The sequence below is a fragment of the Corynebacterium sp. 5QC2CO genome (assembly GCF_024580435.1).
Classification (GTDB): Bacteria; Actinomycetota; Actinomycetes; order Mycobacteriales; family Mycobacteriaceae; genus Corynebacterium; species Corynebacterium jeikeium_D.
Genome location: NZ_JANIKI010000001.1, coordinates 343,340 through 430,274 on the forward strand (window position 1 = coordinate 343,340; position 86,935 = coordinate 430,274).

An 86,935-nucleotide genomic window follows, 5' to 3' on the forward strand; every position below is an offset into this window, starting at 1 on the left:
GGAGGAAAAGAGTTCATCATTGGGATTGCTCATGCTTGCTAAGTATAGGACTAGCAATGCGGATAAATTCCGAAATGTCCCCACTAGCTTTACTGCCACGACGCATAACCACGCTGAGGTTGCGAGTAAAAACGGTGTCGGTGGGGACGATGACGATGCGCCCGAGCGTTACCTGATCGCGAATTGCGCCGCGGGCGATGATTGTCGGCGCTGCCAGCGCAATCATGCCAGCGCGCTGTGCCGAAAGGGAGCCAAATTCTCCGGCGGGTTCGGTGAGAGTGCCCAGTGCATCTTCCACCACCTGTCGGCTGCCGGAACCCGGTTCGCGAATAACGAGTGGCGTCGCGCGCAGTTCCTCGGCGGATATCTCGGCCCGCTCAGCCCACAAATGCCCAGTCGGCACGGCGAGGACCAGTTCGTCGGTGCCGATGATTCGTTCTTCGAGGTCGTGTCGACCAGCCTCGCCCTCTACCAGGCCGAAGTCCACCGCACTGTCGGCTACTAGTTGCCGCACCTCACGGGAGTTTGCCTGCACCATCGAAAGTTTGACTGCGGGATGTTGCCGGTGGAACTCGGCGGCCCAGCCGGGGTAGTAGAGCTCAGCGACAGTGTTGGACACCGCAAGGGTGAGGTGGCGGGGAACATTGTCGGAACGCAAGCTGGCGGCAATGCCCGAAAATCTGTGGCAGGCGGCGAGGAGATCTGGGAGGGCGTCGATAAGCACTTGCCCTTTTTCTGTAGGTGAGACGCCGTAAGGGGAGCGTTCGAAGACGGTGATTCCCAGCGTTCTTTCCGCCCGTGCGATGCGTGCGGACATGGTCTGCTGGTTGGTGCCGAGCTCACGCGCGGCCTTCGAGATCGACCCCGCACGGGCGACGGTGAAAAGTGCTTCGAGTTCGGCCACAGCGGAGGGGTACATGCATCAATGGTACCCCTCACAGAGTTTCGTGATAGCTGTGACTGCAGCAAGAACAAATACGGTATGGGCATGACCAACTCTCCTCGCAGTGATGTGCTTGCGCCCGCCGGGCCTGCGTGGGCAGGATCGCTGATGGGCACCTCCATCTTCGCCACGCTTACGCACATTCATGATGTGCCGGTGGTTCCGGAACTGCTTCTCGTCGTGGCAGGTGGCATTCTCGGTTTCATAGTGGTCGGTTGGTTGCGATTTCGAAACCCGGCTTTTCACTCGAAGTTGCAGGCGCCGTGGGGCATGTTCGCGATGGGTATTATGGCCCTCGGTAGTGCCGCAAGCTCGTTGTTTAACGATTCTGTGTGGCAGCTGGCGTCCTGGTGGATTGGCGCGCCGCTGGCAATCTACGTCAGTCTTCGTCAACTGCGAGGATTCGAAGGCGAGCCGACTTTTCAGTGGGGCCTTGCACTGGTCGCCCCGATGGTGGCGGCGACAAGCGGCGCGCAGCTGAGCGTTGACTACGGCACGTTCTATCAGGTCTGCGCACAAATACTCTTCTGTATGGCGCTGATTACGGTTCTGCCGGTTTTCGTACGCTGCTACGTCGCGCTGTTCTCCGGCACCATGCGTATCCCCGATTCCATCGCCGGTACTGCCTGGATTCCGCTCGGATTGGTCGGTCAGTCCACGGCCGCTGCCCAGCTGCTTTTCAACCGAACCTTCGCTGTCGCTTACGGTACCACCGTGCTCATTGTCGGTGTCTTCCTCGCCGCCATTGCTTTACGACGATTCACCCGCGCCGTAATCCGTTGGGCGGGATACAGCCCTGGTTGGTGGGGTGCAACCTTCCCCGTGGGCACTCTGAGTCTTGGTACGCACAACCTGGGTGACACTATCGGCGCGCAGTGGCTGTACGCCGTTAGTGCCGGACTGCTGTGTCTATTGGCTGTGCACTGGGTAGCGTGCGTGGCTCGATTTGGTTGGTGGATGCGAGAGCAGGCTGCACAGGTTTAGAGTTCAACGTGTTAAACTCCCCTTAATGAAACTGATTGGCAAGAAGGGGAGAATGGGCGATTCCGCGATAGTGCGCTTGCGTGATGTCGATGTATCAGCTGGCGAACAGAACGTACTCCACATCGACAAACTTGATATTTTCCCGAAGGACATTGTCGCGGTGATGGGGCAGTCAGGATCGGGAAAGACGTCGTTTCTTCGCACATTAAGTCAACAAGGTCTGCGGACCAGCTTTATTATGCAAGACACTTTGGCGTGCCTTAATCCTCTTGTGCGCTGCGATCGGCAAGTGCGAATTCTTGCGCACGACAGTGGTTTCGATGCGCTCGAGGCCTGCGGTATCTCCCGAGAACAGGCTCATCGATATCCCATGGAGCTCTCCGGAGGTCAGCGTCAGCGTGTCGCAATTGCGGCGGCGCTGGCGATGAAACCGTCGCCTTCGCTGCTGCTTGCCGACGAACCTACTTCCTCGCTGGACCCGATTGCGACTCTTGAGGTAGTAGACGCTCTGCGGAAGCTACATGAGCGCACGCAAACAGCCATTGTTATTGCCACCCACGACGAGGGAGTAGCACGAAAGATCGCTACACGAATCCTCTATTTGGAAAGTGGCACTGTGGAAGAGCGAGTCTGCGCATGATCAGTATCGATGGAGTTACTTGCAAAGGCAGGCTCCTCGATGTCACTCTCACGATTCCGCAGGGAAGCGTGGTTGGCATCATGGGGAGATCAGGAGCGGGCAAAAGTAGCCTAATCAGTCTCCTGACAGGCCAGTTGTGTCCTGACAGCGGCACAGTCACGATGGCACAGGGGCCAATTGGCTATATTCCGCAGAACCCAGACGCCACGCTATTGCCACATCGGCCGGTAATCGACAGCATTTGTGAGTTCGCAACTGGGGATGTTCGAGCGATGCTGGAATCTCTGGGGCTCGACCCGGAATTTGCATATCGACGACCCCACGAGCTCTCTGGCGGTCAGCGCCAGCGAATGGCAATTGCACGTGCGCTCATTGGCAAACCGGAACTGATCATTGCCGATGAGGCGTTTTCCGCTCTGGACCGGGATACCGCTTCCATGTTGGAGGAGGTCCTCCTCGGTACTGAAGCGACGGTACTGCTGGTGTCTCATGACATAAACAGCTTGTTGCGACTGTGTAATCACATAATCGTCATGTCAGCAGGGGAAGCGGTCTATAGCGGCCCGGTTGGAGAGCTAGATAAAACCGATATTCCTGAAGTTGTTGAGCTCCTGTCGGCTGCAGAGGAGCTAGCGTCGTGAAGCAGTTGCCCAAAAAGATTCAAGCACTGTTGATTACGCAGCTTCTTTTCAACATCGGCTTTTACCTCGTTGTCCCGTTCATTGCCGTGGAGCTCTCGAACAACTTAGGGGCCAGCGGTGCCGTGGTGGGGCTGGTACTTGGTGTACGAACCTTTAGCCAACAGGGAATGTTCTTCCTCGGCGGCGGACTTGCCGATAGTTTCGGGGCAATCAAAGTGTTGCTCGTTGGAGTTGCGCTTCGCGTTGTAGGTTTCCTGGTAACTGGACTGGCAACCTCCGTGCCAATTATGTTCGTTGGCGTTGTCCTTATTGGCTTTGCGGCCGCACTGTTCTCGCCTGCAGTTGAATCCTTGCTGGCCGGTGGGGGTGCCGAACTCGAGAAACAAGGAGTGTGTACACGGGCACGACTCTTTGCTCTTGACGAAAGCTATTCCCGTTTGGGCTCGCTCACTGGCCCTGTGATTGGTGCGCTGTTGATCCCAATCGGTTTTTCAGCTGTTTCCTTTGCCGGTGCAGCCATCTTTACCGGCATCTTTGTGATGCATCTGCTGTTAGCGCGGAGATGGGAAGGCGTGCATTCAGCTGGTGGCAGTATGACTGCCGCGTGGGGGCGAATCCTTCGCAATCGAGCGTTCATTGTGTTTGCGGTGTTCTACTCGACCTATTTGCTCGCCTATAACCAGCAGTATTTGGCTCTTCCTGTAGAACTGCGTCGTGCCACAGGCAGCGATGAGTGTCTGAGCTGGTTTTTCGTCATCTCAGCGGTATTCGTTATCGGGCTGCAAACCACCGTGACCAGATGGGCCGAAAAACTGCCTTTAGGGGTTGCCATTGGTGGCGGTTTTGGCCTGATGGCCTTTGCCTTCGCCATCATTGCGGTCTGCGCACCTATCCGCATGGAGGGATGGTGGGCCTTAGCCCCGGCAGTGACAATGCTGTTAGTGATGCATCTCGGAATGATGATTGCAGTTCCGATAGCCAAAGACCTCGTTGGAAAACTAACCGGAAACAAGGACCTCGGTTCTGCTTACGGTTTTCTGAACAGCTTCGGTGGACTCGCCGTTTTAGTGGGGTCGATTGCGGTTGGCGCCACCTTGGATTGGGCCGAGACCCCACAGTTGTTGGCAGCAGCGCCGTGGGCAATCATGACCGTTCTATTGCTGATATCGGCCGTGGGCCTAACCAAACTGAGACAGCAGCACTAGACCGCAGCACTAGTCGATATCAAAAGCACTGGACAGCGTCAGCCAACTAAATCGCTCCTCCAAACTCGACACCTAGGAAAGAGAAGTAATTAAATGAATCGAAAAATTGGACTAATTCTGGCCACTGCGGCACTGCCGTTCGCATTGACCTCCTGCTTTGCGCAGGGGAGCGGTAACGCGGATGCGTTGCGGGTAGCCCTACAATTCGAACCGGTCGCAGAGTTTTCGCCATACTCCGATGACGCAGTCCTGTCGACCCGCGCAGGTGCCACGGAAATGCTTGTGGCAATTGATGATGAGGGCATCGCTAAGCCCGAACTGGCAGAGAAGTGGGAAGTGAAGGATGCCCGCACCGTCGTATTTACTCTGCCGGATGGACTGACTTTCCACGATGGAACGCCAGTCGATGCACAGGCTGTTGCCAACTCACTCACGCATGCCATTGATGCGCCGACGAGGCCAAAGGGGCTTGGCAAGAACAAACTTCAGGCTACCGCGACGGGCGACCGAGAGGTTACCGTCACTTCGGATAAAGATGATCCAATTTTGGTGAAGCGTTTTTCTGACCCGGGAACTATGGTTCTCTCACCCGCAGCATATGAAGGGGACGCACCTGACCCCTTTGGGCATGGTACTGGTCCGTTTGAGCTCGAGACGAAAAACCCAGACGGTACCGTATCCGCACGTGCATTCGCCGACTACCGGAATGGTAAGCCGGAAACTGAGACTCTGACATTGTCTTTCATTGGAGATTCCACAGCTCGTACGAATGCACTGCGCGCAGATGAGCAAGATCTGGTGAAGGGGTTGCCAATCTCATCGCTGGGCGGCCTCGATGACGTGGACGTGTCTAAGGTGGACCTACCTCGTGTCAATCTCCTGCATTTTAATACCGCCAAAGGCGTGTTTGCCGACGCCGAACTGCGTAAGGAAGTAGCCGCTGCAATCGATCCGGAACCGGTGGTTAGGGACATTTTTGAAGCTCAAGCGGTGAATCCGAAGGGGTCGATTTTTAATCGTTCAGCCTCGTGGGCGGCAGCAACTCCTGAGACCACTGTGAAGCCGGGGCCGGATGGCAAGGGGAAAGAAATCCGCTTGGCTACGTGGGATTCCCGTGCGGAGCTGCCCGAAGTTGCCAATCTTGTTGCGGATCAGCTGCGCAAGATGGGATTCACGGTCGACATCACGGTAGCCGACTACAACTCTTTGGAAGCTGACATGCTTGAGGGGAACTTTGATGTCATCGTCGGCTCCCGCAATTACATGCTCGGTGCGGCTGACCCGATCAGCTTCCTACAATCAGACTTCACCTGTGAGAGCTCTTATAACCTCTCGCAGCTGTGTAACCAGACCATAGATGTCGATATTGAGAAGGCCACTGAGCTTGGCGACGATGAGGAGCGCCTGTCGGCAGCAGCTCGAATCGGCGCGGAAATTGTTGCAGATGGTGCAGTAGTTCCGCTGTCTCATGAAAAATCGCTAATCGGTGCGAAGAATGTTCGTGGTATCGCACTCGATCCGATGGAGCGCCACCTGATTACAGAGAAGACGGCTAAGTGATTCGGAAAGCTTTCGCGGTAGTTGCCTCAGTTGTGGGACTTCTCGTCCTCACGGCCCTGTTGCCGTGGTTGACAGGACGGGAACCCGCATACGCCGTTCTGCGTGCCCGTGAGCGGGAACGGGAGATAACACCGGAGCTTATTGAGGCTGTTCGCAGAGAATATGGCCTGCCGACAACGCCGTGGGAGTCGCTCCAGCAGTGGACGACAAATATTCTTCACGGTGACTTTGGTACCTCGTGGGTAACCGGACAAGATGCTTTCGCTCAGGCCGTGAACGGCTTCGGTATTACGTTCGCATTGACTGCGGCTTCCATGGCGTTGTGCGTCGTCGTTGCGCTGGCGCTCGTACTTCCACGGATTGCAGGATTGCGAGCCGGAAAATGGACACCGAGCGTGCTAGCGGTTCTCGCCGCACTGCCAAACTTTGTGGTGGCGGTTTTACTGCTGTGGTGGTTGGCTGTTGAACAGCGCATGTTTCCGGTAGGCGGTTGGGCATCACCTGCGCATATGGTGCTGCCAGTGCTGGCAATTGGCCTGCCCGCCGCGGGGCTCTATGGGCGTGTGTTGCTGATTTCAGCTGATACTGCGTTGTCAGAACCCTGGGTAGAGTCATGGCGCACCAATGGCGTTCCAAGATCAACAATTATTCGATTTGTCACTTGGCGTAGCTTGCTGCCGACACTGTCACAGTTGACGCTGTTCTTTGCGGGCACGTTATCGGCCACCGCAGCAATTGAGGTCACCTTTCATTTGCCGGGCTTTGGGCGGAACGTGGTTGCGGCTGCTACTGCGGGCGATATTCCCGTTCTGCAAGCTGCGGTGACTGTGGTGTTGGGGATTGGCATAATCTGTGGGCTCGTGGCTCGGGCAATACGGGGGCAGTATGCGCGGAAGCTGCGAGGAAGCATCGCCACTGTTGGCCGGCCTACAGGGGGTGGACGTTTCTGGAGTCTCATCCTGTCGATTATTCCTATCGTGCTAATTGCGCTGGGAATTCCCCGCAGCGCGGACATCGACTCTGCGAAACGCTTCATTTCACCGTCCTGGCAACACCCACTGGGTACCGATCAGCTTGGTCGTGACATTTGGGCGCGGCTTGCCGACGGTATCGGTGCCACTATCGGAACTGCAATCCTGGTGACCGTAGTGTGCGCACTCATCGCCCTTGTGATTGGGCATCTAGGGGCATCAGTGCAGTTCTTCGGAGATGCCATGAATGCGGTACCCGCAATATTGCTGGGACTTATTCTGGCTGGAGTCTTGGGCCGCTCGATGCTGACAGCTGCGATAGCGGTGTTTTTGGTCGGGTGGATTCCACTGGCTGCACATTGCGTCGAAGTCGCTAACGAAGCCGCTGCATCCGGGCACTACCGATTTGCGCAAACCATGGGGGCCAGCCGTTGGCACCTTTTGAAGCTGCATGTTCTTCCCATGACCATTCCAGCAGTAGCCCGCCATGCCGTGACCAGGATTGCCCATAATGCTATCGCCCTTGCAGCTCTCGGCTTCCTCGGCGTAGGCGCAGGTGTTGGCAGTCCAGATTGGGGCGTAATCCTCAACGAATCCACGCAATATCTCGAGCGGGCGCCTTGGTTAGCGTGGGGGCCGATGATTGGACTAGCCAGCCTCGGTGTTGCCGCAACCATTGCTACCGACCGATTCGTCGGCAAGCGGCAGGCTGATTAGCCCAGCTCTACCCGCCCGTGGCGGTTCTGGTCTTCTCGTGGCGCAATACCCAGCGCGGCGGCGGGGAACAGAGCCGTGACGGCAAACAGTGCGGGGAAGCCCGCAGCGGCCACAATCGCACCCGAAACCGGAGGCGTTGCAGCGTAGATAATGTTCTGGAACGTGTTCTGCGTACCCATAGCGCGTCCGGACCAGAAGGGGCCTGCGTATTCAGCAACTGCGGTGAAGGCAAGACCATTCGGGCTGACCACGGCAACGGCCAGTGCGCAGACCAGCACAGTGCCAAGTGTGCGCCAATTAGCCCAGCTGGCAATCATCATTGCGACAGCCAGGATAAAAGTCGCACCCGAGACCCAGCGGTAGGGGCGGATGCGGGACCGAACGCGGTCGGAGACCACACCCATCAGTGCTCGCGATCCAGCACCGAGCAGCTGTGAGACCATCACAACCGTGCCCGCCGTGCTATCGGCATAACCCACGGACAACAGCCACACCAGAATGTAGGCGCCCATCATCGACTGCGGCCAAGACAGCAGCGCCGAGGCGATATGGATGCGCACAAGGTATTTGCCGTCGCGGTAAGGGCTGGCCGTGACGGTGGGGTTCGAGGCATCAGGGCGCGGGGGATTCTTTACTCCAACCAGCACAAGCAACGCCAGCACAGCGCACAGAATTGCAGGCATCGCGAGTGCGACACCGATGCTGTAGTTCTGCGCGAGAGGGTGCAGGGTTACCGCTGATAGTGCAGCGCCAAGGGGCTGAGCCATTTGGCGAATGCCCATCGCAGTACCGCGTTGATGCGGCGGATACCAGCCCGACACCACGCGGCCGGATGCAGAATTCACGCTCGCCGCCGCACATCCGGCGAGGAAGAGCGCGGCCCCGAGCAGGGCCGGGCTTGACGACGAAGCCAGCGCCGCAAGTCCCGTCGTCAAGGCGGTAGAAGTAAGGCCTGCGAACAGAGCCGCGCGTTCGCCGTAGCGGTCGACAAACCAGCCCCAGGCGATGAGTGTGAAAACAATACCGGCCGCCGGCATTGCTGCGACGAGACCGGCGGCGGAGAGGCTTAAACCGTTTTTCTGCAGGGATGGGATGAGAAAAGGCACACCCATGTGAACGACGGACGAACCGACCGCCGCGAACATGGACAGAAGTAGGACAAGGTGACGGTAAGCGGGCATTACAGTCGGGAGCTCATCTCCTCGGCAGCGGAAAGAACGTTTGTGCCCCAGCATTCATAGGGCGACGGAGTCATGCGCTCCACGGGGCCGGAGACGGACAGGACTGCAATCATGCGGTGGTTGCTGTCGAAAACCGGGGCGGAGACGGAGGCGAGTGCGGGGTCGCGCTCGCCCATGGATTCGGACCAGCCGAGACGTCGGCAGTCGTCGAGGTCCTGTTCGTTGAAGTCGGCGTCGGGTAGCATGCGCTCAGCGAGATTGGCCGGGCCAAAAGCCAGCAGAACACGTGCGGCGGAGCCGGCGGTCAGCGGCATACGAGAGCCAACCGGCACGGTGTTGCGCAGCCCGGTGGCGGGCTCCATGGAGGCAATACAGGTGCGGGTGTCGCCGGTGAGACGGTAGAGCTGCACGGATTCTCCGGTGACCTCTACTAGCTTCGGGAGGATGTGCGCTGCGGCGTCGGCAAGCAGGTCGGTTGTGACAGGCGTGATCTCGGTGAGCCCGGGGCCCGTCGTCCAGCGGCCGTCCGGAGTGCGGGTGACAAGGCGATGTACTTCCAACGCCGTGGCCAGCCGATGGGCGGTCGCGCGGGGCAGGCCGGTGTCGTCACAGAGCTCGGCGAGGGTGCGTGGAGTTTCTGCAACAGACTTGAGAATGAGTACCGAACGGTCGAGAACCTTAATACCACTTAGAGCTGGCGTCTCGGATGTGCTAATCTGTCCCATGCCATGATATTAACATCTCATTCCTTGAGATAAAAGAGATATATCCGGAAGGCGGCTCACCCACTATGCGCACCACGGACACCAGCCCGAAGACTCTGGCCGAGAAAGTCTGGCGTGACCACGTAGTCAAGCAAGGCGACAACGGCGAACCAGATCTGATTTATATCGATCTGCACCTCGTCCACGAGGTTACCTCGCCGCAGGCTTTTGATGGCCTCCGTCTGGCAGGGCGCAAGGTACGCCGCCCGGATTTGACCATCGCAACCGAGGACCACAACGTTCCGACCACTGTCGCCGGCGGCAAAATCAATCTGATTGAGGAACCGACCTCACGTACCCAGATTGCCACACTGCGCAAGAACGCCGAGGAGTTCGGTATCCGCCTGCATCCGATGGGCGACCGCGAGCAGGGTATCGTGCACGTCGTCGGCCCACAGCTGGGCCTGACTCAGCCGGGCACCACCGTTGTCTGTGGTGACTCACATACCGCAACCCATGGTGCTTTCGGCGCCATGGCCTTCGGTATCGGTACCTCTGAGGTTGAGCACGTTCTGGCTACCCAGACCCTGCCGCTGAAGCCTTTCAAGACCATGGCGGTCAATGTCACCGGCGAACTGCAGGATGGTGTTACCGCCAAGGACCTGATTCTGGCGATTATCGCCAAGATTGGCACCGGCGGCGGTCAGGGCCACGTTATTGAGTACCGTGGCGAGGCCATCGAGAAGCTGTCGATGGAAGCTCGCATGACCATCTGCAACATGTCCATCGAAGCCGGTGCCCGCGCCGGCATGATTGCTCCGGACGAGACCACCTTCGAATACCTGAAGGGGCGCCCGCACGCGCCGCAGGGCGAGCAGTGGGACGAGGCTGTCGCATACTGGAAGTCCCTGGTTACTGACGAGGACGCGAAGTTCGACAAGGTCGTCGAAATCGACGGTTCCGCGCTGACCCCATTCGTTACCTGGGGTACCAACCCGGGCCAGGGCGTGCCGCTGGGTGAGACCGTGCCGGACCCGGAGTTCATCGCTGAGGACTCCGACCGCATCGCCGCCGAACGTGCACTGGAGTACATGGATCTGAAGCCGGGCACCCCGATGCGCGACGTTAAGGTCGACGTTGTCTTCGTCGGTTCCTGCACCAACGGCCGCATCGAGGACATGCGCGCCGTCGCCGACGTGCTGAAGGACCGCAAGGTTGCCGACGGCGTCCAGATGCTCATCGTGCCGGGCTCCGCAAAGGTTCGTGCGCAGGCTGAAGAAGAGGGACTGGGCAAGATCTTTGAAGAGGCAGGCGCCGAATGGCGTATGCCGGGCTGCTCCATGTGCCTGGGCATGAACCCGGATCAGCTGACCCCGGGCCAGCGTTGCGCTTCGACCTCCAACCGCAACTTCGAGGGCCGTCAGGGCAAGGGTGGTCGTACCCACCTGGTCAGCCCGGCTGTCGCCGCAGCCACTGCCGTCGCCGGTCACTTCGCAGCACCGGCTGATCTCTAACCGCCGATCTTTGTACAACAGACCCAAGCAGAACTTCTAAGGACCTTTCACCATGGAAAAGTTTGATACTCACACCGGCGTCGGCGTTCCCCTGCAGCGATCCAACGTCGACACGGACCAGATCATCCCGGCTGTCTACCTAAAGCGCGTCACCCGCACCGGATTTGAAGATGGCCTGTTCAGCAACTGGCGCAACAACGAATCCGACTTCGTGCTTAACCGTCCGGAATACGCAAAGGGCTCCGTCCTCGTAGCAGGGCCGGACTTCGGTACCGGTTCTTCCCGCGAGCACGCCGTGTGGGCACTGATGGACTACGGCTTCCGCGTCGTCATCTCCTCCCGCTTCGCCGATATCTTCCGTGGCAATGCCGGCAAGGCGGGGCTGCTCGCCGCACAGATGCAGCAGTCCGATGTCGAGCTGCTGTGGAAGCTGCTGGAAGCTAACCCGGGCATGGAGCTCACCGTCAACCTGGAGACCCGCACCGTCGAGGCAGGTGAGCAGGTCTTCCCGTTCGAGGTCGACGACTACACCCGCTGGCGTCTGATGGAAGGGCTTGACGACGTCTCCCTGACCCTGCGCAACGAAGCGGACATTGTGGCCTACGAGAAGAGTCGTCCGGCCCACAAGCCGAAGACGCTGTAGGCCAAAAGCCTCACAAACTACTTCACCGGCAGCGCAGAGGCGTAGTAATCAGCCGTGGTCATCACACCGTCGTTGAAGCCGAGCACCCATGCCGAGCCCTTCTTGCACAGGATTTCCTCGTCGAAGGGCAGGGTGCCCTCAGCGGACCAGGCGGCAAGCAGGTCCGGGATAGTGATGCCCTGAGAGCAGATCACGCTGACTCCGCCGAGCGCGACAATGTCCTCAAAGGCCTTTTTGGACTCGACCTGGTTGGCAATCCAGTGCTCGTCGCCAAGCCGTTCGTCGACTGTGACCTGCATGCCCAGCTCCGCGGCGAGTGGCGCGACGGTGTCCTGGCAACGCACGGGCTCGGCGGAGTAGACGCGCTCGGGGCGGAAGCCTTCCAGGGCAGAGACGAGAAGTTCCGCTTGACGACGTCCCTTCTTATCCAGTGGCCGCAGTGCATCATTGCCGTTCCAGTTGGTGCGACGGTGCGCACGCCCATGGCGAACCAGAATGAGACGAGTGTCCGGTTCCTTGTTCATGCGCTTGCGGGCCTTGACTAGCACGTCGCGGTCCAGGTCGTAGGACAGCAGCTCCTCGGCTTCGTCCCAGGAGACCCAACGAAGCTCGTTGACCTCGGAGTTCTGCTCGAACTCGCCGTCTAGTACCTCAGCGGTCCAGTACCAGACCAGCTTCGTGCGTCCGGCGACAGGGTAGGAGACATTGCCGACGAGCTTGCCCAACCGGACGCGGTAGCCGGTCTCTTCCCAGATTTCGCGGACAGCGGTGGCAATGAGGTTCTCCCCGGCGTCGAGCTTGCCTTTCGGCAGCGACCAGTCGTCGTAGGAAGGGCGGTGAATCACGCAGATTTCAGGGTTGTGGACATCGCCTCGCCACAGAACCGCGCCGGCCGCAAAGGTCGGCTTGGTGACATCCTGACCTGGCTTCGTCGGAATCTGGCGCAGGCGACCGGTCACGGAGGTATCGCCCTTGAGGTCCTTGTCCTCTTCGTGCATCATCGTGAATTCCCTTTCAATCCTTTGTCGCCGACCTAGTTTAGTATCGCAGTGTGAGAACGTCTCGCTAGACTTGTTGGAGATTAGAGACTAACGGAGGAAGGTCGCGGCGATGGTGCAGGTTTCAGTGATGGGTGCGGGCTCGTGGGGCACGACGCTCGCCAAGGTTTTTGCTGATGCGGGCAATCCTGTACGGCTGTGGTCGCGACGTGCGGAGCAGGCACAGCGTATTCAGATCAGCCGCGAAAACCACGACTACCTGCCTGGTCTGGGGTTGCCGCGAAACATCGAGGCCACCTCGGATGCAGAGGCCGCGCTGAAGGACGCGGACGTGGTGGTGCTGGGCGTGCCCTCGCAGACCCTGCGTGACAATCTCAAGGTCTGGAAGGACTTCATCGGGCCGGAGACGATTCTGCTCAGCCTGGCCAAGGGTGTGGAGCGCGAGACACATCTGCGCATGAGTGAGGTCATTGCGGAGGTCACAGACCTGCCAGCAGAGCGTATTGCGGTGCTGTCTGGCCCGAACCTCGCCCGCGAAGTTGCGATGGAGCAGCCAGCGGCAACGGTCATTGCTTGCGCCGATGAGAACAACGCCAAGATGATTCAGGCGGCAGTTGCCACTAATTACTTCCGCCCGTACACCAACACCGATGTGATCGGCTGCGAAATCGGCGGTGCCTGCAAGAACGTCATTGCGTTGGCCTGCGGTATGGCCGCTGGTCAGGGATTGGGCGAGAACACGCTGGCAACAATCATCACCCGTGGGCTGGCGGAAATCACTCGTCTGGGTAATGCCGTCGGCGCGGAAGAGAAGACCTTCGCGGGGCTGGCGGGCCTCGGTGACTTGGTAGCTACCTGTTCCTCGCCGCTGTCGCGCAACCGCACCTTCGGTGATCGTCTCGGCCGTGGTGACACGATGGAGCAGGCGCAGCACGCTACGCGCGGTCAGGTGGCCGAGGGCGTGATTTCTTCGATTTCGGTCCGTGACCTAGCTCGACGCAATGGCGTGGAAATGCCAATTACTGAGGCCGTTTACGCTGTCTGTCACGAAGGCGCGAAGGTTGATGAGACAATTCGCAAGCTGATGGGGCGTAGCCGCAAGTCGGAGTAACCACTTAAACGAGGTCGGGGCTAAACTTAGTCACCATGACTTCGTCGAATAGCTCGTCTGCAGATCGCATTTCCGTCGCCGTCATCTACGGTGGCGCAAGCCCTGAGCACAGCGTCTCCTGTGTCTCGGCCGGCGCAATTATGGATCACCTGGATGAGGACCGCTTCCGAGTGGTTCCCATTGGTATTACCAAGGATGGTGTTTGGGCCGTCGGCACGCGTGAAACGGATACGCTGCGCACGCAGGGGCGTACGATGCCTGAGGTCATCCCGGGCGAGGAGGTTGCGTTGAGCACGTCGCCGTCACGCCGCGGTGAATTCCGCTTCGTCACCGGTGATCGCGCCGGCGAGGTTTTCGACACCGTCGACGTTATCTTCCCGGTACTCCACGGTCCGCACGGCGAGGACGGCACAATCCAGGGGCTCTTTGAGCTTTCCGGCATTGCTTATGTCGGCCCGGGCGTGCTCGCTTCCGCGGCGGGTATGGATAAGGAACGCACGAAGAATCTCATGCAGGCAGCGGGGCTTCCTATCGGCAAGCAAGTTGTTTTGCACGTCGGCGAGTCGCTTTCCGACGAGGACAAGGAGACCCTTGGCCTGCCGGTGTTCGTGAAACCTGCCCGTGGTGGATCGTCGATTGGTATCTCCCGCGTCGATGATTGGGCGAATCTGGATGCAGCGGTGGAGTTGGCCCGCGAGCATGACTGGAAGGTCATTGTGGAGGCCGGTGTAGACGGTGCCGAGGTGGAGATTGGTGTGCTGCAGCGCGCTGACGGCAGCCTGCAGGTCTCTGTCCCGTCCCTGCTGCGTGGCACAGAGGACTCCGACGAGGGCTTTTACGGTTTTGAAACCAAGTACTTGGATGACGTCGTCTCGGCGCAGATTCCGGCTGAGTTACCAGCGGATGTTTTGAAGGCGCTGGACACGGATGCTCGTCGGGCGTTCCGGGCACTGGGCTCTGATGGGCTGACTCGTGTGGACTTCTTTGTCACGGATAATGGCCCGATTATCAATGAGGTCAACACCATGCCGGGCTTTACCCCGATTTCGATGTACCCGCAGATGTTTGCGGCCTCAGGTGTAGCCTACGAGGAGCTGCTCAGCGCCCTGATTGAGCGGGCGCTGGTAGCTCGTCGATAGCAGCTGGTTCTTACTTTTCTTCGCTCGGCGAGATGTTCTCCAGGTTGTCCGCGATGACCGAGGAGAGCACCGGCATCAGTGAGCTGGCCTCCGACATCGGCATTTCAACGGCGACGAAGCGCTCCCGGCCCATGGCGTACCAGGTGGCGGAGGTACCGGAGGAAAGCGTTGGTTCGTTGAACCAGACAATGTCGCCAACCTGCGTCAGCTGCTGCGTGGTGGTGCTGTAGCCAGCCGGCTCGTCGACACCACAGCGCAGCACCACTGGATCGGCTGGGGTGCCGCCCCAAATGACCATGTCCTTCGGCATGTCAGCCGGCATTTCCTCAGCGCTCAGACGGTGACGGTTGCCAAGCTCGCGGGGGAGGGCAGCCTCCAAGCCGCTGCAGCGCTTATCAGCTTCCGGAGCTGCCAGTTCTACCAGTGGGACGCCGCCGCGCTCCGGCTTGTTCTTGTACTCGGAGTCCGGGCGCAGCGCCTCGGCGAGGTCACTCAAGGCATCCTCCGCCTCTGCATTTCCTTCGGCGGTAATCGCAACAACCGGTTCGCGCCCGACGGTGAACCAAGTCGCCAAAGACTCGTCGGTGCTGTCGACAACACGCAGCCACGAAATGCCCTTGACCTCTTCGGTCTTAGCCAGTTCGTTGTACTGGCTAGGTACGTTCGCGCCACAGCGCAGCGTGATGCGGTCTTGTTCCAAGTTTCGGTACACAGCGGCACCTTCTGGAGCTGGCTCTGCAATGTCGGCGCGAACCAGACCTGCGGCGCGATCTGGCAGTCGGTCGAGCAGTTCCGCACACTCGGGCGAGTCATTAGCGGGAAGCTCCGGATTGGAAATCGCGACTGGCTTTGTCGCCTGATTATCCTGGTAAATCTTTGCGGCAAAAATGATGCCGAGGATAGAGATAATGGCGATAGCGAGTGCGATGCCCGCGCGTGTCCGGCTACCCTTGGACTGAACTGTTTCTCCCGATGGGGGTGCGTCTACCATGGGCCTGATTCTACGTTGTCCGGTACCAACTCCAATTGGTTGGGGGCAATACCGAGACGGGTTCCGCTATTAACGGTTAACCATCGACTATTAGGAATGTGACTCGACACTGTGACTGAATTGACCATTGGCGATATTGGCGAGTTTGGGGTCATTGAGGCCATCCGGGCTATCGCCCCGTCGGCACGCAATGGCGACGATGCCGCCGTCTTGACGCAGACAACCCCCAACGCCCGTTTTGTCACTTCCACCGACATGTTGGTGGAAGGGCGCCATTTCCGCCTGGACTGGTCGACACCTCAGCAAGTTGGAGCTAAGGCCGCAGTACAGAATTTCGCCGATATCGAATCGATGGGTGCGCGTCCAACGGCCATGCTTTTCGCCATCTCAGCACCGTTGCATACTCCGGTGAGTGTGGTCACCGGTATCGCCGAGGGGTTGTGGCAGGAAGGCAAGCAATGTCCGGCGGAGCTCGTCGGTGGTGACATGGTCAGCGGAGATTCTCTGGTGATTTCCATCAGTGCGATGGGCGAACTCGGTGGGCTTGGGCGGCCGCTGCTGCGCTCAGCAGCACGCGCGGGGGATACGGTGATTGCGTCGGGGCGCATCGGCTACTCTGCTGCGGGCCTTGCGCTGCTTCAGCACTGCGGAAGCCCGGCAAAGGTTCCAAGCGAGTTTGCGCAGCTGGTGGCAGCACACTGTACGCCCGAATTTGAATACCGCAGGGGTGCCACGGCGCGAGCCACAGGCGTGCGTTCACTGACGGACAATTCCGATGGACTGGTGGTGGATCTCCGCGCTATTGCGCAGGCCTCCAGGGTTACTTTGGAAGTTGACAGCAGTGCCATTGCGCCCGATGAGTTGCAGATTGCCGCTGGCGAATACCTGGGCATCGACCCGTGGGAGTGGGTGCTCACCGGCGGGGAGGACCACACACTGATCGGTTCGACACCGGGGGAGCCTCCGACGGGGTTCCGCGCTATCGGCACGGTGTCGAAGGAAAAGTTCGATTCGGTGCTTATCGACGGCAAACCTCCTGCCCGCGATGCCGGTTGGGTTTCCTTTTAAGAGTTCGACGAGGTTTTGAGAAGAAAGGCTGCATGACATGGATCCGTTGCCGGTCGAAGAAGGGTGGCAGAAGGCGCTGGAGCCAGTGGCCGATGACATCCACCGGATGGGGCAGTTCCTGCGCGAGGAGAACGCGGCCGGCTACGGTTACCTGCCCGCGGGCACCGATGTGCTGCGCGCCTTTACTTATCCATTCGATGAGGTCAAGGTGCTCATTATCGGTCAGGACCCGTACCCGACCCCGGGGCATGCGATGGGGCTTAGCTTCTCGGTCCAGCCGGATGTGAAGCCGGTACCGCGGTCGTTGGCGAATATTTTTAAGGAGTACTCCTCCGACCTGGGGCTCCCGGCTCCCTCCAACGGTGACCTCACTCCGTGGAGTAGGCAGGGCGTGGCCCTGTTCAACCGTGTACTGACCGTGCGCCCGGGTGCTGCTGCCTCGCACCGCGGTAAGGGCTGGGAGGCAATCACGGAGCATGCCATCAAAGCATTGGTCGCCCGTGATCAGCCTCTCGTGGCCATTCTGTGGGGACGCGACGCGCAGAGTTTGCAGCGTTGGCTCCCCGGCGTGGACTGCATCTGTTCGCCGCACCCGTCACCGCTGTCGGCATCCCGTGGGTTCTTCGGGTCGCGTCCGTTCAGCCGGGCCAATGAGTCGCTGATTCGTCAGGGAGCTACCCCTATCGACTGGACGCTAGAATAGGAATTCATGTCTTTGCAGATTGGTTCTGCCGCCATTGTCGGCTGGGTTGCCCGGGGGATTGACGCGCTTCAATCCCGCCGCGACGAGATTAACAGTCTCAATGTCTTCCCAGTACCGGATTCCGATACCGGGTCGAATATGCTCGCGACGTTGAGTTCGGCCTATGAGGAAGCGCAAAAGGCTGACGCTTCCGATGTTCGCGCAGTCACCGCGGCCCTAGCTGCCGGTGCAGTGCGCGGCGCCCGCGGTAATTCGGGCACTGTGCTCTCGCAGGTTTTTCGCGCGGTGGCTGAGGCTGCCTCCGGTAGTGGCATTGGCGTTGAGTCGGTACAACACTCGCTAAAGCTAGCTGTGCAACATGTTTCCCAAGCGATTGCCAATCCGGTGGAGGGCACGATTCTGACAGTCCTGCGGCACGCCGCGATTGCCGCGGAGGAATTTGAGGGCGACTCGATTGAGGAGCTCGCCGACACGATCGCGGATGCCGCTCGCGATGCGCTGGCGAAAACCCCCAGCCAGCTCCCGGCACTGCAGCAGGCGGGCGTGGTCGACGCCGGCGGCGCAGGGTTGGTCATTCTGCTCGACGCGCTTGCCGACGAAGTCAGCGGCCGCGCAGCCGCACCGGTCGATTTGCATGTCGACGCGCCACACGTAGCCACCGTTGAGATGGAGGTCATGTACCTAATTTCCTTGGCGGATACCCAGGCGGTGGAAGCGCTGCGAGAGCGATTGAACCCGCTGGGCAATTCGCTCATCATCGCAGGTGATGCTGGTAATGCGGAGACCGCGCAGTACATGGTGCATATCCACACAGTGGAGCCGGGCGCAGTTATTGAGGCGGCACTCGACTTCGGTCGTCCGGAACGCATCCGTATCGAGGTGCTCGATGAGCCGGAGACAACACCTGAGTCCACTCGCATCCTCATTGCGGTAGTGCCGGACGGTCCGCTGAATGATCTCATCACCTCCTCGGGAGCGGTTGCTATCAGCCCGACCCCCGCTCCGACTCCCACATCCACTCCCACAAATCGCGCAGCCATCGCCGACCAGGAGTTCGCTGACAATGTGGTCACCAAGGCGCTGACTGCCATGAGGGGTGCGGATGAGGTAATCCTGCTGCCAAATGGTCTGGTCAGCGACCAGGAATTGGCGGATATCGAATTCGCTGCTGCCGCGGCTAATCCGACGCTCGCGGTAGTGTCCACAGACTCCATTCCGGCTGGCCTTGCTGCCTTGGCCGTGCATTCGGCTGAGCTGCCGCTGGCGGTTGCTGCGTATGCGATGGGAGAGGCTGCCAATGGCACGCGAACGGCTGTAGTCGCTGCGGACGTCGATAAGCCCCTGACTGACGCGCTCACAGAGACCATCTCAGACCTGTTGGCTGGCGGCGGGGAACTAGTGACTCTGCTGCTCGGGCGCGGAGCTGGGGGCGTTGACATAGCGCAAGTGCGGGCGCGGCTGGACAAGCCTGTGGAGGTCGTAGCCTACGATGCAACCGGCATCGATGAGCTGTTGCAGGTAGGAATCGAGTAGCACGATGCTCGGATGGCTCGGCTCGGATTATGCGCGCACGCCCCTGAATATCGTGGTGGGGCCAAAGATTGCAAAGAAGCTGCATACGGCTTTTGGTATGGAGACCGTCTCGGATGCACTGACGAATTTCCCGAAGCGCTACGTGGCGCAGGGTAAGAGCTTAGATGTGTCATTTTCCGACATTGGCGACACCATCACCACAGTCGTGGAGGTGCACAGCATTTCGCCAGCGCCCGCCTTCGCCGACCGACGCAAGCCACTGAAAATCTATGTCAGCGACGGCGTGCGCATTCTTCCGGCCGCGATTTTCGGTGCCGAATGGCTGCGCAATATGCTGCACCCCGGTGTGCGTCTGCCCATTGTTGGCACGCTCAGTGAGTTCCGCAATGAGCTACAGCTGAAAAATGTTGATTGCATGGTGCTTAAAGCCGATGGTTCGGTAGGCGCAGCCACTGGCAAGCTGGCCACACTGACGAAGACAGCCAAGGGGATTGCGGAGATGCAGCGGCTGCTCACGCGCCCCTATCTGCCCATTTACCGTGGCCGTAAAGGAGTAGCGGGTATTCACCTGGCTCTGTACATGCAGCGCATCCTCGAATGGTTACCGCTGCAGCCAGACCCATTGCCCGCCACGCCGGAGGGACTTATCGATTTCGACTCCGCACTGCGTGGCGCACACTTTCCCTCCATCGCGGGCCCCGACATCGCGCTTGCCCGACTGAAGCACGACGAAGCGCTTGAGCTCCAGCTCGCCGTTGGTGCACGCAAGCGTACTCAAGCGAGTCTCACCGCGCCGGCCTGTATGGAAGTCGCCGGGGGACTTCGCGACGAGCTACGCCGGGGGTTGCCGTTTTCGCTTACCGACGGTCAGGTCGCGGTCGCAGCCGATATTGCGCAGGATTTAGCGAGGCCTAACCCAATGAACCGCCTGCTGGCAGGTGAAGTTGGCTCGGGTAAAACCGTGGTGGCCCTGCTGGGAATGCTGCAAGCAGTCGATGCTAGCAGGCAGTGCGCGATGCTGGCGCCGACGGAAGTCCTGGCCCAACAGCACTACCGATCGCTGACAGCGATGCTGGAGCAAGCCGGAGTAGCAGTGACTGTACGACTGTTGACGGGTTCGATGTCGACGAAGGAGCGCCGGGCAACCCTGTTGGAGGCAGTCAACGGGGAGGCTGACATCGTCGTCGGCACGCATGCCCTGCTCAGCGAGGGCGTGGAGTTCTTCGATCTCGGTCTGGTGGTCGTCGATGAGCAGCACCGCTTTGGTGTGCGCCAGCGCGATCAGTTGCGCAGCAGGGGACGGGGTGGAATGACACCGCATCTGTTGGTGATGTCGGCAACCCCGATTCCGCGCACGGTAGCGATGACCATTTTTGGCGACCTCGCAGTTTCGCAGTTGACGGAATTGCCACGGGGACGTCAGGAGATCCAATCTTTTGTCGTACCGACGCTGGAAAAGCCGCGCTGGGAGGCACGAACCTGGGAGCGGATTGGGGAAGAAGTGGCCAAGGGCAACCGCGCCTTCATTGTCTGTCCCCGCATTACCCGCGACGAGGAACAGTTCCTCGACGAGTCCGTGGAGGCGGTGTTCGACCGAGCGAGGAAGAAACTTCCCGGTGTACGTATCAGTCAGTTGCACGGCAATATGGCACCGGAGGACAAAGACCGCGTGATGCAGGCCTTTGCCACAGGACAGCTGGATGTGCTGGTGTCCACCACAGTTGTCGAAGTCGGCGTGGATGTACCAGAGGCCACGATCATGATGATTCGCCGCGCCGAGAGCTACGGTATTTCGCAGATTCACCAGCTGCGCGGTCGTGTCGGCCGTGGTGACCGTGGTGGCCTGTGCTTCCTGTGTACACACACGCATTCGCAGACACCGGAGCGCACCCGGCTGGACCGCATTGCCGCCACCACCGACGGCATTCAACTGGCGGAGTTGGACCTGGCCACGCGTAGTTTCGGCGATCTGCTCGGCGATGACCAATCGGGACTGGCAACAGGCCTCGGCCTGGTGGACCTCACCACCGACGGCGAGATCATCGAGCGCACCCGACATGATGCCACGGCTCTCCTCGACAGTGATGAAAGGCTTGTGGGGGAGCTCATATCCGATATCGATGAAGAGCAGTCGAACTACTTGGACCGCTCCTAGTAAGACCAAAGTAGACTGTTGGGCATGGTAGATGTCTGTGCACCTTTTGCAGGAGTAGTCCGCTGGGAGGTCGCCGAGAAAGACTCGGTGACGACCGGTCAGGTTATTGCGGTCGTGGAGGCCGTCAAGCTAGAAGCGCCGGTTTTAGCGCCCTGCCCGGGCACGGTCGCGGAGGTGGCGGCAGATCAATTTGTGGATGTCGAAGGCGGTCAGCTGCTGGCAAGAATCACGCCAGTAACTCACAGCGCCACGGCACAGCACAACGGCAACGAGAACACATCGCACGAAGGGAAGTAGATGACCCGCATTATTGCAGGTGAGGCACGCGGTCGTAGGCTAGTCGCGCCTAAGGGAGAGACCACTCGGCCAACTAGTGACCGCGCGAAGGAAGCCATCTTTTCTTCCTGGTCCACACGCTTTGGGCTAGAGGGAACTCGCGTTCTCGACCTGTTTGCTGGCTCGGGTGCGCTCGGTTTGGAAGCGGCTTCTCGCGGCGCGCGTTCCGTCGTGTTGGTGGAAAACGATCCGAACGCCATTGCCGCTATTGAAAAGAACATTCGCACCGTGGGGCATCCCGATGTGGCCGTGTCTCCGATGAAAGTATCGTCGTACCTTGCGGGCGCGCCGGGCGAGCCTTTTGACCGCGTCATCGCGGATCCGCCCTATGAGCTGGCGGGGGAGGCCGTTACAGAGATGCTGGAGGCGCTGCGTAGCTTCCTCGCGCCGGGCGCGGTCGTGACTGTGGAGCGTCACCGCGATGATGAGGAAACGCAGTGGCCCGAGGGTTACGAGCAGCTCCAGCAGAAGCTGAAGCGTCGCATTCACGGTCTGGCGCGCTTCGACACCGCTATCTACAACGCTTAACGTTTTCCGCTTTACGACGGCCAAAGGTGGTTTGACCTCTATGACTCACGCATGCTGCCCCGGTTCCTACGACCCCATGACCTCTGGTCACCTCGATGTGATTGAGCGTGCCGCGCGCCAATTCGATCAGGTGACCGTGCTGGTTACCCACAACCCGAATAAGCAGGGCATGTTCAACGTCGAAGAGCGCATGGACCTCATTCGGCAGTGCACGCAGCACTTGGACAATGTGCAGGTGGACTCCTGGTCGAAGCTGTTAGTTGACTACACTTCCGCGCAGGGTATTACCTGCCTGGTCAAGGGGCTGCGCTCGGCGGCGGACTACGAGTACGAGGCGCCTATGGCGCAGATGAATCGGCGCATGACGGGCATTGAGACTCTCTTTGTGGAGGCTGATCCGAAGTACGGTCATGTGTCGTCGACACTGATGAAGGAAGTTGTTCGCTACGGCGGTTCGGTGGAAGGGCTAGTTCCTGAGCCTGTCTTGCACGCCCTGCAGCGCCGACTGAAGTAGCATGTAAGTCATGTTTCGCGTCTTCGAATCTCTTGATGAACTGGTCCAGATCCTAGAAGAGGCACACGGCGTGCCACTGTCGGCCAATTGTATGGTTCCGCGTCAGCGTGTTCTCGAGTTGCTCGACGAGCTGAGGGATGCTTTCCCGGCTGAGCTCGATGACGCGCAGGACGTCTTGGACCAGCGGGATGAGATTATCAACGATGCTGAAGCCCGGGCGAACAACACCATTTCGACTGCGGATGAAGAAGCCCATCGCATTGTCGACGAGGCCGAGGCCCGCGCTAACCACACCGTCGAGGATGCCAATGCCCACGCAGCTGGCACCGTCGCGGCCGCTGAGGACGACGCCCGTCGTCTCCGCGAGGATGCTCAGCACGAGTACGACAGCATTGTGGATCGTGCGTCTGCCGAGTCCGATCGCCTGATTCACGCTGGTAACGAATCCTACGAGCGTTCCGTTGCGGAAGGCCGCGAGGAGCAGGCTCGCCTGGTCGCTGAGTCGACGGTCGTCCGCGAGGCCAACGACGAGGCGAATCGTCTGCTCTCAGACGCGCACGCGGATTCCTCTCGCCTCCGTGAAGAGTGTGACCGCTACGTTGATTCCAAGCTCGCCGAGTTTGAACAGACTCTCCAGGAGACCCTGCGCAATGTCGGTCGCAATCGCTCTGTACTGCGTTCGGGGGCCGGTGCCGTCGGCGGTGGCGCAGGGGCTCAGAACGCGCCGTCTTCGTTCTCTGAGGGGGCGGAACGCCGCCGGTACGAGCGTTAGTGCATCTTCGGGGTAGACTGAGGTCTATCATGACTGACTCATCCCCATTTGTTCTGGACGTTTCGACATGTCTGCAGGGCGGCATGCCCGAGCAGTTCCGCAAGGTAGGCGATAGCCCTGTCCGCGTTGGTGTCGAGATGATTGGCATCGCCGCTGGCGAGGAGGTTGTCGTTGACGGCATTGTCACGAACCTCGGCAGCGGTGTCATGGTTGACGCGACTGTGACTGCCAAGGCCACCGGCGAGTGCGTGCGCTGCCTAGCCCCGCTGAATCCGGAGCTCAGCTTCCACATTTCGGCTGTCTTTTCCAACAACGAGGACTTCATCACCGGCGACGATGCCGAGGAAGAAGACCTCGAGGACGAAGTTGGCCAGATCGTCGACAATACGGTGGATATCACTCAAGCCGTCATCGATGAGGCGGGCTTGAACCTGCCCTTCAATCCGACCTGTCTGGATTTCGATTCCAGCTGTGCTGAGTCGGACTCGGAAGTGCCGGAACCAGACGGCATCTCGGGTGAAGAGGAGCGTATTGATCCGCGTTGGGCTGGCCTGGCGGAAAAGTTTGGCTCGCTCGGGGACGATAAGTAATCGACGACGACTAAGACGAAGACTTTAAAGGAGATATAACGGATGAGCCGCAAGCGTCGGCTAACCGGTGAGGCGGCTAGAAAGGCGGCCTTCGAGGCCGTCGATCACGCCCCGCTGCTGGAAAAACTCGGTGTTGAGCTACCAGAGGAGTCCCTGAAGCTCGCTCTGACCCACCGCAGTTTCGCGAATGAAAATGGCATGCTGACCAATAACGAGCGTCTAGAGTTCCTGGGCGACGCCGTGCTGGGCATGTGCGTTGCTGAAGAACTCTACCGTCGCTTTCCGGACCGCGCTGAGCAGGATATTTCCAAGATGCGCGCAGGTGTCGTGAACATGTACGCGCTGGCTGACCTGGCCCGCAGTATCGGATTGGGGGAGCACATTCTCCTCGGTCGCGGTGAGAAGGCCACCGGTGGCGCGGATAAGCACTCGATTCTCGCTGACACCACCGAGGCGCTGCTGGGTGCTATCTACCTGCAGCATGGTTTCGAGGTTGCCCGTGAGACCGTGCTTCGCCTGTTCAACCAGATGATTGACGATGCCCCGACGGAGTCCCGCGGCCGTGACTGGAAGACGCTGTTGCAGGAGCGCCTGGCGGCCAAGCAACTACCGGCTGCCGAGTACACCGTGCGCACCACCGGTCCCGACCATGATTTAACTTTCTACGTCGACGTGCTGGTTGACGGCGTGGTTAAGGGCAGCGGTACCGGCGCCACGAAGAAGGAAGCCGAGATGCACGCCGCGCATCAGGCGCATACCGCTCTGGCCTAATGCCCGAGCTTCCTGAAGTCGAGTCCGTACGCCGCGGTCTCGACACTTACGTCGTCGGTGGCCGCATCGACGATTCCTTCGTCTACAACGCTCGCGCCGTGCGGCGCCAACCCGGTGGTGCCGTAGAGTTTATCGGTCGTACGCGTGGGCGCACGGTTGTCGCTACGGATCGTCGTGGCAAGTTCATGTGGCTCACGCTTGACGACGACTCCGCAATCGCCATTCACCTGGGCATGAGCGGCCAATTGCGCGTGGAAGCCCCGTACACTCCCGATACGCTGCCTGGCCGCCACACCCGAGCCGCTTTCGACATCGCTCTTCCGGACGGCGCTCGGCACCTAATCAACTTCAACGATCAGCGCACCTTTGGTTGGGTTTGGGCCTGTGAACTGGTCGAATCCCACGGTCGCTTTGTTCCGGAACCTGCAGCCAAGATTGCGCCCGACCTATTGGAGCCCACCGTTGATGTGGTTGCCCTTGCACACCGCATGATGAAGTCGCGATCGCCGATTAAGGCCGTATTGCTCAACCAAAACATCGTGTCGGGTATCGGCAATATCTATGCCGACGAAATGCTTTGGGCAGCGAAGGTCGATGGTCGCGTGCCGGCGTGTGACCTTTCGGTCCGTCGTTTAGCGAAACTTTTGCGCGAAGGGCAATCGGTACTCGAGCGGGCGCTAGCGGCCGGCGGCACGAGCTTCGATGCGTTATATGTGCATGTCAACGGCGAAAGCGGCTATTTTGAGCGGAGCTTGAACGCCTATGGTCAAGCGGGGGAGCCGTGCCCGAGGTGTGGGCGCGCAATTGTCCGTCTGCCATTTGGCAATAGATCGAGTTATCTGTGTCCCACCTGTCAACGCTAGAATTTCCTTATGAGTTTCATGGAGCAAGCAACCGACTGGGTAAATGCTTGGAATGACAAGTACTGGCTGCTCATGATTGTTCTGCTGATCGGTACAGGTTTGTACTTCTGTTGGCGGACCATCATGGTGCAGATCCGGTACATCCCGGAGATGTTCAGGGCCATTACTGAAAAGCCCTCTGATATTTCTGAGGGAGTCAAGGGCATCTCGGCCTTTAAGGCCTTTACAATTTCAGCGGCCTCACGCGTGGGTACCGGAAACGTCGCAGGTGTGGCGGTGGCGATCACTACCGGTGGCCCTGGCGCCGTCTTTTGGATGTGGCTGCTCGCTGCGATTGGTGGCGCAACCAGCTTCGTGGAGTCTACGCTGGCACAGCTGTACAAGGTGCGGGATAAGGACTCTTACCGAGGCGGCCCGGCCTACTACATAACCAAGGGGCTAGGGGAGAACTGGCGCTGGATGGCCTCGCTTTTCGTCATCGCTATCACGGTGACCTACGGTTTCGTGTTCAACGCGGTGCAGTCCAACTCGATTACGGCGGCTGTGGCTCAGTCGACCGGGCAGGAGACACCGATTTTTAAGTTCTGTGTCGGTATCGTGCTGGCAATCTTGGCCGGCGTCATCATCTTCGGTGGTGTGCAGCGTATTTCGGCGGTGACGCAGATTGTCGTGCCGATTATGGCCGTGGCCTACATTATCCTCGGCCTGATTGTCTTGGCTCTCAACATCACCGAGGTGCCGGGCATGATTAAGCTGATTTTTGAGCACGCCTTCGGTATCCGTGAGATTGCTGGTGCTGCCGTCGGTACCGCCATGATGCAGGGTATTCGCCGCGGTCTGTTCTCCAACGAGGCCGGTATGGGTTCCACTCCGAATGCGGCGGCGACGGCATCGGTGTCGCACCCGGTCAAGCAGGGCCTTATCCAGACGATGGGCGTCTACTTCGATACCTGGGTCGTCTGTACCATCACCGCGGTTATCATTCTGCTGTCCGACCCGACTTTCGGCGGCGATGCAGAGGGCACCGCGCTGACTCAGGCCGCGCTGTCGGCGCAGGTGGGAACGTGGGCAATCCACGCGGTTACGGTCATCATCTTCTTCCTGGCGTTCTCCTCGCTGGTGGGTAACTACTACTACGCCGAAGCAAATATCCCGTTCCTGTCTAAGAGCAAGGCTGTCCTGAACACCGTGCGCGTCCTGGTTATCCTGTGCGTGATTGGCGGAGCTGTCGGTTCCGTGCCGCTCGTCTGGTCGCTTGCAGATACCTTCTCCGCACTCATGGCCACCATCAATATCATCGCGATTCTGCCGCTGGGTGGCGTCGCAGTCGCCCTGTTGAAGAACTACTCCGAGCAGAAGTCCAAGGGGCTCAATCCGGTATTCCATCGCGACGATCTGCCTAACCTCCGCGGCCACGACAAGATTGAGTGCTGGGACGGTTCCGACCCGATGACAGTGCGTGAGTCCGATGTCGCTTAACGACGTCCGCCTCACCGCGTGGGTACATGGTCGTGTTCAAGGTGTCGGTTTTCGCTGGTACACCCGCGCGACGGCTCTGGAGCTGGGGTTGGTTGGTTACGCTCAGAACTATCCGGATGGTCGGGTGTTAGTTGTTGCTGAAGGGCCACGGGCAGACTGTGAGAGTTTGCTCGCTTGGCTTGAGGGGCCGAATACTCCGGGCAATGTGACGGCAGTGGTGCCGTTATGGCAGGAACCGAAGGGTGCATTGAGCACGTTTGACCGTCGTTAAGCGGGGGCCAACTGCCTTCCTCCTCCCCCCCCCATGTCGGTGTAGGAATCCGAAAAATTCGAAAACGTTCTATCCCTCGCTCTGCGTCATTGTTTTTACGCAGTTAGCGGGGGATTTTTTCGTGTCTTGAGGTAGTCGATTGGGACGCTGTAGAGGTCTCAGAACGCTAAGAAACTACGTAAGAGGGAAAAAGAATACGTAAATACGGAAGAAAGGTGGATTAAGTTAATAAATACCTACTGACAGACAGGGGAGGCACATATGACGCCTGAAGAAGTAATTGCACAGTCTGGAAACTCAGCGTGGATGCTGATTTCGGCTTCGTTGGTTTTGCTCATGACACCGGCGCTCGCGCTGTTCTATGGCGGCATGTCGCGACAGAAGTCGGTGCTCAACATGATGATGATGAGCTTTGGTGCTGTCGGCGTTGTCGGTGCCATTTACGTGCTGTGGGGCTGGTCGATGTCCTACGGATCGCAGTCGATCGGTGGTGTATTTGCCAACCCATTCGAGTTCTTCGGACTGCGTAACTCAATTACGGATGGTGACGGCAACTACATCGCGGGTGCGAATGGTTACCCGAATATCATCGACATCGGATTCCAGCTCACGTTCTGCTCGATCTCTGTGGCGCTCATCTCTGGAGCGCTGGCCGAACGCGTGAAGTTCTCCACCTGGCTGATTTTTGTCGGTTTCTGGACGACGCTGGTGTACTTCCCAATGGCCTTTATGGTCTGGGGTGGCGGTCTGCTGAGCCACTCTGCAGAGGGGCTTTCGGCGAAGCTGTTCGGTACCGCTGACGGCGAAGCGCTCATCGCTCCAATTGACTTCGCTGGCGGTACGGTTGTGCACATTGCTGCTGGTACTGCCGCTTTGGTGCTGGCGATTATCGTCGGCAAGCGCAAGTCTATCGATGGCAACCGGCATCGCCCGCACAACCTGCCACTCGTCATGCTGGGTGCCGCACTGCTGTGGTTCGGCTGGTTCGGCTTCAACGGCGGTTCGGCATTTGCTGCCGACGGTGTGGCTGGCCTGGCATGGCTGAATACAACGGTGGCAGCGTGTGTGGGTATGCTCGGCTGGATTTCACTCGAGCGTATTCGTGATGGACATCCCACCTCGCTGGGCGCTGCCTCGGGGGTCATCGCAGGGCTTGTGACTATTACTCCAGCCGCAGGGGATATGAACCCAGTGACCTCAATCATTCTGGGCTATATCGGCGGTGCGCTGGCTTGCTGGGGTGTTGGCTTAAAGTACAAGTTCAATTTCGATGACACCTTGGATGTGGTTGGTCTGCACCTGGTCGCAGCTATGTGGGGAACGATTGGTGTTGGCCTGCTGGCTAATGATCGCGGACTGCTTACCGGCGGTGGCATCGACGGTCTGAAATTGTTTGCCATCCAGATCATCATCGCTGTCATTGCGGCTGTGTTTTCGGGTGTGTTGACGTACATCATTGCCCGAGTACTGAAAACAACCGTCGGCTGGCGTATCCACGGCGAGCAGGAACATTCTGGTATCGACGTCGCTCAGCACGGTGAGTCGGCCTACGCTTCGACCAACGAGGCTGTGGTGTGAACGAGTGCTGCCATTGAAGCTCAATCAATCTTGATAGAAGCCCAGTCAATAAGGAGTAAGCCATGAAACTCATAACAGCAGTGGTGAAGCCGTTTACGGTTGAAGCTATCCGTGATGCACTCGAAGAGATCAATGTCAGTGGGATGACCGTCGTTGAGGCTGAAGGTTACGGTCAGCAAAAGGGGCAGTCTGAGGTCTACCGAGGTGCCGAGTACACCGTCGAGTTCGTCCAAAAGTCTCGCGTGGAAATCGTTGTCTCTGACGAACAGCTCGATAGCGCTCTCGAAGCAATTTGCTCCGCAGCGCACACAGGCAAGGTAGGGGATGGCAAGGTCTGGGTCACCAACGTTGAGCGCGTTGTCCGTGTCCGCACGGGTGAAAGCGGCGCTGCGGCGGTCTAGGAGCAGCGGGGTTAACAATAGGGCCCAGTCAGTATCGATCTACGGCATCATCCCCAGCACGGATGGGTTAATTCAGCTCCAACCCCCAACTGCAGGTAAGATATTGCCCCATGTATTTGAAATCGCTGACTCTGAAGGGCTTTAAATCCTTCGCTTCGGCGACGACGATGAAATTCGAGCCCGGCATCTGCGCAGTTGTCGGCCCGAATGGATCTGGTAAGTCGAATGTCGTCGATGCCCTCGCGTGGGTAATGGGCGAGCACTCCGCCAAGACCCTTCGCGGCGGCAAAATGGAAGATGTCATCTTCGCGGGAACCTCCGGGCGAAAGCCTTTGGGGCGCGCGGAGGTCACTCTTACCATCGACAATTCCGATGGGGCACTTCCCATTCAATATAAGGAAGTCTCTGTCACGCGTCGCATGTACCGCGACGGCGCAAGTGAGTACGAAATCAACGGTTCTCGCGTCCGCCTCATGGACGTACAGGAACTCCTCAGCGACACCGGCATTGGCCGCGAGATGCACATCATCGTAGGCCAGGGTCGGCTTTCGCAGATTCTGGAGTCCCGGCCAGAGGAGCGTCGTGCGTTTATTGAGGAAGCGGCAGGTGTGCTCAAGCATCGCCGCCGCAAGGAGAAAGCGCAGCGCAAGCTGCAGTCGATGCAGGCCAATCTCGACCGATTACAGGATCTGACAGGTGAGCTTTCCCGTCAGCTCAAACCGCTGAAGCGTCAAGCTGAGGCCGCCTCTCGCGCCCAGACTGTGCAGGCAGACCTGCGCGACGCCAAGTTGCGTTTGGCTGCCGCGGACTTCGTGGATTTGCAGGACAGCCTCAATGACATTGCTGGTCAAGCCAAGCTCATTGAGGAAAAGGTGGAGGCCGCCACTGAGCGAGCCGAGATTGCCGCTGAGCGCACTGCAGAGCTTGAAGCGGAACTGGAAGACATCACTCCAGCAGCTGATGCTGCCCGAGATTTGTGGTTCCGTCTCTCCGCACTCGGTGAGCGTATCCAAGCGACGGCCCGCATCGCCGCCGATCGCGCGGCCGACCACTCCGTCGCTCCGTGGGTAGGCCCAGACCCGGACTTCCTGGAGCAGCGGGCCGACGACGCCGCCACCGAAGAAGCCACGCTTGCTGAGGCTGAGGCAGAGGCCCGCGAGAAACTGGAGGAAATCCGCGAAACGCTCTTCGACGCCGAGGAGACTTTCCGCGAAGCCGAAGCGGAGCACCTCGCGGCCGTTCGCGCAATCGCCGACCGTCGCGAAGGCGTGGTTCGTCTCATCTCGGCAGAAGAATCGCTGCGCACTCGTCTGGAAGCCGCCGAAGCCGAAGCTGCACGCCTTGCCGAGCAAACCAATGAGGCCGACGAACGCCGTGCCGATGCCACCGAAGCCGTGGAAAACGCCGCACAGGAGCTAGCCGAGGCCGAAATCGAAGGTCCCGAGCTGCAGAGTGCTTATGAACAGGCCAACCGAGAAGCAGAGCTGGCCTCTACACGGTTGAAAGAACTCCGCGCTGACGAGCGCGACCTCGAACGCAGTGTCTCAGGTTTGTCCGCCCGCATCGAAGCTCTGGAGACCGCCCGCACCGCCGCTGCCAACGACGGCACCGCGTGGCTACGTGAAAAGCACGAGCTCGGCGTTCTCTCTGAAGTCATCGATGTCGACGCTGGCTGGGAAAAAGCGCTCACCGCAGCCCTCGGCGCGGCCGCCGAAGCACTGGTCAGCGAGGGCAGTGGCGATTCGCTTATCGACGAGCTGGTGGCCGCGGGCAAGGGCAGTGCCGTCGTTATCAATTCTGCGGATGCGTCTGATTCTTGGCGGTTGGACATCACTTTGCCCGCACAGGCATCCTGGCTGCTCGACCATGTGACAGTGCCTGCGGAGCTTTCGGGTTCGTTGACCTCTCTGCTCGTTGATGTCGTGGCCTGCGACGACGAGCACTTCGCCCGTGAACTGGTGGCGCAGGATACCCGACTGCGGGTTGTCGACCGCGATGGTGTGCTTCGTGGCTCTGGTTGGGTAGCTGGCGGTGCTGGTGGCACTGCATCAGGTGTGGAAATCGCCGCCGACATTGCTAAGACTCGCGACGAACTAGCAGAAGCACAGGTGCGTTTGAGTGACCTCGGTGGTGTGCTCTCCGGTGCACAGGCCGAAGAAGAGGACCGCCGCACTGACGCAGCGGCCGCCCGTGCCGCGCTGCGTGAGCATCAGAGTCGTATGAAGGTTCTTACGGATGCCCGAACTCGGGCCACGGCGCAGCTGTCCGGCGTGGTGCATGATGCCGAACGCGCTGAGCAGCGCGGAGCCGAAGCCGCGGACCGAGTAACGAAGCTCCAGAAGGAGTTGGCGGAGGTCGTAGACCGCTTGGCTCGCGTGGACCGTGACCCCGAGGAGGGGGAACCGTCGACAAGCGAACGTGACCGTGCCTCGGAGGCGCTGACGGCTGTGCGCGCCATGGAAACAGAGGCACGTCTGTCGCTGCGTACGGCAGAGGAGCGACTGTCGAGTGTACGAGGTAAGGCCGAGCGACTCCGTCGCCAGGCTGCGTCGGAGCGCGTAGCAAAGGCGCGCCATGAGCAGGCGCAGATGGCGAAAGTTACTCAGCGCGAATTGGCAGAAGTTGTCGCGGAGCTGGCTGAGGACTTGCACGCGAAGGTTAACGTGTCGTTGGCGCGGGCAGAGGCCGATCGCGACGATGCCGAGGCGCAGAAGAAGACGGTGTCGCAGGCACTGTCGGCGGCCCGGACGGAGGCGAATACGGCGCAACGTGAGCTGGCAAAGCTAACGGATTCCGCGCACCAGGGCGATATCGCCCGTGCGCAGGCGCAAGTCCGCGTCACCGAGGCTGCAGAGCGCATCGTCGACCAGTTGGGGCTGTCTGTCGATGACCTGCTCGCGGACTTCGCTCCTGATGAGAACTTCGACCGCGCAGCCGTGACGAAGCAGCTCAAACAGGCGGAGAAGGATTTGCGTGTGCTCGGCCGCGTCAACCCGTTGGCGCTGGAGGAGTACAAGGCGATGGAGGAGCGCTACTCTTTCCTATCCACACAGCTTGATGATGTCCTCAAGGCCCGCCAGGATCTCACCGATGTTGTCGAGGAAGTCGATGCCACGATTCTGCAGCTCTTCACAGACGCGTGGAACGATGTCGAGGCAGAATTCCCCGCGGTCTTTCAAACGCTTTTCCCGGGCGGCGACGGACGACTGGTTCTCACCGAGCCGGACAACCTGCTCACGACAGGTATCGAGGTTGAAGCCCGCCCGCCGGGCAAAAAGGTTAAGCGGCTGTCGTTGCTCTCCGGCGGCGAGAAGTCGCTGACGGCGCTGGCAATGCTCGTCGCTATTTTCCGCGCGCGCCCGAGTCCCTTTTACGTACTCGACGAGGTGGAAGCCGCGCTTGACGACGTTAACCTGCGTCGCCTTATTGCGCTGCTCGAGGAACTCCGCGCGACTAGTCAGCTGATTGTCATTACGCACCAGAAGCCAACAATGGACGTTGCGAATGTGCTCTACGGCGTGACCATGCGGGGCGACGGCGTGACTCGAGTAATCTCGCAGCGAATGTCACCGGCATCCGCAACTCCGTCGACAGGAGCGGAGTAAGCGCGGAGTAAGTGAGGAAGAGTCGTTGATACTGCATAATGAGAGTTATGACTCCAACTCAGTGGATACTCCTTGTCGTCGCGATTGTCGTTATTATCGCGCTGCTCTTTGTTGTGGGCTATGTCCGCAGGAAGAACCAGCGCATTTCCTTTGCGAAGGAAGATACTAAGGAACTCACCCAGCAGGAGAAGTCTGGAAATTACCAGGCCACTAGTGGTTTTAACTTCGCTCCGGCCGGTGGTGGGACTGATACCCGCGAGAAGCAGCCGGTTGAAAAACCGATGCCGAAACCGGCGGAAAAGCCGATTGAAAAGCAGGCCCCGGAGCCAGAGGAAAAGCAGGCTGATATACCTGCCGATCAGCCGGACGGTTCACTGCTGAAACCAGAAGGTCGACTGGTTATTCCGGATAACCCCACCGAAATGGAGGGGGATTTTGACCGCGTAATGCGGGAAATCCCAATCGATTTGCCTACGGCCGGGGAAGAGGAATCAGAGCCCGAGCCGGAACCACAACCAGAGCTCGAAGCAGAGCCTGAGGTGGAGGTAGTTCCTGCTCCTGAACCGGAGCTGGAGCCGGAACCGACCCCCGAACCAGAACCGACGCCAGAGCCGGAGCCGGAAGCTGCGCCGGAGCCGACGCCAGAGCCAGAAGCAGAACAGCAGATTGACTCCATCGACCCGGCTGAGGGACGTCTGGGTCGCCTGCGCGGTCGTCTGTCACGGTCGCAGAATGCAATTGGCCAGTCTGTGCTCGGCATCTTGGGCGCGGGTGACCTTGATGAGGACGCGTGGGAAGAGGTTGAAGACATCCTGGTTATGGCTGACCTCGGTGCGGCTGCGACGCAGCGTGTCGTCGATAAGCTGCGCGAGCGTATTGCCAGCCAGAAGGTGAGCACGGAAGAGCAAGTGCGCGCCCTGCTGCGTGAGGTGTTGATTGAGGAGTGCAAGCCTGAGATGGACCGTTCCATCCGCGCACTTCCGCACGAGGGCAAGCCCGCAGTGATTCTGGTAGTCGGTGTCAACGGCACAGGTAAGACCACGACGACGGGCAAGCTGGCTCGTGTACTGGTCGCCGGTGGCCACCGTGTTGTTCTCGGTGCAGCGGATACCTTCCGTGCTGCTGCAGCCGACCAGCTGGAAACCTGGGGACGACGCGTTGGCGCGGAGACCGTTCGCGGCGCTGAAGGCGCCGATCCTGCTTCTATTGCATTTGAGGCAGTTGCTCACGGTATCGAGTCCGGCGCTGATGTAGTGCTCATCGACACCGCCGGCCGCCTGCACACCAAGGTCGGTCTGATGGACCAACTGGACAAGATTAAGCGCGTGGTGGAGAAGAAGGCTCAGGTTGATGAAGTCATCCTGGTTTTGGACGCGACGGTTGGCCAAAATGGTCTACTGCAAGCACGTACTTTCCGGGATGTAGTAGACATCACCGGCGTTGCCCTGACCAAGCTGGACGGTACCGCGAAGGGCGGCATTGTATTCCAGGTGCAAAACGAGCTCGGTGTGCCGGTGAAGTTGGTTGGCCTTGGTGAAGGTGCTGACCACCTGGCGCCGTTTGAGCCGGAGAGCTTCGTAGACGCACTGCTCGGCGGCCGCAAATAGTAACTAACATCGATGAGTGAATTTTCCATCGATCGGTGAGTACAGCGTCGGCCGTCGCCCCCGACAAAACAATAAAGGCCTCGGAGTCACCGCGTAGATTTCTGTAGAGGATACGCGGAGCTCCGGGGCCTTTAGTGTTGAGGTGCTAGGAATCTAGCGGAGAGTTGTGCTAGGAATCCTTAGAATTCTTGCGTGCGAGTCGGGTAGCTGCCACGCCACCGACCAGGAGTGCTAGAGCGGCACCGCCGAGGGCAGTCGCCTGAACACCAGTGACTGCTAGACCAGTGTTCTTGGTCCCGGTTTTCTTACCGTCATTCTTAGGGTTGTCGGGCTTGTCGCCTGGATTTTCCTCCCCAGGATTCTCGTCCTCCCCGGGCTGTTCGTCACCTGGGTTTTCATCGTCACCCGGTGCGTCATCGCCCGGATTCTCATCGTCCCCCGGTGCATCATCGCCGGGGTTTTCATCGTCGGAAGTTGGACAGTAGCCGTGACCAATGAATATGATTTCGCCGTTCATCCCTCATCGTGCACGGCGGAAAATAAAACCAGGCCAACTGCGGTTAACTAGGTTCATGATTAACCATAAACTGGTTGATATATGAATGGCATTGGAGGTAGTTATAGGAATAACATCAGGTGCGGAGTGGTGTGCTTTGACCTGCTGCAATGCCGCCGGGTTGCTATTTGGCTTACGCCATTCCGGGGGAGGTTCTTACTAAGGGTGCCCTTAGCAAAAGCTAGCCACTGGCGTTATTTGTCTGTTATCTAACTGGTGGTAGCTGGGTTGGATAAACGTTCTTTACGCAGTAGGGCATTCATATCTGGAGACTTGTTTAATTGTCACGTTAAAATAACGAACAGTAATTTAACGTCCGCGAGAATAAAAGAGCTTTATCCTATTGCTGTTTTTACTTCCTATTGGCTACACCCGAATCGGGGCGTTTAGGGTGGATGGGCTGCAATCGTTGTCGATAGGCGAAGCTGTAGATATGTGCCAAACGGAGTATCCAGCGGGTACGGTAGAACAGTTAAGAAAAGACAAGGCAAAAGGGGAGCTGGAAACTTGTTTGAGTCTCTTTCCGATCGTTTGACGGGTGCCCTGCGGGGGCTGGGCGGGAAAGGCCGCCTGACTGAGGCGGATATTAACGCCACCGCCCGCGAGATTCGGCTGGCTCTTCTGGAAGCCGATGTCTCCCTCGAGGTTGTCCGTACCTTCATCAAGCGCATCAAGGAACGCGCTAACGAAATTATTGGCAGTCAGACGGTCAACCCGGCCAACCAGATTATTGAGGTCGTCAATGAGGAACTGATTAACATCCTCGGTGGCGAGACTCGACGTCTCAATATGTCGAAGCAGCCGCCGACGGTTATCATGCTGGCCGGTCTGCAGGGTGCTGGTAAGACCACTTTGGCCGGTAAATTGGCCAGGTACCTCACGGATCAGGGGCACACCCCAGTTCTCGTCGCCTGTGACCTGCAGCGTCCAGGTGCGGTGCAGCAGCTGGAAATTGTCGCTGAGCGTGCGGGCGTGCCGTGCTTTGCACCGTTCCCGGGCACCAGCCTCGATTCCACCCATGAAATGGGCACTAGCGAGGACAACCCAGTTGACGCCGCGTTCCGCGGCCTCGCTTATGCTCGCCAGCATCGCCACGATGTGGTGATTATCGATACCGCAGGTCGCCTGGGTATCGATGAGGTTCTGATGAAGCAGGCCCGCGATATTCGCGATGCCATCAACCCGCATGAAGTTCTGTTTGTCATCGACTCCATGATTGGTCAGGATGCGGTAGAGACCGCCAAGGCCTTCCGAGACGGCGTTGACTTCACCGGCGTTGTACTGACCAAGCTCGATGGCGACGCGCGTGGTGGCGCTGCACTGTCTATCCGTGAGGTCACCGGTAAGCCGATTCTGTTCGCCTCCACAGGCGAGAAGTTGGAGGACTTTGACGTCTTCCACCCAGACCGCATGGCCAGCCGCATCCTTGGCATGGGTGACCTGAAGACGTTGGTTGAGGTCGCGTCCAAGGAAATCGATCATGAGCAGGCTGCCAAGTCCGCCCAGAAGATTGGTTCCGGCGAGTTGACTCTCGAGGACTTCCTCGAGCAGATGATGATGGTCCGCAAGATGGGCCCAATCGGCAACATCCTCAAGATGCTCCCCGGCGGCGCGGAAATGTCCAAGGCCGCGGAAATGGTCGACGAAAAGCAGCTTGACCGCATCGAGGCGATTATCCGCGGTATGACTCCGGAAGAGCGCGAGAATCCGAAGATTCTGAACGCTTCACGACGTCGTCGTATCGCCAACGGTTCCGGTGTGTCCGTTTCGGAAGTTAACCAGCTCATCGAACGCTTCAATGAGGCGCGGAAGATGATGGCGCAGATGGCCGGCCGATTTGGTATGGGCGGCGGTCGCCCATCGAACCGCAAGGCCAAGCGTGGTCGAAAGGGTAAGGGCAAGAATAAGCGCAAGGGCGCTAACCGTGGTCCGACGCCGCCGAAGGCAATGCGCGGTGGCGGAATGCCCGGTATGCCTGGAATGCCAGGTATGCAGGGCATGCCGGGTATGCCTAGCATGGCTGAACTGCAGAAGCTGCAGAAGCAGATGGGTAACCAGCTGCCAGAAGGTATGGAGGACTTTGACCTCAACAATCTCGACTTCGGGCAGGGCAAGAAGTAGCAGGGCAAGAAGTAGCTAGTCCCGCAGAGCCTTCTGAATCTGGCGGTCCATTTCAGGGCTGAAAGTGGCCGCTAGTTCATCGGTGATGTGATTGCTGTCGCGGTAGACGTAGATATTGCCGATAACCTTACGGCAGGTGGTCGGACCGCAGAAGATGTCGGAAAAATCTAGACTGTGCCCGTTGGGGAAGTTCGCAAGAATCTCCTCAGCGGGATTTTCTGCATTTAGGGCAGTTTTGCGGTGGATAGTGCAGTCTTCTTCCGCTTCTTCGCACACGCTGGGGGCGAACTGGTCCAAGTCCCCCCGTAGCGCCCATGGGTTATCGCGGATGGCGAAGAAATCAATTCCGCGTTCTTGTAGCGCAGCGAAAAAGGAAACGTAACCATCCGGTGTGTAGTCGCCCGGCTGCGGGGGGTCCGCCTGGAACAAGGGCCTGGTTGAAGTGGTGAAAACCATCTCTGGCTGAATCTCGTCAATTTTCTGCAGAGCCTCGAAAGTCCAGGCCACGCAGATATCGCCGACTCCGTGGATCGGTTCTAAGGTCGCTGGACAGCCTTGTCGGAGAAGAACCACCACTCGGTAGCCATGCTTCTTGCCGTAGGCATCAATCGGGGCAAACCAATGCTCCATGTGCGAGCCCCCGATGATGACAATCGATTCACTAGCATCCGGATCACCGTAGACACACGGCTGGGTCTCATCGCGCCAACGGCGATTCGGTGGGAAGTATCCGACGTCCTCACCGCCTGTCGCAAGGCAGCCATCGAGGGCGGGTTCCGGCCAAAGGTCCGTGATGAAATCGGTATTCGGCTTTGTGGCTGCCTTGGGGACCTCGTACCCGTCGGTAAGCGCGAGTGCACCTGGGTAGACCTCAGGATCGAGGCTGGTGGCGGAGGCGCGATCGACGCGCACCTGTTGCACGTTGACCAGGCTGGACATGCCGACCAACGCAATGACGACAACAGTGCCGACTACCGCTTGACGACGAGCCGGGCGACGATGCTTAATTGCGTGGATTGCATCGCCGACGACGGGCTGAGTCCGGGTCGGTCGGCGAGTCGATTGAGCCAGTGGCAGCTCGACATACTTGTTGGTGAGCTTGGCCAAAATGAAGGAAACGACAATCACTGCGGTGCCAAGCTTCAGCCCCGGAGTATCGCGGTTGAGGTAGTTTATGGCCAGAATAAGAAGAGGCCAGTGCCACAGGTAGAGCGCGTAGGCGCTCTGGCCTACTTCGCGCATTGGGCGGCTGGCCAGGAACTTAGAGATCCAACCCGCCTCAGGGCCGGCGATAATAATCAGCGCAGCACCACCGAGGGGCCACAGGGTCCAAGGGCCTGGGAACTGCGCGGCGCCGTCGAAGATGAAACCGGTGGAGACCACCAGTGCGAGGCCGATGCCTGCTAACAGCACTCGAAGAGGCTTGGGCATGGGGACGGAGCCCCGGACGAGAATCAGTCCGAGTAGTGCTCCGAGGCAGAGTTCCCAGAGGCGGCTGACAGTGGAGTAGTAGTTCCACCCCTGGTTCTCGGAGTGCATATAGAAAGCATAGGCAAGCGAGCCGAGAGTGATAACTGCCAGCAACGGAGTGAGGATTCGGCGGAGTTTACCGCCGGTAGCGTCGGTGCGCTTCGCCTCCACCGGTGAGGTAACCGCACCGACAATCTGGGGTGAGCGCGTCGCCCAGGCGAGTAGGGAGATGAGCAAAATGGAGCCGAGATAAAACTGACCCTGTACCGACATTGACCACAGGTGCTGCAGTGGGGAGGTTTCGCTCTCTGCGGCAGCGTAGTCCGAGCCCTGGAGTGCCAGTTCATAATTTTGGTAGTAGAGCAGGCTGGCGCGGAGTTGCTGGGCAATGTCGAGGGTGCGAAGCGATGGAATGAAGTAAATGACAAACAGGGTTGTCGCGAAGAGGACCAGCACCAGTGTCGGGATTAGGCGACGCAGCGTGCGCCAGATACTCCACCATGGATTGATGGACTGCCTGGGGTTGATGGCATTACGGTACTGCGCGCCGAAGAAGAAAAACCCGGAGAGCAAGAGGAATACGTCCACACCACCGGAAACGCGGCCGACGTAAACGTGGAAAAGGACTACGAGGGCAATCGAAATGCCCCGTAGTCCGTCCAAGTCATACCTATACTGGGTGCCGGTGGTTTTCATAGAATGTTACGTTACCGCACTGTCAACGACGTTCAGCTTTAGTGGGTATGCAGCGTTTCGAGTGCGCGGTTTTGTTAATTTCCAAAAACTGCTGGTAACATACCCCGAGTTGTCTCAATGAGAATCCTCAGCTGAGGCACGACTGCGAATTCATCGGATCCGGCCACGGCCGCCCGGTGGTCACGCGCAGTGTAAATATCCCAAGGGCAAAACCGGTCCGAGGCACTTCGTTAGTAATTTCTCGTGAGCTCGGATGCATAAGTATTGTCCAGTGACATAGAAGAAAGAGGAACTCCTCATGGCAGTCAAGATTAAGCTGCAGCGCCTGGGTAAGATTCGTACTGCTCAGTACCGCGTTGTCGTTGCTGATGCTCGTACCCGTCGCAACGGTGCGGTCATTGAGAACCTGGGCATCTACCAGCCGAAGGAAGAGCCGTCGATCATCAAGATTGACTCCGAGCGCGTTCAGTACTGGCTGGGCGTCGGTGCACAGCCGACCGAGCCGGTTCTGGCTCTGCTGAAGGTCACCGGCGACTGGCAGAAGTTCAAGGGCCTCGAGGGTGCAGAGGGCACTCTGAAGGTTGCTGAGCCGAAGCCGACCAAGCTCGAGCTGTTCAACAAGGCTCTGGAAGAGGCCAACAACGGCCCGTCCGCTGAGGCCATCACCGCTAAGCGCCGCGAGGCCAAGGAAGCAGCTAAGGCTGCTAAGGAAGCTGAGGAGGCCGCAAAGGCTGCCGAGGCTGAGGCTGCTGAGTCCGAGGCTTCCGAGGACGCCGAGTAATAAGGACGCTGAGTACGCCGCTTAGCTAATCCGGGCGCTACCTTATACTTCAAGACGAAGTGTTGGGTGGCGCCTTTTTGCTTTACGCGGGTGTTTTACAGAGCCTTTATAAGAGAGGGAGTGTGCGCGTGTCGGTAGCTGACATGGTGCTTATTGGCCGAGTGATCAAGCCCCACGGTGTGCGCGGGGAAGTCGTCGTCGATGCGACAACGGATGACCCGGAAGGGCGTTTCGCAGTCGGGGCCACGCTGTTGGGCGTACAGGCCGGCCGTGAGGAACAGCTGACTGTTAAAACGGCACGCCCGCACCAGGGGCGTTTGCTGGTTCGCTTCGAGGAGATTCCGGGTCGCAATGAGGCCGAGCGCCATCGGGGCATGAAGTTTTATGCAGAGCCCGTCTTCGAAGACGAGGACTTTTATGACTTTGAGCTCGTTGGCCTGCGCGTTGTCCACAACGGCACCGATATCGGCGAGGTCACTTCTATCGTCCGCGCACCCGCTCACCGTCTCCTTGAAGTCACGCTTGACGACGGCGCCCGGGAGGTTCTTATCCCCCTGGTAGAGGAAATCGTTCCGGAAGTAGACCTTGAGAACTCAACCGTCACCATCACGCCGCCGGAAGGACTGTTGGAGCTGTGAGCTTACGTCTCGATGTAGTCACAATCTTCCCGGAGTACCTCGAGCCACTGCGTCATGCGCTGCTGGGCAAGGCAATTGAGCAGGGTATTTTGAGCGTCGGAGTGCACAACCTGCGCGACTGGGCGCCAGGTGTACACCAAGCCGTGGATGACTCTCCCTACGGCGGTGGCCCCGGCATGGTGATGAAGCCGGATGTCTGGGGTCCCGCCCTCGACGAGGTGGCGACGCTGAAAGCGGAGCAGTCGCTGACATCCGCTGTGCCACATTTGGACAATGTCCGCCATGATCAGAAATTGGGTTTGGCCGAGGAATCTTCCTATGCTGCAGCGGAAGTGCCGTCGTTAAGCGAAGAAGATTCAGCGAAACCCCTGCTGATCGTCCCGACCCCGGCGGGCGAGCCGTTTACGCAGCAGATGGCGCAGGAGTTCTCACACGAGGAGCACATTGTGTTCGCGTGCGGGCGCTACGAGGGCATTGACCAGCGAGTTATTGATGATGCCGCTAATCGTTACCGCGTGCGTGAGGTCTCTATTGGGGACTATGTGCTGATCGGCGGGGAAGTGGCGGTGCTGGTGATTGCGGAGTCCGTCGTGCGGTTGATCCCGGGTGTGTTGGGCAATCGCAAAAGCCACGAGGAGGACTCTTTCTCTGACGGTCTGCTCGAAGGGCCGTCCTACACCAAGCCGCGCGAGTGGCGTGGACTGGCAGTGCCGGACGTTCTCCTCAGCGGCAATCACGCGCTGGTGGACCGTTGGCGGCGCGACCAGTCACTCATCCGCACGGCCGAACGTCGTCCCGATTTGCTTGCCGACGTCGACCTCAGCGCCCGTGACCGGGAAATAATCCAAGGAGTCATTGGGGAAGTAACCGAGGAGAACTGCTAGTGGCACGTGTTCGAATTGCGCGACCCCGGCATGTCATTGGTTGGTTAGCTGTCCTAGGTGCACTGGCGTGGTTCACTCAGACGCAGCTGGCGGGGAGCGTGGATCAGTCGTTTGCGGGCTGGGTCAGTGACCTGCATGGGGCGCGGGATGGCCGCGTCGATAGTTTGATGCTGACTTTGAGCGAGATTATCCGGCCGATTTACGTCGCGCCGGTCACGCTCGTTGCTGCGGCGCTCCTATGGTTCCGCTTTCGTGCGTGGGCGTTGCTACTGCCGGCGTCATTCGGTTCGTCGATTGCGGTGACTTATGCCATGAAGTGGTTTTTGGACCGCGACCGACCGGGTGAGGAGTTCTCACTGGTCAACCTGCACGATGCGGCGTTTCCTTCTGCACATGTGGCAGCGGTTACTTCCAGTGGCATGGCCGCGATGCAGCTGGCCATCCCCGTATTGCGCCGCACAGCCCGCAAGTTGCTCGACTTGGCCATCATCGCGCTTATCGGCGCTGTGGCACTGTCGCGCGTGTGGGTCGGGGCGCACTGGCTTACCGATGTTATCGGCGGCCTCATCGCCGGAGTTATCGGCTTAGCAGTTGCGCTGCTAGTTCTTAGGAGATGGCCACGAGCACGGCGCTACGCGCTGCCTTAGTCTCCTCGTAGAAGGCCACGAGTTCGCGGTACCGCTGTGTCGCAGTGGCTTCGTCGATAAGCGAACCATTGTCCGTGATGCGGGCGGCAAGATCGATGCTTGCCAGCGTCTGGTGCACGTCGCCGACGCGATCGGCGCGGATGACTGCAGACAGCGGCTTGCGGCAGACGCGGTCGGCGCCGAGAATGGCCTCCGCCAGTGGGTCGCCGAGTGCCTGGCCGTCGATGGGATTGCCGGTCAACGTGCGCAGCAGGGACTCCCAGTCCGTGTCGATGTCCAGGGCGTCTTCGTCCGGAACGTCGACGAAGTGCTGCAGGATAATCTTCTCCGCGCCGTCGGTAACAAGCCCCGCCGTGCCGCCGTCGCTGGTCGCCGCAGGTGCTGCGACCTCAACTAACCGCGCTGCCTCCTCATCGGAGATGCGCAGGTATTCGGCACAGAGTTTCTGCTTCATGGGGCTCCTTTTCCGGTGTTTACTGCGAGCCTTCTGTGGGGTGTTCGCCAATTAGTACTTCCACGATAGTAAAGTTGCCCGGGTGATTTCATCAGTAATTGCCCGAGAACTCGCCGCCACTGGTGCGGACGTTGCCGAAAGTGCCGTCGCCGCCGCTATCAAGCTTCTCGACGAAGGCAACACCGTGCCTTTCATCGCCCGCTATCGCAAGGAAGTAACCGGCGGACTCGATGACACACAGCTGCGTTTCATCGAGGAACGCGTCGTTTACCTGCGCGAACTAGAAGAGCGCAAGCAAACGATTCTCGCCGCCATTGAAGAGCAGGGAAAGCTTAACGACGATCTCAAGGCCGCCATCCTCGCCTGCGATACCAAGGCACGGCTGGAGGATCTCTACCTGCCGTACAAGAAGAAGCGCAAGACCAAGGCCGATATTGCGCGTGAGGACGGGTACGAACCGCTGGTGGAGGAGCTGCTGGCCGACCCAGCCGCGGACCCCGAGACTCTAGCCACTAAGTACGGCGAGGCAGCTGGTAAGGATGCGAAGGACGCTCTGACCGGTGCCCGTGCCATCCTGGTCGATCGCTTCGCTACCGATGCTGATTTGGTTGGCTCTGTCCGTGAGCAGGTGTGGTCCTCCGGTTCCGCCGCCGCTGCTGTGGTGGAGGGCAAGGAGACTGCGGGTGCGAAGTACCGTGACTACTTCGAGCACAACGAACCTCTGGACACCATGCCTAGCCACCGTGTGCTGGCCGTGCTGCGGGGTGAGGCCGAGGGCATTCTAACTCTCAACATCGATGCGGGTGAGGATGAGACCTACGAGCACATGATCCGTGAGGCCTTTGAGCTTCCCGACGGCGGTGCCTCCAAGTGGATTGACCAGGCCGTTCGTTTCGGTTGGCGCACCAAGTTGGAGGTGTCCGCTGCCCTCGATGCCCGCACTCGACTGAAGGAGCGCGCCGAGGCCGAAGCCGTGGATGTCTTCGCCCGTAACCTGCGTGACCTGCTGCTGGCTGCACCGGCTGGCCAGCGCGCCACTCTCGGCCTGGACCCGGGATACCGCAATGGTGTGAAGTGCGCCGTTGTCGACTCCACTGGCAAGGTGCTCGATACTGCCATCGTCTACCCGCACCAGCCGCGCAATGACTGGTCTGGCGCCAAGGAGCAGCTGGCCACTCTCTGCGCCACGCACCGCGTGGAGCTCATGGCCATCGGCAACGGCACCGCTTCCCGCGAGACCGAAACCCTGGCTCGCGAAATCGCCGACCTGATTGCTCAGGCCGGCGGCAAGAAGCCGACCCCAGTGGTGGTCTCTGAGGCCGGTGCTTCCGTGTACTCCGCATCGTCCCTGGCAGCAGCTGAGTTCCCGGACATGGATGTATCTCTCCGCGGTGCCGTGTCGATTGCCCGTCGCCTGCAGGACCCGCTTGCCGAGCTCGTCAAAATCGATCCGAAGTCCATCGGTGTCGGCCAGTACCAGCACGACGTTTCCCAGACCAAGCTCGAGCACTCTCTCGATGCCGTGGTCGAGGATGCCGTCAACGCTGTCGGCGTCGAGGTCAACACCGCCTCCGCGCCGCTGCTCGGTCGCGTTGCTGGCGTGTCCTCGACTGTTGCGGACAACATCGTCGCTTACCGAGACGAAAACGGCGCTTTCACCTCCCGCAAGGAGCTGCTGAAGGTTCCGCGTCTTGGCCCGAAGGCCTTCGAGCAGTGCGCCGGCTTCCTGCGCATCCACGGCGCTAACAACCCGCTCGATGCCTCCGCTGTGCACCCGGAGTCCTACCGCGTCGTCGATGCCATCGCCGCGTCGACCGGCGTTAGTGTCCAGGAGCTCATCGGCAACTCCCGTGTCCTGTCCAAGGTACGTGCTGCAGACTTCGTCGACGAGTCCGCCGGCATCGGCCTGCCCACCGTCCAGGACATCTTGACCGAGCTGGACAAGCCCGGCCGCGATCCGCGTCCCGAGTTCGTCACCGCCACCTTCAAGGAAGGTGTGGAGAAGGTCTCCGATCTTCAGCCCGGCATGATTCTCGAGGGCACCGTCACCAACGTCGCGGCCTTCGGCGCCTTCGTCGACGTCGGAGTCCACCAGGACGGCCTCGTCCACGTCTCCAACATGGCCCGCGGTTTCGTCTCCGACCCGCACGAGGTCGTCCGCTCGGGCGAGGTGGTCAAGGTGAAGGTTCTCGACGTTGATGTCGAACGCAATCGCATCGGTCTATCGCTCAGGCTTGACGACGACGCCTCGGATGCCAAGCCAAAGCGTGACGGCGGTCGCGGAGAAGGCCGTGGAGGCGGCCGAAAGCGTGGTTCCCAGAATAAGAAGCGCGGTGGAGCCAACCGCGGTGGAGGCGGCGGCTCCATGGCTGACGCGCTGCGCAGGGCAGGCTTTTAGCGCTCGATCTGTTAGCGCTTGATTTATTAGCGCATAGCCTATTGGCGCATAGCGTCGATGCGGCTGTTGATCTCACCCGCGACAGCCGCAGCCATTCCATCCGGTACGACGATGGTGTAATCGGACCCCGAGGTCTCAATCTTGACTGCCTCGCCTGACCGTGCCGCCACGGTGATGCGGCCATCATTGCCAAGTCGAAGCCCAATACCGCCACCGTCGGCCCAGTTATAAGTGGCCGGCTTCGCATATTTGATGGTTCGAAGCTCAATGGGGTGTTTCATCTTCAGCGGTCCACAGCCGTTAAAAACGGTAATGGAATCTGTCTTCGGGTCCGTGTCTAGTGTCATGCCGGTTTCATATGCGATGAGGAATAGCGGCGTGCACAGCAGAAAAACAATGCCGAGGCTTGGCAGGAACACTGCGAGCGCTACAGACACCACGCACCAGACTGCGAGGGCGATTTTGACGCCCTTAGAGATGGTCACACTGACGTCGATGGGAGTCGGGTCTCCTTCTCGATGGGGCAACTGTGGCGATGTCGGCTCGGTGACCGTGGCGTCGGTAAGCGAGGAGTAGTCCTTGAGGCGGCGCGTCACGAGCAGGGCCGCTACTAGGCCGATGATGACGCCGGCTATTGCATAGATCCAGCCGATTCGGGCGGTCGTAGGGTCCGTCGTGCCGATTTGCGGGATGATAATCGCGAATTCAACGCCGATTAAGAAGCCGCAGAGAGCGAGGTTGGTTATTGCAATTGGCTTGCGTACGACAAGCGGCGTACTGGTCTTGGCGCCGAGCCAACCGATCTGCGCACATGCTATGACGATGATCGCCATAATCAACGTGCTTTGAACTGGCGGCATGAAACCGTTGGGAGTGTCGTTACCGCTCCAATGCGTTGCTAATTGCTCCGGTAGTCGGTCGGAAATGGCAATTACCCACAGAAGCTGTGCAATGGCCAGAACGCACGGGGCGATGATTGTTCCTCGAACGATCCAGGGGTCAAAGCGTGGAATCTGCTGCATGGAGACAATCTAGCAGTTGGGGGGGGCTTTGTAGCAACGGTCGGCAGCGGTCGGTGGCGTTCGTTTTTGGAGTGCTGTATCAGCGTGACGTTGTAGCGAGCGGTTGTAGCGTGCCGTCTTAGTGTGCGCGGAGTTTCGCCAGAAGATGCACCTCGTGACATTTGATAACACACTCAATATCACACTCGAAAATACAAGCGAAAAAGTTTTATTAAAGGGGTTGTAAAATCGAACGGGCGTGCTAGAATGGGGGGTATCAAGAACAAAGTGCTTGAGCTTCTCTTCTTGGCGTTGAGCTAGTGGTATTCACTCGTCCTCGACACTGAGCGGGGTTGGGGCTTTGGGGGAACAATGTCTGAAAAAGATAGTCCGGCCAAACAACCGTCCGATGTTTACCAAGCGGCTCTGCTGCCTGAAGCGCCGCAGTTTTTCCACGAGTCATCCACGAACCAGTTGGCGGTGGCGGGTATCCAACGCAACCGCTTGGAACTGGGTATAGCTTGCGGTTGCACGCCGAAGTCGCTTGAGATTGATGTGGATGCATACATTGCTGAAATCGCGCCCGAGTTGGGTATTTCCCGCGGTAAAGCGCTCGAGTATGTAGAGGTCGGCATTCAGTTAGCGCGCATGCCTCGGCTGGGTGCCTTTATTAAAGCTCGAGCTCATTTGCCCTTTGCGCATTTGATCACCATTGCTCGCGCGACAGCGCCGCTCCACGACCCAGAGGTGCGTGCAGCTGTTGAAGAAGAAATTGCCCGCTTTGTCATTCCCCGAAAGCATGGCGAGGCACTCCGGGGAGTGCGCAGCCTACATAAATTCCTGCAACGGGTTATCGAAGAAATTGAACCTCAGCTTCGCCCCAAAAACCTTCCGGGTGATGTCGATCCGCTGCTTCCTGCAGGAGAACGCGAAATAGTAGGAGAGAGTATCGGTTTTGAAGAGAGCGACAACTTCGCGGAAGTTTTTATGGAGCTGGAAAAGACCCGCGCTCTCGAATTCAAAACCACCCTCGAGTCCATCTCCAGCTCAGCTGGCTGCACTCGAGTCGAAGCTTTGACACACCTCATCCGCGGCACCGCCGAGGCAAAAATCGTACTCAACCTATACTGTCCTGCCACAGAGGAGCGCCCCCGCACCGCCTGGCTTGGCGGCGTTGGCTGGATCTCGCAGTTAGCTACGCAGGCGTGGATTGATAAGGTCACGCATATTCGTATGCTTGCCGACGAAACCGCGGAGGGCTACGCCCCAACCGAAAGTCAGAGGGCCTTCGTTAAAGGTCGGGACGGAACGTGTCGCTTTCCGGGGTGTGATGTACCCGCGGAGCTCTGCGACATTGACCATATTGAGCCGTACGACAAAGAGCACCCAGAGGAGGGCGGGGCAACAGAAACGCCGAACCTCCACTGCCTCTGCCGCCGGCACCACAACATGAAAACAGCTGGTCTTTGGAATGTTGCACGTGATCGGGATGGGGTGGAACTGTGGACGTCGTCAAGCACGGGCAAAAAGGCGGTGAGCCTGGAAGACGGGCCGCTTGCCGGGCACGGGCGCTACACTTTCGACAAACGGGGACTGCGAATGGCGCAGGCGCTGGCAGAATATAACGAGTATCGCCAGGAGCTGATAGAGCAATCACGGAAGCTGGTCGAGGAAGCGCGCAGGGGAGAAGACACCGATACTCCCAACCCGCAAGACCCCCAAGACTCGGAAGCTCCCCAAGACCCGCAAGACCCGCCGAACGTGGAAGAGTTTGGTTTCTGACCAGGGGGTGTGTAATAATTTGCAGGTTGTCTTTATAGGCAGCTTTACCTGTTTCGGGCATGAACCGGCCGAGCGTCCCTCTGTGGGAAAGCGCCGCCAGGGTCCTCTGTCTATGCAAAAAGTAAAGGAATAAGTTTCCATGAACATTCTTGACAAGGTTGATGCAGCATACCTGCGCGACGACATCCCGGAGTTCCGCGCTGGTGACACCGTCGAGGTCGACGTAAAGATCGTTGAAGGTAAGACCGAGCGTATTCAGGTCTTCAAGGGTGTCGTTATCCGTCGTCAGGGCGGTGGCGTCCGCGAGACCTTCACCGTCCGCAAGGTATCCTTCGGTATCGCTGTTGAGCGTACCTTCCCGGTGCACTCCCCGAACATCGACGAGATTCGCGTTGTCTTCAAGGGCGACGTTCGCCGTGCGAAGCTGTACTACCTGCGCAACCTGCGCGGTAAGGCTGCACGCATCAAGGAGCGCCGCTAGTCTTTTGGCGCAAAATGATCCCCATCGAGTGTTGAGCTCGGTGGGGATTTTTCTATCGCGTATAGTCTTTTCCCATGACCGACGACGATTCGCGCGAACAGACTGACGGCCAAAAAGAAGACCGTACTGAAGGCTTGAAAGGCTTCCGGAAACTTGACGAGGAGCCTGAAAAGCACACTCCGTGGTACATCGAGATTCCAATCATTATCGTGATTGCCCTGCTCATCAGTGCCGGTGTGCAGTCCTTTATCGGCCGCGTCTACGTGATTCCGTCCGAGTCGATGCAGCCGACGCTCAACGGATGTGTCGGGTGCACCGGTGACCGCATTTGGGTGGATAAGGTTTCCTACCAGTTCTCAGATCCCAAGCCTGGCGATGTTGTCGTCTTTAATGGCCCGGAGTCCTGGAATAGTAACTACGTGTCACAGCGTTCAACCAACCCGGTGGCGAACTCGCTGCAGACGGTTGGTTCCTGGATTGGACTTGTCGCCCCGGATGAAAATGCGTTGGTCAAGCGTGTGATTGCCACAGGTGGGCAGACTGTGCAGTGTCGCCCAGGAGATCCCGGCATCATGGTTGACGGCAAGATGACAGACCAGGATTTCATTAAAACTCCGGCAGACAAGCCGGTGGTGGATAATCTTGGCTCAGAGCAGTGCGGTGGCCCGTACTTCGGGCCGGTGACAGTGCCGGAGGGGCATCTGTGGGTCATGGGTGATAACCGCACCAACTCTGCGGACTCTCGCTATCACATGGGTGACGAGCTGCAGGGTACTGTGCCGCTGGATAACGTCGTCGGCAAGGTGCAGGCAATCATCCTGCCGTTTAACCGCATCGGTGGCGTCGATGATCCGGACATCCAGCACAACTAGTCAGCACAGTCAGCTCACGCCGCCGGTGCCGAAACTGCGGAGGTTGAAGCAGTCGCGCTCGATGGAGGTCGCGCTGGCAAAGCGTGGCTTTGGGCCTGTAGCGGGGGTCGACGAGGCTGGCCGCGGCGCCTGTGCAGGCCCGATAGTTATCGCCGCCTGCTGCCTTCCCGAACGCCCTATCGCAGAGCTGGATAAGCTCACCGATTCTAAAAAGCTCACGCCAGCCGCACGCGAACGGCTCTTTCCGCTCATCCAACGCTTCGCCACCTCTTTTTGCGTGACGATAATCCCCGCGTCCTACATCGACCAATTCGGCATCCAGGACGCGAATGTCACCGGAATGCGCCGCGCGGTAGCCGGTTTGGGGCAGCGCCCTGGCTACGTGCTTACCGACGCACTCAAGGTATCCGGCTTCACGGCACCCTATTTGCCCGTGATTGGTGGTGATTCCGCTTGCCGATGTATTGCTGCTGCGAGTGTCTTAGCCAAAGTCACCCGCGACCGCATTATGGTTGACCTATCGGAGAAGTATCCGGACTATGGTCTGGCGGGGCATAAGGGCTACGGTACGGCATCGCATATGGAAGCGATTTCACGCCATGGCGCAACCCCGGAGCATCGGTGGTCATACCGCAATGTGCGCTTGGCGCACGCGGAGTATCTTGAGCACCCCGAATAGACCAACATGTACAAAAAGAGCAACATGTAAACACTCGAAGGAGCCGTCGCGGTCGTGAGCGCAGAAGATCTAGAAAACTACGAGGCCGACGTTGAACTATCCCTGTACAAGGAGTTCCGCGATGTCGTTAGTCAGTTTTCGTACGTTGTTGAGACGGAGCGCAGGTTCTACCTTGCTAATGCTGTGGAGCTGATTCCGCACAACAGCGAAAACGAGGTCTATTTCGAGCTGCGGATGTCGGATGCGTGGGTGTGGGATGTCCATCGCCCAGCCCGGTTTGTCCGCTACGTGCGCGTTATCACTTTCAAGGATGTCAATATCGAGGAACTGGATAAGCCGGACTTGCGACTGCCGTAGTTTATCGCCGCGTATCGTCGCCTGTCATCGCATGTTATGGCTAGCTGCTGACAGTTATCCACAGTCGAAAAATTATCCACAGTTAGGGCCCTCTGAGCATTTATCGGAGGGCCTTTGTCATGCCCGCTGTGCAAGAGTGTTTCCGAACCGCCAAGGCGGCAAAAGTCTAAGCAGTAAACAGCCAAGGCATAATTCAACGGGGAACCAGGGGGACCAGGGCGATGACACAGAGCTTTGACGAACTAACCACAAGACAGCTCGGCGCGTTTGGGGAGGATTTCGTCGCCGAGATGTTGGAGGATCAGGGGTGGGAAGTTATTGCTCGGAATGAGCGGGTCGGACGCTATGAGCTCGATCTTATTGCTGAAGATGTTGACGGCAGGCTGCATTTTGTGGAGGTAAAAACGCGGCGCAGCTCGCGAAGTAGTCAGTTTGGGGACGGCAGAGAGTCCATCACAGCAGCCAAGCTTCGTCATTTGCGCAAGGCGGCGGCACAGTGGCTGTCAGAGAGTTCTACCTACTGGTTAGAGTCCGTAGTTATCGACTGCGCAGAAGTCACAGTGTCCAGCCCTTCGTCCGGTCCTCCAGTCGTTGCAGTTACGTACATTCCCGCAATCAGCGACGCGATCATGTGGGACTGCTAGATGACTGTCGGTACAGCTCTTGCAGTCAGCCTCAGCGGCATTGAAGGAACTATTGTGCAGGTGGAAGCCGATGTTGGGCGTGGCTTGCCGGGAATGTATATCGGTGGGCTCGGCGATGCCGCCGTCGGAGAAGCCAAACATCGCGTGCGCACGGCGGTTGCTAACTCGCAGTTGCCCTGGCCGAAGACAAAAGTCGTGGTGAGTCTGTCGCCGGCGCATATCCGCAAGCACGGCACTAGCTTTGACCTCGCCATCGTCTGCGCCATCCTTATCGCAACCAGCGATGACATGGAGGCCCGAGGTCGTCTCCGCCACACGGTTCTCATTGGCGAACTTGGGCTCGACGGTTCCATTCGTCCGGTGCGTGGAGTGCTGCCGCAAGTCCTTGCCGCCCGCGAGGCCGGTGCCCGTTGGGTTGTCGTTCCCGCCGCCAACGCCGCCGAGGCCGCGCTCGTCGACGGCATCGCAGTCTGCACCGCAGCCGACCTCACACAGCTATGGGGCTGGGTACTCACCGGCTCAGGTTTGACGACCGCGCTTAACGACGACCCCAGCGAACAAGCCTTCTCGGTAGACCTGGCCGATGTCGATGGCCAACCTGAGGCGCGCTTCGCCCTCGAGGTAGCCGCAGCAGGTGGGCACAATCTGTTCATGCAGGGTTCTCCGGGAACTGGGAAGTCCATGCTCGCTGAGCGCTTGCCCACAATTCTGCCGCCATTGCAGAAGTGGCAGCAGCTGGAGGTCACCGCGCTGCATTCGGTGGCCGGAGCGCTCGATACTGCGGACACTCTTGTCCAACATCCGCCGTTTGTGGCTCCACATCACAGCGCGACTGTTGCAGCGCTAGTCGGCGGCGGTGCTGTGCCCAAGCCCGGCGCGATTAGCCTTGCCCACCATGGGGTGCTCTTCTTGGACGAAATCACCCTCATGCGCCCGGCGGTATTGGATGCGTTGCGGATGCCGATGGAAAACGGGGTGGTCGTCCACCTGCGTACGCACCATCGAGTGACTTTTCCGGCGAGAACACAACTAGTCATGGCGACCAATCCCTGTCGGTGTGGGGCGGCGTACGCCAGCGAATGCACCTGTTCTAGTACCGAGCGAGCCAAGCATGGTCGCGCATTATCGAGCCCGCTACGCGATCGCATGGATCTCAACGTTACGCTCAGTCCTGCCGGGGCCAAGCTGGGCATTACAAACAAAGCACACAATGAGCCCTCCGCGGCCGTTCGCGATCGGGTACAGGCCGCACGTGACCGTGCCTGCCATAGGTGGCAGGCCCTGGGGCTTGCCGACGAAGCAGCCGTCACCAACGCGAGCGCGCCACGCGCGCTTCTCCGTCGTCACGCGGGCTTGGACGAAGAGGCGATGGCGTTATTGGACTTCCAGTTGAGGAACGGAGAGATTACCCAGCGGGGAGTGGACAAAGTAATCGCAGTGGCGTGGACGCTCGCAGATCTCGAAGGGGTAGACACGTTTACCTTCGAGCACGTGCAACGTGCCTGCCAGTTGCACGACCGCGAGGGCAGCTAATACAACCGAACCATTTTCAAGGGGGAGAAATGGACGAAATTCACGCGTGGGCTTACCTGAATCGGGTGGTAGAGGCGACGCATCCGCAGATTGTGCGGCTCGTGACGGAGTTTGGGCCGGTAGAGGTAGCGGAGAGGATCAAGGCTCGCGCCGGGCTGCCGGAAGGTCTGCTCAATACGACGCAGGCACGGGCTGACGTTGACCAGAGCGGCCACGATTTGGATTCGGCGGCAGCGGTGGGGTGGCGTCTTATTTATCCGGGGCACCCAGAGTGGCCGGGGGAGTTGCTGTCCTGCTTTACGACGCTTGAAGTCCGTGACCGCGCCGATGCGCCACCACTTGCGCTGTGGGTGCATGGCCGTGACTTGCGGGAGATGCTCAGTGAAGCGGTGGCGATTGTCGGAACGCGGATGGCCAGCAGCTACGGGACACAAGTGGCGGCCCAATTTGCGGGGCAGTTCGCGAATGCGGGGGTTAGTGTCATCAGTGGTGGTGCGTTAGGGATTGATGCCGCGGCGCATCGAGCTGCGCTCGACGCCGGCGGCACTACGGTCGTGGTCGGAGCCGGTGGTGTAGGGGTTGACTATCCGCGGGCGCATGCAGAACTCTTCGACCAGATTGCACAGCGGGGTGCGCTGATTACGGAGTATCCACCGGGAGTGCGCCCTGCGCGGCATCGGTTCTTGACTAGGAATCGGCTGGTAGCGGCCCTATCGCGAGCAACCACAATCGTCGAGGCCGGCTGGCGTTCAGGGGCGCGCAACACAGCGCACTGGGCAGTGAGACTAAACAAGCCCTTGGGAGCAGTGCCGGGACCGGTGACGCTGCAAACTACCTCTGGCTGTCATGACCTAATCCGCAGTGGCGAGGCGGTCCTGGTGTGTAGTGCCGACAATGTGCGGTCGCTGTATCGGTCAGTTGGCACAGTGAATGAAGATGCTCAGCTTGAATTGTTGTGGGAAAAGTCGGCGGTGCAGAAGCTTTCTCGAAATGAGCTCGCTGTCTACGACTCTCTGAATTCTGCGGAGCCAACGCCGGTGAGAGAAGTCGCGGCGCAGGCGGGATTGGCCGTGGCGCTTACGACACATTTGTTGCTGGAGCTGCAGGGACAGGGGCTGACAAATCGGGTGGAGGGTGGGTGGTTGCGCCAGGAACAGAAGCGTTAGTGAGGCGCAAATAAAGCCTTCTGCTGAGAATCTCGAAAAAATTTTGAATTAGGTATTGCAATTCTCGGTGCACTTAGTAATATAGGCAAGGCAAGCCGAAGTAGCTGTTACGGAAACGGGCTTGTGACATGGGTGAGGCAATAGGGCAGTGGCTCTGGCGAAAGTCGGAGTCACTGCCTTTTTCCGCTGTCTGGTGAGGTCTCGCGGTGTCCATCTACTAAGGTCAGAACCGTGAAGCGCGCAACCGATAACGACGACAGGACTGAGCCGGATCTCGGGTTATCCGCCAATATTGAGGCCGTGCTCATGGATTTTCTCGATGAGCTGACTTATTCCCGCAGGCTCTCCGGCGCAACCGTCCGTGCCTATCGAGCCGATCTCATCCCCCTCCTCGCCGGCCTGGACCACATCAGTGAACTCTCCACCCCTGTCATCCGTACGTACCTCGGCGCGAAGCATGCGGAGGGTGCTGCACGGTCATCGCTGGCTCGCTTAACGACGTCCATTCGGCAGTTATGTAGTTGGCTTGTAGCTCGGCAAATTCTCGATGCTGATCCGTCGCTGCGGCTGTCAACGCCGAAGAAGCGTCAGCATCTTCCGGAAGTGCTCTCGCCGGAGAGAGTTGAAGAAGCAATCGAGAAAGTCTCCTCCGAGGACAGTGCAGTAGCAGCTCGCGACTTGGCCATCGTGGAATTGTTGTATGCCACTGGGATGCGTGTAGAGGAGCTGTGCAAGGCCGATGTCTCTGATGTGGACTTTTCCCGCCACATCATCTCGGTAGTGGGTAAGGGGAACAAGCAGCGCATCGTGCCCTTCGGCGCACCAGCAGAGGCGGCACTCAAAGGCTGGCTCCAGGTGCGTGGAAACTTTCATGCTTCCGCACAGGCAGAACTTGCGCTTTTTCTCGGTGTGCGTGGAGGTAGATTGAATCCTCGCCAGGCGCGCCGAGTGATTCATAAATGGGCTGATGTTTCACCGCATGCTCTCCGACACTCTGCGGCCACGGCCATGGTGGAAGGTGGCGCTGACTTACGTGTGGTGCAGGAGATGCTCGGTCATTCGAGTCTGGCGACCACGCAGATTTATACCCACGTCTCAGCGGACCGCCTCCGTGAAGTACATAAGCGGGCACATCCGCGCGCTTAATTGCGCAGGGTTGTTTAATTGCGCACAGGCTTGAGCACGATTGGCCTCCGCTGTATCAAATCAAGTGGATTGAGATAGTCCTTGCCGCGCAGCGCGCCCCAATGCAGGCCCGGTTCGGGATGTTTGGCGTTGACCACAAGATGGCCAATCACCTGGCCAGCGGCCACGTGGTCTCCCTTTTCTAACGCAGTATCTATGGGCTGATAGGTTGTGCGGATGCCATCGGCGTGCATGATCGACACGGAAGTCATTCCGGCAATCGAGCCGGCGAAATGCACCACACCGGGAGCCGAGGCGCGGATTGGCTGCCCCGGGGAGGCATCCAGGTCTACTCCGCGGTGTCCGGCCTGCCAGCGTTTTTCCGGTGGGGCGTAGTCGCGTAGAACTTTGCCGCGGACAGGAAAGGTATGCGCAATAGTAGATAGCGCCTCGCCGGTAGCTATAGGTGGGTGTGGGGGTGTCGTTAGCGCGACAGCGAGCACAAATAGCGCTAATGTGCGCATTAGCGAGCGACTGAACCTCTGCTTGGTTGTCATGCGCGATAGTGTGGCGGACGCTGCACTCGTCGACAAGCGGCAGTGCATTGCAAACGGTTCCAGCTGTGGATGACTTTTGACCCTGTGGATGGCAGGGTGTGTCAGATATTGCGACCTGCGCGATGTATCAGATAAGATGGCGCTCGCGGTGTCTGCCTTAATGGGCGGTCATTAGCACAAAGACTACGCGCGCGACCCATTCCGGCTGGTTCACGGGTGCTCGGCAAGAATATCTGTCGGGTGTGAGGCAGCGGGGGAGCGCTAGGGCACAGGGAAAGCCTGTGCGTGAACTGTAACCACCTATATCGGATAAGAAAGGAAGGGAAGCAGCCGCAGCCCTAGTCAGGCTGGACGTGAGGATCTTCCCTGAATATGACATGGCTGTTGTATCCATGCGAGAACTGCTCGATGCCGGTGTCCACTTCGGTCACCAGACCCGTCGTTGGAACCCGAAGATGAAGCGTTTCATCTTCACCGAGCGCAATGGCATCTACATCATCGACCTGCAGCAGACCCTGACCTACATCGACGAGGCTTTCGAGTTCGTCAAGGAGACTGTCGCTCACGGTGGCAACATCCTGTTCGTCGGTACCAAGAAGCAGGCTCAGGAAGCCGTTCAGAACGAGGCAGAGCGCGTTGACATGCCGTACGTCAACCACCGCTGGCTCGGCGGTATGCTGACCAACTTCGCAACCGTTTCCAAGCGCCTGGCTCGCCTGAAGGAGCTTCAGGCAATGGACGCTGCTGAGAACGGCTACGAGGGTCGCGGCAAAAAGGAAATCCTGATGCTGACCCGTGAGCGAACCAAGCTGGAGCGCACCCTGGGCGGCATTCGCGACATGTCCAAGGTTCCGTCCGCACTGTGGATTGTTGACACCAACAAGGAGCACATCGCTGTCTCCGAGGCCAAGAAGCTGGGCATTCCGGTTGTTGCCATCCTGGACACCAACTGCGACCCGGATGACGTTGACTTCCCGATTCCGGGCAACGACGACGCAATCCGCGCTGCTTCCGTGCTGACCCGCATCATCTCCACCGCTGTTGAAGAGGGCCGCAAGGCTCGCGCTGAGCGCGAGGCTAACGCTGCTCGCGAGGCAGCAGGCGACGCTCCGATTGAGTCCGCCGCTGAGAACACCGACCAGGCTGCAGAGATGGACGCCGAGGGCTCCACTGCAACTGAGACGGCATCCGCTGAGTAAAGCTGAACTTTCTAACCACCACAAGTTCTAACCACCACAAGGAGGAACGCCCAGCATGGCGAATTTCACTGCTGCTGACGTCAAGAAGCTCCGCGAGCTGACCGGCTCCGGCATGAAGGCTTGTAAGGACGCACTCGTCGAGACCGACGGCGATTTCGACAAGGCTGTCGAGATCCTGCGTATTAAGGGCGCAAAGGACGTCGGCAAGCGTGCAGAGCGCACCGCTGCCGAGGGCCTGATTGCTGTTTCTGGTAACACCATGGTCGAGGTCAACTCCGAGACCGACTTCGTTGCTAAGAACCAGGAGTTCATCGACTTCGCCAACAAGGTCGCCGACGCTGCCGCAGCAGTCAAGGCAAACTCCCCGGAAGAGCTCGCAGCTGCTGACGTCGACGGTCAGACTGCAGCTGACGCTACCCAGGAGCTCTCCGCAAAGATCGGTGAGAAGCTGGAGCTGCGTCGCGCCGCTACTCTCGAGGGCGACAACATCGCTGTCTACCTGCACCGCCGTGCAGCAGACCTGCCGGCAGCTGTCGGTGTCCTGGTTGCTTACACCGGTGAGGGAGAGGGCGCTGCAGAGACTGCTCACGCAGCAGCTATGCAGGTTGCCGCTCTGAAGGCTCAGTACCTGTCCCGCGAGGATGTCCCGGCCGACCGCGTCGAGGCAGAGCGCGCTGTCTACGAGAAGATCACCCGCGAAGAGGGCAAGCCGGAGCAGGCTATCGCCAAGATCGTCGAGGGTCGTCTGAACGGTTTCTACAAGGACGTTGTTCTGCTGGAGCAGCCGTCTGTTGCTGACAGCAAGAAGACCGTTAAGCAGCTCATGGATGAGGCTGGCGTTACCCTGACCGGTTTCGTTCGCTTCGAGGTTGGCCAGCACTAATTCGCTGTAATTTGTGCATAAGCCTCTAGCTGTGAGCTAGTTTAAATGCCCCGCTCGGGAACCCGGGCGGGGCATTTTGCTGTCATGTGGTCGACAATGCGGAGCGTCAAGTGCGCCTTGCTGTCGTGACCGGGTAGACTCGTCTGCGACTTTTAAACGGTGTGAGAAAGGTGCATGGTCATGGCAGAATCTGTCGAGCGCAATGGCTTCAAGCGTGTGATGCTCAAGCTCGGTGGTGAGATGTTCGGTGGCGGCAAGGTTGGCGTTGACCCGGACGTGGTGCAAAACGTTGCCCGACAGATTGCGGAAGTTTCCCGAAAGGGTGTCGAGGTCTGTGTCGTCATCGGTGGAGGTAACTTCTTCCGTGGCGCACAGCTGCAGCAGCGCGGCATGGACCGTGCACGCTCTGACTACATGGGCATGCTGGGTACGGTCATGAACTGTCTGGCTCTGCAGGACTTCCTCGAGCAGGAGGGCGTGGACTGCCGTGTTCAGACTGCTATCAACATGGCACAGGTCTCAGAGCCGTACCTGCCGCTGCGTGCTAAGCGTCACCTGGAGAAGGGCCGCGTGGTCATCTTCGGTGCAGGTATGGGTATGCCGTACTTCTCCACCGACACCACCGCAGCCCAACGCGCGCTGGAGATCGGCTGCGAGGTGCTGCTGATGGCCAAGGCCGTTGACGGTGTCTACTCGGCCGACCCACGTGAGGTGCCGGGCGCAGAGCTGTTCGAAGACATTACCCACCGTGAGGTTCTGGAACGGGACCTGCGCGTTGCTGATGCCACCGCCTTCTCCCTGTGCATGGACAACAACATGCCGATTCTGGTGTTTAATCTGCTTACCGACGGAAACATTGCCCGCGCGGTAGCCGGCGAGCAAATCGGTACTCTCGTCCACAGCTGATAAATTTGTTCGTAATACGTTCTTTCCACAGAGCGCTCTAGAACTATCTAGAACCCGCGTAGAAACCCGAGGTTAAAAACACAATGATTGATGAAGTCCTGCTTGACTGCGAAGAAAAGTACGGTAGCTCCGTGGAGCACTGCCGCGAGGAGCTGACGCACATTCGCACTGGTCGTGCGAACCCCGCGATGTTCAACGGCGTTATTGCGGAGTACTACGGTGTTCCGACTCCGATTACCCAGATGGCTACCATTTCGGTTCCGGAGCCGCGCATGCTGCTGATTAAGCCGTATGAGCTGAGCGTCATGGGCGACATTGAAAACGCGATTCGTAACTCCGACCTGGGTGTGAACCCGACTAATGATGGCCAGGTTCTGCGCGTAACTATCCCGCAGCTGACCGAGGAGCGCCGTCGTGAGATGGTCAAGGTCGCACGTTCGAAGGGCGAAGACGCCAAGATTGCAATTCGCAATGTCCGTCGTAAGGGCATGGAAACTCTGAAGAAGATTCAGAAGGACGGCGACGCAGGCGAGGACGAGGTGCAGGCAGGCGAAAAGGAGCTGGACCAGGTCACCAAGAACTACGTCGAGCAGGTGGACTCCTTGGTTGAACGCAAGGAAGCGGAATTGATGGAGGTTTAGGCCTTCATATTCAACCGGGAGAGGGGATCTGAGGCGCCAATGCCAACGTCGAAGCCAGCGTCCAATAAGGAACGTGTTCTAGACGAGCTACGGCTTATTAAGCCGCGCAACTCAGCAGGTCGGAACCTGCCGGTTGCAATTACGGTGGGCGTAGCACTTGGTGCAGTCGTCATCATCTGCTTACTGCTGGGGGCGCTCGCCTGGACCGTTCTGGTCGCCGGGGCGGTTGGTCTCGCAACCTGGGAGGTCTGCGAGCGGCTCCGTGAGTCCGATTGGCAGGTCCCTCGCCCGGTACTGATTCTCGGCGGACAACTGATGGTGTGGTTGTCCGCCTACTGGGGGATTGACGGTTTGGTGATGGGCCTGGCCGCGACCCTAATGCTCTTACTGGTCGTCCGCCTGTTCTTGCACGGGATGGCCGAAGCACCACGGAACTGGCTGCGGGATGTCGCAGTCGGTGTTTTCGTGGTGATGTGGATTCCGTTCTTTGCCGCGCTAGCTGTGCAGCTGATGCACATGGACAATCCCTGGGGAGTCGATCCCCGTCTGGTCATTGTGACCTTCATGATTGGGGTTATTTCAAATGACGTCGGAGGCTATGCCGCCGGTGTCATGTTCGGAAAGCATCCGATGGCCCCGAAGGTAAGCCCTAAAAAATCCTGGGAAGGGTTCGGCGGCTCTCTCGTGCTCGCCACCGTTACTGGAGCGCTTTGTGCGATCTTTATGTTGCACGCGCCATGGTGGCAGGGCATCGTGCTGGGCATAGCCCTGGTTATCTCTGCCACGCTTGGTGACCTGATGGAGTCCCAGTTCAAACGCGATCTGGGGATTAAGGATATGTCCTCGATATTGCCGGGCCACGGCGGTCTGATGGACCGCCTGGATGGCATGCTGCCATCAGCCGCGATGACATGGCTGATATTGCAGCTTTTCAGCCTAGTTTAATTTGGCTGGTTCAGTCGGGCTTTAGTTGTCGCCCTTACGAATCTGACGGCGCAAATCAAACATTCGCCAGCCACCGATGAGCGCAGTGATGAGGGCGCCGAGGATGGCAGCGAACAGCATTCCGACACCGACCGGGAAGTTCCAGGCCCAGCCGAACAGGTTTAGTGTGGTCTCCTGCTGATTCTGCAGAATGAACACCAGCAAAACAATCAGCAAAACTGCACTGATGACCAGGCCAACCCACATCGAGCCCGCGGTAGTCTTTTTCACCTTGCGCCGGCCAGGAGCGGGCGCTGGCTCCGGTGTGGAGTCCTTCTCTGTCGGCGCGTCAACGACTGGCTCTGGAAGGTTGTCCTGCTCAGGTGCAGGAGCCACGGAATCATTTGGGGAGGACGACGGAGCATCGTCGAAAAGCGGACTGTCGTTATTCGGCTGATTAGCGTTAGTCATACCTATCATTCAACACGTTTTGGCAGGTATGTACCACTTGTAAAGGTCCACTTAGTTGCGGCTGCCTAGTCACTCATTAGGCCAAAACCGTCATTACATGCGAAAATGGGTGCCATCATGGCATCTTCACTTCCAATTGTTCTTAAAGCTCCACGTCGCGGCATGCCCGCGACCCATTTTGCGGACCTCGATGTTGAGGAACGGAAGGCTGCGGTCAAGGAACTGGGTCTGCCGGCCTTCCGCGCCGATCAGATTGCCCGGCACTATTACGGTCGGCTTGAGGCTGACCCTATGACGATGACTGATCTGCCGGAAGCAGACCGTCAAAAGGTCAAGGACAGTCTCTTCCCACCTCTGTTGACTCCGGTGCGGCACATCACCTGTGACGATGGCGAAACCCGTAAGACACTGTGGCGTGCAGGTGACGGTACGCTGCTGGAATCCGTGCTGATGAAGTACCCGGGGCGTGCGACCCTCTGTATTTCCTCACAGGCGGGCTGCGGTATGGCATGTCCATTCTGTGCGACGGGTCAGGGCGGTCTGCAGCGTAATCTCTCCACCGCGGAGATTGTCGACCAAGTTCGTGAGGCCGCTGCCACTATGGCAGCCGAGGGCGGTCGTCTGACCAACATCGTATTCATGGGCATGGGCGAGCCGCTCGCGAACTACAATCGCGTTCTCGCCGCCGTCCATCGCATCACGCGGCCGTCGCCGGAGGGATTCGGCATCTCGATGCGCAATGTCACCGTCTCTACGGTCGGTTTCGCGCCGAACATCCGACGGCTTGCCGACGAAGACCTGTCAGTCACCCTCGCGGTGTCTCTGCACACTCCGGATGACGAGCTTCGCGACGAGCTGGTACCAATCAACAATCGCTTTACAGTGGCCGAGGTACTTGATGCAGCTCGCTACTACGCAGACAAGACAGGCCGTCGCGTATCCATTGAGTACGCGTTGATTCGCGATATTAATGACCAGGATTGGCGTGCAGACCTGTTGGGTAAGAAGCTCCACAATGCTCTGGGCTCACGTGTCCACGTCAACCTGATTCCACTCAACCCGACTCCGGGTTCGAAGTGGGACGCCTCCCCGAAGAAGCAGCAGGAGGAGTTCGTCCGCCGCGTACAGGCACAGGGAGTACCGTGCACGGTCCGCGATACCCGTGGCAACGAGATTGCGGCAGCCTGTGGTCAGCTGGCGGCTGAAGAGATTTAGCGCTGAATAGCAAAAGATCCGCACCGAATTCGGTGCGGATCTTTTTTGTGCGCTGTAGCGCTATAGAGCTGTTGCTATAGAGCTGTTAGGCCAGACTTTCTGCAAAAGTGGCTAACTTTACTGGTTCTGGCCTTCCGGCAGGCGGTTCCAGGAGCGCAGCTGAGAGTCGGTCAGGTTAGCGTAGACGCCAGTGCCGTTAACCTGGTCGCGTGCCCACTCCGGTTCAATGTGGCCTTCCGGCTTGTTGTGACCGGTAACGGTGCGGACCTGAGAACCCTGCGGGGCGAACAACTGCAACAGCAGGCCAATGGCAATCAGGGCGGCGATGGCGACCAGCCACCAGTTCTCGACGTTGCCCTTGTGGTTACCAATGGTCATACCCAGCAGGAAGATTACGGAAATCCAGCCGGCCTTCTGCATAGCGCTCTTGCTAATGCCGTGCCAGCCCCACTTCGCCGACGGCTCGTCGAGGGTGCTGACGCCGCGGTAAATTTCTTCCTTTGGCTCGTGGTTGCTCACTTGAAAGTCCTCCTGTTAACACTTTCGGCGAATTGCACTCTATATGCACTTCAGTCTATCTGCGGTTTTGCTGAAAGCGACTGAGCGCATTTTCAGACAATCTTGAGTATCGGGTGTAAGGATACCTTAGAACTTGCTGAAATTGGGACTCAGCCCGGCCGGAAACTGTTCGCCGGTGTGCTCGTTTGCCCAAAGTGGGGGTAGGGTGAGCACTCGTGACATTTCTTCTTGGAGTTTTACTCTTCGCAATCGGCATTGCGGTGACAATCGCTCTTCATGAATGGGGCCATCTCACCGCAGCTCGACTGTGTGGAATGCGAGTGCGTCGGTACTTCATTGGCTTCGGCCCAACGCTGTTTTCCTTCAAGCGGCATCACGCCGCGGCGGGTGGGCATGACACCGAGTATGGAGTAAAGGCAATTCCCTTTGGCGGATTCTGCGACATCGCAGGCATGACCGCAATGGATCCGATCGATCCTGCCGAAGAACCCTACGCCATGTACAAGAAGCCGTGGTGGCAGCGCATTATCGTGATGCTCGGTGGGGTGGCAATGAACCTCATCGTTGGATTCATTATTCTTTACTTCATCGCCGTGACGTGGGGTTTGCCCAACATGGGTAAGGAAATGGCGCCACGCATTCAGGCGGTGCAGTGCGTCTCGCCGGCACAGCGGGCCGACGGCACTCTGGAGCCCTGCACTGGTTCCGGTCCTGCAGAGCGCGCAGGGCTACGTGCCGGAGATGTGATTGAGAAGATCAATGGCACCAAGATCACGTCCTACCCCGAGGCTGTGTCTCTCATCGGTAGCTCTGCAGGTGGCGACATCAAAATGACCATCGACCGCAATGGCAGCACCCAGACGGTCACGGTCACCCCGGAAGTCGTCAAACGCAAGACTAACGACGGCCAGGACATCGACCAGCCAGCGATTGGTATCGCCTTCCAGCGACCAGAGACCATCCTCCACGAGTACAACGCAGTGACCGCCATCGGCGGTGCGGCCAGCTTTACAGGCAGCCTTTTCGGGGCGGTTTGGAACGGGCTGCTCTCCATCCCGGAAAAGGTTCCCGGTGTGGTCGCCTCTATCTTTGGTGCGCAGCGTGATCCGGGCAGCCCAATGAGTGTCGTCGGAGCTTCGCGTGCCGGCGGTGAATTGGTGGAGATGAACCAGTGGCCTTCATTCTTCCTGTTGCTGGCTAACCTCAATTACTTCCTGGCCGTGTTCAACCTCGTGCCGTTGCCGCCACTCGACGGTGGCCACATCGCCGTGGTTATTTACGAGCGCATCCGCGACCTGATTCGCAAGGCGTTCGGCAAGCCGGCGGTTGGGCCTGCCGATTACACGAAACTCATGCCAATTACTATGGCCTTTACCGCGGTTTTGCTGGTCTTCGGCGTTCTGGTCATGGCCGCCGACGTGGTCAATCCAATTGTGCTGAACCGCTGATAGCAGGTTGCGGCGCGCCAGCATCGTCGTAAAGCAAAGCGGTGCTAACGTCAGCCCACATGGAACAAACTTCGCGCCGCAAGCCCCTGCTTCGCAGCATCTCGGCTGTGGCAATCACGGGTCTGGTGTTGTCATCCGCCGCGTGTACGCCGCGGCCTGACACCGGGCGCGAGGTGCTTGAGGAATTCCTTGGGGCGCTGGCGGGAGGGGATGTCTCTAAAGCGGCGGCGCTGACCGATCATCCGGACTCCGCCGAGGGGGATCTGAAGGCGGCCACCGACGGCCTCCAGCCGGAGGGGCTTGACTATGAAATTGAGGGTATCGATTCCAGCTCGAACCAGTCCTCGGCCGAAGTCGCCATGAATTGGCAACTACCGCATCAGCGACGCTGGGGCTATGACACGACTTTCACGCTGACCAAGACCGAGTCGGGGCAGCGGGATTGGGCGTTGCGCTGGTCGCCAGCATCCCTTCATCCACAGCTGGGGCGTAATCAGCACCCAGAATTGCGCACTATCGCAGCTCCGCGGCCGTCTGTGGTTGGTTCGGACGGTGCGGCCCTGCTCGAACCAGGGACTGTGCACCGGGTAATTCTCAACCGTGATGGGGCGGAGAATGTGCAGTCGTCGATTAACCGGGCGGCGACGGTCATCAATAATGAAATGCCGGAAGATGGTCCGAAGCTTGACGCGCGCGCCATGGGGGAGCAGGCAGCTGGTGGGAAGGGTAACTTTTCGCTGATTATGCTGCCGGCATCCACGCCACAGCGAGTCAAGGATGAGCTCGCGGATATTGACGGAATTTCTGTTAACGATGAAGCGGCGATGGTGCGACCCGACCCGGGGTTTGCGCCTGATTTGATGAGCCGTGTGGAAAGGCTAGTGGACACTGGTGACCACGGTGCCGACGGCTGGAATATCGTGGCGGCCAACGAGGGCGGAGCAGTCGTCGGCACGCTCTATGAGGTGTCTCCGGATGTAGCCCCGGCGGTGCAGGCATCGATTAGTAAAAAGGTGCAGGACGCAGCGCAAAAGGCGGTCGATACGCGGCAAGATGCGAAGGCAATGCTGGTGGCTGTGCAGCCGTCTACGGGCAAGATTCTGGCGGTAGCCCAGACGGCGGAAGCAGATAAGGACGGCGACCTTGCGCTGATGGGGCAGTTCCCGCCGGGATCGACGTACAAGATTGTCACTGCCGCTGCAGGTGTGCAGCACGAGGGGCTAAATGCGGGATCGACTGTGCCGTGCCCAGGTTCGATGGAAATCGGGCCGCGAATTGTTACCAACTACAACGGAAGTGGTGTCGGGGATACCTCGCTGAGCGATGCCTTCGCGCGGTCTTGCAACACCACGTTCGGCAACATCTCCCACAAGTTGGAACCAGGGCAGTTCAAGGAGGAGTCCAAGAACTTCGGCATCGGCATCAACTATCACATCGCGGGCCTCGACACTATTACCGGCAGCGTGTCTGACGGGAGTGATGAAGTCGAGCGTATCGATGCGGGCTATGGACAGGGCAATGACTTGGCCAGCCCGTTTGGCATGGCGCTGGTTTCCGCGACGGTGGCGGCCGGGCGCACTCCGACGCCGTCACTCGTGCCAAGCGCGGGAACGTGGCAGTCGCAGACATCGAAGCCACTTCCACCTGAGGTTTTGAATGAGGTTCGCTCACTCATGCGGGCGGTGGTGACCTCCGGTACCGGTTCGGCCATTGCCGGACGCGGTGAGGTCTACGCCAAGACCGGTGAGGCCGAGTATGGAGGCGGCTCGCACGCTTGGTTCACTGGCTATCGAGATGACTTGGCTTTCGCCACGCTCATCGTCGGCGGTGGTGGTTCGGAGCATGCCGTGGCGATTACCGATGCCTTCTTCGCAAATATGGATGAAGGTTCGGGGGACGAGGGCTAGAGCATTTCTGGCTTCGAAACCGGCACAGGCCGAAAGACTAATCCGGGGGTAGGGGTAGAGTATGTTCCATGACTCAGCGTTCTCCACTTACTCAGCAAAAGTCCACGCCAATTCGCACCGTTCCGGCACATATTGAACGGCCGGAGTACGCCTGGAAGGACGAGGTTCAGGAAGGCGTCGGCGAGCCGCTGGTACAGACTCCGGAAGATATTGAAAATATGCGAGAGGTCTCTCGCATTGCTGCCAACGCGTTGGTGGAGGCCGGCAAGGCCGTAGCTCCGGGCGTGACCACGGATGAGATTGACCGGGTGGTGCACGAGTACCTGTTGGATCACGACACCTACCCGTCCACGCTGGGGTACCGCGGTTTTGAGAAGTCGTGCTGTGTGTCTCTCAATGAGATTGTCTGCCACGGTATTCCGGACACTCAGGTTATTGAAGACGGCGATATCGTCAATGTCGACGTCACCGGATACAAGAACGGCGTCCACGGCGACACTAACGCGACTTTCCTCGCGGGCAATGTCTCGGAGGAGCACCTCAAGCTAGTGGAGCGCACTTACAACGCCACCATGCGCGGCATTAAGGTCATCAAGCCGGGGCGCGAGATTAATGTCATCGGCCGCGTAATCGAGTCCTACGCTAAGCGTTTTGGATACAACACCGTTCGTGACTTCACCGGTCACGGTGTCGGTACCACGTTCCACAATGGTTTGATCGTCCTGCACTACGATGAGCCGAGCCAGGACACCATTTTCGAGCCGGGCATGACCTTGACTGTCGAGCCGATGATTAACCTCGGTGAGCTGCCGTACCACATCTGGGATAACGGCTGGACTGTGCAGAATGATGACTTCAAGTTCACCGCCCAGTTCGAGCACACGGTGCTGGTGACCTCCGACGGCTACGAAATCCTCACCCTGCCGGATGAGCAGAACGTGCCAGGCCAGTTCCAAACTGGTTGGAAGCCCGAGGCCTAAGACGTGTTGGCTCCCGCAGCTCTGATTGCCGGTTGTACCTCAGATGCCGGCAAATCGGTTCTGGTCGCCGGCATGTGTCGGCTGCTCGCGCGCCGCGGCGTGAAGGTCGCACCCTTCAAAGCCCAAAACATGTCCAATAACTGCGCTGTCACGCTTGACGGCGGCGAGATTGGGCGCGCGCAGGCTCTGCAGGCGCTGGCCTGTGGGCTGGAGCCGGATGTCTCCTTTAACCCGGTGCTTCTCAAACCGGGCTCGGACCACACCAGTCAGGTGGTGGTCAAGGGCAAAGCCGACGGGCATGTGAGCGCTCTGACGTACCGATCGCGTCGAAAAGCGTTGCGCGGGGTAGTCGCGGAGACATTGGAAGAGCTGCGGGGGCAGTTCGATGTCGTCCTGTGTGAAGGCGCTGGCAGTCCTGCCGAGGTCAATCTGCGGGAGTCAGACATTGCCAACATGGGGTTGGCAGAGCTCGCTGATCTGCCGGTTGTGGTCGCCGGTGACATTGACCGCGGTGGGGTGCTTGCACATTTCGTCGGCACGCATGCAGTTTTGAGCCCCGAAGACCGCGCGCGGATTACCGGTTTTATCGTCAACAAGTTCCGGGGCGATGTTTCGCTGTTGACACCGGGATTGGACGTGGTGCGCGAGCACACCGGCGTGCCCGTACTCGGCGTAGTGCCTTTTATTCCGGGGCTGTGGATCGATGCGGAGGATTCCCTCGGCACAGTCGCTGGTGCGTCGGTAGGGCCGGCGAACGCACCGCTGGGCACGGAAACGTTGTCCGTGGCTGCCATTCGTTTGCCGCGCGTGTCCAACGCCACCGATATCGAGGCGCTTGGCTGTGAACCAGGGGTACACGTGCAGTGGACGGTCGATCCGTCGGTCGTTGCTCGCGCCGACCTGGTCGTGTTGCCCGGGACGAAGTCGACGGTCGCCGATCTCAAGTGGTTGCGCGAGCGTGGGCTTGACGACGTGCTGGAGAACCGAGCCGCCCGGGGGCTGCCGCTGATTGGCATCTGCGGTGGGTTCCAAATGCTCTGCACCACCATTACTGACTCGGTGGAGTCGGTAGCCGGAACCGTGAACGGGCTTGGCGTGTTCGATACCGACATTGAATTCGCGGGGACGAAGACGCTGGTGAGCCACCCGGATGGCTCTTACGAAGTCCACAATGGACAGGTTGTGCGAAGTAGCGAGGCGCCCTTTATCACTGAGCCTGAAGAAGAAGGGGCGCGGCGTGGCATGGTGATGGGCACGCACCGCCACGGCTACCTGGAAAATGATCAGGTGCGCCGTCAGTTGCTGATGGAAGTTGCAGTTGCCGTCGGTCGGGACGGATTTGAGGTCAGCTCCAATACTTCGTTTGCCGCAGAACGGCTGCGGCAGGTCGACCTGTTGGCCGATGCAGTCGAGAAGTACCTGGCTGGGCCCGCATTGGCCCAGGCCACAGGTATTGAACAGCTGGGCTAGTTATCGAACTCCAGGCCCAGGATTGCGTTTTCAATCAGCTCGGGCAATGCTGGGTGGATCCAGTGCTGGCCCTTGACAACTTCGCGCACGTCCATCTCGAAGCTCATCATCTGGATGCACTGCTGTACTAGAGTGGCAGCCTGCTCGCCGATGAAATGCGCACCCAGCAGGCGGCCGGTGGCGCGGTCCGCAATCAATTTGGCGAAGCCGTCGCGATCCTCCAGCGCCCAGCCGTAGGCAACGTCGCCGTAATTCTGCACCTTCACGGTAATGTCCGTGCCATTTTCCGCAGCCCAGGCGCGAGCTTCGTCCTCGGTCATACCGACCTGACCAATCTGCGGATGTGAGAAGACTGCCGACGGAATGTAGCGGTGGTCAAATACCCGCAGGTCGGACGGGTTCAGCACGTTGTGGAAGACAACCTTGGCCTCATGGTTGGCAATATGCTTCAGCTGGTACGGGCTAGAGACATCGCCCAGCGCCCACACACCTTCGGCAGAGGTGCGGCCGTACTGGTCAACCTTGATGCGACCATCGTCGTGCATCTCCACACCACCGGCTGCAAGGTCCATACGGTCACCGTTGGGGATGCGTCCGGTTGCCACGAGCAGGGCATCGGCTGCGAGCTCCGTGCCGTCGTCAAGCGTGACCGTGACGATCTCGCCCTCCTGGGAGAGCTCAGTGATGGAGGTGTTCATACGGATGTCAATGTCGCGGGAGGCAACCTCGTGGAAGCGCTCGGAGATAGCGGCGTCTGAGCCACGCAGCATGACATCGGAGCGCACCAACATGTGCACCTTCGTACCGAAGGAGGCGAAGACGTGCGCGAACTCGCTAGCGATGTAGCCGCCGCCGACGACGATCATTTCGCGCGGGAGCTTGTCGACGCGCATGATGTTCTCGTTGGTGTAGTAATCCACCCCGGAGTCTGCGATGAGACCCGGAACCTGAGGGCGGGAGCCTGCAGCGATGATGATGTTGTCGGCTGTGATGTCGACGGTTTCCTCGCCGATGCCAGTGCGAATAGTGCGGGGGCCGACGAACGTTGCGTGGCGGTCGTAGACATCGATATTGGGAGTCTCGTCCCCGCGGCGGTATGCCTCGCCGCCGTCCGCAATCTGGTCGACGCGCTGGGCAAAAACGCGATCCTGGATTTGCTTGAGATCAACGGAGTCGAAGGTGCCGTGCACGCCCAGGCGGCTGGCCTCGCGGATATTGCGGGCGGCATCAGCGGCCAGAACGAGCATCTTGGTGGGAATACACCCAACGTTGAGGCAAGTACCGCCGAAACGTCCTTCCTCCACCAGAGCGATACGGACATTGTCGTAGTCCGGGGCTGGAATGGAATTGCCGGACCCGGTTCCGATAATGATGACGTCGTAGTGGCGTGGGGTAGTCTCAGGCGAATTCTCAGTGGTCACAAGCACTCCTAGCATTCTGGTCAAACTAGTTTGGTTCAACCGTACTGAATGCTGATTTATTCCGAGCTCCTATTTCGAGCTGTCTCCCGGCTTGACCGCGGCAAGAAACCGGAAGGTCTCATTAAAAGCGCGGTCTAGTGCTTCGGGTGCGGAGAGATACACGTCATGGAGAGCACCCGTGATCGCGACGTTGCGAGCCTGCGGTCCCAGGTGGGAAGTGGCATCGGCAATTTGCTCAGTGTTGAGGACAGAGTCAACGCGGCTGAGCTCCGGGGTGTAGTCGGAGCCGAGAAGGTAGTTGTCCGAGTGGAGGACGAGCGTCGGCACGCCGGTGTCGATACCGCGGCTGACACGTTGCTGGCCGACGATGATGGCATTGAGCCAACGCCAGTTCTTGTCATGGCCAGCCAGCGGCTTGAAAGTAAGGTTGTACTCCCAGCGTCCCTGGTGGTCTGCGCTAATGGATTTGCCATAGCCGCCCGCAGACTGCACTGGAATAAGACTGTTGGGGCGAATCCGCGACATAACACGAGTCACCATCGAGTACACGGGAGCCTTTGCCCGGGAGACGTGCAGAGTCAGCCACGGTGAGTTCAAGACGGCAGCCGTGACGGAAATATTGGGTGCCTGCGGGCAATGGCCGCCCTTGCTTCGTAGCCAATCGAGCCAGAGCACGGCAATAAGACCACCGGTGGAGTGCGCATTAACAGTGACAGTTGTATGACCGGCGTGGTCTAACACCGCGAGCGCCCCGTTGAGATCCTCGAAGTAATTCGTTAAATCGCTGCATCCATGCCAAGTCTGCCCAGGTTGGTGCGCGCGCCCGCACTTACGCAGGTCAATGGCGTAAAAGGCGTAGCCTTCGGCATGGTACCGCTCCGCTACGTGCTTCTGGAAGAAATAGTCCGACATCCCGTGAATCCATAGAACCGCCGGACGTTTTTGGAAGTCGCTTGCCGACGAGTCGGGGCAGTAGCGGACCAATACCGCGTGTACGAATCCTTCACCGTCGGGGTCCTGGCCGAGTTCGATGACATGTTGGCTGTAGTCTTCGCCTAGGTTATCGGGGTTAAAGGTGGGGGTAACGAAATCGGGAATATCGGTAGTCACAGGGTCAAGCCTAGCGCCGATTACCGGGGGTAGTGGGAATGTGTGCCACAATAGATTATGGACTGAGACGGTAGCTCTCTTTTGCGTCTTTAGTTGTGTGCGCGCATGTGAGCGAGCGCTAGTTTGAATCACTAATCAAGTTAGTAAGGATGTTGACAGCAAAATGGCTGATAACAAGCTTCCTGCTTCCAGTGGCGACGAAGTAGATGTCGTCCTCATCGGTGCAGGTGTAATGAGTGCGACGCTGGGTGTGCTGCTCAAGGAGCTCGAGCCATCCTGGTCACAGGTTCTGTTCGAGCGTCTCGATCAGCCCGCCAAGGAGTCTTCCTCCCCGTGGAACAACGCTGGTACCGGCCACTCTGCTCTGTGTGAGCTGAACTACACGCCGGAGAAGAACGGCAAGGTCGATGTCACCAAGGCTAAGCTCATCAATGAGCAGTTCCAGGTTTCTCGCCAGCTGTGGACCTCGCTGATTGAAAACGGAACCCTGACTGACCCGAAGGAATTCATCAACCCAGTTGATCACACCACCTTCGCTCAGGGCCCGGAGCAGATGGCGTTCATGCGTCGTCGTTACGAGGCACTTGAGAAGGAGCCGCTGTTCCACGGTCAGGAGCTCATTGAGGATCCGGACCGTTTCGCTGAGTACCTTCCGCTGATGTCCGAGGGGCGTGACTTCTCCAAGCCGGTCTCCGCTATTCGTAACCCGAATGGTACGGACGTTAACTTCGGTGCACTGACCAAGCAGTACCTGGCAGCGCTGTCCGATATGGGTACTGAGATTCGCTACGGACACGAGGTCACCGGTCTGAAGCGCGACGGTTCCAAGTGGATCGTCACCGTGAAGAACCTGCACACCAAGGACGTTCGCACCCTGGTTGCCAACTTCGTCTTCGTCGGTGCCGGCGGTGACGCATTGCCGCTGCTGCAGAAGGCTCGTATTAACGAGATTCGTGGTTTCGGTGGCTTCCCGGTCTCCGGCCAGTGGCTGCGCTGCACCAACGAGGAAGTCATTGCTAAGCATGACGCCAAGGTCTACGGTAAGGCTTCCGTCGGCACGCCGCCGATGTCGGTTCCGCACCTGGACACCCGTGTTATCGACGGCAAGCGTGGCCTGCTCTTTGGTCCGTACGCCGGTTGGAACATGAAGTTCCTGAAGAACGGTAACAACCTGGACCTGATTAAGTCCCTGCGTCCGGCCAACCTGCCGTCCATGATGGGTGTTGGTGTTCAGGAGATGGGGCTGACTAAGTACCTGATTACTGAGGTTCTGAAGGACTTCGACGCACGTGTTGAGTCCCTGCGTGAGTACGTCCCGAATGCTCGCCCAGAGGACTGGGAGCTGATTGTCGCTGGTCAGCGCGTCCAGGTTATTAAGCCGATGAAGGCTCCGGTCTTCGGTACCCTCGAGTTCGGTACCGCGGTCATCAACTCGTGGGACGGCACCATTGCCGGCCTGATGGGTGCATCCCCGGGTGCTTCCATCGCTCCGGCCGTGATGATCAGCCTGATTGAGCGCTGCTTCGGTCGCCACATGGGCAAGTGGGCTCCGAAGCTGAAGGAGCTCGTCCCGTCCTACGGTACGCACCTGGCTGATGACCCGGCTCTGTTCAAGGAGGTCTGGGAGGCTTCCCAGAAGGCCCTGAAGCTGGAGCGCTAATTACTCGCTGAAGTATTTCAAAGAGTTCAATTAAGCCAACATTGTTCTACCCCGCTGTGAGTCATCCACTCGCAGTGGGGTAGAACTGTGTTTATGGAAAAAATCACGTCAGCGACCACTGCACAAACAGAGCCCACTTTTCCTTTTACTGCGATTGTCGGGCAGCAGCGACTACAGCTTGCGTTGATTCTGACCGCCCTATCCCCGGAGATTGGTGGCGTGGTCATCCGCGGTGAGAAGGGCACAGCCAAGACCACTACGGTCCGTGCGTTGGCACCATTTCTCAGCGGATCGTTGGTGAACCTGCCACTCGGCGCTACGGAAGATCGAGTCGTAGGCTCCATCGATGTGGAGACCGTCCTGACTACCGGACACGCACAGTTCAATCCGGGACTACTCAGCGCGGCTGACGGTGGCATTCTCTATGTCGACGAGATTAACCTGCTGCCGGATCACCTCGTTGATTCCGTTCTCGATGCCGCAGCCACCGGTCGCGTGGTTGTCGAACGCGATGGCATCTCGCACTCTGCAACCTCCAGGTTCGTGTTGGTCGGCACGATGAACCCGGAAGAGGGCGAATTGCGTCCGCAGCTTCTCGATCGCTTTGGTCTCGCCATTGACGTCACCGCGTCCAAGGATCCGGGTGTCCGCGCGGAAATCGTCGCCCGTCGCCTCGACTTTGACGCCCACCCGGAGAGCTTTGTCACGCGGTTCGCCGCCGACGACGAGGCACTGCACGCTCGCATCGATCGCGCACGCGCACTGCTTGACGACGTCGAATTGACTCCCAGCATTCTCGGTCAAATTGCCACCGTGTGCGCTGCTTTTGATGTAGACGGGATGCGGGCCGACATCGTCATTGCACGTACCGCCCGCGCTCACGCTGCCTGGCGAGTAGCCGGGGACGAGTCGGCGCAGCCGGCACCCGGCAATCCAATTGAGATCACTGCGGAAGACATTAAGGTAGCTGCGGAAATGGCACTGCCGCACCGTCGTCGCCGTGACCCCTTTGATGAACCAGGACTGGACCAGGAACAGCTCGACGATGCTCTTCAGGATGCAGAGGAGCAGTTCCGAGATGACCAGAATCAGCCAGAGTCGAGTCCGGAGTCGGATCCAGAGCCCGAGGCTGAGCAGGCCTCCCAGTTCGACTCCAACTCCGAACCTCAGGAGCCGCAACAGTCGAATTCCACGGAATCGAAGGGAGGTCGCGCCGCTGAAGGCGCCCCCTTTCGCCGTTCGTAAAATCAGCGTTGACGGTGTCGGCCAAGGGGATTCCGGTCGGCGTTCCAAGGCCATTGGACCCCGAGGGAGCACCATTGGTGCCGAGCGGGGAGGCCATGGTCTCCACGTGCCGGCGACAGTATTGGCGGCGGCCAATCGTGGCGCCCGCATGGGTGACTCCATGATTCCCCTGGAACCGGAGGACGTTCACGGCGCTATCCGACAGGGAACTGAGTCCAATCTGGTCGTCTTTGTCGTGGACACGTCGGGTTCCATGGCAGCACGCGACCGACTGGCAGCCGTCACCGGCGCGGTCACTTCGCTGCTGCGTGATGCCTACCAAAGCCGCGACAAAGTCGCTGTCATTACTTTCCGCGGAAATAACGCCGAATTGGTTTTACCGCCGACGAAGTCTATCGACACCGCAGTACGTCGCCTCGCAGATGTCCGCACTGGTGGCCGAACTCCATTGGCCGAAGGATTGCTGAAGGCACACGAAGTGGTAGTTCGGGAAGCCCATAGGGAGCCCACACGGCGCGCAATCATGGTGTTGCTCTCCGACGGCCGAGCAACAGGTAAAAATGGCCTGCAGCAGGCGAGGGCTGTGGCCGCAAAGATCCGTCGTCAAGCGTTGGCGGCGACGGTGGTTATCGACTGTGAGCGCTCTCGCGTGCGGCTGGGGCTGGCACAGGAACTCAGCGTGGAATTGGGTGCGACCTGCATAAACCTCTCCGAACTCAATGCCGAAGCCGTGGCGGGTGTGGTCCATGCCTATCATCGAGACCATGGCACAAGGAAAGCTTGACCCCAAATCAATTCCCAACGATGGACTGACCACCAGGCAGCGTCGCATGATTCCGATTACTGCGGTGCATACGGGCCCAGGTAAGGGCAAGTCGACCGCGGCATTCGGTATGGCGATGCGCGCGTGGAATCAGGGGATGAATATCGGTGTCTTCCAGTTTGTGAAGTCGGCAAAGTGGAAGGTTGGCGAGGAAGCTGTCATGCGCCGGTTGGGCGAGCTTCACGACGATACGGGGGAAGGCGGCCCGGTCGAATGGCACAAGATGGGCGAAGGTTGGTCTTGGTCGCGTAAGCAGGGCACCGAGGAGGACCATGCGGCAGCTGCTGCCGAGGGATGGCAGGAGATTAAGCGGCGCCTGGAAAATGAGGTGCACGATTTCTACGTCCTCGACGAGTTCACCTACCCAATCAAGTGGGGTTGGATTGATGTCGACGATGTGGTGAAGACATTGAGGAGCCGTCCTGGCCGCCAGCATGTGGTGATGACTGGCCGCGATGCGGATTCGAAGCTCGTGGAGGTCGCGGATCTGGTGACGGAAATGACCAAGATTAAGCACCCGATGGATGTCGGACGTAAGGGACAAAAGGGCATCGAGTGGTAGCGCCTGGAATTGTCATCGCGGCGACAGCATCAGGCACGGGAAAGACGACAATCTCCACGGGTCTGATGCGTGCACTGTCGCGCCGTCACGCGGTGGCACCTTTCAAAGTTGGACCCGACTATATTGATCCTGGCTATCACGGGGTAGCCGCTGGTCGTCCCGGGCGCAATCTGGATTCGTTCATGTGCGCGCCTGAGATGATTGGGCCGCTCTACGCGCACGGAGCTGCCGACAGCGATATTGCGGTGGTCGAAGGTGTTATGGGACTTTTCGACGGCCGCATTGGTGACGACCCGCTATCGGTGGAGGGTTCGACAGCTGAGATTGCCTCGCTGTTGGGACTTCCGGTGGTGTTGGTTATTGATGCCCGGCATATGTCGCAGTCGGCGGCGGCTGTCGTCCACGGTTTCTCCACGCTTCGCACTGATGTCCGTGTCAGTGGCGTGATTATTAATCAGGTGGGTAGCCCGCGGCATGCGGACATCATTACCCGTTCTGTGGAGGCCATGGGTGTCGAGGTGCTCGGCGCTATTCCGCGAGTGACTGATATTGAGGTGCCCAGCAGGCATTTGGGTCTGGTTACTGCAGTCGAGCAGGGGGAGCAGCTAGAAGCGGTCATTGAATCGATGGCCAACTTGGTGGAGACCTACATCGACATCGACCGGATTATCCAGTTTGCCCGGCAGCCCTATCCAGCTGAACCATGGGACCCCGCACAGTTTGTTGCACCGCTGGTTCATAATCGCCGCGTGCGCGTGGCGGTCGCGGCGGGTCCTGCGTTCTCGTTTACCTATGCAGAGCACCGTGAGCTATTGCAGGCCGCTGGAGCCGAGGTCGTGGATTTTGACCCATTGGTTGACGAACTGCCGGAAGCCGAAGGCTATATCGTGCCCGGTGGATTCCCTGAAGAGCATGCCGACGCGCTATCTATTCGTGATGACATTCGCCGCGATCTACGTCAGGTTGCCGATAATGGTGCGCTGATTCACGGCGAATGCGCGGGGCTGCTCTGGCTGCTTGAAGATCTCGGTGGGCGCCGTATGTGTGGCATCATCCCGGGGCGAGCGCACATGGCACGGTTGAAACTGGGGTACCGGGAGGCTGTGGCGCTGACTGATTCTGCGCTGTGCCCGGTAGGAAAGCGCGTGCGCGGTCACGAGTTCCACAAGACAGCCCTCACCGATGACACCGCAAGTGTCGCTGCTGCGGCCGGGTGGCAACCAGCCTGGGGTTGGCGCGGATATCAAGGCGAGACAGTTCGCGACGGCTTCGTTTCCGAGTCTGGGCGGATTCATGCCGGTTACCTGCATGTTCATCCGGCGGGTGCGCCGGGGAACGTCAGTCGCTTTGTCGCTTCGTGCGCCGGGTAAAGTGTTAGCTATGAGTTTGCTTCTCAAAGACTACGGTGTGTTGGTGATTGGTGGTTCCACGGCTGCAGAGCGCGTGATTCCTCGGCTGTTGGACTCTGGCGCTGATGTCACTGTGTGTGAAGGTGGGGAAGTAACAACTGCGATTGAGGCCTGGGCTGCAGACGGCCGTATTACTTTGACCCGCACCGGTTTTACCGAGGCGATGAGCTGGGGCAAGGCTCTCATGGTCTGCTGTGACGAGACGTTGCTGCGTGAGGTGACTCTAGAGGGACACCGCCGAGGTATTCTCGTCGACGATGAAACCGGGGCTTCCAGCCCGCTTACTCCTGTGGCGCTGACCGGTCGTCGTGCGTCGCGGGCTGGGGACCTCGCTGGTCAGGTCGCACTCGTAGGCGGTGGCCCGGGCGACCCCGGTCTGATTACCGTTGAGGGGCGTCGCCTGCTCCGGCTTGCCGACGTTGTCGTTGCAGACCACCTCGGTCCACTGTCCCTGCTCGGTGACTTGGAGCCGGATGTCGAGATTATTGATGCCGGCAAGCTTCCTTACGGCCGCGCCATGGCTCAGGAGCGTATCAATGAACTGCTAGTCCATCGTGCCCGCGAGGGCTACTTTGTGGTTCGGCTCAAGGGCGGCGATCCGTACATCTTCGGCCGCGGTTTTGAAGAGCTTCAGGAGCTGCAGAAGGCAGGGGTACCGGTTCGCGTTGTTCCGGGTATTACTTCAGCACTGGCGGTACCGGGGACGATTGGCATCCCAGTTACCATGCGTGGCGTCAACCACGAATTCACTGTCGTGTCCGGTCACGTCCCACCGGGGCACAAGACGTCCCTGGTCAATTGGGATGCGCTGGGCCGGATGCACGGCACTATTGCCATCATTATGGGAGTTAAGAACGGGCCGAAGATCGCCGAGGCTTTGATGAAGGCCGGCCGCAGCCCGAAGACTCCGGCTGCGGTCATCCAGGACGGCACGCTGCCGAATCAGAGGTCGCTACGCTGCACGCTCGGCGAGCTTGGCGAGAAAATGGTCGAAGAGGCAATCAAGCCGCCCGCCGTTATCGTCATCGGTGAAGTCGCCGGTTTGGATGAGGGCGATGAGTAAGAACAACAAGTCGAGCAACAACAAGTCGAAGAAGCGTGAGCCAGAGCAGCAAAAGGCAGGGCTTGTTACCCGACTGCTCGCCGACGATCAGCTGCGTAGCGCCATCTGGATGGGCGCTGCGACCTTCCTGGTGTTCTACCTCGGAGCCATGATCATCTTCCGCCTCCTTCTCCTCGGCGGAGAAGGCTCGCGATACGACAGCATTTTCATCGCTGTTATCGCTCTGATTGCCGCCATTGTGGCAGGCCGAAAGCGCTACAACGACGACATTTAGTTTTCCGGGACGCGGAAGATGAGGGTGTCGTCGTCAAGCGAGACGTCGTATCCTGCGGCGCGTGCGATGTCGACGGCCTCTGTGGGGGAGGTCGGTGTCGTGTCGGAAAGGGCGATGGCGCGGGCAAATAGGCCCTTGTAGTGCTTGTTGAAGTGGCTGACGATTTTGCCCTCGGCGGTGAGCACGGTCATCGTTGTCGCGCTCTTGACTTTGCCCAAATTGGCGTAGGTGCCGGAACGAAGGTCGATGAGGAAGTCGACATCATTGAGAGCCTCGGTGATGGCGGTGCCCCAACGGCGCTTCATTGTGGGAGCCGCGTCGGCAGGCTGATCCGCGAAGGGGAGCTTGACCGTACCAGAGAGACGGTAGTGGGGGATGAGGTCGTCTCCGCCAATGGCACCGAAGAGTGCTGACCCGATGGCGAGTCGAGCACGGCCGGTTTCCGGCAAATCGCTGGGGGAGAGTGCGTCGTAGAGCACCCCGGTATAACGCTCGAGAGCCGGCATGGTCGGCGACTCTAGGAGCGCGGCATTAGCTGTGACTTCGTCAGCAAGCCGTGGCCCCAGCTTCAGTGTTTCCATCGCAGCTTCCCTGTTCGCACTTAACTCCACGAGATCGGCTGCAATGCGCTCGCGGATGGGGTTGAGGGAGCCGAAGCTCAGCGAGGAAAAGTCCACTGCGGGATGGCTGCCACCAGTGGCTTTGGTTTCAGATGGGGGTAGGACTACGAGCATGGGCACCATAGTAATGCCCCGCATGTTGCGAAGAATGATCGACGGGTAAAATCAGCATTCATGATTACGCGAATGTCCCAGCTGTTCCTGCGCACACTGCGCGAGGATCCAGCTGACGCCGAGGTCCCTAGCCACAAGCTGCTCGTCCGTGCCGGCTACATCCGGCGAACTGCCCCTGGTGTGTACTCCTGGCTGCCACTGGGCTTGAAGGTTCTGCGCAACGTAGAGAAGGTTGTGCGCGAGGAGATGGAAGGCATTGGCGCACAGGAGCTGGCATTCCCTGCACTGCTCCCGCGTGAACCGTACGAGGCGACGAATCGGTGGACCGAATACGGCCCCGAGCTGTTCCGTCTGAAGGATCGCAAGGGCGCGGACTACCTGCTGGGGCCGACGCACGAAGAGATGTTCGCGCTGGCTGTCAAGGATCTTTTCAGCTCCTACAAGGATTTCCCGACGACGCTGTTTCAGATTCAGACCAAGTACCGCGACGAGGCTCGCCCGCGCGCTGGTATTCTGCGTGGCCGCGAGTTCGTGATGAAGGACTCTTATTCCTTCGACATGGACGACGAGGGGCTGGAGAATTCTTATCAGCAGCACCGCGGTGCCTACCAGCGAATTTTTGACCGGCTGGGCATTAAGTACGAAATCTGCCACGCCACCTCCGGCGCTATGGGCGGTTCGGCCTCCGAGGAGTTCCTGGCTGTTAGCGAAAGTGGCGAAGACTCCTTCGTAGTCTCCACCGACGGTGAGTACGCCGCCAATGTGGAAGCCGTGAAGATTCCGGCAGTTGAACCGCAGCCGATTGAGGGACAACCGGAGGCGAAGGTTTACGAGTCTCCGAACTGCACCACAATCGCAGCACTTGTTGATTGGGCCAATGGTGCGGACCTCGGACGCGAGGTCACTGCTGCCGATACTTTGAAGTGCGTTCTCGTCGCCGTCGACCCGAAGAAGGTCGATAAGGAGGGCAACGCCCTGCCGGAACAGCTCACCGCAATCCTGGTTCCCGGTGACCGTGAGGTCGATGAAAAGCGTCTTGAAGTCGCATTTGAACCGGGTGAGGCGCGCTTGCTGGAGGACAAGGACTTCGCAGCCAATGACTTCCTGATCAAGGGCTACGTCGGCCCGCAGGGGCTCGCCGATCGCGGTGTGAAGGTCCTAGCTGACCCCCGCGTGGCGGAGGGCACAAATTGGATTACAGGAGCCAACGAGGAAGGCAAGCACATCGTCGATGTGGTCACTGGTCGCGACTTCCAGATTGACGGTATTTGCGATGTCGCAGAGGTGCGTGACGGCGACCCGGCTCCGGAGGGGCATGGCACGCTAAAGATCGAGCGCGGAATCGAGATCGGTCACATTTTCCAGTTGGGCCGCAAGTACACCAACGCCTTTGAAATCGACATCCTCGATGTCAACGGTAAGCGTGCTCGTCCGACGATGGGGTCCTACGGCATTGGCGTGTCCCGCCTGGTCGCTGTCCTCGCAGAACAGCAGTTGGATGAAAAGGGCCTCAAGTGGCCAGTTGCCGCGGCACCGTACAAGGTTCACATCGCTGTGGCCGGCAAGAACGCCGAAGCAGCTGAGGCCGCTGAACAGCTGGCGGAAGACCTCAGCCAGCAGGGCATTGAGGTGCTTTTCGACGACCGTCCGAAGGTCAGCCCCGGTGTGAAGTTCAAGGACGCCGAGCTGCTGGGTATGCCGTTTGTGGTCATCTTTGGCCGTGGCTACGCGGACGGCAAGGTGGAGCTGCGTAACCGCCTGACCAACGAGACCGACGAGGTCGCCGCTGACGGCATTGCAGCTCACGTCGCGGAGCTGGTTCGCAAGGCTTAGAGCCCGGGCAACGGCTCCAAGTTGTTGCCACCTAGCGCTGCCGCTCCGGCGGCAGCCACGCCAGCTGCCTGCAGTGCGAACATACGCATCCGAGGATTATTAGCAGCGAGCAATACGTCTTCCCACGCCTGGGCACAATAGCGCTCCAATGCAATCATGTAATCGACGGGTGCCGTATCTGGCGAAGGAGCGCCTTCCGGCATATAGCCAGGTGCGCTCTCCGGCACCTCAACGTCGGAATCCTCCAAAATTAGTCGGGCACGATCGCGCAAAATTCGGTGGCGCTCGCCACGGGCCAAAAGTGCAGTAGTGGTATCGCCTCCGACACGTGGTGCGGCTACGCCGACACCGTAAATCATCATGTATTCGGCTTGCAGTGCCTTAGTCATCTGTTCTTCGGCACCCGAGATTTCATCCCTGTCACTGGGAATCAATGGGACAAGCTCCTCCCACTCAGCGCCCGCAACACGCAGAGCGAGGACGATACCGCCATCGACAGCCGTGGCGAGGCGCGCAGTGTGCTCCTCCCGCAATGCAGTGCGTGAATCCAGGGCATTCGTCAGTACGGGATTGTTTCGCGAGTCCGTGAGCAGTAGCTTCGCGTCGGAACCGGTAACCAGGGATCCTGGGACTGCTACGTCCGAGCCACATTCATCGACAGGTTTACCGTCCTTGTGGGTGCCGCAGGCGCGTGTGATTTCCTTATCCAGTTCGGTAACCTGCGCGGAGCGCACCGCTGCGAGGTCAGGATTGGCGTCGATAAGCGACTGTGCATCGCGCGCCGCGAGCGCGTGGAGAACCTCAATGGCGTAATCGGGGCGCGGTGCCACCAGATGCGAGCACGCGGAAAGCGCAGGAAGTGATCCCACGGCGAGGGCAGCAGCGAGGAAGCCACGGCGCGAGAGAGTACGAGTGCGATGCGATGCGGAAGCAAAACTGGGGGAGGGAGGTTCAACAATCACCTCACTATGGTGCCACGCCGGCCGACACTTTGTGTCAATGCGGTGCGGGAAAGTGCCCAGGTGCGCAATTCCTAGTACTTGACCTGTAGACTCTACGACTATGGCGATACCCGCACCCGAGAAAATTGAACAGTTTGTGAGCCCGGCGCTCGCACAAATCGGCCTGGATGTGGAAGATGTCAAGGTCGTTCGCGCCGGCGCAAAGTCACAGGTCATTGTGTTAGTTGACGCAGATGAGCGTCCTGACCTCGATGTTCTGGAACAGGCCACGCATGAAGTATCTTCGGCTCTGGATGCCGCGGAGGCACGTGGTGAAGCGGACTTCGGCGCTCAGGGCTACACCTTGGAAGTTTCCACTCCTGGTATTGACGCACCGCTGACTCAGCCTCGGCACTGGCGTCGTAACCGTGGTCGTATTGCGGAGATTTCGCTTGCCGACGGTTCCGCGATTGCAGCCCGCATTGGTGCGGTGTCGCCGGATGAAGAATCCATCATTCTCGTTACTTCTAAGGGGCCAAAGGGACGTTTGAAGGCTGTTGGTCAGCGTGTCCAATTAACCAATGTGGCCCGTGCAGTGGTACAAGTTGAATTCTCTAATCCGCCCGCAGCCGAGAAGGATTTTGCGGGACTAGACTATGACGATGCCTTGACCAGGCTGGAGGATAACAAGTGAAGATTGAACTAGCTGCCCTGCGAACCTTGGAAAAGGAAAAGGGTATTCCTGTCGACGAAATGCTGGGACTGGTCGCCCGAGCATTGCGTGAAAGCTACCGTAATACCACCGCACCGGCACAGTATGCGCGCGTCGAAATCGACCGTGAGAACGGTGACGTCATAGTCTTTGCCCAGGAGCGAGACGACGAGGGCAATCTCATCTCCGAATGGGACGACACGCCGGAAGACTTCGAGCGTACCGCTGCATTCGCTGTTCGTCAGACCATCCTTTCCCGTCTGCGGGATGCAGAGAGCGACAAGGTTCTCGACGAATACGCAGACCTGTCTAACCAGGTCATTTCCGGCGTGGTCCAGCGTGATGTCTATGCCAATGAAAAGGGCATTGTGGTCGTCCACATCGGTTCGGAGGCCAACGGCCGCGACGGTATTCTGATGCCGGCTGAGCAGCTGCCAGGTGAGGAACTCAAGCACGGTGACCGCATCAAGTGCTACGTCGTCGGTGTGAACAAGACACCGCGGGGTGTTGCGATTCACCTGTCACGCACGCACCCGGAGCTCATTCGTAAGCTCTTCGAACTTGAAGTTCCGGAAGTTGCCGATGGGGCGGTGGAATTGATTTCCATTGCGCGCGAGGCCGGTCACCGCACCAAGGTTGCTGTACGCCCCACGGTCAAGGGCCTCAACGCTAAGGGCGCCTGCATTGGGCCCCGCGGTCAGCGTGTGAACTCGATTATGAATGAGCTCAAGGGCGAGAAGATTGACATCATCGACTACGACGAGGATCCGGCGAAGTTCGTTGGTAACTCGCTGGCGCCCGCCAAGGTAGTTAGTGTCAAGATTTTGGACATGGACGAGCGCCGTGCACACGTTGTGGTGCCCGACTACCAGCTCTCTCTTGCTATCGGCAAGGAGGGACAGAATGCCCGTCTGGCGGCTCGTCTGACCGGCTGGCGAATCGATATCCACTCCGACGCGGAGTAGACACAACGTCAGCGTCCCAGCGGTTGCGAAAGTGGCGGGAAAGTGCCTAGGGGGTTGGCACTTTTCCGCCTTTTCGGGTTATGCTGGGAGGTGGCCAAACGACAAGGCGTGATTTTCCTATGCGAATTTTCGCGCTGAATTTCTTAGCAGGAAGGTGGGTGCGTCAGGAGTATGACGACTTCGCGGGTGATAAACCCGAATTCGACAACTCATACACCTGCACCCACACGTACCTGTATTGCAACTAAGCAGCGCCGCAATTGCTCGGAGCTGCTGCGCATTGTCGCTACCACCCGTTCAGATGGCTCAGTAGCCGTCGTTGCTGATCCGCGTCGTCGGATGCAGGGGCGAGGTGCTTGGATTACCCCAACACTAAAGGCTTGGGAGATCGCCGACAAGCGCCGTGCATTTGGCCGCGCACTGAAGGTATCTACGCAGGTAGATGCGTTTCCGGTTAAACAGTTTATCGCCACGCACTACGAAGCGGCGGAGGGTTTCGCCCCCGCTGACGATGTGCGTGTCGCTAAGCAGGGAGGCAGGAAAAATGACAACAGAAAGACCTGAACACTGATGAGCACACGATGAAGCATCAGCGATGAACGGCAATAGATAAGAGGGAGCCCTGCAGGCGCTCTCGGTGCGCGGACGAATCCGCCATCGGGCGCTGCTCGGCCCCCACTAGTGAGGAGAGCAGTGTCCGGAAAGCTACGTGTCCATGAGCTCGCTAAACAGCTCGGGGTCACCAGCAAAGAACTACTCGCCGAGCTGAAGGCTCAGGGCGAGTTTGTTAAGACCGCTTCTTCGACGGTGGAACCACCCGTCGTCAGGAAGATGAAGAAGGTCTACGAAGAGAAGAACGCTGGCGCAGGCGCTGACGCGTCTGCACAGGCCCCAGCGACCAAGGCTGCAGCTAAGTCTGCTGCTAAGTCGGGTGCCAAGCCAGCTGCAAAGCCAGGCGCTAAGCCTGCTGCACCAGCGGCGGCAAAGCCGGGTGCCAAGCCAGCTGCAAAGCCAGGCGCTAAGCCTGCTGCACCAGCGGCGGCAAAACCGGGTGCCAAGCCAGCAGCTAAGCCAGGCGCTAAGCCTGCTGCACCAGCGGCGGCAAAACCGGGTGCCAAGCCAGCTGCACCGTCCCGTTCGCCGAAGCCGGGACAGGAAATGCCACGCCCGCCGAAGCCTGCTGGCCCGAAGCCAGGGCCGAAGCCAGGCGCACGCGCACCGCGTGTGGCGAACAACCCATTCTCGACCGGCGGATCCTCCCGTCCGGCACCGCGGCCGTCGAACATGCCGCGTCCGCAGGGCGGTCCTGGCCGTCCGGGTCCGAAGCCGGGTGGACGCCAGGGTGGCCCTCGCCCGCAGGGTGGAAACGGCCGTCCGGGCCCGAAGCCGGGAGCACGCCAGGGTGGCCCTCGCCCGCAGGGTGGACAGGGCCGCGGTAATAAGTCGAGCAGCAATCGTCCGACTCCGGCAATGATGCCTTCGCACCCGAACCCGGGGCAGATGCCTGCAAAGGCAAGCCGCGGTGGCGGTGGCGGTGGCTTCGGCGGCCGTGGTCGCGGCCCGGGTGGCCCGGGTGGCGGACCGCGCGGTGGTCGCGGCGGACGTCGCGGTGGAACTGCAGGTGCATTCGGGCGACCAGGAGGCGCCCCGCGTCGCGGACGTAAGTCGAAGCGTCAGAAGCGCCACGAGTACGAGGCAATGCAGGCACCATCCGTGGTGGGCGGCGTTAAGCTGCCTAACGGTAAGGGCACGACCATTCGCCTCGCACGTGGTGCATCCCTGTCTGACTTCGCTGAGAAGATTAACGCCGATGCAGCATCGCTGGTCCAGGCGTTGTTCAACCTCGGCGAAATGGTGACGGCAACTGCATCGGTCTCCGACGAGACCCTGCAGCTGCTCGGCGATGAGATGGATTACAAGGTCCAGGTCGTCTCGCCTGAGGATGAGGACCGCGAGCTCCTCGAGTCCTTCGACCTCCAGTTCGGTGAGGACGAGGGCGACGATGAGGACCTGGAGCAGCGCCCGCCAGTGGTAACTGTGATGGGTCACGTCGACCACGGTAAGACGCGCCTGTTGGACACGATTCGTAAGGCCAACGTCGGTGGCCACGAGTCCGGTGGTATTACCCAGCACATCGGTGCCTACCAGGTGCCGGTGGAGCTCGACGGTGAGAAGCGCAAGGTTACCTTCTTGGATACCCCGGGTCACGAGGCGTTTACCGCCATGCGTGCTCGTGGTGCCAAGTCGACCGATATCGCGATTCTGGTTGTTGCAGCTGATGACGGCGTCATGCCGCAGACGGTTGAGGCTATTAACCACGCCAAGGCCGCTGATGTGCCGATTGTCGTTGCAGTCAACAAGATTGATAAGGAAACTGCAGATCCGCAGAAGATTCGTGGTCAGCTGACTGAATACGGTCTCACTGACGAAGAGTGGGGCGGCGACACTATGTTCGTCGATATCTCCGCTAAGCAAGGTCTCAACATCGATCAGCTTCTCGAAGCAGTGCTGTTGACTGCCGATGCTTCGCTGGATCTGCGCGCCAATCCGGATATGGACGCTCAGGGTGTCGCCATTGAGGCTCACCTTGACCGTGGCCGTGGTCCGGTGGCAACCGTTATCGTTCAGCGCGGTACGTTGCGCGTCGGTGATTCCATCGTTGTCGGTGACGCATATGGTCGTGTTCGCCGCATGGTCGATGAGTACGGCAACGACGTCGATGAGGCCGGTCCTTCCCGTCCGGTTCAGGTGCTCGGCCTGACCTCCGTACCGGGTGCTGGTGACAACCTCCTGGTTGTTGACGAGGATCGTACGGCCCGCCAGATTGCAGACCGCCGCGACGCACGTCGTCGTAATGCGCTGCAAGCACGTCGTCGCAAGCGCGTCTCCCTGGAGAACCTGGACGAGATTCTGAAGGAGACCAACACCCTCAACCTGATCCTGAAGGGCGACAACGCCGGTACCGTCGAGGCACTGGAAGAAGCCCTGCTCAAGATCGAGGTCGACGACGAGGTCGCTCTGAACATCATCGACCGTGGTGTCGGTGCTGTCACGCAGACCAACGTCACGCTGGCTGCTGCGTCTGACGCCGTCATCATCGGCTTCAACGTTCGCTCCGAGGGCAAGGCCACCGAGGTTGCCAATGCTGAGGGCGTTGACATCCGCTACTACACGGTGATCTACCGTGCTATCGAGGATGTCGAGGCTGCTCTGAAGGGCATGCTCAAGCCGGTCTACGAGGAGAAGGAGATTGGTCGTGCAGAGATTCGCGCCATCTTCAAGTCCTCCGCAGTTGGCCTCATCGCCGGCTGTATGGTCGAGTCCGGAAAGGTCCGCCGCAACGCGAAGGCTCGCCTGGTTCGTGACGGCAACGTCATTACGGATTCGGCGACTATCGAGTCGCTGAAGCGAGAGAAGGACGATGCCACCGAGGTCGCAGCCGGTTACGAGTGCGGTATGGTGCTGTCCTACCCGGACATCCAGGTGGACGACGTTATCGAGGTCTACGAGATGGTCGAGGTTCCGCGCACGTAGCGACGTAAGCTAAACACTGCGTGAACTTTGATAAGGCGCTCCCTTCGGGGAGCGCCTTTTTGCGTATCGTGTTCGTTATGGGCTTCAAAACTAATCTCCTTGCACTCTCAGATGAACTGCCGCGAACGAATATTTTGAATTATCCTCCTGCGAGCGCAGAGGAGACTCTTGCGCAATTGGACAAGATTTGGCCAGGGAAATTCGCCTTTGATTCCGAAGAAACCATTGAGGATGGTCATAATTGGTACTTCCACGCGGTAGCGTTTGGGCCAACGCTGCTTTTCGGGACCGACGACGTATACGACCTTATTGAGGACTCAGCGTTGGCGAACGATCCTCGCGAGAGTTGGTCACTGTGCATCAATAGTGTTGTCGATTTCTGCCACTACAAGACTCCTACCGGTCAAGTCCGACGGAGTGGTGTTTCTGCCTTTCGTTGAAACAAGCAGTGTGATGGCGTCAGGGACCGGCACGTGCTTGGTGCTGTGACTGGTTCATGCGACCTCCTTGGTGGTGGTGTCGGCGTCG

82 protein-coding genes (1 of these 82 only partly in view) are annotated in these 86,935 nt (G+C 59.2%); 65 read left to right on the forward strand and 17 right to left on the reverse strand.

What is annotated here, in order from left to right; all coding sequences use genetic code 11:
* Nucleotides 1-33: the start of a carboxymuconolactone decarboxylase family protein gene (locus NQ014_RS01585; protein WP_070549654.1), read on the reverse strand. 393 nt of this gene lie to the left of the window's left edge; only the first 33 of its 426 coding nucleotides appear in the window; its start codon is at nucleotides 31-33; its stop codon lies off the left edge, out of view.
* Nucleotides 17-919, reverse strand: coding sequence for a LysR family transcriptional regulator (locus NQ014_RS01590; protein ID WP_257073247.1), 903 nt, complete (start codon nucleotides 917-919; stop codon nucleotides 17-19). The genes NQ014_RS01585 and NQ014_RS01590 overlap by 17 nt, the downstream gene beginning before the upstream one ends.
* 69 nt (nucleotides 920-988) lie before the next feature.
* Here NQ014_RS01590 and NQ014_RS01595 point away from each other — a divergent pair, with 69 nt between their 5' ends.
* The 6 genes from NQ014_RS01595 (at nucleotide 989) to NQ014_RS01620 (ending at nucleotide 7,661) form a co-directional block, all read left to right on the forward strand.
* Nucleotides 989-1,927: a TDT family transporter gene (locus NQ014_RS01595; RefSeq protein ID WP_257073249.1), complete on the forward strand. Its 939-nt coding sequence runs from the start codon at nucleotides 989-991 to the stop codon at nucleotides 1,925-1,927.
* Nucleotides 1,928-1,979: 52 nt separating this feature from the next.
* A complete protein-coding gene (locus NQ014_RS01600; protein ID WP_373467692.1) occupies nucleotides 1,980-2,567 on the forward strand; it encodes an ATP-binding cassette domain-containing protein in 588 nt (195 codons plus the stop codon).
* On the forward strand, nucleotides 2,564-3,208 hold the full coding sequence (locus tag NQ014_RS01605; RefSeq protein WP_048735418.1) for an ABC transporter ATP-binding protein: 645 nt from the start codon (nucleotides 2,564-2,566) through the stop codon (nucleotides 3,206-3,208). The genes NQ014_RS01600 and NQ014_RS01605 overlap by 4 nt, the downstream gene beginning before the upstream one ends.
* A complete protein-coding gene (locus NQ014_RS01610; protein WP_257073254.1) occupies nucleotides 3,205-4,413 on the forward strand; it encodes an MFS transporter in 1,209 nt (402 codons plus the stop codon). Before NQ014_RS01605 ends, NQ014_RS01610 begins: the two co-directional genes overlap by 4 nt.
* 93 nt (nucleotides 4,414-4,506) lie before the next feature.
* Nucleotides 4,507-5,973 (forward strand): ABC transporter substrate-binding protein, encoded by a 1,467-nt coding sequence (locus NQ014_RS01615; RefSeq protein WP_257073255.1) that lies wholly within the window; start codon nucleotides 4,507-4,509, stop codon nucleotides 5,971-5,973.
* Nucleotides 5,970-7,661 carry an ABC transporter permease subunit gene (locus NQ014_RS01620; protein ID WP_257073256.1) on the forward strand — a complete coding sequence of 564 codons (1,692 nt, stop codon included), beginning with the start codon at nucleotides 5,970-5,972 and terminating at the stop codon, nucleotides 7,659-7,661. The genes NQ014_RS01615 and NQ014_RS01620 overlap by 4 nt, the downstream gene beginning before the upstream one ends.
* Here the strand turns inward: NQ014_RS01620 and NQ014_RS01625 are convergent.
* Both NQ014_RS01625 and NQ014_RS01630 read right to left on the reverse strand, forming a co-directional pair.
* The gene (locus NQ014_RS01625; protein WP_257073257.1) at nucleotides 7,658-8,842 is read right to left on the reverse strand and encodes an MFS transporter; all 1,185 of its coding nucleotides are present in this window, start codon (nucleotides 8,840-8,842) and stop codon (nucleotides 7,658-7,660) included. The genes NQ014_RS01620 and NQ014_RS01625 overlap by 4 nt on opposite strands.
* Nucleotides 8,842-9,567 carry an IclR family transcriptional regulator gene (locus tag NQ014_RS01630; RefSeq protein ID WP_257073258.1) on the reverse strand — a complete coding sequence of 242 codons (726 nt, stop codon included), beginning with the start codon at nucleotides 9,565-9,567 and terminating at the stop codon, nucleotides 8,842-8,844. The genes NQ014_RS01625 and NQ014_RS01630 overlap by 1 nt, the downstream gene beginning before the upstream one ends.
* Before the next feature lie 65 nt (nucleotides 9,568-9,632).
* Between NQ014_RS01630 and leuC the strand changes: the two genes are divergently transcribed.
* Both leuC and leuD read left to right on the forward strand, forming a co-directional pair.
* The gene (gene leuC / locus NQ014_RS01635; RefSeq protein ID WP_069358793.1) at nucleotides 9,633-11,060 is read left to right on the forward strand and encodes a 3-isopropylmalate dehydratase large subunit; all 1,428 of its coding nucleotides are present in this window, start codon (nucleotides 9,633-9,635) and stop codon (nucleotides 11,058-11,060) included.
* Between the two features lie 52 nt (nucleotides 11,061-11,112).
* Nucleotides 11,113-11,703: a 3-isopropylmalate dehydratase small subunit gene (gene leuD / locus NQ014_RS01640; RefSeq protein ID WP_069358792.1), complete on the forward strand. Its 591-nt coding sequence runs from the start codon at nucleotides 11,113-11,115 to the stop codon at nucleotides 11,701-11,703.
* Nucleotides 11,704-11,720: 17 nt separating this feature from the next.
* On the opposite strand, the gene NQ014_RS01645 is transcribed toward leuD, so the two are convergent.
* The gene (locus NQ014_RS01645) at nucleotides 11,721-12,701 is read right to left on the reverse strand and encodes an NUDIX hydrolase (RefSeq protein ID WP_187269737.1); all 981 of its coding nucleotides are present in this window, start codon (nucleotides 12,699-12,701) and stop codon (nucleotides 11,721-11,723) included.
* Between the two features lie 112 nt (nucleotides 12,702-12,813).
* Here NQ014_RS01645 and NQ014_RS01650 point away from each other — a divergent pair, with 112 nt between their 5' ends.
* Together NQ014_RS01650 and NQ014_RS01655 are read left to right on the forward strand one after the other, a co-directional pair.
* The gene (locus NQ014_RS01650) at nucleotides 12,814-13,812 is read left to right on the forward strand and encodes an NAD(P)H-dependent glycerol-3-phosphate dehydrogenase (protein WP_257073261.1); all 999 of its coding nucleotides are present in this window, start codon (nucleotides 12,814-12,816) and stop codon (nucleotides 13,810-13,812) included.
* Nucleotides 13,813-13,847: 35 nt separating this feature from the next.
* Nucleotides 13,848-14,951, forward strand: coding sequence for a D-alanine--D-alanine ligase family protein (locus NQ014_RS01655; protein WP_257073263.1), 1,104 nt, complete (start codon nucleotides 13,848-13,850; stop codon nucleotides 14,949-14,951).
* A gap of 10 nt (nucleotides 14,952-14,961) precedes the next feature.
* Here the strand turns inward: NQ014_RS01655 and NQ014_RS01660 are convergent, their stop codons facing one another.
* Nucleotides 14,962-15,942, reverse strand: coding sequence for a DUF3515 domain-containing protein (locus NQ014_RS01660; protein WP_069358786.1), 981 nt, complete (start codon nucleotides 15,940-15,942; stop codon nucleotides 14,962-14,964).
* 111 nt (nucleotides 15,943-16,053) lie between these two features.
* Between NQ014_RS01660 and NQ014_RS01665 the strand changes: the two genes are divergently transcribed.
* From NQ014_RS01665 to ftsY, 17 genes are all read left to right on the forward strand, one after another.
* Nucleotides 16,054-17,010, forward strand: coding sequence for a thiamine-phosphate kinase (locus tag NQ014_RS01665; RefSeq protein ID WP_049171566.1), 957 nt, complete (start codon nucleotides 16,054-16,056; stop codon nucleotides 17,008-17,010).
* A gap of 37 nt (nucleotides 17,011-17,047) precedes the next feature.
* Entirely contained in the window at nucleotides 17,048-17,713 is a 666-nt protein-coding gene (locus tag NQ014_RS01670; protein WP_070866690.1) for a uracil-DNA glycosylase, read from the forward strand.
* 6 nt (nucleotides 17,714-17,719) lie between these two features.
* The gene (locus NQ014_RS01675) at nucleotides 17,720-19,246 is read left to right on the forward strand and encodes a DAK2 domain-containing protein (protein WP_257073264.1); all 1,527 of its coding nucleotides are present in this window, start codon (nucleotides 17,720-17,722) and stop codon (nucleotides 19,244-19,246) included.
* Nucleotides 19,247-19,250: 4 nt separating this feature from the next.
* Nucleotides 19,251-21,401 carry an ATP-dependent DNA helicase RecG gene (locus NQ014_RS01680; protein ID WP_257073266.1) on the forward strand — a complete coding sequence of 717 codons (2,151 nt, stop codon included), beginning with the start codon at nucleotides 19,251-19,253 and terminating at the stop codon, nucleotides 21,399-21,401.
* A 24-nt stretch (nucleotides 21,402-21,425) separates the two neighbouring features.
* Nucleotides 21,426-21,698 carry an acetyl-CoA carboxylase biotin carboxyl carrier protein subunit gene (locus NQ014_RS01685; RefSeq protein ID WP_257073268.1) on the forward strand — a complete coding sequence of 91 codons (273 nt, stop codon included), beginning with the start codon at nucleotides 21,426-21,428 and terminating at the stop codon, nucleotides 21,696-21,698.
* On the forward strand, nucleotides 21,699-22,265 hold the full coding sequence (rsmD, locus tag NQ014_RS01690; protein WP_048735471.1) for a 16S rRNA (guanine(966)-N(2))-methyltransferase RsmD: 567 nt from the start codon (nucleotides 21,699-21,701) through the stop codon (nucleotides 22,263-22,265). It abuts the gene before it with no gap.
* 40 nt (nucleotides 22,266-22,305) lie between these two features.
* The gene (coaD, locus tag NQ014_RS01695; protein ID WP_016422540.1) at nucleotides 22,306-22,779 is read left to right on the forward strand and encodes a pantetheine-phosphate adenylyltransferase; all 474 of its coding nucleotides are present in this window, start codon (nucleotides 22,306-22,308) and stop codon (nucleotides 22,777-22,779) included.
* Between the two features lie 10 nt (nucleotides 22,780-22,789).
* A complete protein-coding gene (locus tag NQ014_RS01700) occupies nucleotides 22,790-23,551 on the forward strand; it encodes a DivIVA domain-containing protein (RefSeq protein ID WP_257073271.1) in 762 nt (253 codons plus the stop codon).
* Nucleotides 23,552-23,580: 29 nt separating this feature from the next.
* Nucleotides 23,581-24,141: a DUF177 domain-containing protein gene (locus NQ014_RS01705; protein WP_070595147.1), complete on the forward strand. Its 561-nt coding sequence runs from the start codon at nucleotides 23,581-23,583 to the stop codon at nucleotides 24,139-24,141.
* Nucleotides 24,142-24,183: 42 nt separating this feature from the next.
* A complete protein-coding gene (gene rnc / locus NQ014_RS01710) occupies nucleotides 24,184-24,912 on the forward strand; it encodes a ribonuclease III (protein ID WP_038628630.1) in 729 nt (242 codons plus the stop codon).
* Nucleotides 24,912-25,775 carry a bifunctional DNA-formamidopyrimidine glycosylase/DNA-(apurinic or apyrimidinic site) lyase gene (gene mutM, locus NQ014_RS01715; protein ID WP_257073274.1) on the forward strand — a complete coding sequence of 288 codons (864 nt, stop codon included), beginning with the start codon at nucleotides 24,912-24,914 and terminating at the stop codon, nucleotides 25,773-25,775. Before rnc ends, mutM begins: the two co-directional genes overlap by 1 nt.
* An 18-nt stretch (nucleotides 25,776-25,793) precedes the next feature.
* Nucleotides 25,794-27,254: a sodium:alanine symporter family protein gene (locus NQ014_RS01720; protein ID WP_257073361.1), complete on the forward strand. Its 1,461-nt coding sequence runs from the start codon at nucleotides 25,794-25,796 to the stop codon at nucleotides 27,252-27,254.
* Nucleotides 27,244-27,525 (forward strand): acylphosphatase, encoded by a 282-nt coding sequence (locus tag NQ014_RS01725; RefSeq protein WP_257073275.1) that lies wholly within the window; start codon nucleotides 27,244-27,246, stop codon nucleotides 27,523-27,525. The genes NQ014_RS01720 and NQ014_RS01725 overlap by 11 nt, the downstream gene beginning before the upstream one ends.
* Before the next feature lie 261 nt (nucleotides 27,526-27,786).
* Nucleotides 27,787-29,103, forward strand: coding sequence for an ammonium transporter (locus NQ014_RS01730; protein WP_257073278.1), 1,317 nt, complete (start codon nucleotides 27,787-27,789; stop codon nucleotides 29,101-29,103).
* Nucleotides 29,104-29,165: 62 nt separating this feature from the next.
* Nucleotides 29,166-29,504, forward strand: coding sequence for a P-II family nitrogen regulator (locus NQ014_RS01735; RefSeq protein WP_257073280.1), 339 nt, complete (start codon nucleotides 29,166-29,168; stop codon nucleotides 29,502-29,504).
* 110 nt (nucleotides 29,505-29,614) lie between these two features.
* Nucleotides 29,615-33,109: a chromosome segregation protein SMC gene (smc, locus tag NQ014_RS01740; protein WP_257073282.1), complete on the forward strand. Its 3,495-nt coding sequence runs from the start codon at nucleotides 29,615-29,617 to the stop codon at nucleotides 33,107-33,109.
* Between the two features lie 47 nt (nucleotides 33,110-33,156).
* Nucleotides 33,157-34,716, forward strand: coding sequence for a signal recognition particle-docking protein FtsY (gene ftsY / locus NQ014_RS01745; RefSeq protein WP_257073285.1), 1,560 nt, complete (start codon nucleotides 33,157-33,159; stop codon nucleotides 34,714-34,716).
* A 169-nt stretch (nucleotides 34,717-34,885) separates the two neighbouring features.
* On the opposite strand, the gene NQ014_RS01750 is transcribed toward ftsY, so the two are convergent.
* Nucleotides 34,886-35,233, reverse strand: a complete 348-nt coding sequence (locus NQ014_RS01750; RefSeq protein WP_257073288.1) for a hypothetical protein — start codon at nucleotides 35,231-35,233, stop codon at nucleotides 34,886-34,888.
* A gap of 546 nt (nucleotides 35,234-35,779) precedes the next feature.
* Between NQ014_RS01750 and ffh the strand changes: the two genes are divergently transcribed.
* A complete protein-coding gene (ffh, locus tag NQ014_RS01755; RefSeq protein ID WP_048735500.1) occupies nucleotides 35,780-37,393 on the forward strand; it encodes a signal recognition particle protein in 1,614 nt (537 codons plus the stop codon).
* A 15-nt stretch (nucleotides 37,394-37,408) separates the two neighbouring features.
* Here ffh and NQ014_RS01760 read toward each other — a convergent pair whose 3' ends face one another.
* A complete protein-coding gene (locus tag NQ014_RS01760) occupies nucleotides 37,409-39,559 on the reverse strand; it encodes an acyltransferase family protein (RefSeq protein WP_257073291.1) in 2,151 nt (716 codons plus the stop codon).
* A gap of 298 nt (nucleotides 39,560-39,857) precedes the next feature.
* Between NQ014_RS01760 and rpsP the strand changes: the two genes are divergently transcribed.
* The 4 genes from rpsP (at nucleotide 39,858) to NQ014_RS01780 (ending at nucleotide 42,509) form a co-directional block, all read left to right on the forward strand.
* A complete protein-coding gene (gene rpsP / locus NQ014_RS01765) occupies nucleotides 39,858-40,340 on the forward strand; it encodes a 30S ribosomal protein S16 (protein WP_038628648.1) in 483 nt (160 codons plus the stop codon).
* Between the two features lie 143 nt (nucleotides 40,341-40,483).
* Nucleotides 40,484-40,978, forward strand: coding sequence for a ribosome maturation factor RimM (gene rimM, locus NQ014_RS01770; RefSeq protein ID WP_257073362.1), 495 nt, complete (start codon nucleotides 40,484-40,486; stop codon nucleotides 40,976-40,978).
* Complete coding sequence (gene trmD, locus NQ014_RS01775) at nucleotides 40,975-41,862, forward strand: tRNA (guanosine(37)-N1)-methyltransferase TrmD (protein WP_070652936.1); 888 nt, start codon at nucleotides 40,975-40,977, stop codon at nucleotides 41,860-41,862. The genes rimM and trmD overlap by 4 nt, the downstream gene beginning before the upstream one ends.
* Nucleotides 41,862-42,509: a phosphatase PAP2 family protein gene (locus NQ014_RS01780; protein ID WP_257073297.1), complete on the forward strand. Its 648-nt coding sequence runs from the start codon at nucleotides 41,862-41,864 to the stop codon at nucleotides 42,507-42,509. The genes trmD and NQ014_RS01780 overlap by 1 nt, the downstream gene beginning before the upstream one ends.
* On the opposite strand, the gene NQ014_RS01785 is transcribed toward NQ014_RS01780, so the two are convergent.
* Nucleotides 42,469-42,963: a DUF1877 family protein gene (locus NQ014_RS01785; protein WP_049171521.1), complete on the reverse strand. Its 495-nt coding sequence runs from the start codon at nucleotides 42,961-42,963 to the stop codon at nucleotides 42,469-42,471. The two genes, NQ014_RS01780 and NQ014_RS01785, sit on opposite strands and share 41 nt — an antisense overlap.
* Before the next feature lie 82 nt (nucleotides 42,964-43,045).
* Here NQ014_RS01785 and NQ014_RS01790 point away from each other — a divergent pair, with 82 nt between their 5' ends.
* Entirely contained in the window at nucleotides 43,046-45,361 is a 2,316-nt protein-coding gene (locus NQ014_RS01790; protein WP_257073299.1) for a Tex family protein, read from the forward strand.
* Between the two features lie 38 nt (nucleotides 45,362-45,399).
* On the opposite strand, the gene NQ014_RS01795 is transcribed toward NQ014_RS01790, so the two are convergent.
* Nucleotides 45,400-46,383: a DUF1648 domain-containing protein gene (locus NQ014_RS01795; protein WP_257073302.1), complete on the reverse strand. Its 984-nt coding sequence runs from the start codon at nucleotides 46,381-46,383 to the stop codon at nucleotides 45,400-45,402.
* Nucleotides 46,384-46,734: 351 nt separating this feature from the next.
* Here NQ014_RS01795 and NQ014_RS01800 point away from each other — a divergent pair, with 351 nt between their 5' ends.
* From NQ014_RS01800 to NQ014_RS01840, 9 genes are all read left to right on the forward strand, one after another.
* Nucleotides 46,735-48,144: an HNH endonuclease signature motif containing protein gene (locus NQ014_RS01800; RefSeq protein ID WP_257073303.1), complete on the forward strand. Its 1,410-nt coding sequence runs from the start codon at nucleotides 46,735-46,737 to the stop codon at nucleotides 48,142-48,144.
* A 139-nt stretch (nucleotides 48,145-48,283) separates the two neighbouring features.
* Complete coding sequence (rplS, locus tag NQ014_RS01805) at nucleotides 48,284-48,625, forward strand: 50S ribosomal protein L19 (RefSeq protein ID WP_048761860.1); 342 nt, start codon at nucleotides 48,284-48,286, stop codon at nucleotides 48,623-48,625.
* Between the two features lie 74 nt (nucleotides 48,626-48,699).
* Nucleotides 48,700-49,497: a signal peptidase I gene (gene lepB / locus NQ014_RS01810; RefSeq protein ID WP_048735525.1), complete on the forward strand. Its 798-nt coding sequence runs from the start codon at nucleotides 48,700-48,702 to the stop codon at nucleotides 49,495-49,497.
* Nucleotides 49,498-49,531: 34 nt separating this feature from the next.
* On the forward strand, nucleotides 49,532-50,176 hold the full coding sequence (locus NQ014_RS01815; RefSeq protein WP_257073364.1) for a ribonuclease HII: 645 nt from the start codon (nucleotides 49,532-49,534) through the stop codon (nucleotides 50,174-50,176).
* 54 nt (nucleotides 50,177-50,230) lie between these two features.
* Nucleotides 50,231-50,533 (forward strand): DUF2469 domain-containing protein, encoded by a 303-nt coding sequence (locus NQ014_RS01820; RefSeq protein ID WP_005509529.1) that lies wholly within the window; start codon nucleotides 50,231-50,233, stop codon nucleotides 50,531-50,533.
* A gap of 221 nt (nucleotides 50,534-50,754) precedes the next feature.
* Nucleotides 50,755-51,177: a YraN family protein gene (locus tag NQ014_RS01825; RefSeq protein ID WP_257073307.1), complete on the forward strand. Its 423-nt coding sequence runs from the start codon at nucleotides 50,755-50,757 to the stop codon at nucleotides 51,175-51,177.
* Entirely contained in the window at nucleotides 51,178-52,710 is a 1,533-nt protein-coding gene (locus tag NQ014_RS01830; RefSeq protein ID WP_257073309.1) for a YifB family Mg chelatase-like AAA ATPase, read from the forward strand.
* A 29-nt stretch (nucleotides 52,711-52,739) separates the two neighbouring features.
* Entirely contained in the window at nucleotides 52,740-53,876 is a 1,137-nt protein-coding gene (gene dprA, locus NQ014_RS01835; RefSeq protein ID WP_257073310.1) for a DNA-processing protein DprA, read from the forward strand.
* 291 nt (nucleotides 53,877-54,167) lie between these two features.
* On the forward strand, nucleotides 54,168-55,022 hold the full coding sequence (locus NQ014_RS01840) for a tyrosine recombinase XerC (protein WP_373467693.1): 855 nt from the start codon (nucleotides 54,168-54,170) through the stop codon (nucleotides 55,020-55,022).
* Between the two features lie 14 nt (nucleotides 55,023-55,036).
* On the opposite strand, the gene NQ014_RS01845 is transcribed toward NQ014_RS01840, so the two are convergent.
* Nucleotides 55,037-55,558 carry a murein hydrolase activator EnvC gene (locus tag NQ014_RS01845; protein ID WP_257073312.1) on the reverse strand — a complete coding sequence of 174 codons (522 nt, stop codon included), beginning with the start codon at nucleotides 55,556-55,558 and terminating at the stop codon, nucleotides 55,037-55,039.
* 377 nt (nucleotides 55,559-55,935) lie between these two features.
* Between NQ014_RS01845 and rpsB the strand changes: the two genes are divergently transcribed.
* The 5 genes from rpsB (at nucleotide 55,936) to NQ014_RS01870 (ending at nucleotide 60,132) form a co-directional block, all read left to right on the forward strand.
* Nucleotides 55,936-56,757 carry a 30S ribosomal protein S2 gene (gene rpsB / locus NQ014_RS01850; protein WP_101738669.1) on the forward strand — a complete coding sequence of 274 codons (822 nt, stop codon included), beginning with the start codon at nucleotides 55,936-55,938 and terminating at the stop codon, nucleotides 56,755-56,757.
* A gap of 55 nt (nucleotides 56,758-56,812) precedes the next feature.
* The gene (tsf, locus tag NQ014_RS01855; protein WP_257073313.1) at nucleotides 56,813-57,640 is read left to right on the forward strand and encodes a translation elongation factor Ts; all 828 of its coding nucleotides are present in this window, start codon (nucleotides 56,813-56,815) and stop codon (nucleotides 57,638-57,640) included.
* Between the two features lie 180 nt (nucleotides 57,641-57,820).
* Entirely contained in the window at nucleotides 57,821-58,546 is a 726-nt protein-coding gene (gene pyrH, locus NQ014_RS01860; RefSeq protein WP_257073314.1) for a UMP kinase, read from the forward strand.
* Between the two features lie 83 nt (nucleotides 58,547-58,629).
* Complete coding sequence (gene frr, locus NQ014_RS01865; RefSeq protein WP_038628675.1) at nucleotides 58,630-59,187, forward strand: ribosome recycling factor; 558 nt, start codon at nucleotides 58,630-58,632, stop codon at nucleotides 59,185-59,187.
* A gap of 39 nt (nucleotides 59,188-59,226) precedes the next feature.
* Nucleotides 59,227-60,132: a phosphatidate cytidylyltransferase gene (locus NQ014_RS01870; RefSeq protein ID WP_257073315.1), complete on the forward strand. Its 906-nt coding sequence runs from the start codon at nucleotides 59,227-59,229 to the stop codon at nucleotides 60,130-60,132.
* Between the two features lie 21 nt (nucleotides 60,133-60,153).
* Here the strand turns inward: NQ014_RS01870 and NQ014_RS01875 are convergent, their stop codons facing one another.
* Nucleotides 60,154-60,582, reverse strand: coding sequence for a lipopolysaccharide assembly protein LapA domain-containing protein (locus NQ014_RS01875; protein WP_257073316.1), 429 nt, complete (start codon nucleotides 60,580-60,582; stop codon nucleotides 60,154-60,156).
* 117 nt (nucleotides 60,583-60,699) lie between these two features.
* Here NQ014_RS01875 and rlmN point away from each other — a divergent pair, with 117 nt between their 5' ends.
* Nucleotides 60,700-61,797: a 23S rRNA (adenine(2503)-C(2))-methyltransferase RlmN gene (gene rlmN / locus NQ014_RS01880; protein ID WP_257073317.1), complete on the forward strand. Its 1,098-nt coding sequence runs from the start codon at nucleotides 60,700-60,702 to the stop codon at nucleotides 61,795-61,797.
* Between the two features lie 117 nt (nucleotides 61,798-61,914).
* Here rlmN and NQ014_RS01885 read toward each other — a convergent pair whose 3' ends face one another.
* Nucleotides 61,915-62,316: a DUF2631 domain-containing protein gene (locus tag NQ014_RS01885; protein WP_038628682.1), complete on the reverse strand. Its 402-nt coding sequence runs from the start codon at nucleotides 62,314-62,316 to the stop codon at nucleotides 61,915-61,917.
* A gap of 215 nt (nucleotides 62,317-62,531) precedes the next feature.
* Here NQ014_RS01885 and NQ014_RS01890 point away from each other — a divergent pair, with 215 nt between their 5' ends.
* The 4 genes from NQ014_RS01890 to NQ014_RS01905 all read left to right on the forward strand — a co-directional run bounded on the left by NQ014_RS01890 (nucleotide 62,532) and on the right by NQ014_RS01905 (nucleotide 68,121).
* The gene (locus tag NQ014_RS01890) at nucleotides 62,532-63,764 is read left to right on the forward strand and encodes a M50 family metallopeptidase (protein ID WP_257073318.1); all 1,233 of its coding nucleotides are present in this window, start codon (nucleotides 62,532-62,534) and stop codon (nucleotides 63,762-63,764) included.
* A 59-nt stretch (nucleotides 63,765-63,823) separates the two neighbouring features.
* Nucleotides 63,824-65,671: a penicillin-binding transpeptidase domain-containing protein gene (locus tag NQ014_RS01895; RefSeq protein WP_257073319.1), complete on the forward strand. Its 1,848-nt coding sequence runs from the start codon at nucleotides 63,824-63,826 to the stop codon at nucleotides 65,669-65,671.
* 68 nt (nucleotides 65,672-65,739) lie between these two features.
* Entirely contained in the window at nucleotides 65,740-66,651 is a 912-nt protein-coding gene (gene map, locus NQ014_RS01900; RefSeq protein WP_257073322.1) for a type I methionyl aminopeptidase, read from the forward strand.
* Nucleotides 66,652-66,654: 3 nt separating this feature from the next.
* Nucleotides 66,655-68,121 carry a cobyric acid synthase gene (locus NQ014_RS01905; RefSeq protein ID WP_257073323.1) on the forward strand — a complete coding sequence of 489 codons (1,467 nt, stop codon included), beginning with the start codon at nucleotides 66,655-66,657 and terminating at the stop codon, nucleotides 68,119-68,121.
* Here NQ014_RS01905 and mtr read toward each other — a convergent pair.
* On the reverse strand, nucleotides 68,118-69,542 hold the full coding sequence (gene mtr, locus NQ014_RS01910) for a mycothione reductase (protein ID WP_257073324.1): 1,425 nt from the start codon (nucleotides 69,540-69,542) through the stop codon (nucleotides 68,118-68,120). The two genes, NQ014_RS01905 and mtr, sit on opposite strands and share 4 nt — an antisense overlap.
* A 69-nt stretch (nucleotides 69,543-69,611) precedes the next feature.
* The gene (locus NQ014_RS01915) at nucleotides 69,612-70,652 is read right to left on the reverse strand and encodes an alpha/beta hydrolase (protein WP_257073325.1); all 1,041 of its coding nucleotides are present in this window, start codon (nucleotides 70,650-70,652) and stop codon (nucleotides 69,612-69,614) included.
* Nucleotides 70,653-70,815: 163 nt separating this feature from the next.
* Between NQ014_RS01915 and mqo the strand changes: the two genes are divergently transcribed.
* The 7 genes from mqo (at nucleotide 70,816) to NQ014_RS01950 (ending at nucleotide 77,688) form a co-directional block, all read left to right on the forward strand.
* Nucleotides 70,816-72,312 carry a malate dehydrogenase (quinone) gene (gene mqo, locus NQ014_RS01920; protein WP_257073326.1) on the forward strand — a complete coding sequence of 499 codons (1,497 nt, stop codon included), beginning with the start codon at nucleotides 70,816-70,818 and terminating at the stop codon, nucleotides 72,310-72,312.
* A 93-nt stretch (nucleotides 72,313-72,405) separates the two neighbouring features.
* Entirely contained in the window at nucleotides 72,406-73,557 is a 1,152-nt protein-coding gene (locus tag NQ014_RS01925) for an ATP-binding protein (RefSeq protein ID WP_257073327.1), read from the forward strand.
* 106 nt (nucleotides 73,558-73,663) lie between these two features.
* Nucleotides 73,664-74,341, forward strand: coding sequence for a VWA domain-containing protein (locus NQ014_RS01930; protein WP_016422575.1), 678 nt, complete (start codon nucleotides 73,664-73,666; stop codon nucleotides 74,339-74,341).
* Nucleotides 74,322-74,942: a cob(I)yrinic acid a,c-diamide adenosyltransferase gene (gene cobO, locus NQ014_RS01935; protein ID WP_257073328.1), complete on the forward strand. Its 621-nt coding sequence runs from the start codon at nucleotides 74,322-74,324 to the stop codon at nucleotides 74,940-74,942. The genes NQ014_RS01930 and cobO overlap by 20 nt, the downstream gene beginning before the upstream one ends.
* Complete coding sequence (locus NQ014_RS01940) at nucleotides 74,936-76,312, forward strand: cobyrinate a,c-diamide synthase (protein WP_257073329.1); 1,377 nt, start codon at nucleotides 74,936-74,938, stop codon at nucleotides 76,310-76,312. The genes cobO and NQ014_RS01940 overlap by 7 nt, the downstream gene beginning before the upstream one ends.
* A gap of 10 nt (nucleotides 76,313-76,322) precedes the next feature.
* On the forward strand, nucleotides 76,323-77,414 hold the full coding sequence (gene cobA, locus NQ014_RS01945; RefSeq protein ID WP_257073330.1) for a uroporphyrinogen-III C-methyltransferase: 1,092 nt from the start codon (nucleotides 76,323-76,325) through the stop codon (nucleotides 77,412-77,414).
* On the forward strand, nucleotides 77,407-77,688 hold the full coding sequence (locus tag NQ014_RS01950) for a hypothetical protein (protein WP_257073331.1): 282 nt from the start codon (nucleotides 77,407-77,409) through the stop codon (nucleotides 77,686-77,688). The genes cobA and NQ014_RS01950 overlap by 8 nt, the downstream gene beginning before the upstream one ends.
* Here the strand turns inward: NQ014_RS01950 and NQ014_RS01955 are convergent.
* Entirely contained in the window at nucleotides 77,685-78,422 is a 738-nt protein-coding gene (locus NQ014_RS01955) for a YaaA family protein (protein WP_257073365.1), read from the reverse strand. The genes NQ014_RS01950 and NQ014_RS01955 overlap by 4 nt on opposite strands.
* Nucleotides 78,423-78,482: 60 nt before the next feature.
* Here NQ014_RS01955 and NQ014_RS01960 point away from each other — a divergent pair, with 60 nt between their 5' ends.
* A complete protein-coding gene (locus tag NQ014_RS01960) occupies nucleotides 78,483-80,255 on the forward strand; it encodes a proline--tRNA ligase (RefSeq protein WP_257073332.1) in 1,773 nt (590 codons plus the stop codon).
* Here the strand turns inward: NQ014_RS01960 and NQ014_RS01965 are convergent.
* On the reverse strand, nucleotides 80,252-81,217 hold the full coding sequence (locus tag NQ014_RS01965) for a ferritin-like domain-containing protein (protein ID WP_257073333.1): 966 nt from the start codon (nucleotides 81,215-81,217) through the stop codon (nucleotides 80,252-80,254). The two genes, NQ014_RS01960 and NQ014_RS01965, sit on opposite strands and share 4 nt — an antisense overlap.
* Before the next feature lie 100 nt (nucleotides 81,218-81,317).
* On the opposite strand from NQ014_RS01965, the gene rimP reads away from it, so the two are divergent.
* The 5 genes from rimP (at nucleotide 81,318) to NQ014_RS01990 (ending at nucleotide 86,847) form a co-directional block, all read left to right on the forward strand.
* Nucleotides 81,318-81,890 carry a ribosome maturation factor RimP gene (gene rimP / locus NQ014_RS01970; protein WP_257073335.1) on the forward strand — a complete coding sequence of 191 codons (573 nt, stop codon included), beginning with the start codon at nucleotides 81,318-81,320 and terminating at the stop codon, nucleotides 81,888-81,890.
* Entirely contained in the window at nucleotides 81,887-82,873 is a 987-nt protein-coding gene (gene nusA, locus NQ014_RS01975; protein ID WP_257073337.1) for a transcription termination factor NusA, read from the forward strand. Before rimP ends, nusA begins: the two co-directional genes overlap by 4 nt.
* A 171-nt stretch (nucleotides 82,874-83,044) precedes the next feature.
* Complete coding sequence (locus NQ014_RS01980) at nucleotides 83,045-83,437, forward strand: YlxR family protein (protein WP_257073339.1); 393 nt, start codon at nucleotides 83,045-83,047, stop codon at nucleotides 83,435-83,437.
* 129 nt (nucleotides 83,438-83,566) lie between these two features.
* Nucleotides 83,567-86,407, forward strand: a complete 2,841-nt coding sequence (gene infB, locus NQ014_RS01985) for a translation initiation factor IF-2 (RefSeq protein ID WP_257073341.1) — start codon at nucleotides 83,567-83,569, stop codon at nucleotides 86,405-86,407.
* Nucleotides 86,408-86,427: 20 nt separating this feature from the next.
* Nucleotides 86,428-86,847: a hypothetical protein gene (locus tag NQ014_RS01990; RefSeq protein WP_257073342.1), complete on the forward strand. Its 420-nt coding sequence runs from the start codon at nucleotides 86,428-86,430 to the stop codon at nucleotides 86,845-86,847.
* Nucleotides 86,848-86,935: the final 88 nt, after the last annotated feature.

Excerpts from the sequence above, each read along its gene's own strand:
- rpsB (WP_101738669.1), top strand. The coding sequence starts at position 55,936 with ATGGCTGTTGTATCCATGCGAGAACTGCTCGATGCCGGTGTCCACTTC.
- NQ014_RS01660 (WP_069358786.1), bottom strand. The coding sequence starts at position 15,942 with ATGGTAGACGCACCCCCATCGGGAGAAACAGTTCAGTCCAAGGGTAGC.
- rnc (WP_038628630.1), top strand. The coding sequence starts at position 24,184 with ATGAGCCGCAAGCGTCGGCTAACCGGTGAGGCGGCTAGAAAGGCGGCC.
- lepB (WP_048735525.1), top strand. The coding sequence starts at position 48,700 with ATGACCGACGACGATTCGCGCGAACAGACTGACGGCCAAAAAGAAGAC.
- NQ014_RS01625 (WP_257073257.1), bottom strand. The coding sequence starts at position 8,842 with ATGCCCGCTTACCGTCACCTTGTCCTACTTCTGTCCATGTTCGCGGCG.
- mutM (WP_257073274.1), top strand. The coding sequence starts at position 24,912 with ATGCCCGAGCTTCCTGAAGTCGAGTCCGTACGCCGCGGTCTCGACACT.
- rimP (WP_257073335.1), top strand. The coding sequence starts at position 81,318 with ATGGCGATACCCGCACCCGAGAAAATTGAACAGTTTGTGAGCCCGGCG.
- frr (WP_038628675.1), top strand. The coding sequence starts at position 58,630 with ATGATTGATGAAGTCCTGCTTGACTGCGAAGAAAAGTACGGTAGCTCC.
- NQ014_RS01735 (WP_257073280.1), top strand. The coding sequence starts at position 29,166 with ATGAAACTCATAACAGCAGTGGTGAAGCCGTTTACGGTTGAAGCTATC.
- NQ014_RS01955 (WP_257073365.1), bottom strand. The coding sequence starts at position 78,422 with ATGCTCGTAGTCCTACCCCCATCTGAAACCAAAGCCACTGGTGGCAGC.
- NQ014_RS01685 (WP_257073268.1), top strand. The coding sequence starts at position 21,426 with ATGGTAGATGTCTGTGCACCTTTTGCAGGAGTAGTCCGCTGGGAGGTC.
- mqo (WP_257073326.1), top strand. The coding sequence starts at position 70,816 with ATGGCTGATAACAAGCTTCCTGCTTCCAGTGGCGACGAAGTAGATGTC.
- NQ014_RS01895 (WP_257073319.1), top strand. The coding sequence starts at position 63,824 with ATGGAACAAACTTCGCGCCGCAAGCCCCTGCTTCGCAGCATCTCGGCT.
- NQ014_RS01795 (WP_257073302.1), bottom strand. The coding sequence starts at position 46,383 with ATGCAGCAGATTCCACGCTTTGACCCCTGGATCGTTCGAGGAACAATC.
- dprA (WP_257073310.1), top strand. The coding sequence starts at position 52,740 with ATGGACGAAATTCACGCGTGGGCTTACCTGAATCGGGTGGTAGAGGCG.
- pyrH (WP_257073314.1), top strand. The coding sequence starts at position 57,821 with ATGGCAGAATCTGTCGAGCGCAATGGCTTCAAGCGTGTGATGCTCAAG.
- rsmD (WP_048735471.1), top strand. The coding sequence starts at position 21,699 with ATGACCCGCATTATTGCAGGTGAGGCACGCGGTCGTAGGCTAGTCGCG.
- NQ014_RS01760 (WP_257073291.1), bottom strand. The coding sequence starts at position 39,559 with ATGAAAACCACCGGCACCCAGTATAGGTATGACTTGGACGGACTACGG.
- NQ014_RS01875 (WP_257073316.1), bottom strand. The coding sequence starts at position 60,582 with ATGACTAACGCTAATCAGCCGAATAACGACAGTCCGCTTTTCGACGAT.
- NQ014_RS01870 (WP_257073315.1), top strand. The coding sequence starts at position 59,227 with ATGCCAACGTCGAAGCCAGCGTCCAATAAGGAACGTGTTCTAGACGAG.
- NQ014_RS01725 (WP_257073275.1), top strand. The coding sequence starts at position 27,244 with ATGTCGCTTAACGACGTCCGCCTCACCGCGTGGGTACATGGTCGTGTT.
- NQ014_RS01630 (WP_257073258.1), bottom strand. The coding sequence starts at position 9,567 with ATGGGACAGATTAGCACATCCGAGACGCCAGCTCTAAGTGGTATTAAG.
- rlmN (WP_257073317.1), top strand. The coding sequence starts at position 60,700 with ATGGCATCTTCACTTCCAATTGTTCTTAAAGCTCCACGTCGCGGCATG.
- ftsY (WP_257073285.1), top strand. The coding sequence starts at position 33,157 with ATGACTCCAACTCAGTGGATACTCCTTGTCGTCGCGATTGTCGTTATT.
- leuD (WP_069358792.1), top strand. The coding sequence starts at position 11,113 with ATGGAAAAGTTTGATACTCACACCGGCGTCGGCGTTCCCCTGCAGCGA.
- NQ014_RS01645 (WP_187269737.1), bottom strand. The coding sequence starts at position 12,701 with ATGCACGAAGAGGACAAGGACCTCAAGGGCGATACCTCCGTGACCGGT.
- leuC (WP_069358793.1), top strand. The coding sequence starts at position 9,633 with ATGCGCACCACGGACACCAGCCCGAAGACTCTGGCCGAGAAAGTCTGG.
- NQ014_RS01605 (WP_048735418.1), top strand. The coding sequence starts at position 2,564 with ATGATCAGTATCGATGGAGTTACTTGCAAAGGCAGGCTCCTCGATGTC.
- NQ014_RS01700 (WP_257073271.1), top strand. The coding sequence starts at position 22,790 with ATGTTTCGCGTCTTCGAATCTCTTGATGAACTGGTCCAGATCCTAGAA.
- rimM (WP_257073362.1), top strand. The coding sequence starts at position 40,484 with ATGGTGCTTATTGGCCGAGTGATCAAGCCCCACGGTGTGCGCGGGGAA.
- cobA (WP_257073330.1), top strand. The coding sequence starts at position 76,323 with ATGAGTTTGCTTCTCAAAGACTACGGTGTGTTGGTGATTGGTGGTTCC.
- NQ014_RS01830 (WP_257073309.1), top strand. The coding sequence starts at position 51,178 with ATGACTGTCGGTACAGCTCTTGCAGTCAGCCTCAGCGGCATTGAAGGA.
- NQ014_RS01595 (WP_257073249.1), top strand. The coding sequence starts at position 989 with ATGACCAACTCTCCTCGCAGTGATGTGCTTGCGCCCGCCGGGCCTGCG.
- NQ014_RS01650 (WP_257073261.1), top strand. The coding sequence starts at position 12,814 with ATGGTGCAGGTTTCAGTGATGGGTGCGGGCTCGTGGGGCACGACGCTC.
- smc (WP_257073282.1), top strand. The coding sequence starts at position 29,615 with ATGTATTTGAAATCGCTGACTCTGAAGGGCTTTAAATCCTTCGCTTCG.
- coaD (WP_016422540.1), top strand. The coding sequence starts at position 22,306 with ATGACTCACGCATGCTGCCCCGGTTCCTACGACCCCATGACCTCTGGT.
- NQ014_RS01590 (WP_257073247.1), bottom strand. The coding sequence starts at position 919 with ATGTACCCCTCCGCTGTGGCCGAACTCGAAGCACTTTTCACCGTCGCC.
- NQ014_RS01730 (WP_257073278.1), top strand. The coding sequence starts at position 27,787 with ATGACGCCTGAAGAAGTAATTGCACAGTCTGGAAACTCAGCGTGGATG.
- NQ014_RS01825 (WP_257073307.1), top strand. The coding sequence starts at position 50,755 with ATGACACAGAGCTTTGACGAACTAACCACAAGACAGCTCGGCGCGTTT.
- map (WP_257073322.1), top strand. The coding sequence starts at position 65,740 with ATGACTCAGCGTTCTCCACTTACTCAGCAAAAGTCCACGCCAATTCGC.
- NQ014_RS01670 (WP_070866690.1), top strand. The coding sequence starts at position 17,048 with ATGGATCCGTTGCCGGTCGAAGAAGGGTGGCAGAAGGCGCTGGAGCCA.
- tsf (WP_257073313.1), top strand. The coding sequence starts at position 56,813 with ATGGCGAATTTCACTGCTGCTGACGTCAAGAAGCTCCGCGAGCTGACC.
- NQ014_RS01950 (WP_257073331.1), top strand. The coding sequence starts at position 77,407 with ATGAGTAAGAACAACAAGTCGAGCAACAACAAGTCGAAGAAGCGTGAG.
- NQ014_RS01680 (WP_257073266.1), top strand. The coding sequence starts at position 19,251 with ATGCTCGGATGGCTCGGCTCGGATTATGCGCGCACGCCCCTGAATATC.
- NQ014_RS01800 (WP_257073303.1), top strand. The coding sequence starts at position 46,735 with ATGTCTGAAAAAGATAGTCCGGCCAAACAACCGTCCGATGTTTACCAA.
- NQ014_RS01785 (WP_049171521.1), bottom strand. The coding sequence starts at position 42,963 with ATGAAGCAGAAACTCTGTGCCGAATACCTGCGCATCTCCGATGAGGAG.
- rpsP (WP_038628648.1), top strand. The coding sequence starts at position 39,858 with ATGGCAGTCAAGATTAAGCTGCAGCGCCTGGGTAAGATTCGTACTGCT.
- NQ014_RS01600 (WP_373467692.1), top strand. The coding sequence starts at position 1,980 with ATGGGCGATTCCGCGATAGTGCGCTTGCGTGATGTCGATGTATCAGCT.
- NQ014_RS01705 (WP_070595147.1), top strand. The coding sequence starts at position 23,581 with ATGACTGACTCATCCCCATTTGTTCTGGACGTTTCGACATGTCTGCAG.
- NQ014_RS01675 (WP_257073264.1), top strand. The coding sequence starts at position 17,720 with ATGTCTTTGCAGATTGGTTCTGCCGCCATTGTCGGCTGGGTTGCCCGG.
- NQ014_RS01845 (WP_257073312.1), bottom strand. The coding sequence starts at position 55,558 with ATGACAACCAAGCAGAGGTTCAGTCGCTCGCTAATGCGCACATTAGCG.
- NQ014_RS01720 (WP_257073361.1), top strand. The coding sequence starts at position 25,794 with ATGGAGCAAGCAACCGACTGGGTAAATGCTTGGAATGACAAGTACTGG.
- NQ014_RS01655 (WP_257073263.1), top strand. The coding sequence starts at position 13,848 with ATGACTTCGTCGAATAGCTCGTCTGCAGATCGCATTTCCGTCGCCGTC.
- rplS (WP_048761860.1), top strand. The coding sequence starts at position 48,284 with ATGAACATTCTTGACAAGGTTGATGCAGCATACCTGCGCGACGACATC.
- cobO (WP_257073328.1), top strand. The coding sequence starts at position 74,322 with ATGGCACAAGGAAAGCTTGACCCCAAATCAATTCCCAACGATGGACTG.
- NQ014_RS01750 (WP_257073288.1), bottom strand. The coding sequence starts at position 35,233 with ATGAACGGCGAAATCATATTCATTGGTCACGGCTACTGTCCAACTTCC.
- NQ014_RS01980 (WP_257073339.1), top strand. The coding sequence starts at position 83,045 with ATGACGACTTCGCGGGTGATAAACCCGAATTCGACAACTCATACACCT.
- NQ014_RS01925 (WP_257073327.1), top strand. The coding sequence starts at position 72,406 with ATGGAAAAAATCACGTCAGCGACCACTGCACAAACAGAGCCCACTTTT.
- NQ014_RS01615 (WP_257073255.1), top strand. The coding sequence starts at position 4,507 with ATGAATCGAAAAATTGGACTAATTCTGGCCACTGCGGCACTGCCGTTC.
- NQ014_RS01960 (WP_257073332.1), top strand. The coding sequence starts at position 78,483 with ATGATTACGCGAATGTCCCAGCTGTTCCTGCGCACACTGCGCGAGGAT.